Origin of the sequence: Streptococcus canis (assembly GCF_900636575.1) — a bacterium.
Classification (GTDB): Bacteria; Bacillota; Bacilli; order Lactobacillales; family Streptococcaceae; genus Streptococcus; species Streptococcus canis.
Genome location: NZ_LR134293.1, coordinates 612,672 through 728,014, shown reverse-complemented (window position 1 = coordinate 728,014; position 115,343 = coordinate 612,672). Strand labels below are relative to the sequence as shown.

Sequence of the window (115,343 nt, the reverse complement as noted above, 5' to 3'; positions counted from 1 at the left end):
CCTCCACAAAGATTTGCGAAAACTTGCACAATACTTACTAGTGCTTGATTAAAACCCATAGCCTCAGCAACATCATCACCCAGTAATTTGATAAAGATAGGGGTTAGCATGGAGCCCGAAAATCGACCCAGTATATCTGATACAAGATTGATAAGACAAATCAAGGCAACACTGACAATGGTCAATCCACTTCCTGATAAGACTGCTACAAAACTGTAGAGCAAAAACTTGGCAAAACCCATAATCAGCATTTTGTTGATTCTATTTTTTTGAAAATCCGCAAAGCTCCCTGTAAATAACTGCAATAACTGTGGTAATTGCTCTGAAGCAGTAATCAAAAAAACCGCCAGTGGCGCAAAAGCATAAGCCGATACAGCCTGCATAATGGCCAGATAAAACATGGTATCGCCCAATAGCGAAATAGCCTGATTCAGCGATAGCTGTCTAAAGTCCCTATTTTTTAAAAAGACATTCATCTTCGTTACTCCGTATCTAAATGAAATAAGAATTTCTCTTTTAACATTGTCCAGTAAATGCCAAGCGTTCCTGTACCAAAGTCAACAACTGATTGACTAGGTTCCTCACTTTGAAAGACTAAGCAATCATTTGAATCTCGATAAGATCGTGTGATTAAAATCGCCACAATTTTTTCATATAGCTCATCGTTTTCTGTGGATATAACCGTTTGTAACAAACTGGCTAATCCATGGCAATAACTAGTCCCCATGTGGAGATGTTGCTTGAATAATTCATTTTGAGATTGAACTATTAATAACTGATACTTTTTCTGATTAACTAAACACAAATACAAAAGTAAGCCCGAAAAACCTTCACACCATGAATAGTCTAACAATTTAAGGCTATCAAAACCCACCTCTAGTTGATTTCTTATTTTATCTGAAATAAAATCTGAAAAACTTTCTATCGATTCGTCATAAATAACATCCTCATAAAGTTGTGAATAAGAGTTTAGCACATATGCCAGCCTTTGCGACATCTTTTAATCGTAATCCCCTTGATTCTCTAAAGGTTTTAAAAATCTCTCCAAAATTTTTCATTATGTCCCTCCAACACCCATATATGGGAATAACTTTTCATTGACTCCATGATAGCACATTACAAAGAAAAACAACATGCTTTCCAATACATTAAAAGCCTGTAAGCAAAAAACTCTCATTTAAAAAGTTTGGCATTTTATGTCACAACTAAAAAGAACAAAGAGTGGAAATCATGAGTCGAAATCCAAGCTTTGTTCCTTTTTAGAGTAAGAAGTCAAAAACCTCTTTTTAATAAGCATCAATGCTATAGAGAAACTAGAAACCACCCATCATGCCTGGATCCATTCCTGCTGGCATTGCTGGCGCAGCTGGTTCTGGTTTGTTAGCAACAACTGCTTCAGTTGTTAAGATAAGGCTAGCCACAGAAGCAGCATTTTGAAGGGCTGAACGCGTTACTTTAACAGGGTCAATGATACCAGTAGCAATCATGTCTACCCACTCACCTGTTGCGGCATTGAAACCTGTTCCAGCAGGGCTATGTTTCAATTTATCGATAACCACAGACCCTTCATAACCAGCGTTGAAAGCAATTTGACGTACCGGTTCTTCTAAGGCACGAAGTACGATATTACGACCAGTAGCATCATCGCCATCAAGATCAAGGGCTGCTACTTTTTCAATAACTGTAATAAGCGCTGTCCCACCACCAGCAACGATACCTTCTTCAACAGCCGCACGTGTAGCATTCAAGGCATCTTCGATACGAAGTTTCATTTCTTTAAGGGCTGTTTCTGTTGCGGCACCTACCTTGATGACAGCCACACCACCAGCTAATTTAGCCAAGCGTTCTTGTAATTTTTCACGATCAAAGTCAGATGTTGTGGTTTCCAGTTGTGACTTAATCAACCCAACACGGTTGGCAATCGCCTCAGAACTGCCTGCTCCCTCCACAATGACAGTGCTGTCTTTGTCAATGGTCACTTTAGCGGCTTGACCAAGAGCTGACATCGTAGCATCTTTCAATTCAAGACCAAGATCTTCTGTAATGACTGTACCACCTGTCAAAATAGCAATGTCCTCAAGCATGGCCTTACGACGGTCACCAAAGCCTGGAGCTTTGACAGCAACCACATTAAACGTACCACGAATTTTATTCAAAACAAGGGTTGGAAGGGCTTCGCCGTCAACGTCATCTGCAATAATCAACAATGGACGGCTGGTTTTGAGAACTTCCTCAAGCAATGGGAGAATGTCTTGAATGTTTGACACTTTTTTATCAGTAATCAGAATAAATGGGTTTTCAAGGTCTGCAACCATTTTTTCATTGTCTGTAACCATGTATTGAGACAGGTAACCACGGTCAAACTGCATGCCTTCTACCACTTCAAGCTCTGTTTCCATTCCACGTGATTCTTCGATAGTAATCACACCATCGTTACCCACACGTTCCATTGCTTCTGAGATGTATTCCCCAACTTTTTCAGAACGAGATGACACAGCAGCAACCTGAGCAATAGCTTCTTTACCAGAGACGGGCTGAGCAATAGCTTTCAAGGCTTCAACAGCTGTTGCTGTTGCTGTTTCAATCCCACGACGGATACCAATTGGGTTAGCACCAGCAGTCACATTTTTAAGCCCTTCACGGACGATAGCCTGTGTCAAGACTGTTGCAGTAGTAGTACCGTCACCTGCAATATCATTGGTTTTAGAAGCTACTTCAGAGACCAACTTAGCTCCCATATTCTCAAAGTGATCTTCTAACTCGATTTCTTTAGCAATGGTAACCCCATCATTGGTAATTAAAGGGGAACCAAAGGCTTTTTCAAGCACGACGTTACGACCTTTAGGACCAAGCGTTACCTTTACCGTATCCGCTAAAATATCAACCCCACGCACCATTGCAGCACGCGCATCTGCTGAAAATTTAATATCTTTTGACATATTCAATCCTTCTTTCTATACAGAGATTTATCGTCTTATTCTGCGACAATAGCGATGATGTCAGCTTCACGAATGATGGATACTTTTTCGCCATCAACAGTTACTTCCAAATCATGCCCGTTTTCAACCAAAACTTCCTGACCAACTGCTACTGATGGAAGAACAGCGTCACCTGTGATGGTGCGAATGCCATTTTCACTGACAGCTAGAACTGTCGCTTTTCGTGTTGACTCTTTATGAGTACCTGCAAGGACAAAACCACCGACAGTCTGTTCTTTGTCTTCGTCAAATCTTACGACCACACGGTCACCTAATGGTTTTAACATGTATATTTCCTCCAATAAAAGAATCTTTAATCATTTAGCACTCTTAATATATGAGTGCTAACTTCCTCCTCTATTTTATCACTTGGTCAAAAATAGTCAAGAAAAAAGAGTCCGTTTTCATAAGAACAGACTCTTTATTGTGAATCGTAAGCTGTCAACTAGGTGAAGCAGGGAAATTTACCCAACGTTAAAGCTGAGTTTGCCATGGGAAAGCCCAATTTTCAGGGTGTGACCACTTGCCAAGTCACCAGCAAGAATCAATTCGGATAGTTTGTCTTCTACCTGCGTTTGCAAAGTACGGCGCAATGGACGAGCACCCATTTCCACATCATAGCCTTCCTCTGAAAGGTACTTGAGAGCCATTGGCTGGAATTTGAGGGTAATGCCTTTTTCTGCTAAACTAGCAATCAATGGCTGCACCATAATCTTAACCACTTCCCTCATATTCTCTTGGGTAAGGCTATGGAAGACAACCTTTTCATCAATTCGGTTGATAAATTCTGGTCGATAAGCTTTTTTCAATTCTTCCAAAATCCGTTTTTCCATGGCTTGGTGGTCATGGCTGACCCCTTTTACCCCAAAGCCAACTGTTTTATCATCCCGCAGAGCTGTTGCCCCTAGATTACTAGTCATGATAATAATGGTGTTTGAGAAGTCCACCTTACGCCCACGGCTATCTGTCAACATACCGTCATCAAGCACTTGTAAGAGCACGTTGAAAATGTCAGGGTGGGCTTTTTCCACCTCGTCAAAGAGGAGGACAGAATAAGGCTTATTTCTGACCTTCTCTGTTAATTCACCGCCTTCATCGTAACCAACATAGCCTGGAGGCGCTCCATTAAGGCGAGATGCCGCAAATTTTTCCATATACTCTGACATGTCAAAGCGGATAAGGGCTGACGCGTCATCAAAGAGGACTTCTGCCAAAGCTTTAGCCAATTCAGTCTTCCCAACACCAGTAGGTCCAAGGAACATGAAAGAACCAATTGGACGTTTACCAGTGCGAATACCCGATTGATTACGACGGATTGCTCTAGAAATGGCTGAAACAGCGTCTTCTTGTCCAATCACGCGCTTGTGCAACTCTTTTTCAAGATTGAGGTATTTTTTGCTATCAGCCTGACTGAGTTTTTCCAATGGAATCCCTGATAATTTGCTCAGGGTTGCCATAATATCGTCTTCTGTTACTGGCCTTGGCCTTCTCGTCTGCCCCTTAGCTTCTTTGGCCAAAAGACGTGAAACCTTTTTTATATCACCGTCAAGAAGTGCCTGATCTATTGGTGTGATGATTTCCGAACTTGATTTTTTAACCATGCTTTGGACTGTAGCGCTAGCTTCGTCCAACAAATCGATGGCTGAATCTGGAAGATTTTTACTAGTTAGGTAGCGATGCGCCATTTTAACAGCTGTATGCACTGCCTGATCAGAAATTGACACATTATGGTAGGTTTCATAGGAAGTCTTCAAACCTAGTAAAATCTGATAGGCGTCTTCTAGGTTAGGCTCTTCAATTAAAATTTTGGCAAAGCGGCGAGAAAGAGCGGCGTCCTTTTCAATATGTTTTTGGTACTCTTCCTGCGTTGTTGCTCCGACCATGTGAAGGGTGCCACGAGATAGGGCTGGTTTCAAAATATTAGCAGCATCAAGTGTGCTATCAATACCGCTTCCTGACCCCATAATGGTATGCAATTCATCCACAAAGAGGATAATCTTGCCATCTGCTTCAATGTCATCAATAATCTGGTTCATGCGTTCTTCAAAATCACCACGAAAACGTGTCCCCGCAACGACGCTCATCATGTCCAATTCGAGGACGCGCATGTCTTGCAGTTCATAAGGAATGGCTCCATTCACAATACGTTGGGCAAGACCATAGGCAAGGGCAGTTTTACCAACCCCTGCATCTCCAACAAGAACAGGATTGTTTTTGGTTTTACGACTGAGCACTTGAATCATGCGAGATACTTCGGCATCACGACCAATGACAGGCTCTAGCAGACCTTGTTTTGCCATCTCGGTCAAATCTCTGGTGAAGTCAGCCAAATCACCCGTCGTGCTTGGTGGTTTCATCATATCTGAGAAGGTTCCTTGAACCTTCGTTTTCTTTGGTTTGCGTAACTCATGGATAGTCTTAATGGTTTCTTTGCTATAACCTGCGTGAATCTCAATGGCCTTTCGCAAATCAGCTAAGCGAGGTTCCCCATTTCCTTTATCTTTGATGCGATACCCAGCCATTTCCAAGAGACGACTTGCCATAATATCAGGATTGAGTAGCATGGCAAAGAGCACATGTTCAGAGCCGACTTCTGGGTCTTTAGTGATTTGACTAATAGCCTGCGCAAACTGTAACACATTCGTCAAGGTCTTGGATTGAGGCTTGAAATCCACGTGTGACACCTGACCTTTAGGATTTTTTCCTATAGCTAAAATAGCGGCAGCTTCGTATTCTTCCACTGCAACTTTAGCATCAAATTCACTTAGCACTAGACCTGCTAAGGACTGGTCAACTCTAGCCATGGCTAACAAGATATGCCAAGTTTCTAGGTAGTGGCTGTCAAAGCGGGCTGCTTGAAACTGTGCCTGCCTAAAGATTTCTTGCATCTTCAATGAATACATGATCATTAATTGCTTCCCTTTCTATCGATTCGCTGCAATAAACGGTAGAGCATCCGCGCACGAATAGTTGGTCCATCCGGCCCTAAGACTTCATCAGATGCCATGGCCAAAACAATGTTTCCTTCACGTTCTGTGACTAAATGTTCATCAAAGAGGAGTTGCATCGAATCAGTAAAGACCTGTTCGCTCAGGCGTTCATCAATAGAGGCCATTAAATTGCCAATCAGATGATGTTTGTCTGAAAAATGAACCTTGGCAATACGAATATAACCACCACCGCCACGCTTGCTTTCAACCTCGTAACCCCGACTTTCTGTAAAACGGGTTTTAATCACATAGTTAATCTGGCTTGGAACAACCTGAAAGGAATCTGCTAGCATAGAACGCTTAATCTCTGCAATTCCCGATTGGGCTAATAATTCTTTGATATATTCTTCAATACTATCTGAAGTATTTTTTGTCGGCATGCTATCACTCCTTTGCTTATGAACCGTTTACACTAGATAAAGGCACCAGATCGGTCTGTTTTGACTAAAACTGACTATTATTATAACAAATAGAAGACCTTAAAAGCAACTCTTTGTCATTGGAGACAATCATCAACTGAAAACAAAAAAAGCAGCCGTTGTTCCCAACACCTGCTTTTCTCTTATCATTTAACCTGATTAAGCTAATTTAGTGATATTGACTGCCTGAGGGCCACGTTGACCTTCTTCGACATCAAATTCCACTTTTTGTCCTTCTTCTAATGTTTTAAAACCATTAGTTTGGATTGCTGAAAAATGTGCGAAGACATCTTGACCGTTCTCAGTTGAAATAAAACCGAAACCTTTTTCAGCGTTAAACCACTTAACTGTACCTTGTGTCATATGCATCCACTTCCTTTCTATAAAGCATTTGTAAAAATAGAGAGAAATAAAGATGTTGAAACACAAATACTAACTCAAAAACTAATTTACTTGCCAAGTGTAACACGTTTTACCCCCCCTGTCAATCTAAACCCTTAAAAAAAATGATTATTTTTTTATTTTTCTAAATTTTTTAAAATTATCCTCCATAGACAGTACAACACCCTTTTCTGAGCCTAAATCTGAGAACTTTTTTATCTCAAGTTAGTGATTTTTTTGTTACAATAACAGATAAGGCATTGTTTCTGACAAGCAAAAAATTTCTTCTGGAATTGATGATAGAAAGAAGGTCAACTGATGACACAAACAGCTATTGACACACATGCTCACCTCTGGTCAGATGAGTACCTCGATTTACTAGAACGTTTGGGTGGCACTGGCATTGCAATCGCAAAGGGTCTAAATGCTAGTGGCGACCCTCAGGACCTGACTAAACGTCTTGACATGATGGACAAGGCTGGCGTCTCCTACCAAGTACTGTCGGCAACACCACAGGTTCCTCAGTTTGGTAAGCCACAAGAGGCTCTCAAGGCTGCTCAGACCATTAATCAATTTTACAAGACCATTATTGACCAATACCCAGACCGTTTTCGGGCCTATGGGGTTGTTCCTTTGCCAAATGTTGAAGAAGCTATCCAAGAAGGCAAGCGCGTTATTGAAGAATTAGGTTTTTTGGGAATCGCAGTCAATACTGTCCTTGAGACCAGTCAATCAATCGCCGATGACGCTTTTTTACCTTTCTTTGAAGCGATGGATGCTCTGGGAGCTGTTATCTACATTCATCCGACAGGCTGTGGTGCCATGAGCCCCATGGTCAATGATTACGACCAAGAATGGGTGGTCGGTGCTCCTATTGAGGATATGTTAGCTACCTTGCAGCTTTTGAAACGAGAGTTGCCACAAAAGTTCCCACATCTTCGTTTCCACATTGCGCATTTGGGTGGTGGTATTTCCTTTCAAATGCAGCGCATCATTGACAACTATGAGGATTGGCACAGCTTTTCACACCACCCCCTAGATACCTTGCAGAAGTACTTTTGGTTTGACACAGCCAATTTTCTTGAAGCTTCGTTGCTCCATAGTAATGAGGTACTAGGTCATCAACGTTTACTAGCTGGCAGCGATTTCCCCTACTTCCAAAACCAAAAATACACCAGAGCCTTTTCTTATATTCGAAAGGCAGCCTTGTCAGAGGAAGAACAAAAGGCAATTTTAGAAACCAATGCTAAAGCCCTGTACGGTGAGCGTTGGTAAAAACAAACACTAACACAAATCAGAATGAGGTAATAGCTCCAGCGGCAGTTATCTCATTCTTTTTTGAGCGCTTGACTTGAAAAGAATAGCAAGCTATGCTAGTTTATATAGCAAACTATATATAAGGGGGTCAGCATGCGCGAAAAGAATACCGTTTACTTAATCAAACGTGCTAATTTAAACTTTGATAAAATTGCCAACCATACCCTAGCAAGCTATGGTATCACCCATAGCCAATTTAAGTGTCTCAAATACCTTTACCTATTTGATAATGGTAGTCTCAACCAGCGGGATTTGGAACATTACTTTCACATGAGTAATCCAACCGTGACTCGGATTCTTCAAAATTTGGAAAAAGAAGGCTGGATTAAACGGCTAGCTAATGGTAAGGATAAGCGCCACAAACAATTGTACTTAACCGATAAGGCCTTGAGCATGCAAGAAAACTTTAAAGACATTGCTAACCAATTGGAGAGCCAGTTGACCGAGCGCCTGACAGACCAAGAACTGGACCATTTACAAACGCTATTGCGCAAAATGTTAGCTATTTCATTGACAGACTAGAAAGGAACACACCATGACAAAACTTAGACAACTGACAACTTTTAAAGGGAGCAATTTCCTCATTCCTATGTTTTTGACATCTGTCATTTACACCTTTTTCCCCCATCTCTTAAACCTGGGTGCTCCCTTTAGTGGCCTTTTTAGTCAAGACACCACCTTCTTTATCATTGCCGTATTGCTCATAGTATCAGGAATTCAGACCAATCTAGGCAAATACCCGAAAGTCATCAAGGCTATTGGACCTGTTTTACTCCTAAAGATAGGGATTGCCTTACTAATTACCTTGGCATGGAAGGCCTTTTTCCCTGCTAGTGGTTTTCTAGGTATCACTGCTGTGACCATAACTGCTATTTTAATGTCCCTTAATCCGGGCATGTACTTGGTTCTCCTTGGTAAAGATATTAGTGAGATGGAAGAAAGTGCCTTTTCAGTCATTAATTTAGTGATGCTTCCTGCCATTCCCTTGCTTATTCTGAGCGTTGGCGAATCCAACATTAACCTGATCACACCCTTGCTTGCCAATATTCTACCATTTGCTATTGGGGTTCTAATTGGTTATTTATACCCATCAAGTCGTGCCATGTCTAGGCCCTTATCAATGCTCCTGATTACTTTTTTGGCAGTTACTTTTGGAGCTCGTATTAATATCATCACAGCGCTTCAGTCAAGCCTCACTGGCCTTTTACTGGTTGTCTTTTATTATGCCTTAGCAGTCTTGCCCGTAGCCTTATTTGACAAGGAATGGAACGAAAAAGAAGGACGCATGACCTTATCCATGAGCTCCATTGCTGCCTTTTCCATGTCTATTCCTCCCTTTGTCAGCCAGTATCTTCCTCTGTCTGAAACTGTAATGGCTCAGAGCATTAGTCAAATCGCCTTTGCCGTCATTATTTCTAGTTTTACTACCCCTTACCTCTACAAAAAACTCATTAAAACGACCTCTAGAGAGGAAAACGTGGAAAAAGTTTACCAACTGTCACGAGACAGCCACAAGCCAGAATTTCTTTTGGAAGCCATGGCAGCTATTGAATGGAAGGCTGGCGCTTATTTAGCTAAACGTTTAGAAACCGGCAGATTAGACGCCATGGACCAAGTGATTATCATGACAGACAGCCATGACCAGTTGATGGGGTTTGCAGCACTAGTGCAAAAAGACATTGTCGAAAAGCCAGACTATGGTCCATTCTTATCCACTGTTTATGTCTCTCCTGATTTCCGAGGTCAAGGCTTGAGCTTGGAATTGGTTGACCGTATCACTGAGATTGCCAGACAAAAAGGGGTTAAAGACCTTTACGCCATCACTGCTCATCAGGGACTCTATGAAAAAAATGGCTTTACTTTCCAATCTCCCGTTCAAGATAAATTTGGCCGTGACATGCGCCTCTTAGTTAAACATTTAGGTTAGGCTCTAGGAAGTATCAGAAAGCCCTTTCTATTTGTCATCATTGACATCTTTTGCTACAATATAAGCATCATTATCAGGACAAAAAGGAGATTTTCTAATGATAACCATAACATTTGAAGCAGACAAGAACCGCTCCGTGGCTCACCAAGAGTCAGCAGAAATCGGGGAATGCACCTTCCTCCATAATGATGACCTTTGGGTCATCAATCACACCTTAGTTGACGAAGCCTATCAAGGCCAAGGCATCGCTAGACAGTTGGTTGACAAAGTTGCCAGTGAAGCTCGCAAAGCAGGTAAAAAACTGGCAGCGACTTGCCCTTATGCCATTGGGTTATTTGAACGCACCAATGACTATGATGACCTCCTTAGTGATTAACCCGACTATAGGGAAACTATTAATGATTTTACAATAGGTCACTAGCAAGCCAGCCCTTTCTTCTAGCAAAAATTTAAGACTAACAGGACTTTTAATTTTTGCCTGTACAAGGACTTTCTTTTCTACCTATGACGTAAAAGGAAGACGAGAAAACAGTTGCACTGCCCCCTGCCCTGTTGCTATGACAGTTGCTATTTTTATCATCCTAGTGATCCCTAATCACTAGGATGTTTTTAGTCTATTTCAACTAGACCAGTCTGACAATCAGGCAACCCTCAGCTTAAGCTGGTTAGTAAAGAAGAAAATTGTCATGCCAGCACCAAAAAACTGAATACGCTCAACTTAAAGCCTTGATTTTTCATCACTATTTTCAGACAGACTGATACCATGAAGAAGACCAGCTCTATCATCTCAAAGTAGCCAATGCCAACCTTCAGCACTTGCTGGACATGCTACAAAAGATTAAAATTGGAAGGCTGGTGCCCACTTAGCTAAGCGCCCCAAGGACAACCACCTGTCTAGGGATCCGCGATGACCCTCGCAAAGCCAACAAACTAAAGAAAAACTACTAGCACTACTTCTACTTTTCTCTCGGCGCAATTTCCCGTAGTCTCATAAAACCTATCAAAAAAAGACCTCTTGTAAGAAAACAAGAAGGCCTAAACCAGCCGAGCCATACAACCTATGTTAACGGCTTATCATATGGATAAATTTTTATGTCAAATATTAATAGTAATCACTCTCAGAGTCTTCTCCATAAAGAGCCTTATCTAACTCTCGACGCATATCATCAGCTGTCATATTTTTCTGCCTTACCTGCATCATCCAATAGCGATAGGTAGATTTATAAGTGCTAATATCCCAATTAAGTTGACGATCGTACTCGTCTAAGATATTTCTAACATTTAAGCTAGATAGTCGAGTGCTACTTGCACTAACTGTGCTTTCAGTGTTTAGAGCAATACCTGTAGTTAAAAGTGCTAATGCACTAACAAAGAATAATTTCTTTTTCATACTTCAATACAACTTTCTTTTTTTATATGTCGACATGAATATAATTATATATAATTTCTATAATTTTTGCAACTATATTTTAACATTTTTAAAATAAAAATAAGTATATTAGAATTATTTTATCATTTAAATTGAGGAATTAAACTTTTTATTCTAAGTCGCCATCAGAACCTCTACAAAAGAGTTTGTTGTTTCCGATAAGTTAATGAAATTTTTGATGCGTTCAAGGCACGCATCGTCTTTTTTATCCTGTCACGAAAAATAAAAACCTTGATTTAACAACGTTTTTACGAGGTCAATCAAGGCTTCATTTGTATATAAAAGGCGGTAGACGGATTTGAACCGACGATCAAGCTTTTGCAGAGCCGTGCCTTACCACTTGGCTATACCGCCACAACACAGATTATTTTACCCTAATTCCCTATATCCGTCAAGTATTATTTACGGCAGGGTATGTGTCTCAGTTTTTGTGAAAATTAAATTTATCCCTTATCACTCAAGAAAACAAGTCTACCTTTATAGAAAAAGACCTCTCAAAAGCTTTTTTTAGTGGCAATAAGTCACTAGTCTAATAGCCTTACCTAGCATGAGTTTACAACCTACCATTTTTATGACCTGATTTATAGGTTCTCATTGGGGAAAGAGTCGTAAGATGACGGCCAGCACGACAAACTTCTCTGTAAGACATCTTAGAGACTAGCTTAACTAATTGAAACAGCAACTCTGGAGAATAGCGCATATACTTTTTAAAACCTAACCACTCATCTACAGGATAAGGTGTCTTTTTCCCTTTACACCATCTGTTTCTTGAGAAAATCATTTCTCCAAAAGTGAAAAGGACCGTTCGTTCTGGGGCATCAATTCTACAATAACCATTGACACGCATCGTTGATGCGACTTGCTTGTCATAAACTGCCACTTACTTTAAATTCACATTGGCTATTACGTTCTACTATAAAGATGTTCTCATCAAATCGCATTTATTGTATCTGAAACTAACATGCTTGAAAATCTAAACTTAAAAAAAGGAGTTCCTTAAGCCAATCTATGGGATACGACTAGTGTTGAGAGGTCAACGTTCTTATTAGACATCAGCATTCAAAAACATCCATTAATTTTCCTCTCAACATCATCGCCACTCCTAACGTAGCGATTCAGATTGAAGAAAACGTCCAGTTAGGACAATGTTTCTTCAATCTTTTTTTGCTCCTCTAAAAAAGAAAAACTCCTGAAACACGACAACATAAGTGTTTCAAGAGTTGGTTGAAGTCATGATCATTAAATCATTTTCATCGACACCTTCTTAAAAATAGACTTTGTCTACGTTCTGATCGCCACTCCTAACGTGGCGATTTTTTATTATGACTTCCAGCCATAACAAAAGAGAAGACGCATTTTGTCTCCTCTCTTTTCTTGGTTATAAAGTCCTCCGAATTTAATACTAGGTCTTAAAAGACATAGGGAGAATTTTTTTGTTATTCGTAACTATTAAAAGGGAAGGTCCTTATTAATCTTCTTTTTGCTTTTTTCTAAATCCAAAGCAAGAAACTGTTAAGATAAGAAGGCTTCCTAAGATGGTAGAAAGGTTTCCTTTACGATCACTTGTTTGAGGTAAGGATTGTTGAGTTGACAAATGAGAGATAGGTTTTTTCGATGCCAACAGCTCAGCTGTTTTTGTAACTTCTCTTGTCATTGCTTGTCTTTGCTCAGGTTTGCTAGATTCTTCTTTTTCAGCTGTTTCTGGCATCTCTGGTAAGGCTAATTCATCTTGCTCTTTTAAGTCAGGTTGCTTGTCTGTTTGGCTTTGTTTAAGCAATTCTGAAAGCTTGATGCTATTAAAGTTACCGGCCTTATCTTCAATCACAAAGACTAACTTCTCAAAATCAATGGTAATATCTTTGCCATCTTCAGATTTTATTGTTTTTGGAATGTTGATATAGCCATTTTCATCAGCGTAGAAGTAAACACTGTATTTAAATGGCATATCTAAAAGGTCTTCTTCGGAAGCTTCTGTTACTTGAGGGTTTTCACCTTCTACTGTTTCACCGGATAGGGACTCTTCAGTAGCGTCTTCGTAATCAAAGGCCACAAATGTGCGATAAATTGGTAAACCATTTTGATGATTAGATTCTTCAACTCTTAGTTGCCCTGTCTCAGTATCGTAATGTGCACGTGTTGGCAAGTTTGGAACTTTTGTGCTAACAATGACTGAAAAGTCCATCATTTGTTGACGTGCACCCTCCACAACTGGGCTATAAAGCAGACGATAGATGTAGTTACCATCTGCAACAGTCATTTGATTATTGTCAGTACCATCCCAGACCAACTTTTCAAGTTTATAAGAACCATCACTATCTTTACCATTATTAGTATAGTTTTTGATATAAGCAGCCACTTCACTAGACCAAATAATATTGCCATTGGTATCTAAAACCTGTGCCTGAACATCTTTAACATTGCGTAGGAAAGTTGCTTGAGGAGTGATACTATCTCTGTTTTGATCTTTATTTGGTGAAATAGCTAAATAAACCTGACTGTTTTGATTTAAGTCCAAAGTATAGTGCTCTTCATTATTTACTTGTTTGGCAAAGGTTCCCAAAACAATTGGTTTAGGAACTTCACTAGCACCATATGGGCTTAATTCAAAGTTGCCATTTTTAATATCATTAGATAAGAACCAAGGCGTAGCTTCTGTTAGCAAGGCTGTATAACTATTGTTATTATTTAAGACTTCTTCAAAAGATAATCCCGCAGAAGCAAAGTCTAATTGATTTTCTAAACCATCTGTTACCGGAGTATAGTAGAAAGTACCTGTTTTAAGTTTGCTATAAATGGACTCTTCTAATGCTGGCAAGTTAGCAAAATCACCTCTAAATCCTAGGAATGGAATACTCATTAATTCTTCTGAACTGCTTTGACTATCTTTAAAACGTACAAAACCTTCTAGGAAGTAGCCATTTGGCATTTGTTGTAGAAGTTCTTGAGAGAACTGGCTAGCATCAATTGAGATGGTGACATCAGTGTAATCTCCTGATACCGTTACTTTTTGCCATGCACTATCTGATAAAGATCTTGCTTTCAAAGCAAACTTATCCTCAGTGATTTGATCAGTCGTTAAGTTTGTTTGGTAGTAAAGTTCTTTTGTTTCTTTTGTTAAGTTGTGAATGCGAACTGTAAAGTTAAAGGTATCCTTAACATTGCCAAGATTGATTTTGGCATGATGATCTGCATCTGTGAGGTAATGAGAAGCCTCTAATGCTTTTTTAGCATTGATTGCTCCAGCGCCTTGCTGTCTTGGTGAGTAAAAGGCTTTTTCTTCTGGATCGAATAAGGCAGAAGCTGAACTCATGGCTACTTTTTTAGTCAAGTCAAGTAATTGAGCTGGTGTCAGATTTAAATGAGCATATTTTTTAGCTAGAGCAGCTTGAAGCAAGCTCATAATACCTGAAACATGAGGTGTTGACATACTTGTTCCAGACAAGGTTTCATACTTATCATTAGAGAAAGTTGACAGAACTTCAAAACCTGGGGCAGAGATGTCTGGTTTGATATGGCCTTCAGCTGTCAATCCCCAACTAGATTCTGGAACCATACGATTGCCACCAGCATTTTCAATTACTTTGAAGATGTGTTTGAAATGAAGTTTGCCTGAAGCATTATTAAGTAAGGTTTGACCATCAGCTTGACTGATAACCCCAACTGGCAGCTCTCTGTATGGAATCAAGATATTACTTTGAATAGGATTATTATTAATGACTAAAAGACCAGCTGCCCCAGCTTTTTGAATCGTTTCAATTTTAGGCGTGAAATCAACTAATCTGACTGATCCAGAACGTTTGAGGACAGCAATTTTACCAGTCAAGTCAAGGTGATCGTTCTCTTCGTCAACTAAGGTAAAATCATAGGCTTTATTAGCATCAAGTGATTTTGAAAGCATGATTGGTAAGTCAATCTCTTTCTCACCAGTCTTAAGTGTCACTACTTCACTGACTGACATTTGAGCGTCGTGATTAGCTACTGTTAGAACATCTTCAGAAATGGCAGGGCTGCTGACTAAGCCAAAATCAGGATTAGTCGCTAGTGGCTTACCAAATTCTTTACCAAAAGCACCGTCATTACCAATTCCCGCTACTAATAAAACGCCATGATCTTTAGCCAGTTGAATAGCTTTTTTAACGTCTTCATGAACAGTTGCCCAAGAATCCGCAGGGATACCAAAGCTCATGCTAATGACTTTAGCCCCCAATAAAACAGAATCAGTAATAGCTTTTGCATAAGCTTTAGAGGTTTGATCTTTGGCTTTTCCTAAAGAAGAAATACGCATCAACAGTAATTGAGCATTAGGAGCCATTCCTGTCACTAATAAGTTATTATTGGCGACTTGAGTACTATTAGCAGCAACAATACCCACTACGTGGGTCCCGTGATTGATATGTTCTAGTTCTTCTTTAGAAATAGTGCTTTTATCGATAGGACCAACAATATTTTGATTATTAGAGTAGTCGTAAGCAAAAAGAATTTTATCATTGATGCGTTGACCATAGGTGATTTTATTTTTTTGCTTCAATGCCTCAAAACTGGCTTCATCAATAATCTGTTTTTTATCAATATCTTGATCTAATTTAAAAGCAGAATGGTTAATGTCAAAACCAAAGTCAATGACAGAAATTAATTGACCCGCTCCCAAAGCTGTTACTTTTTGCAGGTCTTGAACATTGGTTGCATCATATTGTGATAATAGGGTTTGAGCTTTTGCTTCTTGACCATCTTTATAAGCCTGAGGAAGCTCTGTGTAACTTGTCTGAGCTTCTTCTTTAGGAGAAGCAAGTTCTTCTTCCCCATCTAGTTGACTGTCTAACGCTGAGAGTTCTGTTTGATTAGCACTGTCTAATTCAGCAGTTGATTCAGAAGGAGCTACAACTTCTGCTGTGGTAACCAAGGTAAGGTCTTGCATATTTTCTTCTGCTCGAACATTAGCTGTATACATTAAAAGAACACTTGTGGTAACAAGTGAAATACCTAACATTTTATATCTTTTGTGATTCTTCACGAGATAGCCTCCAATTTATTAATCAATACTATTATATAATGTTTTAATTAAAATGCAATATATATCAATTTATAAATATATCATTTTTAATTTTATTAAGGCTAATAATGAATCCATGTGAGTTAAATTGTATCCATTCATAGTTTGCTAGTAACGAGGTGTTAGGGTATTTCTCTAAACTTTTATCCTTAATCATTTATTGAAGTCACTATAAGACAACAGCTCTAGAGAAAGCTATTGTCTTATCATCTTTAGTTGGAAAATCTCAAAATTAATCACGTTACTTAGTATAAAATAACCAATAAGTTTATTCAGAGGTTCTCCTTGAGAGAAGTTCAAAACGTAGACAAACTCTATTTTTAAGCAGGAGTCAATGAAAATGATTGAATGATCATGATGTCAACTAACTCTTAAAACGCTTATATTATCGTGCTTCAGGAGTTTTCTTTTGTAAAAGAGCAAAAAAAGATTGAAGAAACATTGTCCTAAATGGACTTTGTCTTCAATCTGAGATTCTCCTTTGAGAGAAGTTATCTTTTTGTTAGAAATTTTTGAAACTCCTTGATACTTTGCAGCCTTGGCAACAATAACATCGTGATGATAATATGAACAGGGATTTCGATTAGTTTAACCAATCGGGTTGTGTATAGTGTTAGAAATGGCATATTATAGTAAAAATGTAAGACAATAGGTGTTAATAAAAAAGTAGTAGAGCCTAAGATGATGAGTGTGGCAAAGGTAACATAAAGCCAGTCTTTTTTACTAGAAGTGCTTAATTTTCGCTTGTAAAAAAATAGTCCATAAAAGAAACCTTGAACAGCTTGTACCAAGGGAAACCAGATAATAAATTGTTTGCCACCCGATAAAAAGAAGGAAACAATATTCCAAAAACCTAAAGCAACACCAGAAAAGATTGGACCAGCAATAGTTCCTATTAACGTACGATCAATAAATGATAAGCTAAACATTGCTAAAAAACCATGCAGAGAAAATTTGACTAAAATCAAATCTAGGGCCAACAAAAAAGCAATCATAGAGATAAGGGAAACTGAGAGTTTATTTTGCTTCAATAACATATAAAATACTCCTCATTCAAATAAAATATAAATTATAGTAAATTAGTTAAAACTAATGTAATTATAACTTAATAATCGATAAGTGGCAAATTAAATACACCTATCTAATAACAAGGTATCTTACCTAATAGGTTGCCCACTGATATACGGTGTTGTCACAGAAGATACCTGCAAATGAGTCATCCATATTATTTGAGACATCATTAAAGTAATGCTAAATGGTTTTGTCGTTTTAGTCTTTGAAATAAACCTCATTGAAATTTTAATGGTTTTTGAACTAGTGATTACCTTGACGGTCGCTCTCTTTCCTATCCATTTTCCTCTGATTAGTCTCTTCTATTTCCTTAGATTGCCAAACAAGAAAAATCGTTTAACAGATCTGCATCATTCTCAACTGCCTTTGGAAGCACTTGAGAATTTAGAAGGGTATTACAAGGCCTCTTTGGTTGATTTTTCACAGAGAAGACGTATCCAAGTTATCGAATTCGGCAAATCCGAGTTTTTTGTTGAACAGGTCATCTCCCATTCTATTCCCGATAATAGCGGGGAATTATTGCAGCAGATGACGGTGTAAGCGAAAAAATGTCTTTGCTTTTTGTTGGTAAGCATATTTCTTGTAAATAATACTAATTAGTAATATCATGTGTTTAGGATCTTTACACTAGAAATGAGGTATTCTTATGACAAACACAGCATTAATCGGCATTCACCATGTCACTGCCATGACAAACGATATTGAACGTAATTACCAATTCTTTACAGAAGTTCTAGGCATGCGTCTGGTTAAAAAAACAGTTAATCAAGATGATATTCACACTTATCATACGTTCTTTGCAGATGACAAGGGTTCCGCTGGGACTGACATGACTTTCTTTGATTTTCCGAATAATCCTAAAGGACAACACGGTACCAATGCCATTACCCGTATTGGATTTCGAGTACCAAACGATGCGGCACTCGAGTATTACCAAGAACGATTTGACCAATTTGGTGTGAAACATGATGGAATCAGTGAGCTCTTTGGACACAAAGCGCTCCGCTTCGAAGAAGAAGATGGGCAACGCTACCAGCTCGTTTCGGACGAGCATAACAAAGGTGTAGCACCTGGAACCCCTTGGCAAGAAGGCCCTGTGCCAACTGACAAAGCCATCTACGGATTAGGCCCTATCGAAATAACCGTCAGTTATTATGAAGATTTTAAAGTTTATCTGATGCAAGTCTATGGTATGCAAGTGGTAGCCTCCGGCGAGGATTATACCCTCTTAGAAATTGGTGAAGGTGGCCATGGTGGGCAAGTTATCTTGAGAAAAGACGAGACTAGTCCTCAAGCACAACAGGGTTACGGTGAAGTTCACCATGTCTCCTTTAGAGTAGCTGACAGTGAAGCTATCCGCCACTGGGCTGAAAAATATGACTCTTTGGGGATTTCCAGCTCTGGTCTTGTCGATCGCTTCTATTTTGAAGCCCTCTACTCTCGGGTAGGACATATCCTGATTGAACTATCAACAGATGGCCCTGGTTTCACCACTGACGAACCTTATGAAACCTTAGGAGAAGACTTGTCTCTCCCTCCGTTTTTGGAACCTAAACGCCAGGAAATCGAGCAAGCTATCCGCCCCTTTGACACTAAACGCCATTAAACTAGAAAGGTAAGCACACCCTATGGAAACCATTGAACAGATTCATCATATCAGTGCCATTACGGGCGATCCTCAAGAAACCCTTGACTTCTACCAACAGGTCTTAAAACTTCGTTTGGTCAAACAAACTGTTAATTTTGACGACCCAACCACCTATCACCTCTATTTTGCCAATCAAAAAGTGGAGGAGGGTAGCCTCATGACTTTTTTCCCTTGGGGAAATGTCTCAGAAGGTGTCAAAGGTAGTGGTCAAGTCGGTCGCATTGCCTTTCGTGTTCCCAAACAAAGACTAGACTTTTGGAAACAACAGCTACAAGACCACAATGTGCCTTTTGAGGAAACACAGTGGTTTGATGCGCCAGCTCTTTTCTTCCAAGATAAACACAAATTAGACTTGGCTCTAGTTGAAGGAACAGATGAAAAAGAAACACCTGCTATTTTAGGCTTCCATGGGGTAGTGCTCTTATCCAGTGATGATCAGGCTAGTCGTGAGTTCTTGACAACACTTATGGGACTAAAAGAAATCGATCAGACCACTAGCTATAGGCGTTTTAAAACTCAAGGGAGCTTAGCTCACGAGATTTTAATCCCTAAACAAGCTAGTCCAAGAGGAAGTTGGGGGCCAGGTACAGGCCACCATATTGCTTGGAAAGTTACAGACAAAGACAGTTTGATAGCGTATCAGACAGAACTTAGCCAACAGGGGTTTCACACCACTGTGATTCGTGACCGAAAATATTTCCAATCCATTTATTTAAGAGAGAATGGCAAAGTAATTTTTGAATTTGCGACGCAAGGTCCTGGAATGACTGTTGATGAAACAATGGATCAACTTGGCCACACACTCCAACTTCCAAAACGCTATGAGACAAGACGTCAGGAGATTACGGATAACCTTCCCCCACTTAGTGGAACTTATCCCTTATAGACATAGAAAGGAGCTCGTATGCTATCCCTTAATCAAGCTGACCTAAGCGCCAAAGAGAACTATAACATTCTTATTGGTAGCGTTATCCCAAGACCCATTGCCTTTGTGACAACCCTGTCTGAAACTGGGGAACTTAATTTGGCTCCCTTTAGTTTTTTTAACATTGTTTCTTATCGCCCCGCCATTTTATCCATTAGCATTCAGCGAAAAAATGGCCAGATGAAAGACACGGCACGACATATTCTTCGCCAAGGTGAGGCCGTTATTCATACGGTTTCTAGAGATAATCTCTCTCAGGTCAATCAAGCAGCTATTGAGTTACCCGCTGATCAAAGCGAGTTGCCTTATACTCGTATGACTCCCACACCATCCAGTCACCTAAAGACTCCTGGTGTCTTGGAAGCCAAGATACGATTCGAAACCACACTTTACCAGCATATCCCTATCTCTGATGAGGGGGGAGAACTTGTCGCTGATCTTATCTTGCTTCAGATTGTTCATTACCACTTAGACGAGGACGTTTACCAAGAAAACCACATCTTAGCGGAAAAGTTGGAGCCGATGAGTCGTTTAGCAGGACAAGATTACGCTCAATTGGGAGCCATTACCAACCTAAAAAGGCCTTGATGGAGGTATGCTATGACCCATTTAGTCAAAACTGGTCACCCTGACCAACCAACTTTTATTTTATTACACGGAACGGGAGGCAACGAGGAAAGTTTACTGAGCTTAGCGAACTTTCTCAATCCCACCGCTAATTTCATTAGTCTGAGGGGAGAGGTCAACGAAAATGGTGCGCTGCGATTTTTCAAGCGTCACCGTGAAGGATTCTTTGACGAACAAGACTTGAACACACGAGGGCAACAGCTGAAAGACTTTTTAGAAGAACAAGCCAAGGCTCATCAATTTGATTTGTCAGATACCGTTTTGGTTGGCTTTTCCAATGGTGCTAACATGGCCATCAACCTTCTTTTAGCTGATGAAAGTCCTTTCCAAAAAGCTATCTTATTTGCGCCTATGTATCCTGTTGACACTAGTAAACTCACCGAAGATAAATCACACCTCAGACTTTTTATCTCCATGGGAACCGAAGACCCTCTTGTTTCACCGGCGGATAGTCAACATGTATTATCGCTTTTTGAAAGTCGAGGAGCTAAGGTTACCCCATTTTGGGTTACTGGTCATGAAATCAGATTGGATAATCTCCAAGCCGCCAAGGAATGGCTAGAACAACTAACACTTAGCACCAACAAGCTTTAAGCGCGTTTGTGAACGTCGTCTTTTAACTGGTGCAACTAATGAAAGACATTGTCAGATTGAAGAAAAATTGTCCTAAATGGACTTTTTTTCGATTTAAGAGAACAATTTCTCGTTCTCTTGAGCCATAAGGATATTTAATGGTTTTGTTTCGCAAAATTCCAGACACTTACTTATGGCAGGGAAAAGCTGTAGCAGGGCATGCTTTTGAAGAAGTGCTCACCATTTTTTCAGGTGGTCTATTAAACTTCTCGCTACAGCTATTTTTGAAAAAAAGTTTTTTGAAAGCGCTTTAATATGATTATATTTTCTGTTAATTATAATTACATTAACCTTTGATTTTATCAGCTTCTTGGCTTATTTAGAATCATTTTAATCAAATGTGACTTATTTCACAGCTAAATTGTCAGAAAACAATGGGCAATTCCCTTGTCAAATCAAGGCTTTCCGAGTGGACATAATCTTGCCGTTCTTTTATAATACAAGTATAAAAATTTAAAAAAGGAGGACAACTACATGTCTCTAATCGGAAAAGAAATTACTGAATTTTCAGCAGATGCTTATCATAACGGTAAATTTATCAAGGTGACTAGCGAAGATGTCAAGGGCAAATGGTCTATCTTCTGCTTCTACCCAGCAGATTTCTCATTCGTTTGTCCTACAGAATTGGGTGACTTACAAGAACAATATGAGGCACTCAAAGCATTAGACGTTGAAGTGTACTCCGTTTCAACTGACACTCATTTTGTTCACAAAGCTTGGCATGATGATTCAGATGTTGTAGGAACTATTACTTATCCAATGATTGGTGACCCATCACACGCTATTTCACAAGCCTTTGAAGTGCTCGGTGAAGATGGACTTGCTCAACGTGGAACATTCATCGTTGACCCAGACGGTATTATCCAAATGATGGAAATCAATGCTGATGGTATTGGACGTGACGCAAGTACTTTAATTGATAAAATCCACGCTGCCCAATACGTTCGTAAACATCCAGGCGAAGTTTGTCCAGCTAAATGGAAAGAAGGGGCTGAAACTTTGACACCTAGCCTTGACCTAGTAGGTAAAATTTAACAAAACTAAGGAGGAACCTTATGGCATTAAGTCCTGATATTAAAGAACAACTTGCCCAATACCTCACCCTGTTAGAAGCTGATCTTGTTTTGCAAGTTTCCCTTGGCGACGATGAGCAGTCTCAAAAAGTCAAAGACTTTGTGGAAGAAATCGCTGCTATGTCTGAGCGTATTTCTATTGAAAATATCCATTTAGACCGACAACCAAGCTTCAAGATTGCAAAAAAAGGTCACGACAGTGGGGTTGTCTTTGCTGGTCTTCCTTTAGGCCATGAATTTACGTCCTTTATCCTTGCCCTCTTGCAAGTTTCTGGACGTGCTCCAAAAGTGGATCAAGATGTTATTGATCGCATCAAGGCCATTGACCGTCCATTGCATTTTGATACTTATGTCAGCTTAACCTGCCATAACTGCCCAGATGTTGTTCAAGCTTTAAACATTATGTCCGTCTTGAACGACAAGATTTCACACACTATGGTAGAAGGTGGTATGTTCCAAGATGAAGTGAAGGCTAAAGGTATTATGTCTGTACCTACTGTCTTTTTAGACGGGGAAGAATTTACTTCTGGTCGTGCTACCATCGAACAATTGCTAGAGCAAATTGCTGGCCCACTTTCTGAGGAAGCTTTTGCTGATAAAGGCCTCTATGATGTCCTTGTTATTGGTGGTGGCCCTGCGGGCAATAGCGCTGCTATCTATGCTGCTCGTAAAGGCCTAAAAACAGGTTTACTTGCTGAAACCTTCGGTGGTCAGGTCATGGAAACTGTCGGTATTGAAAACATGATTGGTACCCTCTATACAGAAGGACCAAAATTAATGGCCGAAGTGGAAGCTCATACTAAGTCTTATGATGTCGATATTATCAAAGCACAACTAGCTACTTCTATTGAGAAAAAAGAAAACATTGAGGTCACTCTGGCCAACGGTGTCGTCTTACAAGCTAAAACAGCTATCTTAGCCCTTGGTGCTAAATGGCGTAACATCAATGTTCCTGGTGAAGATGAATTCCGTAATAAAGGAGTTACTTATTGTCCTCACTGTGATGGCCCACTCTTTGAAGGCAAAGATGTTGCCGTTATCGGTGGTGGTAACTCTGGTTTAGAAGCTGCCCTTGATTTGGCTGGTCTTGCTAAGCACGTTTACGTGTTAGAATTCTTGCCTGAACTCAAAGCTGACAAGGTCCTTCAAGACCGTGCAGCCAAAACTGACAACATGACCATCATCAAAAATGTTGCTACTAAGGACATTGTTGGAGAAGAGCATGTTACTGGCCTCAACTACACTGAACGTGATAGTGGTGAAGACAAACACCTTGACCTTGAAGGGGTCTTTGTTCAAATTGGTCTTGTTCCAAACACAGCTTGGCTCAAAGACAGCGGGGTGAACCTAACAGACCGCGGGGAAATCATTGTAGATAAACATGGTTCAACCAATATTCCTGGTATCTTTGCAGCCGGTGACTGTACTGATTCTGCCTACAAACAAATCATTATTTCAATGGGATCTGGCGCTACTGCTGCCATCGGTGCCTTTGATTACTTGATTCGTCAATAAAATAGCATATTAAAAAGAAGCTTGGGCGAGTTGTACTGACTCCAAAAGTTAGATTTTTGTCTAACTTTTGAAGTGCAGTTCAAGTGTTCAAAGCTTCTTTTTAATGTTTTTTATAGAATACGTCCTCGGTCAACCGTGAGGTGACCTTTTTTATAGACTTGATGGATCAAGTTAGTGGCAAAGAAATAAAATGGGTAATCAATATTTGGGGCATCAAAGATGGCAATATCTGCTTCCTTACCAACTGTCAGGCTACCTACACATTCCTGCCGGTTAACCGAATAGGCAGCGTTAATGGTCACAGCATTTAAGACTTCAATTGGAGTAAGGCGCAACATAAAGCAGCCCAGTTGCATCACAAATTGCATATTAGCTGTCGGACAACTGCCTGGATTACTATCAGTGGAAAGGGTGATGGCCATGCCAGCATCAATCATCTTGCGAGCAGGGGCATAAGTGTCTTCCATCAAACTAAAGGTAGTGGCCGGAAGCAAATTACCTATGATACCTGCCTGACTCATCTTAGCAATGCCATTATCAGTTACCATCATCAAATGTTCTGCACTTATAGCGCCCAATTCTGCTGCCACGTCAACCCCACCGATAGAGGCAATCTCATCGGCATGAATACGAAGTTTAAAGCCCATATCTTTGGCTTTGCTTAACAGATAGCGGGACTCATCAGCTGTAAAGACATTTTTTTCACAGAAAATATCACAAAATTCTGCCAGATTCTTCTCTTTAACCTCTGGTAACATCTGCTCGACAATCACATCTAAGTACGCCTTAGCATTCCCCTTGTATTCTTCAGGGATAGCATGAGCTGCCATAAACGTGGATACCAAATCAATGGGATGATCTTTTTCGAGGGCTGCGACAACATCTAATTGGCGTTTCTCTGTTTCCCAATTAAGGCCGTAGCCGCTTTTTGCTTCGACAGTAGTCACTCCATGAAGCAACATGTAGTCTAGCAGTCTCTTAGACTTTTGATAAAGGTTATCAAAGCTGGCTGCCCGAGTGGCCCTCACCGTGCTTAAAATCCCGCCACCTTGAGCTAAAATATCTAAGTAAGACACCCCTGCCAATTTCTGAGCAAATTCATGTTCACGACTGCCACCATAGACCAAATGAGTATGGCAATCAATAATACCAGGGGTTGCAATTTTACCTTCATAAGAACGCACAATAGTCTCTGAACCGACAAGCTCAGCATCTGGCTCTCCCGAACCAAGAGCTATAATGAGACCGTCTTTGAGGGCTAAGTAGCCATCTTCAATGATAGTGGCTTCTTTCATTTCTTGTCCAGTCAGGGGATGACCAGGATCATTTGGGCTAACCAGTTGATTAAAATGCGTTAATAGGACATCAGCAACCATAAAAACCTCCTTTTGCTGGCAATATCTGTTATCAGATTGCGCCTCATTCGTTATCAGGGAAAGACACTGCCCAGCCTTGCTCTTTTGGGTAGAAAACTTACTGGTCAATCTGCTCTTGGAAGACTAGCTTTGTCTCCTTCTCTAACTGATGACTTGAGTCTGTCATCGTTCATCATTTGGGGCAAAAAATCTGCCTTTCCCTAGTTTCATTTTGTCATACCATCATCTTACTGTCAAAGCGTCAAATTTTAGTCAAAAAATAAGAGTTTTAGTTTTTTTTAGACTTTTTTAGCATTTCCGACTGTGGTTGACCTTTTATAGACCAGACTAGGTTAGACTAATCTCGACAATAAAAATGATTTAAGGAGGAGTTTTCGATGTCATTTTACAGTGAAACTGACATAGCTGCTGCTATGACTGTTAAGTTAGATGATGTGTTGCCAGAAAAGACTGTCTTCGAAGAAGGTATCCGCAGAGCGCCAGACAGAGGTTTTCGATTGACTCAGGCTCAAACTGAGATTGCCTTGAAAAATGCCTTGCGCTATGTGCCTAAAAAATTCCACGAAGAAGTCATTCCAGAATTTTTGGAAGAGCTCAAAACCCGCGGGCGTATCTATGGCTATCGCTTTAGACCAAAAGATCGTATTTACGGAAAACCCATTGACGACTACAAGGGAAATTGTACAGCTGCCAAGGCCATGCAGGTCATGATTGACAATAACTTGAGTTTTGAAATTGCCTTGTACCCTTACGAATTAGTCACTTATGGAGAAACTGGTTCCGTTTGTGCTAACTGGATGCAATACCAATTAATCAAAAAATACCTAGAAGTCATGACTGACCAACAAACCTTGGTGGTTGAATCTGGTCACCCCCTTGGTCTCTTCAAATCCAAACCTGAAGCTCCTCGTGTGATCATTACCAATGGTCTTTTGGTCGGTGAATACGACAACATGAAAGACTGGGAAATCGCTGAAGAGATGGGGGTCACTAACTATGGTCAAATGACCGCAGGTGGTTGGATGTATATTGGCCCACAAGGAATTGTTCATGGGACATTTAATACCCTCTTAAATGCTGGTCGTCTCAAACTCGGTGTGGCTGATGATGGTGATTTGACCGGTAAACTCTTTATCTCATCTGGTTTAGGAGGCATGAGTGGGGCACAAGGTAAGGCTGCCGAAATTGCTAAAGCAGTTGCCATCATTGCCGAAGTTGACCAATCTCGAATTGAAACCCGTTATTCTCAAGGCTGGATTAGTCAAATTGCTGAAAGCCCTGAAGAAGCGCTGCAATTAGCCCAAAAAGCCATTGACGCTAAAGAATCTACCTCTATCGCTTATCATGGTAATATTGTTGATCTCTTAGAATACGTCAATGACAAGCAGATTCCTGTTGACCTTTTGTCTGACCAAACTTCTTGTCACAACGTTTACGATGGTGGCTACTGTCCAGCAGGCATTAGCTTTGACGAAAGAACTAGGCTCTTGGCAGAAGACAAGGATACCTTCTGTCAAATGGTTGATGACACCTTGGCACGGCACTTTGAAGCTATTAAGACCTTAACCGAAAATGGCACTTATTTCTTTGACTATGGCAATGCCTTTATGAAGTCTGTTTATGACTCTGGCATTACAGAAATTTCTAAGAATGGTCTTGATGACAAAGACGGCTTTATCTGGCCATCTTATGTGGAAGACATCATGGGCCCTATGCTCTTTGATTATGGCTATGGACCCTTCCGTTGGGTCTGCTTGAGTGGTAAGCACGAAGATCTAGTAGCAACTGACCACGCGGCTATGGAAGCTATCAATCCTGACCGCCGCTACCAAGACCGTGACAACTATAACTGGATTCGTGATGCTGAGAAAAATCAATTGGTCGTCGGCACACAAGCCCGTATCCTTTACCAAGACTGTATTGGTCGTGTGACTATCGCCCTTAAATTTAATGAATTGGTTCGAGAAGGTAAGATTGGACCTGTCATGATTGGCCGTGACCACCATGACGTGTCTGGTACCGACTCACCATTCCGTGAAACCTCAAACATTAAAGACGGCTCCAATGTCACCTGTGATATGGCGGTTCAATGTTACGCTGGTAATGCTGCGCGTGGCATGAGTTTAGTGGCTCTTCATAATGGAGGTGGCACTGGTATCGGTAAGGCCATCAACGGTGGTTTCGGACTTGTCCTAGATGGTAGCGAACGCATTGATGAAATTATTAAATCTGCTATTGCTTGGGACACTATGGGTGGTGTCGCTCGCCGTAACTGGGCCCGCAATGAACATGCTATTGAAACCGCTATTGAATACAACCATCTTCATGCAGGCACCGACCATATCACTATCCCATACTTGGCTGATGACGATCTGGTAGCCTCAGCAGTAGATCACTTATTTCACTAAAAGCTGCTAGATAAAAATGTAAACGCTATCCTTATTAGGTAACCAATTCTTAACGAGTAACTCAATGACATAAAAAGGAGATTAACATGTCGAAAATTGTTGAATGTATTCCAAACTTCTCAGAAGGCCAAAATCAGGCTGTTATCGATGGTTTGGTGGCGACAGCCAAAAGTATTCCCGGAGTGACCCTCCTCGACTACTCTTCTGATGCAAGCCACAACCGGAGCGTGTTTACCTTGGTTGGTGATGATCAGTCTATTCAAGAAGCAGCTTTCCAACTAGTTAAATACGCTTCTGAAAACATTGATATGACCAAACATCATGGCGAACACCCTCGCATGGGTGCCACCGATGTCTGCCCGTTTGTCCCAATCAAAGACATCACCACAGCAGAATGTGTTGAGATTTCAAAACAAGTCGCAGAACGGATTAACCGTGAACTTGGTATCCCAATCTTCCTTTACGAAGACTCTGCCACACGTCCAGAACGTCAAAACCTGGCTAAAATCCGTAAAGGTCAGTTTGAAGGCATGCCAGAAAAACTGTTGGAAAAGGACTGGGCACCTGATTACGGAGACCGTAAGATTCACCCTACTGCTGGAGTAACTGCCGTCGGTGCTCGCATGCCATTGGTTGCCTTCAATGTTAATTTGGATACTGACAATATCGACATTGCTAATAAAATTGCTAAAATCATTCGCGGTTCAGGTGGCGGCTACAAATATTGTAAAGCCATCGGTGTCATGTTAGAAGACCGTCATATTGCCCAAGTTTCCATGAACATGGTTAACTTTGAAAAATGTTCTCTTTATCGTACTTTTGAAACCATTCGCTTTGAAGCTAAACGCTATGGGGTTAATATTATCGGTTCTGAAGTCATCGGACTTGCACCAGCCAAGGCCTTAATTGATGTGGCTGAATACTACTTGCAAGTTGAAGATTTTGACTACAACAAGCAGGTGCTTGAAAACCATTTGCTGGGTTAGGAGGTTCTCTATGAATTTGGTTGATTTAAGCTTAGCAGATTTCGCTAAAGTTCTTGGTTCAGATGCCCCTGCTCCAGGTGGTGGCTCTGCTGCTGCCCTCTCTGGCGCTAATGGCATTTCCTTGACCAAGATGGTCTGTGAATTGACCCTTGGTAAGAAAAAATACGCTGACTACCAAGACATCATCGAAGACGTTCATGCTAACAGCACTGCTCTACAAACTAGCTTGCTTGCAGCCATTGACAAAGACACCGAAGCTTTTAACCTAGTTTCTGCTGTTTTCGACATGCCAAAAGAGACTGACGAAGATAAAGCTGCCAGACGAACTGCCATGCAAAAAGCTTTAAAAACAGCTGCGCAATCACCTTTTGAGATGATGACCCTCATGGTCGAAGCACTCGAAACCACTGCAACAGCTGTTGGCAAGTCCAATACGAATGCTGCTAGCGACCTCGGTGTAGCTGCTTTGAGCCTAAAAGCAGGCCTACAAGGCGCTTGGTTGAATGTCTTGATTAATCTTTCCGGCATCAAAGACGAAGACTTTGTTACCGACTATCGCCAAAAAGGGCAAGCCTTACTAGACAAGGGCTGTCTCTTAGCCGATGACATTTACAAGCAGATTCTTGAGATTGTTTTAAAATAAAGGAGTCACTATGGTCTTATCAGATATTGAAATAGCCAATTCTGTCACTATGGAGCCTATCAGTAAGGTTGCCGACCAATTAGGCATTGATGAGGAAGCCCTCTGTCTCTATGGCAAGTACAAGGCAAAAATCGATACCCGTCAACTGGTCGCCTTAAAAGACAAACCTGATGGCAAACTCATTCTTGTCACTGCTATCTCACCAACACCAGCTGGTGAAGGCAAAACCACCACTTCTGTTGGATTGGTAGATGCCCTTACTGCCATTGGAAAAAAAGCAGTCATCGCCCTTCGCGAACCTTCTCTAGGTCCTGTTTTTGGGGTTAAAGGAGGAGCTGCTGGTGGTGGTCACGCGCAAGTTGTCCCAATGGAAGACATCAACCTCCACTTTACAGGGGACTTTCATGCCATCGGTGTCGCCAACAACTTATTAGCTGCCTTGATTGATAACCACATTCACCATGGCAATAACCTAGGTATTGATTCCAGACGTATCACTTGGAAACGTGTGGTGGACATGAATGACCGCCAGCTTCGTCATATTGTTGACGGTTTGCAAGGCAAGGTCAACGGAGTACCTCGTGAAGATGGTTATGACATTACCGTCGCCTCTGAAATCATGGCAATCCTGTGCCTATCCGAAAACATTTCTGACCTCAAAGCCCGCCTTGAAAAAATCATCATTGGTTACAACTACCAAGGTGAACCTGTAACAGCTAAAGACTTGAAAGCTGGGGGTGCCTTAGCAGCACTGCTCAAAGATGCCATTCACCCTAACCTCGTCCAAACCCTAGAACACACACCAGCCCTCATTCACGGCGGACCATTTGCTAATATCGCCCATGGCTGTAACAGTGTCCTAGCCACCAAACTAGCCTTGAAATATGGTGATTATGCCGTTACCGAAGCTGGATTTGGCGCTGACCTTGGAGCTGAAAAATTCATTGACATCAAATGCCGTATGTCAGGACTTCGTCCAGCAGCTGTTGTCCTAGTAGCCACTATTCGTGCCCTTAAAATGCATGGTGGCGTTCAAAAAACTGACTTGGCTACTGAAAATGTTCAAGCCGTTGTGGATGGCTTGCCTAACCTTGACAAACATTTGGCTAATATCCAAGACGTCTATGGCCTTCCAGTTGTTGTTGCGATCAATAAATTCCCACTTGATACCGATGCCGAATTACAAGCTGTCTATGATGCCTGCGACAAACGTGGTGTTGACGTTGTGATTTCTGACGTTTGGGCAACTGGCGGAGCTGGTGGTAAAGAACTAGCTGAAAAAGTCGTGGCCTTGGCAGAACAAGACAATCAATTCCGCTTTGTTTATGATGCAGATGATAGCATCGAAACCAAGCTAACTAAAATTGTCACTAAAGTTTACGGTGGTAAAGGCATCAACTTGAGCCCGGCAGCCAAACGTGAACTAGCAGAATTAGAACGACTCGGCTTTGGCAACTACCCAATTTGCATGGCCAAAACCCAGTACTCCTTCTCAGACGATGCCAAAAAGCTCGGCGCACCAACAGACTTTATAGTGACCATTAGCAACCTTAAAGTGTCCGCAGGAGCAGGATTTATCGTTGCCCTAACAGGTGCTATCATGACCATGCCTGGTCTTCCAAAAGTACCTGCCAGCGAAAAAATTGATATTGACAAGGAGGGCAACATCACAGGACTATTCTAATTGGAAACAAGGAGAGAACAAATGACAAAGGTCACAATCAAAATGCCCTCTGATTACCTCCAAACCGACTGGTCTGGCGGCAAAACCAACCAATTGTTCCTTTATCCTGAAAAGGGAGATTATGGAGAGAGAACGTTCTCCTATCGTCTCTCAACTGCAACTGTGGCCCTACGACAGACAACTTTTACCTTACTTGACGGCTATCACAGGATCCTAATGACCCTAGACAAGCCAATCACATTAAGTGATTTGAGTCATGCCAAAGAGGTGTCCCTAACTCCTTTTGAACCCTATGCCTTTGAAGGCGATGCCAGAATCGTCAGTCGTGGAACCTGCCAAGACATGAATTTAATATATGATGATCATTACCAAGGACAGTTATTACCTATTTGGTCTGACACACCATTTGAGGCACCTAAAGCGGACTGTCAACTGCTTTATGCCCTAAGCAAGCTGACTTATTCTGTGACCAATCAGATGCATCAAGAACTTGAAGCCAATCACTTGTTGGTAATCGATCAGGAAGCCAGCCTTTCAGACCTAAAAATTTGCCCCAATCAAACAAGCCCCGTCCGAACGCCAGTAGCTGTTTGGGCAGGCTTATGGCACAAGACTTAGTGGGAACAAGATAGGTGTCAGATTACTAATGCCTATTTCCTCCAATTAGGTCACTACTCACCATCACAAAAAGCTACCTACTTTCTCATCGCTAATCAATGTCTCATCACTGTCGTTAGGTGTAGGGAGGAATCTTCCTCAACCGAGTGACTCCTCATTTCCTAGCGGCCTTATCCATTCTATTTGAACGCAACTTGCAAACAAAAAGGAGAGCATTATTATGGCGTCAAATCACATGAACGAACAAGAAAGAGAACAGGCTAAGTTTAGCTTAAGCGGTGCCACTCTTTACGGTATCAATGCCGTTATCGGCTCTGGTATCTTCCTCTTACCTAGAGCCATTTACAAGGGCCTTGGCCCTGCATCAATCGCTGTTATGTTTGGGACAGCTATTTTAACCATCATGCTGGCGGTTTGTTTTGCAGAAGTCTCTGGCTATTTTGGCAAAAATGGCGGAGCCTTCCAATATTCCAAACGAGCTTTTGGTGACTTTATCGGCTTTAACGTTGGCTTCCTTGGCTGGGCTGTTACCATCTTCGCTTGGGCAGCCATGGCAGCTGGATTTGCCAGAATGTTTATCATTACTTTCCCTGCTTTTGAAGGTTGGCACATTCCTATTAGTGTTGGACTGATTATCTTACTGTCCTTGATGAATATCGCTGGCTTGAAAACCTCTAAAATTTTCACCATCACAGCCACCATTGCTAAGTTAATTCCAATCGTTGCCTTCTCTGCCTGTACCCTTTTCTTCATCAAAAATGGGCTTCCTAACTTTACCCCCTTTGTTCAATTGGAACCAGGGACTGACCTCTTAGGGGCTATCTCCAATACTGCTGTTTATATCTTCTATGGCTTTATTGGTTTTGAAACCCTATCCATTGTCGCTGGGGAAATGCGTGACCCTGAAAAAAATGTGCCACGTGCTATTTTAGGATCAATCAGCATCGTCTCTGTCTTGTACATGCTGATTATCGGTGGAACTATTGCCATGCTTGGCTCTCAAATCATGATGACCAATGCACCTGTTCAAGATGCCTTTGTTAAAATGATAGGCCCTGCTGGCGCTTGGATGGTGTCAATCGGTGCTTTAATTTCCATTACAGGTCTTAACATGGGAGAATCCATCATGGTGCCTCGTTACGGTGCCGCCATTGCTGATGAAGGACTTTTACCAGCAGCTATTGCCAAGCAAAATAAAAATGGCGCACCACTCGTTGCTATCTTGGTTTCAGGAGCAATTGCTATTGTACTTCTACTCACTGGCTCATTTGAAAACTTAGCAAAACTCAGTGTTGTCTTCCGCTTCTTCCAATACATCCCAACAGCTCTAGCTGTTATGAAATTACGGAAGGACGATCCCGATGCTAAGGTGATTTTCCGAGTCCCATTTGGTCCTGTCATTCCAATTCTTGCCGTCATTATCAGTTTGATTATGATTTGGGGTGACAACCCAATGAACTTTGTCTATGGTGCAGTTGGTGTCATCATTGCAAGTAGTGTTTATTACCTTATGCACGGACGCAAGCACCAAATGGATCAAATGCCCCCTGAAGAACAAATCTAGGAGAAAAAAAGATGACAAGAGTGATTCATTTAGACGGCGAAAGCCTTACCCTCGAAGACGTGATTGCGATTGCTCGCCAAGGCGTAGCCTGTCGCATTGATGACAGTGCTGTTGAAGCTGTGAATGCCTCTCGTAAAATTGTTGATGACATTGTCAACGAAAAACGAGTCGTTTACGGGGTGACCACTGGTTTTGGATCCCTTTGTAACGTGAGCATTTCACCAGAAGATACGGTCCAACTCCAAGAAAATTTGATTCGGACTCATGCCAGTGGTTTTGGTGACCCATTGCCAGAAGATGCTGTGAGAGCCATCATGCTTATCCGTATCAACTCTCTCGTCAAAGGGTATTCTGGTATTCGCTTGTCCACCATTGAAAAATTAGTAGAACTGCTCAACAAAGGGGTTCACCCGTACATTCCTGAGAAAGGCTCTCTAGGGGCCTCAGGAGATTTGGCGCCACTTGCTCACATGGTGCTTCCTATGCTTGGCCTAGGGAAAGCTTACTATAAAGGCGAACTCCTTTCTGGTCAAGAAGCTCTTGATAAAGCTGGTATCGACAAGATTTCTTTAGCTGCTAAAGAAGGCTTAGCCCTTATCAACGGAACAACCGTTCTGACTGGCATTGGCGCCCTTGCGACCTATGATGCCATTCAACTATTGAAATTATCAGACCTGGCAGGTGCCCTTTCGCTTGAAGTGCATAAGGGCATCACTAGCCCATTTGAAGAAAACCTTCACACCATTCGCCCACAAAGCGGCCAGTTGGCAACAGCTCGCAATATCCGAAACCTCCTAGAAGGCAGCCAAAACACAACCGTAGCTACTCAATATCGTGTGCAAGACCCTTACACCTTACGCTGTATCCCTCAAATTCATGGGGCTAGCAAAGACAGTATTGCCTATGTCAAATCCAAAATTGACATTGAAATCAATTCTGTCACAGATAATCCAATTATCTGTAAAGATGGCCACGTTATTTCAGGAGGTAACTTCCACGGAGAACCAATGGCACAGCCATTTGACTTTTTAGGCATCGCCATTTCTGAAATCGGAAATGTTTCTGAACGCCGTGTGGAACGTTTGGTCAATAGCCAACTCAGCAAGTTGCCATCTTTCCTTGTCAAATACCCAGGTCTCAATTCAGGCTTTATGATTACCCAGTACGCCTGTGCCTCTCTTGCTTCTGAAAACAAGGTTTTGGCACATCCAGCCAGCGTGGATTCTATCCCATCTTGTGAAAACCAAGAAGACTTTGTCAGCATGGGTACCACCGCTGCTCGCAAGGCCTGCGAAATCCTTAAAAATTCTCGCCGCATCGTGGCTACTGAAATCATGGCAGCCTGCCAAGCCCTTGACCTCAAACCTGAAAATCATGAACTAGGTAAAGGGACTAAGGTTGCCTACGATCTCTTCCGCAAGAAAGTCAACTTTATCGAACACGATAAAGACATCGAAATCTACGATGAATTAAACAAGGCATCAGCAGTCATTGAAGACCCAAGCTTCCTCGAAGCGGTTGAACAGGCAGTTGAATTGAGTATCCAATTTTAGTGAATAAGGTACTTCTTTAACCAAAAGGGGCTGTGGCAAGAGTCATGGCCTCTTTGGGCTAACTGACTGAGACCAAAAGCAGACGAATCTATTGCTCTGCTATTCCTAAAAAACCAGTGACAAAAGCCAAGAAAGTGTTGACGCTAAGCTTTATTTTGCTATCATAATCCTAAAGGAGATGACGCGCATGCTAGAAGATTACTACCCATCTACCACCAGTTACTACCATGGTGCGATTGATGACGATTTATACGCTGCCAAATGGGGCATGGTCATGACCTTCCTTGACCTTAACGACAGCTCACTAACCCCTTTTGAAGGAACACATTTTGCCTTGATTGGCTTTAAAAGTGATAAGGGAGTTTATATCAATAATGGTCGTGTCGGAGCAGTCGAAAGTCCAGCCGCCATACGAACCCAGCTCGCCAAATTCCCTTGGCATTTAGGAGACCAAGTCATGGTTTACGATGTGGGAAACATTGACGGCCCCAACCGCTCTTTGGAACAATTGCAAAACAGTTTAAGCAAGGCCATCAAACGGATGCGTGACCTTAATCTCAGACCCATCGTCTTAGGAGGAGGCCACGAAACAGCCTACGGGCATTACTTAGGGCTTCGTCAAAGCCTAGCCCCAAGTGACGACCTAGCTGTCATCAACATGGACGCTCACTTTGATTTAAGGCCCTACGACCAAACAGGTCCCAATTCTGGCACCGGATTCCGCCAGATGTTTGATGATGCCGTTGCGGAAAATCGCCTCTTTAACTATCTCGTTTTAGGCATTCAAGAACATAACAATAACCTCTTCTTATTTGACTTTGTAGCAAAATCCAAGGGCATTCAATTTTTGACTGGACAAGACATTTATCGCATGGGCTACCAAAAGGTCTGCCAAACCATTGATCGTTTCTTAGAAGGGCAAGAAAGGGTCTACCTGACCATTGACATGGACTGCTTCTCAGTTGGTGCTGCGCCTGGGGTCAGTGCTATCCAGTCCCTCGGGGTGGACCCAAATCTTGCCGTCCTCGTCTTACAACACATTGCTGCCAGTGGAAAGTTAGTTGGCTTTGACATTGTTGAGGTCTCACCACCACACGATATTGACAACCACACTGCCAATTTAGCAGCCACCTTTATCTTTTACCTCGTACAGATTATGGCACAACATAGCTAAAAACCCTCTGATTTAATGTCAGAGAGCTTTCGCTTTAGTCTTAGTTTTTAGAGAATAATTGCTGGCGCAAATCTTCCAATTCAGTTACCAAATGACAGTCTCGGTAAGGGTTGAGGTTAGCATTGGCAATCTCATAATAATACTCAAAGGATTCTGACAGTAGGTTTGTCATACGTTCTTTCTGCTGAGCAGTCAAGGCAGGCCCCTGAACCACTAATTGGTATTTAACCACCGCCATCAAATAGAAAATCAAGCCCTTATCTCGCGGATTACCATACCGAGACATCAAGTTTTCCTTATGATTAAGCAAGGTCAAGACTGACTGGTAATCCCCTTGCTTCCAATGAATCATGGCAAGATAAATTTCAAGTTGGGTTTCTTTCCAAGGATAGATATGATTGACCAAGGCCTCTTTAGCAAGGGTCAAGACCTGCTCTGCCTGATCAAAACGACCCAAATAGAAATAAGAAATGCCTAAACCAATGTAAAAAATACTGACTGACAACTCGGCCGGCTTGTTTTCGGTTAAAGCAATAGCTTCTGTTTGATAATCGATAGCCTTTTCAAACTGACAGCGAATCTGCGCAATTTCTGCTAAATAATCCAAGGCAGCAGCAATCTGAATAGCATATTGAGACCGCACTGCTTGTGTCACCTTAAAGAAATCAATGGACTGTTGGAATAACTGCTCTGCCTCTTCCAATTCCCCAATAATCAGATGGTAAAGACCCTTTAAACGCAAACTAATCGCAATGGCCTCAAAATGATTGGCAGCAACTGCCGCATCTAAAGAAAGCCCTGTATAATAACGCATTTCAGGCTTATTTTCCACTTGAATACAATAATGAATCAACTGGCGATAGCCTTCTAACAAAAAAGATGTCTGATTAAGTTCGGTCGCCAAAGCAATCACCTTTTGAATGTTTTTGATGCCTTCCTGATACTTCCCTGTACGAATATCGTAACGGCCTTCAAGGTAAGAAAAACGAATGAGCAACTGCTGAAAATCACGGTTATTATCATAAGTCAATTCCAAATCAGCAATGCTTTGCCGAATCTTATCAAACTGCTGTTCCATTAAACGTTGGTTGTCACGGTCTGACATCTCCATCAAACCAATACTTTTAGAGTAAATAGGAAACAGTTCGTGCTGAAATGGCAAGGTAGCATCTAGATAGTTAAGATTGTATTCTAGAGCCTTAATCACCTGCCGTGATTCCTTGTAATGGTAAGCAATGTCATCTAGTAAGTGAGGGCTTGACGTTAAAATAGGCAGCAAATCTTCTAACCGTTTGGCAATTTGTCCGTGCAATAAACGCCTTTTTGACAAAGATAAACGGTCATAACTATAGAGTTGAATAATCCGCTGACGAAATGAAATCAACACCTCATCTCCCATGCTTTCTTCTACCAGAATATAATCATGACAGAGGCTATCCACTATCTCAATCACTTCCTCTAACGGAAGCGACAGTAACTGCGCCAAAGTATTTAAAGGCACAGGCCCCCGACAACAAGACAAGTAGTTTAACAAGTCGTCATCACGGCTACTCAAATTAGCTAATTTAAGCCCCAACTTAGCTTTAATGGCAGGCGTCAAAGGCATAAATTTTTCATGACGCAGCAGGGCTTGAGTGTATTCTGACAAGAAGAAAGGAATGCCTTGGCTGGCTTGGTAGAGGTGCTCCATTTCTTCTTCCGTAACTGACTGATCCCCTAACTGACTGTTAATATAAGCCAAACTGTCTTGCCGATTAAAAGGCTCCAAGCGAATGCTTTCTAAACGTCCCTGACTCATCAAGGCATTCAAACAAAGGCCCAACTGAGGAGTTGTTCCTAGATGCTTGGTCAAGACAAAAGCAATCGGATAACGGACCAATTGATGCATAACCCGTTGCAACAAGGTCAAGCTGTCTTCGTCCATCCAGTGACAATCCTCAATAAGGATGACCAGCGCCTTGATTTCTGCCAAATGTTGCAAAATATCAACAATAAAGGAAACCAACAAGCTGGTGTGATCCTTGATAAAAGGTTGACTACTATGTCCTTGAAAAACGGTTGCCATCGGAAAACAGTGTTTAAGAGCAGCCTTCCAAGCTTTGGTGGTCAATAAGCGGTGCTGAATCACCAAATCTCCCAAACCATCTAAAATATTGCGCCAAGGCAATAAGGAATCCATAGCTTCTTCACGAAAGCATTTAGCTGTGACAATTTGAAACGTTTGGGTTTGATTGGCTAAGACCTGTCTAGCCAAGGTTCGTTTCCCAATTCCTGTATCACCAATTAAAAGCAAAGCTCCCACCTCTCGACAGGTCAAACAGTTGGCAAAATAGGTTTCCAGTTGCTTAATCTCATCAATGCGTCCCAAAAAATGATTACTATTGCGCAAAAAATGCTTGATTTTGCGTTCATTACGATCTTTAGCGAATACTTCTTGATAAATCTGCTGACTTTGCAAACTCGGTTGAATCCCTAACTCCTTATCCAATACATTAGCCAATTGATAATAAGTTTCGATGACCTTACTAGGACGATTCCCCTGCTGATAAAGCCTCATCAAGAGCTGATAGTTCCTCTCTTCAAACTCATCTCGTTCAATCAGCTGTTTTAAATGCTCTTCGGTGTCTTCAATAGCATCTAAAGAAAGCCCTTCTTCGATCCTTTGATAACAGGCTTTAAGATAAAGCTGCTCACACTGGAGGCGAATCTTTGAGACCCACAAGTCAAATTCTTCTCCACTTTTAAGGTAAAAGCCCTGCAAAAATTCCCCTTGATAAAGGGGTAAATGAGCCAACGGAGCCTCCAAAAAAGGGAGAATATCTGTTCTAATATCCAAACTTGGATTTAAGAGGAGGATATTACGGTTAGGACAACTAATCACATCAGCCTGCAAAGCCTTGTTAGCCTGATAAATGGTATTTCGCAAGTTCTTTTTTGCCGTCTGCGTGTTCTTGTTTTCCCAGAGCAAGCTAGCTGCCATCTCACGGCTAACAGATCCATTAACAGCTAGATAATAAAGAAGAGCATCTACTTTAGCAAAAGTAAAAAATTGTTCCTCATCATTGAGGAAAATTCGGGGTGTCCCAAGCAGTTGAAATCTGATAACCTTGTCCATATAAACGCCTCCAAAAGTATTGCAACCTCACTATATCCTAATTCCAAACATTTCGCAAGTCTGACCCTAGCTAAGCCTGCGCTAGGAAGAATCATAACTATTCCCAGAAAAAGAACTTTCCAAGCAGAAAAAACAAGCTTTGAATCTGCTTTTCTGGGGTTTTGACTTGCTTTTAAGCCTTTTTTTTGATAGTATAGTAGGGTCGTGTAAACGACAAATACTCATTCTGGACCAATTGTGGGCTTGTTGCCGCTAGGTTAGCCTGCAAGTCGAAGTCTGGAAGAGGACAAAACATTTTATAAAGGAGAAACTACTCATGGCAGTAATTTCAATGAAACAACTTCTTGAGGCTGGTGTTCACTTTGGTCACCAAACGCGTCGCTGGAACCCTAAGATGGCTAAATACATCTTCACAGAGCGTAATGGTATCCACGTTATCGACTTGCAACAAACTGTAAAATTGGCTGACCAAGCTTACGAATTTGTTCGTGACGCAGCAGCAAACGATGCAGTTATCTTGTTCGTTGGGACTAAAAAACAAGCTGCTGAAGCAGTTGCTGACGAAGCAACTCGTGCAGGTCAATACTTCATCAACCACCGTTGGTTGGGTGGAACGCTTACTAACTGGGGAACAATCCAAAAACGTATCGCTCGTTTGAAAGAAATCAAACGCATGGAAGAAGAAGGAACTTTCGACCTTCTTCCTAAGAAAGAAGTTGCACTTCTTAACAAACAACGTGCTCGTCTTGAAAAATTCTTAGGCGGTATCGAAGATATGCCTCGTATCCCAGACGTCATGTACGTTGTTGACCCACATAAAGAACAAATCGCTGTTAAAGAAGCTAAAAAACTTGGTATCCCAGTTGTAGCGATGGTTGATACAAACGCTGATCCAGATGACATCGATGTTATTATCCCAGCTAACGATGACGCTATCCGCGCCGTTAAATTGATCACTGCTAAATTGGCTGACGCTATTATCGAAGGCCGTCAAGGTGAAGATGCAGACGTTGCTTTTGAAGCTGACACTCAAGCAGAGTCAATCGAAGAAATCGTTGAAGTTGTAGAAGGCGACAACGCTTAATTAGCACAGAGTTACTCACTCTCGTGACAAACGTCGTTTGTCTTTAACAATCGAAAACCAAACGGGGCAGAAAGCAAACCGCTCTGTCTCGTTTTTTTAAACGAAAACAAACATAATTTGGAGGATACTACACATGGCAGAAATTACAGCTAAGCTTGTAAAAGAATTACGTGAAAAATCTGGTGCCGGCGTTATGGACGCTAAAAAAGCACTTGTTGAAACTGACGGAGACATGGATAAAGCCATTGAACTTCTTCGTGAAAAAGGAATGGCTAAGGCAGCTAAAAAAGCTGACCGTGTTGCCGCTGAAGGTTTAACTGGCGTTTACGTTCACGGTAACGTTGCTGCTGTTGTTGAAGTTAACGCTGAAACTGACTTCGTTGCTAAAAACGCCCAATTCGTTGAATTGGTAAATGCAACCGCTAAAGTAATCGCAGAAGGCAAACCAGCTAACAACGAAGAAGCTCTTGCACTTGTAATGCCTTCTGGTGAAACTCTTGCTGACGCTTACGTTAACGCAACTGCTACCATCGGAGAAAAAATCTCATTCCGTCGTTTTGCTTTGATTGAAAAAACTGACGAGCAACACTTCGGTGCTTACCAACACAACGGTGGCCGTATCGGGGTTATCTCAGTTATCGAAGGCGGCGATGACACACTTGCTAAGCAAGTGTCAATGCACATCGCTGCAATGAAACCAACTGTTCTTTCATACACTGAACTTGACGCACAATTCATCAAAGACGAACTTGCACAATTAAACCACGCTATCGAACTTGACAACGAATCACGTGCTATGGTTGACAAACCAGCCCTTCCATTCTTGAAATACGGTTCAAAAGCTCAATTGTCAGACGACGTGATTGCTGCCGCTGAAGCAGACATCAAAGCTGAGCTTGCTGCTGAAGGCAAACCAGAAAAAATCTGGGACAAAATCATCCCAGGTAAAATGGACCGCTTTATGCTTGACAACACTAAAGTTGACCAAGCTTACACCCTTCTTGCACAAGTCTACATCATGGACGACAGCAAAACTGTTGAAGCTTACCTTGACTCAGTAAACGCTAAAGCGATTGCTTTTGCCCGTTTTGAAGTTGGTGAAGGCATCGAGAAAAAAGCGAACGACTTCGAATCAGAAGTTGCTGCTACAATGGCTGCTGCTCTTAACAACTAATCACCTATTTCTGAGAAATCGTTTATAAAAAAAAGACAATCTTCTGTGTAGAGTTTGTCTCAAAACGTAGACAGACTCTATTTTTAGAAGATGTCAATAAAAATAATCGAATGATCATGATGTCAACTAACTCCTGAAACGCTTATTTATCGTGTTTCAGGAGTTTTTCTTTTGTAGACGAACAAAAAAGAGTGAAGAAAAATTGTCCTAAATGGACTTTTTCTTCCATAGTAGGCTAAGCCAACTAACACAGCTACGAGGGGAAATGAGCGACTTGGTTTACCAGTTCAGAAATGTGAAATCTGATAAAATCATGAGCTTGAAGATATATATATATATAATGTTACTTGATAATTTGAGGAAAAATGGAGAAATAATCAATGAGAAAAAACATGTCCCTATGTCGTCGTGTCGTTGGTACTAGCTTGCTGGCAATTACCTTGCTTGGAATGTCTAGTGTTGGGGTAAATAAGGTAGCAGCTGATACTACGTCCCTTGTATCAGAAGTGAAGACTTTTATGGATAAGTTTGATAATAAAGATAAGAATAATGATGAATATAAGAGGACAGTTGCTTCTTTGAGTGATGAAGCTTTGAATTATTTGATGTTAAAAGTTGTGGCTGATTTTGATATTCAACCTGATAGTCATGTTATCGATACGTCTCTCGGTACTGGTCAGAAATTGAATTATTTGGGAACAAGTAATAAAGATAAAAATGCTCGTAAAATCGTTTTTGAAGAAATGAAAAAACGTATTACACAGAGAGACATATTTAGAGATGAAGCTAGATACCAACAAGGTCAAAATAGTAAGCTAAGTGCAAAAAATCAAACATTGACAAAAGAAAAGGCTAAGCTGTCACAAGATTTAAACCAAAAGAATACAGAACTAGAAAGTCTTACAGAACAGTTCCGTCTAACCTTATTAAAAGATGAAGCTGACAAGAAAAAGCTAGAGACTGAACGTGACGCTCTAAAAACAAAAAGTGACAAGCTTGCTACGCAACTAAATCAAGCTAATCAATCAAATGCGGAATTAGAAGCCAAAGCTAAAGAGTTGAAAGAACAAGCAGACACAGCTACTCAAAACTTGCAAACCAGTCAAGAAAAAGTGAAAGAGCTTGATCAGAAGATTGCTGATGCGACTACTCAAAATAAAACACTACAAGCCCAACTAGAAAAAGGTCAGAGTGAGTTACAGGAGTTGACCCAAAAGCTCCAAGCAACTGAAACGTTGAACGCTGAAGCTAAAGCTAAGTTACAACAAGAACTAGATGCCAAGCAAAAAGAAGTCGAAGGACTTCAAGGACAAGTAGCTGAGTCAGCTAACAAGCTAAAAGAGCTCGAAGCAGCACAAAAAGCATCCAATGCGAAAGTTGCTGAATTGAGTGCTGAAAAGGAAAATTTAGCGAAAGAAAAAGCAGAAGTAGAGTCCCAACTTCAAAATCAAACCAAATTAAGTGACGAAGAAAAAACAAAACTTGAGCAAAAATTAGCTGACGTTCAAGCCAAAATCACTGACAAAGAAAAAGCTATTAAAGCACTTGAAGAGAAATTAGCAGAAACAACAAAATCAATCAAGGCACTTGAAGAAGCTAAAGCACAAGTTGAAGAGAAGCTTAAAAACCAAAGCCAACTGAGCGAGCAAGAAAAGGCGCAGCTTCAAAAAGAACTTCAAGATTTGATGGCTAAACTAGAAGCCCTCAAGAAAAATCAAGATCACGCACCAAGTGTCCCAGAGACACCTGAGGTTAAACCAGAGGATACTCCAAAAGCTCCAGAAACGCCTGAGGTTGCTCCAGAAAAAGAGCAAAACAAACCAGAGGATAAGGCACCAGGCAAACACAGTATTCCATGGACAGCGTTGACCCCAGCCCAACCAATCCCATCACCTAAGGATAAGGCGACACCTAAGCCTAAAGTACCGCAAGCTAACACAGCAGGAACAGGCGCATTCGCTAAGTCTGCTCAGCTACCAGCTACAGGGGAAAAGACTAGTCCATTCTTCACTGCGGCAGCTTTAGCCGTAATAGTCTCATCGGGTGTTCTTGCACGTAAACGTAAAGAGAACTAGGTCATTGCTGATTAGCGCTACTAAGTCTAGTGACAGTAGTCCCTAATCTATTGATTATTCTCCTTATTACCTCCAGCATACTGTTTTTGGAAAGACAGGGCTGGAGGTGTTTTTGTTTCTCTATCCTTGAAAGAATCCAAAGTCTTGATGGAACTCTGAAAGGATAGTCTGCTCACGACACCAGTTAAAAAATGTTGTCATTAATGGCACTTACAAAAACAAAGGTCATTTAGGACAAGTTGTCTTCAATCTGAGACAATCTTCTGTGTGAAGGTTGTCTTTTTGTCTCGTCACTGCACTAAGTCACCTCAAAGATTAATAACCCAGCAAAAAACTGACCCTATGATACCACAGAGTCAGTCTTTTTCATCATTAGGTTCTTTTAACGTTTTTTCAACTACCTGCTTACCAGATAATCACACGGTCTTTCGGAGCTCTCCACATAGCATCGCCTTCTTTAATATCAAAGGACTCATGGAAGGCATCAAAATTGGTTAAGGTCACATTTGTCCGCAGTTCGCCTGGTGCGTGTACATCTATGCTAGCTAGCATTTGCATGTATTCCTCACGAGCTTTCATGCGCCAAATCGTTGCAAAGTTAATAAAGAACTCACGCGCTGAGAAATCTGCTTCCGATTGTGCCGCTTCTAAAGCACAGGCAACCCCACCTAAATCAGCAACATTTTCTGAAACTGTCAATTTGCCGTTGACCTTGGCACCATGTGACTCTAAGCCATCAAACTGCGCCACAATCTTATCTGTACGTTCTTTAAAGGCAGCGTAGTCCTCTTGGGTCCACCAGTCTTTTAGGCTACCATGTTCATCAAAAGAGGCCCCATTAGTGTCAAAGGCATGTGAAATCTCATGGGCAATGACTGCACCAATTCCTCCATAGTTCGCAGAAGAACTTTGCTCTAAGGAGTAAAATGGCGCCTGTAAGATTGCCGCAGGAAAGACAATCTGGTTTTGCTGAGGGTCATAATAAGCGTTGACCAAGTGGGCTGGCATGTGCCATTCACTACGATCAACTGGTGTATTCCATTTACTCCACGTGTGAGCAATGGTGATTTTAGCCAAGTTTTGAGCATTTTCAACCAAGGATAACGTCTCATCAATGACTTTTTTGGCATAGGTTTCTGGTAGTTTTTCTGGGTAACCAATATGTGGCGTGATAACATTTAATTTGGTAATGGCTTTTTGACGTGTGGCTGGTGCTAACCAATCAGCCATCTCCAGACGAGACTTGTAAACTTCAATCATGCGCGCCACTTTGCTTTCCACATCAGCCTTTGCTTCTGGAGAAAATTTTTGACCTGCATACCACAAGCCAAGCGCTTGGCTAAATGGCTCTTGCGCCAAATAAAAGGCAGCTTTTTGTTTGTCCATCGCTTGAGGTGTTCCAGACAAAGCACGCGCATAGGCACCTGACTGAACACGAATGTCATCTGTTAAGTAAGGATTGTAAGCATTAGCCGCATCCACAATCAAATTAGCCTTGAGTAATTCCCAGTTGGCCTCAGAGTAATAAGTGGCTGCAAATTCTGTCCAAAAGCGTTCCTCAGGGACAATAACCTTGTCAGGCACTTGACCTAAAATCTTTTCAAAAATACTATCCAATGGAAGTTCTGGTGCCAGTTTAGTAAAGTCAGCCCAAGCATAGGGATGGTATAATTTGACATATTCAGCACCTTCCTCACGAGACAAGACATAGTTGGCCAATTGCTTATCCAACTCAATCACCTTATCCAAGAGGTCCTTAATTTCATCTGCTGAAAAGCCAAATTGAGGTAAAAGCTTTTCTTGTGATTGACGCCAAATGCTACGCAATTCCTCAGCCTTTTCATGACCTTCTTCATAGTAAGTCGTATCTGGCAAAAGAATGCTTGGTGCTTCTGCCCAAAGCACATTAAGCTGAGCATTCATAAAGTCTGGTGCCACACCAAATGGAAATTCATTAGGCTGACCTGCCAACTCATATTCAGCTATCTTAGCAGCAAATTCCGCAAAAGAGCCCAAAGCTTTATAGTCTTCTATCATGGGAAGGACTGGAGCCACACCGACCTCATCACGTTTAGCGTAGTCTGCCACCAAACGGTGAAATTTAACAAAATTTGCTAAAATCGCATCATCAGGGACATTGTTCCCAGCTAGCCAAGCGTCTGTGGTGTCTAGCATCAAGGCCTCAATCTCATCAGCTAAATCTGAAAAACCACCTGTACGAGGTTTGTCATCTGGGATAACCGCTGTCTCTGCCCATTTCCCATTGACAGCTTGGTAAAAATCATCTTGATATGTTGTCATTCCTATCTCCTTTTGTCATTTTTAAATAGCAGAGCTATGATCCTATCACTCCACCTATAATCTTTTCCATTGTACCAAAATTTAGCTGAAATAACCTGTCTTAATTGTTTTTAATTGAAAAAATAAGAGTTTTAAAATAAATAGATGAGAAAGCAACCAGTCCTCTACTGTCACTACCGCCAGAAACAAAGTCCTGGGGTCCTAGCCCCAAGCTTTCCATTAGTTGTTGACTAAAATAGCAAGTGTCTGACAAGGTTTTAACGTTACCCAATCGCCAAGTATTCCTCCCTCGTAGTTGCTAATCACTACCTTACCAGTTTGATAAACTGAAGGCCATTCTAATGCAACCTCATCAGCGTAAAAATAATTGAGAACAAGCAGGCACTGGTCGCCTAAATGACGTTCAAAGGCATAGACCAAAATAAAGACAGAAAAAAGCCCTGCAAAACGCAAGGCTTAATATTCTTTTTCTTGACTCTGAGTTTCCCCATTATCAACTGTGTTATTGTAAGTGTGCACTTACTTGACCTGAGCTTCTGTTTTCTCAAACAGACTTGAGACTATATTATCATATTCGTGAGATGGGCGCAAGTCTTTTTTTAGAAAAAAAGTAATCTTATCAAATTGTAAAGAATTTGACAATGACATTTTTTCTCATCAAAGCCCCAAACCTCTGTCATTATTCCCAAACAACTCTTTCCTCTAGCCTTCTTGACCATTCACATTGAGATGCCTCTGCTATTTTCAGCTACTCTCAAAAAACAAGATGACACAATTTTACAAGAATCCTCCTCTTCTTTCATGACAGAAGACAAAGAAGGTGCCGTGTGACAGTCATCCTTAGAAAAATCTAGGTCTCTTGACAGAAAGCCACCAACTTTACTACAATAACACTATGTTAACCTTTTTAATACCAACCGCAAAAGAAATGACGATTCCTGCCGAATCTTATCCACACCTACTGCCTCAAGCAAGTCAGGCTATTTTAAAGGCAATGACAGCTATGTCCGCAGAGGAATTGGCCAAAGCTTATCATATCAAAGAAGAGGCAGCTCAAAAAGAATATCAGCGCTGGCAAGACATGGCCTCTCAACAAAGCTTGGCTTACCCTGCCTACCAACTGTTCAATGGCCTTATGTATCGTCATATCAAACGTAGTAAACTCAGTGCTCAAGAACAGCATTACCTAAACCAGCAAGTCTATATCACCTCATCTTTTTACGGTATCATTCCTGCTACTTATCCTATCGCAGAGCATCGCCATGATTTTCACACCAGAATAAAAATTGAAGGAAAAAGCCTCAAGTCTTACTGGAGGCCCACCTATAATCAGTTTGCAAAAGAGCATCCACAAGTGATTTCGCTTTTATCCAGTGAATTTGACGATGTCTTTTCCAAAGACTGTAAACAATTGTGGATAAGTCTCAAGTTTATGGAAGAGAAAGCGGGGCAACTCAAAACTCATTCTACTATTTCAAAAAAGGCACGAGGAGCATTTCTCACTGCTTGTATGGCAACCAATTGTCAAATCGTTGACAGCCTTAAAAGCCTTGTCTTTTCTGGTTTTCACTACCACCCAGAGCTGTCAACAGACCGTGAATTTGTCTATATTAAAAAAGAGGTCTAGGCCTCTTTTTTAGTCTTTATTCACAAAAATCAAACTTATACACAACCTGTGGATAACTGTGAGGATAATGTGGGGAAAACCAAGCAATAACAATCACTTTCTCCCCAGATGAGCCCCAAAAGACCCGTTTTCATTTCTTTTTTTCAAAAAGATCATGTGGATATGTCACATTCTTAAAGCAAATCCTCCCGACTCATTTGTTCAAAGGACTGGTTACCATCGTTTAACTTATCCCAGATAATTACTTCTTTAGCAGCCAAAGACTTTTGAACATCAATAATGCGTTGATTAGAAGAACCTCTAAATTGCAACATGAGATTCTTTTTAGTAATATCAAAACGGCCATCCACCAGAATATCAATCAAGGACAGCATCTCCAGTTTATCTGGTGTCTCAAGCATCATTTCTTCCCAAGTATAACCCGTCCAAGACCAAATATCCTTTTCTGGCAATTCCCGCCGAATACGCTTAATCAGAGGAATTAAGATACCCGTATTCAAAAAAGGTTCCCCACCTAAAAGTGTCAGCCCCTGAACATAAGGCTGTGCCAAATCAGTCATAATCTGTTCTTCAAGCTCCTGAGTATAAGGCATTCCTGCCTTAAAAGACCAAGTTGCAGCATTATAACACCCCTTGCAATGGAATAAACAACCAGACACATAGAGGGAATTGCGAACCCCCTCACCATCAACAAAGTTAAAAGCCTTATAATCAATAATCCGGCCTTGACTTAACTCCTCTGCCTGCCATTCCTTTGGTTTAGGATTATTCCAACACTTTTCTGCCATCACTTATCGCCTCTTTGTCCTTCAATCCAGTAACGCTCCGTTCCACCGCGACTATCTTCCAAGACGCCACCATTAGCCATAATAACTGCTCGACTTGCAGCATTAGCTTCATCACAAGTTACCAAAATCGCCTTGATGTTCTTGGAAATCGCAAAACTGACAGCTTGTTTGAGCATCTCCTTGGCATAGCCTTTCCCACGCTGACTGGGACGAACAGAGTAACCAATATGCCCACCTTTTTCAAGTAATGAGGCATTCAAACGTAACCTAAGGTTTAAAAATCCCAGCGCTTGATTTCTCTCATCAAACGCCACATATTGAATGGCCGGAACACCTTGACTGGCCAAACCCATTTCTTGCCTTAGAGAAGCTTCTAACCACTCCTCATAACTAAATTGATCCGCTCTAAAATGCCATAGGCCATCAGTAGCACTCTCTTGCTCCAAAAACTCTGCTATCATGTCTAAAACAGTTTCTTTATCTGCTGATGTTGGTCGTCTAATCTCCATAAGTTTACCTAATCCTTGAGTAATTCTAACTTTAAATCTCCATAAGGCAGTGGTGGGAAAGAAACTATCTGTTAGCAAATCCAATGACTTGGAAGGCTTGACTCAACATTGACAGGGCTGACACTCATCTTTACAGAATCAAAAAAAGCATCAATCATGGTTTCAAAGCATCGTTTATACAGGATAGTATCCCAAGAACCATAGCTCACGAGTATTTTATGAGGACCTTCATAGATGATAAGTCATCTAAATTTTCTAAATGGTAGGTATCTTTTGCTCCTTGTACTTCCATCACCTCACGACGACTACCTGATTGCAAATCCATGGAGGCTGTAACAGTAGCAGTTTTTGTCATAATAGTCACCATAACCTGACGTAATAAACCAGTTTCCAACTGATAATGAACTTGTCCTCTCACTAACTTACCGTCTGCTAAAAACAGAGCCGTATCTAAAGGGTGGATAAAGAAATCAAATAGCTTAACGATCAAATCTCCCAGTCTATTCAGGTCGCTCTCTTTAACGATAGCTTTACAATTCCTTGACAGCTTTGACAATTATTTGACACTTCTGTAAAGCATAGCGTGACCAAATCATTGACCGACCTGCTGACGTACTTCTGCATTCCCAGTTAATAGATGCCAAGTAATGCCACTCAGCTACCTCATATAAGGCAAATAGACTGCCTTGTTATGAAATGACATCTGGTCCCACAAGACCAATATGAAACAGAACTGACCTTCTTTCTTTACAGATACTTTAGTTAGCCTGTTTTTTTGACTTCTCTAAAAACTGAGCCTTGAGCTCTTGAACTCGGGATTTTTTATCCGTTTTTTTTGTAGAATGCTTCTCATGAAAACGTTCCACCTGCTGCATTCCTTTGTAATCTAATTGATATTTTCCCATTATAGTTTCCTTATCTTTATATTAGCGGCTAGCTCCCGCTAGTATAGACCCTTTCGTTACTGATTTTTTAGAACTCTTCTCTTGACTTTTAATATAGAATGCCTTTCTTCTACCCCTCAATAAAGCATGTTCACTCAAAAAATAAAAATAAGCAGAGCTTCTATCCTATCCAGTTGAACACCTAAATAAGAAAAGATTGCTTGCATGAAGCAACCTTTTAAGCATATCCTATTGTCATCAAAAGGTATCTTCCACAGCTTGGGTTTACAAGCCTGGGTATTTTATGGTTGACCCATTCATGTGCTTTACACGTGCAGAAATTTCTTTATGACGACCATTTACCATTGGACGGGCCTGAGGGTTCCCCAAGTAACCACAAGTTCGTTTGACCACATCAACTGTTTTAGGGTCATTATTACCACAGTTTGGGCAAGTGAAACCACGTTCCGTTGGGGTAAAATCGCCTTCAAATTGGCAATGATAACATTTATCAATGGGCGTATTGGTTCCCAAATACCCCACACGATCATAAGCATAGTCCCAAACAGCCTCCAAAGCCTTTGGATTTTGCTGCAACACAGGATACTCACAATAATGGATAAAGCCACCGGAAGCACCCGCTTCTGGATAGGTCTTTTCAAAATCCAGCTTTTCAAAAGGCGTTGGATTTTTACGCACATCGTAGTGGAAAGAGTTTGTGTAATACTCTTTGTCCGTAATATCTGTCACAATTCCAAATTTTTCAGTGTCTAAACGACAGAACCGGTCTGTCAAACTTTCGGACGGGGTAGAATAAACAGAGAAATGGTAGCCATATTCATCTGACCACTCCTCGCAAGCTTGCTTCATTGCTTTCACAATAGACAAGGTAAAATCTTTAGCTTCTGAATTGCCTTCCCACTCACCACCATAGAAAACAGAGGCAACTTCATAAAGACCAATATAACCAAGAGAAACCGTTGCACGGCGATTTTTAAAGAGGTCATCTACATTACCCGTCTTCTCCAAACGTTTTCCAAAAGCCCCATACTGATAAAGAATAGGAGCATTTGCAGGAGTTGCTTCTTTGACACGTTCAACACGATAGACCAGAGCATCTTTACTGATTTGCATTCTCTCATTGAAGAGTTCCCAGAACTTAACCATATCTCCATTTGATTCCATGGCAATACGTGGCAAGTTGAGCGTTACTACACCAAGATTCATACGACCAGAAGTCACATCTTGACCGTTTTCATCTTTCCAGCCTTGAAGGAAGGAGCGACAGCCCATCGGCGCCTTAAAAGAACCTGTCAAATCAATAATCTTATCATAAGACAACATGTCTGGATACATCCGCTTAGTCGCACATTCTAAAGCCAAGGTCTTAATATCGTAATTTGGTGAATCTGGTTCTAAGTTCAAGCCACGTTTAACCGTGAAAATTAATTTAGGGAAAATCGCCGTGCGATGTTCACTACCAAGGCCATTAATCCGAATGGTCAAAATAGCTTTTTGAATTTCCCGCTCAAACCAAGATGTCCCTAAGCCAAACCCTAACGACGTAAACGGCGTCTGACCATTAGATGTAAAGAGCGTATTAATCTCATACTCCAAAGACTGCATCGCATCGTAAATATCTTTTTGCGTCTTCTCAAAAGCATAGTTTTCACGCTTATCTTCTATAACCCATTTCTCCGCGTCTGCTAAATGCTTTTTAAAATTAAGCTCTGCGTAAGGTGCCAAAAACTCATCAATACGGTCTGCCGTACAACCGCCATACTGACTGGATGCTACATTCGCAATAATCTGTGAGATTTGAGCTGTCGCCGTCTGAATGGATTTAGGACTTTCAACCTCAGCATTTCCAATTTTAAAGCCATTGGCTAGCATGCCCTTAAAGTCAATTAAACAGCAGTTCGTCATCGGTGTATAAGGACTATAATCCAAGTCATGGTAGTGAATATCACCCTTTTGATGGGCATTGGCGACATGAGGAGGCAACATTTTTAACCCAATGGATTTGCCAACAATCCCAGCTGTCAAATCACGCTGCGTATTGAAGACATCACTGTCCTTGTTTGCATTTTCGTTAACGACCGTTTGGTCTTTATTAATCAACTTATCAATCGAAAAATTAATATCCGTTGCTTGAGAACGTGCAAAGTCACGCTGAGTACGGTAATTAATGTATTCCTTTGCAATAGCATACTCGTTGGCAGCTAATAGTTCATGCTCCACAATATTTTGAATTTCATAAATTTTAATATTGGTAGGGAAGCGCTCAATGATTTCAGCAATCACCCGCTCAGAAATAGCTTCTAATTTAGCCTCAACAAGTGGCGACATTCGAGTAACTTTCATGCTTGCTTTTAACAAAGCACTGTAAATTTTAGTGGCGTCAAAATTAACCAGACGACCATCTCGCTTAATCACTTTAATATCAGGTTGGACAACAACCTTGTCTTCTTCTAGTGTTATCATGTCGAACCTCCTTATTGGACTATTATATCATGACAAACAAAAAAATCAATATCTTGTGTCAAGTTTTTTGACCAGACACAAGATATTGATATTAATCTTATTTTTTCTGATAGAGGACAAAACCTTTCGCATCAATCTTTCGGTCCACTTTATAATTAGTAGCTAATACTTTCCGAATGGTTTTGGGTACTTTTTGGTTCTCATTAACGACAATATAGACAGCCTTATTTTCAAGCAACTCATCTTCTAAGGTTCTTTGATGACTTATCTTCTTAGTATTGACATTTGGTGAACTAAATTGAGAGACTGATTTGGCCTTAGTATCCAAGTAAATCTTAGAAGATTCGTCCCAAACATAAATAGGCTCATCACCTGCTAATTTTTGCCTCAAATAGCTAGCAATACGATTACGCTCGTGGTTGACAGGTATATTATTGATAAAACGATAAGTCGAACAGACTACAGCCGCAAGCACAATCAATACTGGTAAATAAAAATGTTTCTTGAGATACAAAGAGATGACACGCCTTGTCCCATTTTTACCACGATGCCGACGATGACTATGTTGTCTCAATCCCATTTCATACTGATAAGCCATTGGAATAGACGTCAATAGTAAACCAAACGGTAAGACCGCTAGGAGATGGTAGGAGTGATAATCTTGCGACAAGGCTGCAACTATTAAATATCCCAAAATAACCACAACAAACAACCATTTAATGATTAGGTCAGAAGCTGTTTTAAGGTGGTTGATAACGTTAAAGACTCCCGTTAAGAGACCTAGTCCCAAGGCCAGAAGAACTTGAATGCCTACACCAATCGGCAAAGAGAGATCACCAACCTTGAAAAAGGTAAATTGGTAAGCAACAGCCTGAGTTAAGTAAGGGTTTAATATTTGCAGATTCAAAATAAAGTAACCTGCCGTATAAAAGACCAACAGCATCCCAAAAATAGCAGCTAACAACTGGTAAAATCCTCTTGCAAGGTGCTTTTGACTAATGTTATAAGAAAAGACTGCTATACAAGCAAGACCCCAGAAAATGAGTGTCCGTGGTTCTATCAACATGGCAAGAGCACCCATGAAACCAAATAAAATGAAGGCTTCATCTTTAACTAAATCAGCAAAGTACTTAGTCAAAAACCAAGCTGAAACCAAGACGAAGGGCATGGCTAATTGAATAGCATACAGGCCGCCAAAACCTAGACTAGCGGATAACAAGTAATACCCAATTGAAAATGCCAAAGCAACTTTTTGAATTCTGGTAAAATAATTGACAAGCTTATAAAGATAAATACCAGATAAATAGAAACAAAAAGCCTGAACAAAAACCAGCCAAAACGTTGTCCCTAGATAATAGCTGAGTGCAATAAACGCAAAATAAAGTAGGCCTCCTGTTGTAAAAACATCACTATACGGAATTTGCCCCTTGGTTAACATCATTCCTATGTATAAATTTTGTGACTGAAGACTATTGCCAGCATCTGTTAAAACAGGCACCACAATTGTCAAGCCACTAATCATGATACTAAAGAATAGTAAGTAACATTTATGAAGTGTCGGAACCTTAGTTTCATATGTCGTTGTATGAACGGTCGGACCGGCATTGACCAATTCTATCGTCTCTTTTCGGATAAATTCTTCGTTTAACTGAGTCACTATTTTTTTCTCCTTGGAATGTCATATCCTCTAACGGCAATCCAGAAAGTGACCAAGACAAAACAAATCAATCCATTTTCCTGCCAATTTCCTTTTATTATCGTCAAAAAATATCATAAAACAAGTATAACAGAATCTCTTATTTAGTCAATTTCTGACCAAGCTTGGCATAATACAATAACTCTTTAAACCGATGCAAAGGCTTAGCTTTATAAGCTTGAAGAAAAGCATATTCCTGCCGATTCACTCGTTTAATCGCTACCACCTCCTCATCTATTTATTCGTAAACGCAACAAAAAAATAGCCCACTAGGCTACTTTTTCACTAATAAGAACTAAACGATTAGTCTTCATCTAAAAAACTATTGAAAACTTCTTCAATCATATCCCACTCAGCATCTGAATCTTCAGGAATTGGTTGCAAATCTCCTTCAGTCCCATCTTCGTTTTCAGTAAATGAATAAGCTTGAATCTCAACTTCTCCAGATTCATCTTCTTCAGAACCTGCTGGAACCAAAAGAACATAGTTTTTACCAAATTCTTCACGACCATCAATAGTCAATAAAATTTCAAATAACGTTTCATTTCCTTGCTCATCAACAAGTGTAATAACTTCATGTTCATGGTCATGTTCGTGATTATGTGCCATCGTTATCTCCTTAATAATTGCGATCTAAATAATTTTGTAGAATGAGCTGTGCTGCTAATTTATCAATAACTTTTTTACGTTTGCCTCGACTAATATCAGCTTGTTCTATCAGCATACGCTCTGCTTCAACAGTCGTCAATCGCTCATCTTGATAATGAACAGGAAGAGCAAATAACTGTTCTAATTTGTCTCCGTAAGCTTCACTGGCGTCAACACGTGGACCACTTGTATTGTTCATATTCTTAGGTAAGCCTACAACAAACTGTTCAACCTGATATTGCTTAACAAGCTCACCTAAGCGTTCAAAGCCAAACTCTTCTTTTTCTTCATCGATCTCGATGATTTCAAGACCTTGAGCCGTAAAACCAAGAGGATCACTAATGGCCACACCTACTGTTTTGGAGCCAACATCAAGTCCCATTATTCTCATTTAACGTCTATCCCATTTCCCTGCAAATAATAGCGGACAAGCTCTTCTACAATCTCATCACGTTCATATTTACGAATTTGATTTCGAGCATCATTGTAACGAGGAACATAAGCTGGGTCCCCACTCAAGACATAACCTACAATTTGATTAATTGGATTATAGCCTTTTTCATCCAATGAATGATAGACAGCGGTTAACGTTTCACTAATTTCCTTTTTGTCGCCATCATCCAATTTAAAGCGGACTGTTTCATCTGTAAATCCCATACTTACACCTTCTTTCTAAAATTAAATGCTACGCTTTATTATAGCTTATTTCTCAAGAATAAACAAGAATTTCAAGTCAAGAAGGTACGAAAAAAAGCTCCCGAAGAGCTTTTAAAGTGCGGCACGTAAACGTGCTTCAGTATTTTCAATATTACGAATAGAGCGAGGGAGGAAAGCCCGAATATCATCTTCTTTATACCCCACTTGAAGACGTTTATCATCAATCAAAATAGGACTTTTAAGAATACGAGGGTTGTCCTGAATCAAATCAATCACTTCACTGACACTTAACTCTTCAATATCACAGTTAAGAGCCTTGGCATATCGATTTTTAGACGAAACGATACTTTCCACGCCATTTTCAGTTTTTGATAAGATTGCTAAAATGTCTTCTTTTGCTAATGGTTCTTTTCCTAAATTCTGTTCTTTATAAGGGAGCTTGTGGGCATTTAACCAAGTTTTTGCCTTTTTACAGCTCGTACAACTTGAAATCGTATAAATTTTAATCATGTTGTTAACTCACTTTCTATTTCGTGATAGCTATATTGTAGCACAGTTTTTAGTCGATAAATATAGGTCTTCGGACCTATTTTTTTAATTTTGAGAGGAATTTTTGTAGAAAATAAGCTTTTTTGCTCTTACCCTCTTTAATTGTCAGTTAATTTAACCGCAAAAGAAGGTTGTTTGACTAACAATAAGTGTGAATAAGACTTTCCGAAGTCCTCAAAACCATCACTCATTTTATTCTTTAAGAAAAGGGTTAACAAGGTAAAAAGGAAAAACTCCTGAAACACCATAAAACAAGCGTTTCAAGAGTTAGTTGACGTCATGATTATTAAATCATTTTTATTGACACCTTCTAAAAATAGAGTTTGTCTACGTTCTGAAAGCCCAAAAGAGCTTTTCTTTAATCTTCAATTTCAATACCATTGTCTAAATCTAGAACAAGATCATCCATCTCTTCTGATGCTGCTGTCGTAACAGATTCTTCCTCAGCATCTTCTAACAAGCCAAATTTGACACGAACTTTACGGTCAATGTCATCAAATAATTCTGGATGATCCGCCAAATAACGCTTAGCATTTTCGGAACCTTGGCCAATTTTCTCACCATTGTAAGAGAACCAAGCGCCTGCTTTTTGAATAATATCTAAATCAGAAGCAATTTTCACAAGCTCTCCAGTACGAGAAATGCCTTCTCCATACATGATTTCAACTTCTGCTACCTTAAATGGGGGAGCAACCTTGTTTTTAACAACCTTGATTTTGGTCTCCTTACCAATACTGCTATCTTTTTGGTCACCCGTTCCCTTAATTTGAGTAGTTCCACGCACATCCAACCGAACAGAAGCATAGAATTTCAGGGCACGACCACCTGGTGTTGTTTCTGGATTACCAAACATCACCCCAACTTTTTCACGCAATTGGTTAATAAAGATAGCGATAGTTTTTGTTTTGTTAATAGAAGCTGATAGCTTACGCATCGCCTGACTCATCATACGTGCTTGCAATCCGACATGGCTATCGCCAATATCACCATCAATTTCAGCACGTGGCACTAAAGCTGCTACTGAATCGACAACAACCAAGTCAACCGCACCAGAATCAATTAATTTACCAGCAATTTCAAGGCCTTGCTCACCAGAATCTGGTTGAGATAAAAGTAACTCGTCAATATTAACCCCAAGCGCAGCAGCGTAAGCTGGATCAAGCGCATGCTCGGCATCAATAAAGGCTGCGATGCCCCCCTCTTTTTGTGCTTGGGCTACAGCGTGAAGAGCTACAGTCGTTTTACCTGAAGATTCTGGTCCGTAAATTTCAATAATACGCCCTTTAGGATAACCGCCTGCCCCAAGAGCAATATCGAGAGCCAGACTTCCTGAACTCATGACTTGTACCTTTTGCTCCGCACGTTCTCCAAGGCGCATTACCGCACCTTTGCCAAAGTCTTTTTCAATATTTTTCAAAGCATCATCAAGCGCTTTGCGACGTTCGTCACCGAATTTTTTCGTGATTTCTTCGTTTTTTTTCAATTTTTTTGCCAATATCTTCTCCTCTATTTAGGACTAACCATTAGGCAGCTAGTAACAACTCAACATACAATAACCTGTTTTTTGACTGCTTAATCCCCTAAAGTGCACTGCTATTATTATAGCAAATTTTTAGGTTTTAATAAAGTTTTACGGACCATATTAAAAGCATGTAAAGTCGCAATATGACGCACATCTGAACGGCTCCGTCCCCCAATTAAAACCTTCATTGATTCTACCTTATTTTGAGTGGCAAGGCCAATGAAAACTGTACCTACAGGCTGGTTCTCCAACATATCTGGCCCAGCAACACCTGTTAAACTCACCCCAATATCAGCACCAGTCAATAACCTTGCTTGTCCCGCCATCTTCTCGGCCGTATAAGCACTAACAACTCCATATGATTTCAAATCTTCTAAAGGAATATCTAGCATTTTGGCTTTTTCTTCCATGCTATAAGTCACAAAACCTCCATTGAATACTTGGGAAGCTCCTGAAAAATTCGCCAAAGTTGACTGAAATAATCCCGCGGTTAGACTTTCTGCTGCTGTAATTGTCTTATCATTTTTTATTAAGAGCTCAAATGTCTCACGCGCCAAGGAATTATCCTCTCCATAGCCATAAAGAAAATCTGATAAAGGCTGATTGTCAGGAGTTTTTTGGGATAATAGCTGAGCTTCTAACTGGGCTAGTTTCTTATCTGCTAAAGTCTGGTCCTTAGCTTTTGTTGATAAGCGAAGAGTGACCTCCCCAGTCTTAGCATAAGGCGCAATAGTGGGATCAGTCTGATTTTCAATAAAATCTGATAAAATCGTTACTAATTGACTCTCGCCAATCCCAAAAAAGCGTAAAACCTTCGAATAAAGTTTGCTAGACTGATGCGCCAGAAAAGGTACTAATTCCTGATTAACCATAGGCTTTAGTTCACTAGGAGGACCCGGTAAAACAACGTAAGTCACATCATCAACCGTAATCAAACCACCAACTGCCAACCCTGTCTTATTTTGTAAAGGTCTTGATCCAGCAATAAGTTGTGCCTGCCTCTCATTATTTGGTGTTCGAGATGACTGCTTACGACTGGCAAAAAAGTCATCTAGTTTTTGACTCGCTTGAGCATCAAAAACCAAATCTTTCTTCAAAAATTTTGCTAGGGTTTGCTTGGTTAAATCATCTTCGGTAGGTCCAAGACCACCGCATAAAATGACCAAATCACTCCGTTGACTAGCAATAGCAATCACAGAAAGTAGACGCTCTTCATTATCACCAACTGCTGTCTGGAAATAGACATCAATGCCTAGCTCTGCCATTTTCTCCGACAAAAATTGGGCATTGGTATTCACAATTTGACCAGTCAAAATTTCGGTACCTACTGCAATCAGTTCAGCTTTCATTTCCCCACCTACTTATCTATTCGTAATCTGATTTCATTTTATCAAAAAATCTCCCAATTCACGAAGAATTAGGAGATTATCTGGTTCCTTATTTTCCGTCAATTCAGCAACATTTTCTAGTCTTTCCTAAATTGATAAAAATCAATAGTAATACCTTCTGGCCCTTCCACCCAGACCGAATAGGTTCCCCATGCTGTCTTGACTGGACCATTACTGATGGGAAAACCTGAGGATTTTAAGCGTTCCGCTTCCTTGTCAACAGAGTCAACTTCAATATGAAGAACGACTCCTCACTGAAGGGACTGAATTGGTTTGAGGGGCTGATCTGTTACCATTAAACAATGACTTCCTAGAGTGAACTGTGCAAAATGCTCATCTGCCTAATCCACGGGTAAATTAAGCATTGACGCTAAAGTTTGGCTAGTCTTTGGAACCTCCGAAACAATAAGGTCTGTTTGATTAAGATTCATCATTATCTCCTTTTGGTTGTTATTAAGTTAAAAGCACAGCTTTCTTCATGGTCATTTACCAGACCTGATGCTTGCATAAAAGAATAAACCGTTGTAGGTCCTAAAAATCGAAATCCTCTTGTCTTTAGATCTTTCGCTAAACGAACCGATAAATCTGTTTGAGTAGGAACAGGGTGATCTTGATTGACAAGGTTGTCAAGTGGTTGTCCTCCTACAAAGTCCCATAGATAGGCTGAAAAACTGCCAAATTCTTCTTGAATTTTCTGTACGGCGATAGCGTTGTTGACAGTTGCTGCTAACTTTAATTTGTGTCGGATAATAGATGGATTCTGTAAAGCGTCAGCCATTTCCTCCGAGGTAAAGGCTGCCACCGACGCAATATCATAATGATGAAAAACTGCTCTGAAAGCTTGGCGTTTCTTTAAGACAGTCAGCCAAGACAGACCAGACTGATAGCTTTCTAGGCAAAGCAGCTCAAAGAAATCTCTATCGTTATGCAGGGGCTGACCCCATTCTAAATCATGGTAATCACAATATAATTGATTATCTTCTGGAACCCATGAACAACGTTTCATGTGAAACACCTAGCCTTTCATTAATAGTTTAAGGGCTGATTTGATGTATTGTTCGGCCGTTTCAGAAGTTCCTTCAAAGAAAGCACGAATTTTCTTCAATTCTGTTGCCTTATAACCGAGGGCAAGGAGAGCTTCGATCGCTTCGTCTAGTTGAGGATTACCTGCTGTATGGTTGTTCACTTTGGTCTTACCAGTCTCTTGTGGAGCCTCCACAAATTTGCCAGCTAAGTCAAGCACCATTTGCTGAGCTGTTTTTTTACCAATCTTAGGAAATTTCATCAAGTATTTAATGTCACTGTTATCAATGGCATTAACAAGTCCCTGATTATCATCAACCGCAACGATAGCTAAGGCTGTTGTTGGACCAATACCTGAGACAGAAATTAATTTCAGAAAAACATCTTTTTCGTCTTCTGTGTGAAAGCCAAACAACAAGTGAGCATCCTCACGAATAACTTGATGCAGATAAATAGTTACCAGTTGGTTGACACTATCTGTAAAGCTATAAGGATTGGCTACATTGATAATATAGCCTAGTCCATTGGTTTCAACGACAATGTATTTTGCCGTAATTTTGGTCAACTGACCTTTAATATAATCGTACATATGACACCTTTTTCATTTTTGCAGAAACAACAGTAAAATAAATACCTAGCGCAGCAATAATTACAAATAAGCATTGCACCCCTAAAGGGCCTGTAAAATGGCTCACAGAGACTAGTAGGCTAGCCAAAATAGCACCTAAGGGTTGCGCCATTGACACAAAGCCCGTGTAAGAACCTATTTTAGAATGATCCATCATATTAGCACGTAAGACTTGACTGGCAGGGACAGTTATCATTTCCCCAATGGTTAATAAAACAACTGATAGCCAGATGGCATAGAGCTGCGTCAAGGTAAATGCCAAGAGCATGCCCAGAGTAAATAGTAAAGAACCAATCACAAGTTGAGGTAGTAGTTTCCATTTTTCCGTTAAGTTATTTACTACTGTCATGAAAAGGACAATCAGCAATGTATTGGTAAAAACCATTAATGACAACATTTTAGAACTGGTCACTTGAAAACCTAACACAGTTATTGGCTGAAAATACAGTTTCAAATGGACTGGCACATAGTTATCCATCTGCATCCAGATACTGGCAGAAAAGATGGCGCCTAGGGTAAACAAGACAAAAGCCCGATCATGAAACACTTGACGGTAATTCTGAAAACTAGCCAGCAAGCCTTTACCATGTTCAAAAGAGTCTGTCTCTGGTCTGGTCTCATCAAAATAATAATAAGCAATGCCAAAACAGAACACATTTACCAGCAACAAGGCTACTAACAAGGCTAAAAAGTAGTGGTCATAAAAAAGCCCGGATAGCCCTGCGCCAAACATGACAGCAATATTGATAAACCAATAATTGATAGTGTAAACAAAACGGCGATTACTGTCATCAGTCAAATCAATCAACATAGCTTCGTAGGCAGGTCCATAAAAACTAGAAGCAATTTCTACCAATAAGATACCCGCAAAGGTTAACCAAGGAATAACTGCATTAGGTAAATTAGCTAAAATGGTCAGAAACCAGCCTACTGTTGTCCCTATTGACCCAATCATAATGACTTTCTTTCGACCAAGAGCATCTGATAAATGACCTCCATACAAAGTGCCAATAAATCCTGCCAAACTGGTTGCCGTCATCAAGATGCCTGTCCAAAAAGTACCAAAGTAAGTCGTATAATACATGGCCATAAAGGGAAAAATACTACTGCCTAGAGTAATGGTCACAAAACGGACCAACTGTCTCAGCTGAATTTGCTTAGGTAGGTGTAAAAATTCTTGCATCTCATTCTCTCTAATATTTTCCTAATTCTCGTAGACTAGTGTGATTTTCTTGGATACGACGGAACATTTTTTCCATATCTGCCTTGCTAAAGTTAATCAAAACGGGTCTGCCATGAGGACAGTTATAAGGATTTTGGCATTGCGCTAATTGCAGCAAAAGATTCCTTGCTGAATAATCATCTAAACTGTGATTAGCTTTAATAGACCGTTTACAGCTCATCATAATCGCTAACTCTGCTCGATAAGTTTTGACAGATACCTCATTTGTCAAAAGTAACATATCACACATTTCATAGACACCAGATTCAATCTCTTCTTCTTTCATCCAGATAGGGTGTTCCCTCAGAATGAAAGTATTGTGCCCATAAACTTCCAGAAAGATACCGACTTCATTTAGAAGTGTCATTTTTTCCTGTAAATTAATGAAATCCGAACCAGAAAACTCAAATAAGTAAGGCACTAACAACTGCTGTAAACTACTGTCAACATCGCCAATCTTATCACGATAATATTCATATTTAACCCGCTCTTGGGCAGCGTGTTGGTCAATGATAAATAAACCATCTTTGCCTTGAGCAAAAAGATAAGTCCCATGCATCTGACCAAAATAATCTAATTCAGGAAATGCTGATTTTTCTTCATTTTCCAAGCGATCCAACATTTGAGATAACTTTTGTTTATTTTTTAAGTCAAAGTCAGGATGATCAGGATTCACTAAACTATCTTGGGGACGGCTAGCATGCTTTACTGAAGAAGGTCCTGTGTCTTCTTCTGAGTGAGGTAGCGACTCTGTCTTTTCAACCTTTACACAGTTGTCAACATCGCCGTAATGAAAATCAGTTTCAGGCATTTTTTCCGCGACAGCCGATTCTTTGACAAAAAAGTCATTCTTTTGCGGATCATAGTAAAGTCCCCTAGACTGTAAAGGAAGTTGTGTTTGCTCTGGTTTGGAAAAATGTCGTGTGCTTGATTTGGCTAAATTTTCAAGTGCATCTGGAATTAAGTCTTGTTCCCTAAGGCTTTCAGAAATAGCTGCACTGATTAAAGCCATCAACTCACGCTCTTTTGAAATACGAACCTCTTGCTTTGTGGGGTGGACATTGACATCAGCTAAGTAAGGATCAAGCTGAATAGCAATCACAACAATCGGAAAACGTCCAACCATCAATTTAGAACCATAACCATCTAAGATAGCTCGATTGAGCAAGAAGTTTTTAATGTAGCGTCCATTGATTAAAATTGTCATATAGTTTCGATTAGCACGTGTCAACTCTGGTAAACTGACATATCCAGACACTTCAAAATCCAGATCAGCATTAGAGATAGCAATCATTTTCTTCGCAGTATTCAAGCCGTAAATACCAGCAATAGCTTGGCGCAAATCGCCAGTCCCTGAGGTCTGAGTTAATTGACGACCATCACTAATCAGTGTAAAAGCAACTTCTGGGTGAGCCAAACTCAACCGATTGACCACATCTACAATGTGAGCTAATTCTGCCTGTAAACTTTTCATGTATTTGAGGCGGGCAGGAGTGTTGTAAAAAAGGTTTTCAACCTTAATTTTGGTTCCAATAGGTGTTGAGATTGGTTCAAGCGTCTCAATTTTCCCACCCGTAGCAACGAGAATAGAGCCATGTATAGCTTCTTTTGTTGCAGTTTTTATCGTGATTTTACTAATGGAGGCAACCGACGGTAAAGCTTCTCCTCGAAATCCAAGCGTCCTAATTCGAAAAAGGTCACTCTGACTTTTAATTTTACTGGTGGCATGACGACGCAAACTCAAGGGTAGGTCTTCATGTGACATCCCTTCACCATTGTCTGTAATCTGTATCATTTTAAGACCAGACTCTTCAATTTCAATGGTAATCTGGCTACTTTTAGCATCAATAGCATTCTCAACCAACTCCTTGACAACACTTGCTGGTCTTTCTACAACCTCACCAGCTGCGATTTGGTTGGCGAGAACTTCCGGTAATTCAATAATGTTTGTCATAATTTTGTTTTTAACACTTTCTAAACGTTGATATAACAAGGTTTCATTAGGTTTACACCTCTCAAAATATTAATTTGTGGACTTTTTTGTGGACCTATAAATTATTCATAGCCTTTTCATAATATAAAACGGCTTCTTTTTCTTTGTCCTTAGAAAGATGGCCATAGATATCCAAAGTCATGCTGATATTCGCATGTCCTAAGCGATACTGAAGTTCCTTATAACTAATACCAGCGTTCAGCAATAAACTAGCGTGAGTGTGTCTAAAAGCGTGAAAAGTAAAGCGTTCAATCCCTGCTTCCTTACACCTAGTATCTAAAGCACTTTGTCTAACCGAAGCATTAAAATACTTTCTTGTTGGCGTGGCAAACACTACCTCTGACACACGCGCACCAACTTCATTAAATAATTGTCGCTGTCTCATTTGGTAGAGCTTTAGACTTCTAATGGTCTTTTGGTCAATACTAATCACTCTATTGCCTGACTGGGTTTTAGTTGTACTCAAAAACTTCAAATTTTTATTGTAAGTCTTATTGATAGCTATTGTACCATTTTCTAGGTCAATATCTCCCCATTCCAATGCGCAGGCTTCGCCTATCCTCAAACCAGTGGATAATAAAAGCTGGTAGAGGACTGAATCAAAGTATAGGTTATAGCGCTTGTGTTGGCCGCTTTCTAAACGCTCTAAAAAAGACTTCAAATCAGACGGATTAATAAACTTAACTTTTTTCTTAGCGTTTGGCTTCTTCCTTGGAAGGATAATATCTCTTGCTGGGTTATAATCTATTAGTCCTAGCAATACTCCTTGTTGGAGAACTTTTCGGATGACTGAACGTACCGCAGTATAATTGACGTAATATTTAGATAATCTATTAATCAGCATTTGAATATCACTAGCGGTTATCTTATCAACCTTCATATTGCCCAGAGTTGGCATAATATGTCGATTAAGTCTAGTAACAGTAGCATCATAAGTTTGAGGCTTTACTGTTAACTTATAGGTTTCAAGCCATAAATGACTAAGTTCTTTAAATGTTTTAATCGCAACTCTTCTTTTAATTGTAGATCCATTAGATAGGAAGTCAAGCTGCGCGTGCTTGGCTTTTTGATTAACTTCTTTTCTCGTCCTCCCTGTTATACTTGTCTTTACCCTCTTACCTGTCATTTGGTCAATGCCTAGATAAATACTAGCACGATAAACGATTGTACCATTTTTCTTCTTATGCTCTGTTATTTTCATGATCATAAACCTTTCCATCAGCAGGCAAGCTATTATCAAAAGGGTTTTAGATTAGTTCATATCATGGTATAATAATGGTATCGGGTAAATACCGAAATATTATAAAAGAAAATCATGGTATAATATTAGGCTTTTAAGACCTTGCGAGCGTGGAAAACTTGCGGGGGCTTTTTTGTTTTTTTGGAGGTAAGTTGATAAATTTATATGATTGAGAGTTGAAATAGCTATACGAGGATATTATTGCCTATTTTTTACATATCATCAAAAAGTGAAAGTTGATTATCGTCTGGTTGTTTATCTAGTTGTTTATGTTTCTTTTTCAAATCTTGGATACTCTCTCGAGGTGTAGGGAGATTTTCGGGCATAGTTGTGCCTAGTTTCTGCATTGTTTTTCTGATTGTTCTACCTACGTTAAAGTGTGTATCGTTAGCTAGATTTTCATCGTGTATCTGCCGATTTCTTAACACTTCATCGGTTTGAGTAGCACGGAATAAGTTAGCGGCCAATTCAGCACTACCCATATAATCAAGAATACTTTTCCCTTTTTCTAGTTCTTTTCTATCATGAATATCTTGCATAGACATCCCACCATAAAGGCCTTTATATCCAAAGTTTTGAAACTTGCCGTAGTTAGTGACACCCGACATTTTAGCAGCTTCAGCTAATGATTTATTATGTTCCTTCATCTCTTGGCGAATCGCTAAACGTTTGTGCTCTTCATCGAGTTTGTTGAAATTATCAGCTAGTTCTTGCTGACGGGTTTTAATAGCAAAATATGATTGACCCAGTGCAATGACTTCTTTTCTAGGGTCACCATTTTGGACAATCAAATAGCAGGCATAGCGAGATAGTTTATAATCTTTAATCTCCCTATCTCCTAGAGGGAGCTGTACAATTTTGCTGACCTCAGGAAAATTCATAGCGACGGGGTTTCCAGTGTTTTCACAAGCTATTTTAGCCCGCTCAATAACGTTTAAAAAATTGTCCCATTTAGCATACTCTAAAACAGTTTGTAATTCACGGGCATACCAAAACTCTACACCGTTTTCATCTATGTGTTTAATATTTTCGAAAGCTAATTCGTCATAATGTTGTAATTCGTTCATGCTTTTCCTTTCTATGGTCTAATGGTAAGGTATAAAGAGTTTCAGAGCAAGTTTTGCATATCTAAAAACTAGGTCAAGGTCTACATAGATTCGAGCTCTGGAAAATGATTGCCTTTGGTACTCTGATAGTAGCTATCATGAATAACAAGAACAAATAGAAAAACCGTCCACACTTTAGCCAATCGTGGACGGTTTATAGAAAATATAAACAAATACGGTAAGGCTGCCATCTTAAACGGTGTTACCACAGGAGATTGTTTACGCAATCTCCTTTTTCTATGTCCATTATAGCTTTGTTTGATAAAGAAGTCAAAGGGTATAGTTAGAAAGCATAGTCTTTAGCGCTCTTAGCATTCCTTAGCGTTACCAAAATGAATAAAAATAATTTTATGCATATTTTTATAACACTTTATGCAACTACTCAATAAATAGTCTAATAGATTTTACCTGTAACACTTTCGTTGATAAACAAATAACATGATAATCTGTATCAGAAACTTTAGAAATACAAATGATTCTAAATTCTCGTTAAAAGCATAGTTTAATGATTATTAGAATAGCAATCCCTAAAGCAGCTTTAAAAACACCGTGTTTAATAATGTCATTACGTTTTTTTAAGTTTCCGATAATAAGAGAGATTACTCCCGTTACGGTTAAAGCCAAGCTTAGGGTAAAAAAGATTAAAGTGATCAAACGATGTATTACTCCCTTCGTGATAGTTGCGGCTTAGTATGGGATAACAATTGGATGATAGTAAAAATAGATAGTTACTGCTAAGGAAACTAACGATATTCCAAGTGCAATCCACGATAAATCTTTCCTACTTTGCTGGTTATAAAAAAAGCTTAAGATTGCTAGAATAATGGCTATTATAGAGAGGTAAGTATGTCCATAAGAAATAAATATTAAGAAGTTATCTAACAAAGAGATAATACTTATAATAAGACTAATGACAGGCAATAATTTATTTTCTTTCATAATCTGTTCCTTTCTCGATAAACTCATTTTAAGAATACTCAATAAAGTTTTCCTATCTGCTCTCATCCTCTAAAACTTTAACCACTCTTTTATCTGGAATAAACCATATAAGAGCAACAGACAGATAACCTAACTCTGATACAACCACTGAATAGAAGGCAATAATTGCAGAAAAAATGTATATAGCTAAAGATATTTTTCCTTTTATATCTGAGCCCAATGCCTCTTTTAAAAGCGATGGTTTAGGGCTTAGTTTAATAACTTGTGATTGTAAAATGAAATAAGAAATAGCTGTACCTAGCAACGTTATACCATAAATAAATACAGGCAAAGAGCTAGTGTGAAAACGACTAACCCATTCTGTAGCCCAAGGAATCAGCGAAATAAAAAATAACCACAAATTGTTAAACCATAGGGTTTTACCATCGATTATTTTCACTAGTTTCATTAAGTGATGGTGGTTATTCCAATATATTGCAACATAAACAAAGCTTAAAACATAAGCTAGTAGGCTAGGTACAACTTTTAGCAAAGCTTTTAAAGAATCCGCTTCTGGAGCTTTTAAAGATAGGACCATAATAGTAATAATGATAGCTAAAACACCATCACTGAATGCTTCTAATCTTGAACTTGACATATTTGTGTCCTTTGCAAAAAATATATAAATATTTTGTGAAGTAAATTATTATAATTCATACAGACTATAACTCAATGATATTAACTTCATATCCGAGATGCTTTAAGAAAGAAAATAGGTCTTTGGTATTGATAAAGATAGTCCTATCGTTAGTATTAGGGTGAAAACTCATTCTTTCTTCTGTGACGATTTCTTGGTCAAAATAAACAAGAATATCTTTATCTTGATTATTGATTAACCCAAAGGGCGAAACCACGCCAGGAGGTAAAAGCATTTTCTGATATAGACTGTCCGCAGAAGCCATTCGAATACGATTAACACCAACCAATTCTTTAAAGTTTTCCATGTCTAGCATCTTTTGGTCATCCATTATCAGCAAGTAATATTGCGTCTTTTTCTTGTTAGTCAAGAACATTGTTTTTGTTCTTACTCCCTCAATACCTTCAATAAAACTGTCAGCTTGTTCTGTGGTCAAAGCTGGTTCATGCTCGACCAGCTCATAAGAGATATTCAATTTCTTTAATTCAGCAATAACATTTTTAAAAGTACTCATAATAAAACTCCTTACTTATAAATTTTTTAATTGCCGCCGACAAAAAGTTCAGAAAAGTTCAGATTATGCCCCAATTTTTGCTAAGTTTTGAGGGTCTTGTAATTAAAGAAAATTAAAGACATATCAAGGAGTTTGGCCGTAGGTAAAGATAAAAAACTTGGCATTTAGACATGAAATTTGAACAGGTCATAAAATGAGCGGTAACGGTAAGGTACACCACCCTACATTTTCATATATGTTACTTACGGATAAGAAGGTATAGTGAGTAACAGACCAAGATAACCACAAGGATAAGCGATACAATAGCTATCATCGTTATATCAATCATTTTAATTCCTTTCTAACATCAGTAAGCAAGTATGGGGATTTATGTTTTATTGCGACAGTAGCCAAAGAATTTCCAAATATTGGAAAATGTTGGCACGTACTGACATATTACGTCAACCTATTTCAATAGTTCTAAAACGCTCGGTAAATTCACTTAAAGAACTTGAAAAACTTGATATATCGGTCGTTTATTAATTTACTTTTCCGTTGTGACAGCTTCTAAAATCAGTTGGCATTTTTAGCGTATAGTATTCAGAAAATCGGACTTTTCGGCTGTCTTAAAGAGCAAAATGCGAGTCCTTAAAGGTAAAGTGAACAAAATTAGCGAAAAATCGCGGCATTTGGCGCGTGGGTATCAGATAGTCATGATTTAGATGTAAAACTCCCAATAACTTCTCCGATAATCCTGAAGTCGCGCCGACCAAAGTTGAGCGCGGGGCTTTTTTATTTGTTATCTAATTTTTTCAATTCTTGAAGAGCTTTTTGATTATTGTTAACAAGGGTTTGATATTGTTCTTTAGCTATTCGGTTTAGTTCTTTTAGTCGAGTTGGGCTATCAATCCCAGATTTTATCATTTCAGAATTGAGTAATTGGATGTTATTGATAACCAGTAGTTCTTCAATACTAGCGTTATCTCTTAGATTCCCTTCTTTATTTGGAAATTGTTTTTGAAATTGCTTGGCAGTCATCCCGAAGACAGCGACATTCACAAGGTCTGCTTCATTGGCATAAGCGTAACGTTGTTGGGCTGGTGTGATGGTTGGAACAATGTGTTCTTTAACAGCATCAGTTTGAAAACCGTAATTGAGTTTAGATAGGTAGCGATTGGCTCTCCACTCAATTTGATTCTTATAAGCTTCCTCTTGCTTTAGTCTTTGGTAGTCTTGTATGATGTAGAGTTTGAACTCTGGGGAAATCCAAGAAGCAAACTCAAAAGCAATATCGGAATGAGCATAAGTGCCCCCACCACGTCCTGAACGTGAGGTGATACCGACAGCATTCATTCGTTCAATCCATTGTTTTGGAGTAATAATTAGTCGACCAGGCTCACTTCTAAACGATTGGAATTCCAATCGTTTAAAATTGGGATTATTTAGTACCTCCCACGCTGCCAAAAAGTCAATCGTAGCGTAAGAACTAAGCCAGTTAGTGACTACCATTCTAGGGTCTTCACTATTTTTATATCTTGCTATATCAGTTAAGCTGACATAGTCAGTATTATTTGCTAATAGTGTAATTTCACTCCCGTTTGCCGTAATTTTTACCATATCTTACATTCCTTTCTAACAGTAGCTTTTTTGACTAAAGCTATGGTTGGGGCATGTTGCGCCTAATAATCAGTTTAAAAATCCATCTGGAGCATGATCAGTCTTTTAATCGACTAATCATAAGTGAGTAGTCTTTCTTAGCAAACTCAAAAACTTGTTTAGAAATTTTTTGCTTAAATTTGTCTAGAATTTCTTTTTTGAAAAAGCTGTTATATCTTGGTTGTTCAATTTTTTCTAATCCTTCAAAAACTATTTTTTCTAAATGATTATGAACAATCACAAAGTCTATTTCTAATAGTGTGCTGTATTTAATTTGTACTTTGTCTATATCTTCTTCAGTCTCAAAGTCATTAAAAACTATTTCTAAATTTGTGAAAGAAGATAAAGTGAGCCCTTCGTTTTTAGGATCTTCATTTTTTATAGAATAGGTTGGTATAGCATTGATTTTATAAAACGAATCTGAAGAGATTTCAAATACTTTTTTATTCATCAATAACCTATCCAGTGCAAAACTTATATAATTAGAAATATCAACATAAGGTAGTTTGAAATCAGAAAAGTATCCATACCTACTTATGATATCGTCATTAACTTGTTTGGATAATTCGTGAAGGTCTATATCATCGAAATTATACAGCCAAGCTGCATTTCTTAATTCATCGAAAATTCTATCTTCATAGTTACCATATAGAAGTTCAACCACTTCTTTGTTGCCTAAATCAGCAATCTTTTTTAAATTTTCTTTATTAGGCAAGTTACGCCCTTTTTCCCAATTATTAACTGTCCCCTTTGATGTGTTAAACCTTGATCCGAATTGTTCCATTGATTCGCCCAACGAAAGTCGTATCTTCTTAACTCTTTCGCCGACTTGAGCATTATGGGTTTTCATAAGGAAACCTCCTTTTTAGTATATAATAACGCATTTTTTTTTAAAAGTAAATAAAAGTATTGACAAAATGAAAACAAGCAGTTATACTCGAATGGTATTCAAAAGTAAAGGAGGTGTGGATTTGAAAAAAAATAAAGTTAGAGGTTATAGAAATATGCTTGGGTTTACTCAGGAAGAATTAGGTAACAAGCTAGGAATTACCAAACAAAGCTATCACAATAAAGAAGTTGGAAAAAATTCTTTTAAAGATAGTGAGAAGTTGGTGTTTAAAGAACTATTACTACCTTTATTTCCTGATATAACTTTAGAAGATATATTTTTTTGATAAAAAGTATTCAAAAGTAAAGTTTTGAATTTGAGAAAGGCAGGCAAATAAAAAATGGCTAGAACACCATTTACACAAGAATTATTACATCAGATATTTGACGATACAGGAACAATGAGCCTAGAGCTGATTGCTGAACGGCTTCCCGATTGGTCTGAAAAAGACATCAAGCTTAGGCTGGCAGCTTGGCGGTATCGAAATAACATTGATTACACCATGGCAAACGGTGAAATTGATACCTTTGAAATTATCAATAACAGAAAAGCCATATCCGAAGAAGTTTCCGCAGGAAGGCAACTTAAGCTTGAAGAGTATTTCAAGCAAGTACAGGCAACGGCTGAAATTATTAATAAACCGACTGCTAGCGACACCAATCGTTTAAAGGCCATTCAATTACAACAAGTGGCTATGGATGAAATTCCTGATCAGTATTTTAAAGAACTAACGGAACTCTATGGATAAAGGAGAAAATACTATGAAAGCAACAACTTACAAAGAGTTAAAGAAATGGATTGATGAAGGTGTTGATTTTGCTGAACTAGCACAGGGTTACGCTGATAAAGTACCTAGTGTGGATCGTGAACAATTTGAAGCAGTCACACAGGAAATTTTCAACGTATTGGAAGGCGTATCGCTTATGCTTGATGACAAAGTGCTAATCTATGATCGCAAAGCAGAGCAAAAGCGTTTGAATGACATTGAACAAGGTAATTATTAATCAATAACCCAGAACAACAAAAAAGGCTTTGACAGCGACCAAACTTCCAAGCCTTTAACTAGTATAACTAAACTCAATTAATAAAGCAGGCAAGCTATTATTAAAGGGGTTTTATGTCTTAAATTATAGCACATTGAAGCTATTTTGACCATACGTAGGGCGCTACCCCTTAAAACTAGCATGAATCTAGTATAAGAAACAAGCAATCAATAAGAATACTACACAAAAAATAAGAATTAGTAAGGAGAATAAAATGACATCAGTTAGAACCGCACAATTACTTAACAATGGTTTAAGATTGGTTGGTCAAGACCTAAAAGACGTCTTATCAGCTCTAGCCAATAGCATCAATCCAAGTATTGAAAAACAGATTTTATACATCATGATAGATAGAGCTAATACTGGCGAATGGTTGGCAAATGTAGGCAAAAAATGAGGTAAGACATAATGGAATATAGAGTAGAAACACATCCTTTTTCAAAAGATAGATACACTCCCGAACAGCGAGAAATGTTCAAAAAACGCCAACTCAGCAAAGATAAAGCTGAAGCCTATTTCGCTCGACTATATAACCAACATATCGCATGGGTGATTATTGCTAACGTTATGGCAGAATACATCAATAAATTCAGAAAAAGTGCCACCAGCTTTGAAGAAGCATGGGAAGCTTTAGACTATCAACAAACCACAGAGATTGTCTTTAGAGCCGTTAACGGTTTACCTTGTTCAGAGAAAGACACTGGGGAACTTGAAAATTATTTAAGTGAGGTATCGGCATGATGCAAGAACTTAATCTCACCCCAATACAGACACTTATTTTATTCATTGTTTTAGGCCTCTTAGGGCTTCTTCTTAGCCGTTCTAAGCCATTAATAGAGATTGACTTACCAGAAGATACCCAATTACCTAAACCACGTCAGAACGCAAATTATGGGGCTTATATTCAATCACAGAACCATTATTACAATTAGGGAGGAACTGAATGACACTACCAGAAAATTATAGACGTGTCCTTAATCTGATTAAGGTGGGGGCAGACAACCCCATTACAGGAGCAGAGATTGGCTTAATACTGAAACTTGAAGAACGCTCCGTCCAAAGTATCATCAGTAGCTTAATCACGCGCTATAACGTCCCTATTATCGGCATTAGGCACGGATTCAATCGTGGTTACTTTATTCCAGCTAACAAAGAAGAATTGCTAGACGGTGCTAAAGCCTTTTATAACCAAGTACAAAAGGAACAGGAACGCCTAAGTGTGTTATTGAATGCCGATTTAACCAGTTATAAGGAATTACTCAAAGGAGGTTAGGCATGAGCTTATTTAGTCAAGATTATGAAGCAAAACTCTTAGAACAAAACCTGACCGCGTTTAATCGCTTTTTGGAAGCCTACCAGAAACCTAAACCAAGAGTTTTAGGGTTGATCACGGCTGAACAAGTCAAAGAGGAATTAAGTATCAAAGGCAAAACTCTAAAACGGTGGGAAAAAGCTGGTTTAAGACGATACCAACCACCACTAGAAGACACCAGGAAACATTATTACAAGGTCAGTGATATTCTTATCTTTTTGGGGGTGGAAAATGGCAGGTAGTTTCAGACAACACCATCCAGCTTTTGACAACATGTTACTAGCTGATGACCGCATTTATAAAAACAGACGCCCAACCATTGAGCAAAACAAGGAACAGCAACATTTGAAAAAGCTGAAGAAAAAACGTAGAAAGGGGCAATGATATGGCTATTTATGAAGCGAGAGGCTTTAGCTCTTATTTGTACCCCTACAAAGGACCTTTAGAACCATTTGACTATATTGCTCAGTTTAAACCTTTGAAACCGCCTGAGGATATTGATATTGAAGAATACAAGCGAACACAAGCTCCCTACTGCCTAAGCGGCAAGGTCACAGCAGAGAAAAACGGGAGCTATAAGCGCAATAATGCTAGTTTAGTCTATCGTGATTTGATTTTTCTTGACTATGACGAGATAGAAACAGGCGTCAACCTACCTAAAATCGTTTCTCAGACACTTTGGGAGTATAGTTATATTATTTATCCAACGATTAAACACACCCCCGAGAAGCCCCGCTATCGCCTTGTCGTGAAGCCTAGTGACGTGATGACTGAAGCTGCTTATAAACAAGTGGTCAAGGAGATAGCCGATAAGATTGGACTACCGTTTGATTTAGGCAGTCTTACCTGGTCGCAATTACAAGGCTTACCCGTTACAACAGGCGCCCCAGAAGACTATCAGCGCTCTGTAAACCGTGGTCTTGATTATCCTGTCCCTAAAAACGGTAGCACACCAAACAGACAGGTTGTTACTACTTACACGCCACGCCCTAGAAGTCAGCGTTCTATTACCATGAGGGTCATAGATACCCTGTTTAATGGCTTTGGAGATGAAGGTGGGCGTAACGTGGCCTTAACTAGATTTGTTGGCTTGCTATTTAATAAATGGGTTGATTGTGATTTAGAGACGGCTTATGAGCTGGTACAAATAGCCAACAGCGTGACAACCAAGCCACTACCTATTGATGAGATAGATAGGACGTTTACCAGCATTGCCAAAGCAGAATACAGAAAGAGAGGGTAGAACCATAGAGCAAGAAGATTTGAAAAACTTAGAAAATGAAATCACTGAAGCGCGTGAGAATGGAGATAAATATTTCAGCACTTTCAAAGGTGTTAGGGGTCAGCTTATCAAGGAATGTCAAGAGATGAAAGATGAAGCTTTCAAGATTGCCTATGATGGCGTTATGGCTGATAGCAAGCACCTTGAGAACGTAAAAGCGGGTAGATTGACCGAGGTACAACATGAAGAATTAGCTAAAGAAAAAGGACAAGAAGCCAGTGAAAAGGCTTTACCTAAAACACCTTTGGGCGTGGCTATTATGCTTAAACACTATCTCCGCTTTATTCGAGTTAAACCTGAAGCTCAAGGACAAAAAGCCCCACTTTACTTTTTTCATCCTGATCACGGGGTTTGGCTAGAAGATAATGAGTTTTTACAAGATCTTATTTCAGTTATTTTCCCAAACGCAACTGAAAAACAAGCTTTTGATACACTTTACAAAATTGCTAGGCAAAGTCAACTGAAGGAGATTCAAAGAGAATATACAGTTATCGGAAATCGGCTCTACAATTATAAAACTGGTCGATTTGAAGAATTAACTCCAGATATAACCGTCACGCGCAAAATTAAGACAAGTTACAACAAGAAAGCCAAAGAACCGACAATAAAGGGATGGAAACCCACTACTTGGCTCTTAGAGTTGTTTGACGGTGACACCGAACTTTATAACCTTGCTATTCAGATTATTAAAGCTAGTATCACAGGGCAATCATTGCAGAAAATCTTCTGGTTATTTGGTGAAGGTGGAACAGGAAAAGGGACTTTTCAGCAATTACTCATTAATTTAGTGGGTATGGATAACGTAGCAAGCCTTAAAATAACAGAGCTAGCAAAAAGCCGCTTTACTACATCTATACTTTTAGGAAAATCCATTGTAATTGGTGATGATATTCAAAAAGACGCGGTTATCAAAGATACGTCTGATATATTTAGTTTAGCCACGGGTGACATTATGACGATTGAGGACAAGGGGAAACGCCCGTATAGTATCCGTTTAAACATGACTGTGGTACAATCTTCCAACGGTTTACCACGAATGAACGGTGATAAGTCCGCCATTGATAGACGCTTTAGAATCTTACCTTTTACCAAAGTATTTAAAGGAAAGCCCAACAAAGCTATCAGAAATGATTATATTAATCGCAAAGAAGTTCTTGAGTACTTACTTAAGCTAGCGATTGAAACCCCAATCACTGACATTAATCCAAAAACATCTATTGAGATACTAGAAGAACACCATAAAGAGATGAACCCAGTTATTGACTTCGTTTCTAAGTTCTTCACGGATGAGCTCACCAGCGAATTTATTCCTAATAGCTTTGTCTATCATGTTTGGAAAGGCTTTTTAGAATACTATGACATCAAACAAATAAAATCAGAAAGAGGGTTACATAAAGAAATCAAAAGCAATCTACCTGAAGGGTTTGAAGCAGGCCAGAAGGTCATACCAGTAGGTCGACAGCTCCATACAGGTTTTTATCCTAAAGAAGATCTACCCCCGTTTGCTAGCGCATCTTACGCTAACGGTAGAGCATCACCCGAAAAACAGAAAAAGCCAAAGAATGAACGTGGGTACTATAATCATTGGCCAGCACACAAAAATCAAAAGAAAACTTAGCCATTTTATACGTTTTAGCATTTAAAAAATTAAACGTATAAAGAAATAGCCCAGTCATATCAAGGGGTTTATACGTTTATCACGTTTAACACGTTATTTTAAAATTTTCCGGTATAGAGTATTAATAAAATAGCCCCTTATAAATCCTTATATATACTTTTTTAATTTAACGTATAAAATGTATAAAACGTATAAAAAGAGACCTAAACCCTTGATACGACTGACTTTAAATTTTATACGTTTGAAAAACCAAACGTATAAAACGTATAAAATTCGGAGGTTATATAATGAAAATCAAACTATTTTATCAAAAACACAATGAATCACTAGATGATTTTGAATATCGGGTCAATCAATTTACCTTATCGGTATCTGTGATAGACATCAAATTTTCAGAAGCAACTTATGGCAATTATGAAGATATGAGTACCACAACTTCTTTATTGGTCTTGTACAGGTAACTGGTATGAAACTAAAATTACACACACGAGGTGGTAACACCATCACCATTCAAGGTGACCGCACCCTTTATAATGAGTTGGTCAAATATCTTTTATCTGGCAAACAACCAAACTGGGTAGCATCTCCTTCTGCCATCATCAATTTATCAGACATTATAGCAATCACAAAGGAGAAATAATATGAGAACATTTTCAGACACACCAAAAACATTCACCTTCCACTACACGTTTAAAGACTTTGACACCGCACAAGTGGCTTGTCATGCTATTTTAGGCTATATGACTGGAACCTATGAGCAACCAGTGATTGACGCAACTTATCACAATGATGACCAAGGTGGTTATGCTAATCAGTTAGTCTTAGAATATGCCGAAGACAGAAAGTTAAGCAAGGTCTTCAAGCGTATCTGTGACAGCTTCAAGGACTATTACAACCAACCTGAGGATATGACGGATGGAGAACTTGATGACATGGCTCAAGAAAACGAATTAATCAAGGAAGTTGAAGAACTTGATGATCAGCGCGTGGTTTCTTTATCTAAAAGTACCCAAGAGAAAGTTAACGATCGAGACACATTTATGACTTTCATTTCAGACCACAACCAACTGGCTGAACACCTCTCTATGAATTATAAAGAGATGACGCCAGAAGACTTAGGGGCCATCCTTGAGTCTATCAGTCAAGCCTTTAACCAGTTGTATGATATGGTTGTTGAAGGTCAGTTACTCGTTAAATAAACAATCAGAGGGTTTTCCCTCTTTTTGTCGTTTTATCAATAGTTTTGGGTTGTGTGAGTGTTAAGGAGAAAGAATGTTAGAACTAGCTATTGAGAGTATCATTAAACCAATGAAGACACAGGAGAAGACTAGAGTTACAGGAACAATAAATGGCCAAGCTATCCGTATAGACCTAGATGGGCTAATCGTTCATTATGAGGGGCAAGAGCTCTTACTTGAAACGATACCAGGAACTTATGGTGGTAAACGTTACTTCTTCTTGTGTCCTGACTGTGAGAGACGTTGCCGGAAGTTATTTAAGGCTTCTCATGATTTTGCTTGTGGTTCTTGTCAGAAGGTTCATCAAGCCACACTCAATCGAAGCAAGACAGATTGTCAATACTATTGGCGATTAGCCTTTAAAGAGTGTTTGAAAGTAGATCCAAAAGCCAAACACAAACATGGTTATTATAGTCATGATGACTTTCCTAAGCGTCCAAAATACATGAGAATAGCTAAATACTTGTATCATTGGAAGAGATTCCATTACTATATGGATAAGGGAGACAGGCACTGGCTATAATATTCGGAAACTCCCCCCTTCATTTTTGAACGGGGCTACATCGTTCGGAAAACAAAGAACGCGCCCTTTTCCGTGCAAAAAATTCCCTTTTTGACATTTTTGACGAAGATTAAAAAGCTTGATAGGAAAGGATTTGACCTTTCAATTTAGCTAGGAAACCTACCACAAAGAAGACCCCCCTCAGACTAAAAAAAGCATGGTTTTAACGCTTCTGTCTGCTAAGTTGACGAATTTATATTACCAACTCTAAAAAGCGCTTAGAAACGATTTTAGAGCGCAAAAAAAGACTGAGCTATTAGCTCAATCTTGAGGGCTAGAGAGTAAAATTAATAAAAGTAAGAAGTCACCAAATACCATACATTTCTTAATGTTGACCAGATATAGTGATTATCATCCCACCCATTACGGTATCCTAATACATAGGCATCGTTGTATCCATTTTTATACCAGCTTTCATCATAAAAAGATGGTATATCTTGTGGCTCAGGAATATCTGAAGATGGGGTTTCTGGTGCGCCGGGCTTCTGACCGTCTTGATAGCCAGCATCATAGCCATCGTCTCGCCCTTTAAAATACGGATCTTGAGTGCTACCTAAAATACGCTCTTCACCATTTTCCGCAACCTCAATTACTTCGACTACACCATTATTACCAGTCTGAGTGACTAAACGCATAGCCTGATCCCCTGACTCACTCATTTCTTCCGCACTAACAGGCTTAGCCATTAACAAACTTGCGCCTAACATAGCAACAGATAGGTAACCAATACCTAAAAGTGATTTCTTTTTTGTTGTCATAATTATATATACCTCTTATTTTATTTTTCTGTCTCGATAGTTTACACCACTTCTACGAAGTTTTTAATTATAACCATCTATATCTATAATTTAAAGTTCATAAAAACACCATTATTTAAATTTATGACTCCACAAAAAGACGTCCATGCGAACGCCTCCTTGGTTAAATTTAAGCTTAACTAAATTATATCAAAAAGGAGCTAACCATGGGCGCTAAAGAACAACTTAAAGAATTGAAACCACTTTTCGCTTTAATAACCTTATTTGAGGAGCAACGAGATAAAGACATCAGGCTGATGAATAATTTCCACAACCCTGAAGCAATAAGACATATCGAAGATGGTACGGCTAGACAGCTCTTATATTTAGCTAAAGAACGCGACAAGAGACTGGCTATGATTGCCATATTGCAAGATGAGAGACAGATTGCTGTTATCAAAGCTAGATATGTGGATGGCTTATCATGGGATGAGATACCCGATAAACTAGGTTACTCAAGAAACACTGTGTTCAAACTACATAGAGAAGCTTTAGAGGTATTAGATGAACAAGAAAAATGCGGTTCGTAAGCTGAGAGAGTTCCATAGATGGCAACGTATTGCTAATAGCCTTGATTTAAGCTATAACGAGCGTTACCAGTTTGATATAGAATATCATCCCACGCGCAGAGAACACCTTGAAATAAGCCGAGAATGCGCCCTAGAGGAACTGGGCGCTATCAAGCACGCCATTAACCGACTGTCTAAAGTAGAATACAGAAAAATACTGATTGAGTGTTACTTGGTTAGTAAGAACGTATCCAATCAGGAACTTATGAAGAAACTGAATCACTCTGAAAGCTGGTACTATGAGACCAAGAAAAGAGCTTTACTTGAATTTGTGGAACTTTACAGAGAGAGTGTACTGACAAATGCAGTCTAAACTAGAAAAATGCACACCTAAATACAGCTCACAAATTTAAATTTATTTTTATTTTTGGTTTTGGTTTATTTTTTTTAGCGTTAAAAATAAAAATCTCGTAAAGATTCATTTTTTAATAAAAAATAAGAATACCCGTATAAATGCATTTTAGCCTGTTTTCTTCATTTTCTGGAACATAGAATAATATTCTGTTTCAACAGATACCATGTAGAAGTTCAGGAAAAGAATTTTTTTAAAATAAATAGCCTCGCTTAAGATTAGTTTTTCATAGTAAAATAATTAAGCTTAAAAAATAATAAACTAAGGAAAAAACATGAAAATATCTAATTGTAAGTATAAACTACGGAAATTATCTGTCGGTCTTGTTTCCGTTGGAACAATGTTCACCACCACAACTGTTATGGCAAATGAGACTCCTCAACCAACTACTACTGAATTTACTGCTTTGCCTGTAGCGGTAGAGTCATCTAGTACAGAAGAAGTACCAACTACAACAGATGACCAAATTACTTCCATTGATACCATTGCTAAGGTTGAAAGTGAAGGAGCTGAGGAAAAGCAAACCTCCGAAACAACAACTGAAAGCCATGAAGAAAGTTCAGCTCCACAGCCGAAATCACGGAGTAAGCGTTCGACAGCTTCGGCATCTGCAGAACCACAGCTTATGGAAGTGGAAACTATTATCGTTAACAATTTAAAAACTGAAATCGACATCAAAGATGAGAAGGATGACTCTAAAAAGCTTATTAAGAACCGCGATGGGGAACAACGTGAAATTGTAGACATTTCTAGGGAAGTTAAAGTTGATGAAAGCAAAAACGAATTAGAAGTCACTCTAACTGTCACACCGAAAGAAATTGATAAAGGCGCAGAAGTTATTGTGCTTCTAGATACTTCTAAAAAGATGACTGATGAAGACTTCAATACTGCCAAAGAAAATATCAAAAAATTAGTGACTACATTGACTTCTAGGAGCACCGATAATACTCCAAACTATAATAGTCGTAACTCTGTTCGCTTGATTAGTTTTTACCGTAAAGTAAATGATCCGATTTCATTAACTACTGAGAATGTGGATACAGAACTAGATAAAATCTTACAAGACGCAAAAAATGATTGGGATTGGGGAGTAGATTTACAAGGAGCGATTCATAAAGCTAGAGAAATTTTCAACAATGAAAAGAAATCTGGTAAACGTCAACATATTGTTCTCTTCTCACAAGGAGAAGCCACTTTTAGCTATGACGTTTTAGATAAGACAAAAGTATCTAAGAAGGAAGTAACGGAGCCTGTGGCTAATAGCAATCCGCTCCTACCTTGGCCCTTTTATCTTGATACAACAACCCAAAAACATAATGTTGTGGAAGATGCGCAACAGCTTATAAACCTTTTAGATAAGATAGGTATAACTCAATTTAATGATGCACTAAAAGGTTTCGCTTCAAATGGTAATACTTTATTAAATTTGGGTAGCAGTCTAATTGGAATCAAGAACCCTTTAGATTATATTACCATGGCAGATTTAGATACTAGTAACTTAAAGCAAACTGACTTTGACTATTCTAATAAAGTTGGTGAGGGATATAATTTCCGAAGTTATTCTGACAGAACGGTTGATTCTGTCGGAATGAAGACTATTATAGCTGCTAAAATAAAGGAAAATCTTGAGAAGTTACAACCGAAAAATGCAAATAAATGGTTGGACTATTTGGGATTGAACACTGCAAGGAAAACAATACAAGATTGGATGATTGATAAAGCATTAGATAACTTATTTTATCGTCGTCAATATCAATTTTATAACCACAATCTTTCAGCACAAGCTGAAGCCAAAATGGCAAGAGATGAAGGTATTGTTTTCTATTCATTTGATGTTACTGATCCTACCAAATTTCCAAAAGCAGCTGATTTTAACTCCAATTATCCAACATATTCCAAATATTTAACGGAAAAAGAAGAAAGGGCAAAAAAACAAGTTAAGGAACGCAATGAAAAATTTGACAAATATTTAAAAGATATGTCAGATGGAAAAGATTTCCTAAAAAATATTGATGACAAAGATAAATTTAAAGATGTCCTGGAGGAAGTGACCATCACCGAAAAATTTGAAGACAAAGTCACCGTTGTAGACCAGTGGAAAAACTCTTCACCTTATAAAGATAGCAACGGAGATAAGCAATCAGTTAAGCATACTTCTTCTTCTTGGTTATTCGGTACTACTAAAGAAAGCCTCGAATGGAAAATCTCTAAAAAGCAATTGAAAGATGCGTTTGAAAAAGGGCAAACCTTAACGTTAACATACCGACTTAAGGTTAAAAATGACCAGTTTAAAACCGCTCTTGAGAAGAAAAATAAAAACAAGAAACTTACAGTACCAGCAGAACAGCCTAAATTTGAATTGGTAACAGAAAAAATCATTTCAAATACTATTTCTTACAAAATTAATAGTAAATCAGCAAATGGTCAGAAACTTGATGATGTCAAGTTAACATACACCAAAGAAATGGTTCCTGTACCAGAGATTGAGGGAGAAGTGATTGAGCCCCTAGCACCTCAGCTACCAGAATTACCTCCTATTACTGATCACGGTCCTAACTTGAACTTTGAGGAAGAAACCATACATCAGTTACCGATTGAACATGGACAATATGACGATAACACTCAAACCACACTTACCGAAGATACCAAACCAGAATCTGATACAATTTCAATCGGTGGGCAAAGTGAGCCGATTGAAATAACAGAAGATACGCTTTCTAATCAGTCTGGTCACTCTAATGATGATACTATTATTGAGGATACGAAACAACCTGAAGTTATTATGGGTGGACAAGCCAATATTGTTGATATGGTAGAAGAAACTCAATCTGGTATGTCTGGCTTTAATGAAGCTACTGTTATTGAAGAAGACACACGTCCTAAACTTCAATTCCACTTTGATAATGAAGAACCTAGCCCTGCAATTAATAAAGCTATCTCTCAAACTCCTATTGCTAGAGTAGATAATAACTTACCTCAAACTGGAGATAAAGATAAGTCAGAAGCATTCTTTAGCATAGCAGCGTTAACTGTTATTGGAGCGGCAGGACTTCTCAGTAAAAAAAATCGTAAGAATCAGATTGATTAATCACTAAATGTCATAAAACAGCATAAACAAGGTCATGTATAAAGTGATTCTTGTTTTATGTTGTGTAGGAAACTAAAAATATTATGAATTACTTAAAGGAGAATATAGTGAAAAAAAAATTAGTTTTAGCTACTGCATTGCTCACTGTAGGTGTAGCCACGAATGTGAAGGCGGAAGAAATGAATAGTTCATCAGAATCGGAAACAAGCCAAGTGAGTCAAGTAGAGACAGAAGAGACTCTAAAATGGGAGCGAGATCCACGTCAACAAAAAGTTATCGATGATAATGGAAATGAAGTGCTTGTCAGTATGGATAGTCAAGAAAACAAAATAACAATCGCATTACCGACAGGTTGGGCTTTCTGGCTAGAAAAAGATAATATAAATTACAACCCACTATCCATAAACGATAAAAAACAAGAAGAATATTTGAAAGCTAACGAAATTGATTCCAACAATAAAACAAATGGCGAGTATCGTATTCCTAAAGCTAAAAATACAAGCCCTAAAATAATAACATATAAAAATGAAGAAAAAGATACGCAGCAATTAAGTGCTGTGTATAATGATAATCAAGGTACATCGCCACTACTAGTAAAAATTACTGTAGCCCCCCCCACTTTCCCTAGTACATTAGCAGTAAGGTTCAAATCAGACGATGGTTTTTTAGCTGGTAGTACTTTTTTTAGAGACTCACAGACTATTGAAGAAAAAAAGAAAAAAGCTGAAATTCAAAAACAAATTGAAGAAGAAAGAGAACCGGAAGCTCAGGATGCACTAATTGAAACTACCGTTTCAGAATCAAGGGGTCTATTAAGTAAGGGTAGCGCTGATTCTCGAAATCAAAAGGGAACGGAGCAACAATCTACTGCTGATAATCAGAATGAAAGAAACAACTCTAAACAAGCAGAGATTCCAAATTCTAATCAGGAGACAGGAACTTCGTCTACAGACTGGAAAACACGTTTCAGTAGAGCTTGGTCTACCTTCACAAAATATATTAACCCTGTTAATTGGTTTAACTGGTGGAAATAGTCCCCTTTAACTCAATCTCTCCAAACCTAATAAAAAAGCACCTAATATGGTGCTAGTTCTTGCCTGCTGAACTCATTGTGTAAAGGACCTGTAAAGGTCTTTTTTTGTTCACCTTTTTATGGACTTTTGAGGGAAGTCTAAGGAAAATTAAAACCTATATTTTTTCAAAAAAACAGTCATATCAATACTTAAGGACTGTCAACACCTTGTAAAAACTGCCAAACTAAGTCCAACAAGGTTTGTCACAATGTCCTCGCATTCTTATGGACTGTTATAACAGACTTAATAAATGACCGAAATCCTCGGACCGTTTTTGACAAAACAAAAAGATACCTTCAATATCGAAAGCATCTTTGTCATTTTCAACTGAAAAACTATAATAACTTTTTCAATTCATAAAGGGCAGTCATGGCCTCTAAAGGAGTGACATTCAGAACATCAATGGCTTCTAAGGCTTGAATAACTTTCTGAGCTTTATCATCAGCAGCAAAAAGTGATAATTGCTCGTCTTTAACAGGACTTGCTTGCTCAGCTTTTGAAGGGACTGATATTATTTCAGCAGACTGTGACTGTGCTTCTAAGCGGGTAAGAACGTCATCGGCTCTACTTAATAGAGCTTCAGGAAGTCCTGCTATTTTAGCCACATGAATACCGTATGATTTGTCTGCCGGCCCTTCCGCAATCTTGTGAAGGAAGGTTACATCTCCATCTTTTTCAAGCGTTGCTACATGAACGTTGACCAACTGTGTCAATTTGCTTGACAACTCTGTCAACTCATGATAGTGCGTTGCAAACATGGTTTTAGCACCAACCCTATCGTGGATATATTCGATAATGGCCTGAGCTAGAGCCATACCATCATAGGTTGCCGTTCCTCGTCCTAATTCATCAAATAAAATGAGCGAATTGGCACTGGCACGTTTGATCGCTTGGTTTGCTTCCATCATCTCCACCATAAAGGTTGATTGTCCAGAAATCAAGTCATCAGCAGCTCCAATACGTGTGAAAATAGCATCAAATAAAGGTAAATCGACATGGTCAGCAGCCACAAACGAGCCCATCTGTGCCATGATAACCGTTAAGGCAAGCTGCCGCATATAAGTAGACTTACCACTCATATTTGGTCCCGTAATCAATTGGATACTTGTTTTTTGATCAAAGGAAATACTATTTGGAATGTATTCTTGCACTCCCATAACTTTTTCAACAACAGCATGACGCCCATCTTGAATCTTAATCACATGGTCATCATTGAAACTAGGCCGACTGTAATGGTTCGTCTCAGCAACAACTGCTAAACTTTGCAAGACATCAACCGTTGCCAAGGTTTTGGCAAGCTTCTGCAAGCGATTAATATAGGTTTCCACTTGAGTTCGAATACGCATAAAAATATCGTATTCTAAACTAGCTGATTCTTCCCTAGCCTCTAGCATCTGACCTTCAATTTTAGCTAATTCTGCCGTTCCATAACGTTCTGAATTTTTTAAGGTGGCCTTTCTGAAAAAGTGATCAGGCACTAAGCCAAGATTTGAATTCGTAACGTGGAAATAATAACCATCTTTTTTATTGTAATCAATTTTTAGGTTATTAATGCCACTTGCTTGACGTTCCTTAGCCTCAATATCTGCAATCCAGCCTGTTCCTTCTCGCATCACTTTACGGTAATGATCCAAGCGTTCATCAAAACCAGTTCGGATAATACTTCCTTCACTAATAGTCGCTGGTGCGTCAGGATCAATAGCTGTTCGTATCAGGTATTCCAACTCAGGCAGTGTGTCAAGCTGCTTGACAAGCTTATCAATATGAGCACTATTGAAAGCTTCTAAAATAGCTTTAATGGCTGGCACTTGAGCCAATGTGTGTCCCAATTGAAGCAAATCCTTAGGATTTGCTTTGCCAAATGAAACGCGACTAGACAAACGTTCAATATCGTAAACACCTTTTAGACTGTTGCTTAAATCTGTGCGCTCAATAAAAGCGTCTAAGAAAACTTGAATAATCTCTTGGCGTTCTAAGATAGCTTCTTTAGAAACCAAAGGTCTGTCAATCCATGACCGTAAAAGACGCATTCCCATAGCTGTCTTGGTCTCATCTAAAAGCCAGTAGAGACTGCCATGTTTCTTATTTGTTCTGGCATTTTCAACCAAATCCAAACTTGACTTGGTAGCATAAGACATTTGTAAGTAATCTTTGATTTCATAATGAACCAATGCTTGCAAATGGCTAAGTTCTCGCATTTGAGTTTTATGAACGTATTGCAAGAGTTTCCCTGCCGCTGACAGCTCCACTGCTGTCAACTGATTGTCAATCAGAGTACTATCTTCATAAATCGTATCCTCATAGGAAAGTAGCAGATTCATCTGCTTCACCAGAATAGCTTGCTCTACCTCTGACAAATCAAATCCTAACAATACTTCCTTTGCTTTGAGATTCTGAATTTCACTACGAACACTTGTGAAATCTGCCAAATCTGTCACGCAAAATTCACCCGTCGACACATCCATGTAAGCCAATCCATAACGGTAACCATCAAAGTCAACAGCTACCAAAAAGTTGTTGGCACTATCTGGCTTGGTTGAATCGACAACCGTCCCTGGTGTAATTACCTGAACAACTTCACGTTTAACAACCCCAACAGCTTGTTTGGGATCTTCCATTTGTTCTGCAATAGCCACCTTGTAGCCCAATTCAATTAACACATCAATGTATTGCTGGGCAGAGTGATGGGGCACTCCTGCCATAGGAATTGGATTTTCCGCATTCTTATTGCGACTGGTCAAACCAATCTCTAAAAGTTGCGCTGCCTTGACAGCATCATCGTAAAATAACTCATAAAAGTCACCCATCCTAAAAAGCAAAAAAGCATCTGGATAATCTTTTTTGATGTCCAGATACTGTTGCATTCCAGGAGAAATGTTAGCTTTTGCCATGCGTTAACTCCTTGTTTAACTGATCTTCTATACGTTTGGTGATATATTGAATCAAATCACTCGCGTCCTGCATTTTCTCACGGTAATCTTCAATCACTGGCTGATGATTGAGGTTATCTTCAAGTTCTTTGGCCTTACTTGAAGACACAGCGGCAGCTTGCTCTTTAGCTATCTTTTGGAATAGCTCTGCATCTTGCTGATAACGTTTCATCTGATAGGCCTGCTTCTCAAACTGACCAAACTGAGAGAATTGTTGCTGCGCTTCTTTATAAGCGATAATACTAGGATGGTCATGAATGGCAAGAATCAGCTTCCTCAAAGAATCATGATAGCTTATCATAGGCCTGCAGACAAATCTTTCTCAAAGCGCTTAGCAATCTCTTCATCTCGACAAATCACCAGCAAAGTATCTGCTCCAGCAATAGTGCCTAAAATAGCTTCAATAGCATCATTATCAATCAGATTAGCCAAGACATCAGCCTCTCCGAGATTCGTGTGAAGGACAAGCATGAATCCTGCACGATCAACTTTTAGCACGTAAAAACGCACATCAGGACTAAATGGTGTCACGACAGGCTCAGACAAACTATAATAGAGCTTACCTTGCTTATCCCTTAGCTTTAAAAGACCAATCTCTCTTAAATCCCGCGACAGGGTCGCTTGGGTGACCACAATCCCTTTTTTTTGAAGGGCATTTTTGATTTCTTCTTGTGTGCCAATATGTTCTGCTTGAATGATTTGCTTAATCTGCTGTTGACGCTCCATTTTATTCATGATATATCACCCCAGTTGTATAATTATCCTCTCAAATTATAACAAAAAAAGTGTATTATTTCATCTTCGCCCTGCTATTTTTTTAGCAAATCTAGCTAGAATGTCACTTGAAAACAGTTGAAAAGAAAACTCATTTCTCTTTTGATAATATTTTCAGAAAAATAATGACCTCAGGTAACTGTTCCCCTAAACATTTCAGTATAATTTATCAATCCTCTCCTCGTTTATTTTAAAGAAATATGTTAGAATAAGGTGACAAACAATTTTTAGGAGATGCCGTATGGATACTAAAACTCTAATCGCAAGTGAAATAGCTAAAGTTATTCCTGAGTTAGAACAAGATGCTATTGTTAACTTGCTTGAAACCCCAAAAAATGCCAACATGGGAGACCTTGCCTTTCCAGCTTTTAGCTTAGCAAAAATGCTTCGTAAAGCACCTCAAATGATTGCAGGTGAACTCGCTGAACAGATTGATGCTAGCCAATTTGAAAAAGTAGTAGCTGTCGGACCTTATGTCAACTTTTTCCTTGATAAAGCAAAGATTTCCTCACAAGTCCTTGAACAAGTCATTACATCTGGTTCTGATTATGGCCAACAAGACGAGGGGCGTGGTCGCAACGTTGCCATTGATATGTCTAGCCCTAACATTGCTAAGCCATTTTCGATTGGTCACCTCCGCTCGACAGTTATCGGAGATAGCCTTGCGAATATTTTTTCCAAAATGGGTTATAAACCTGTAAAAATCAATCACCTTGGTGACTGGGGGAAACAATTTGGTATGCTCATTGTTGCCTACAAAAAATGGGGAGATGAAGCAGCTGTCCAAGCACATCCCATTGATGAACTTTTAAAACTTTACGTTCGCATCAATGCAGAAGCTGAAACAGATCCAACCGTTGATGAAGAGGCTCGCGAATGGTTCCGTAAATTGGAAGATGGCGACCAAGAAGCTACTGAATTGTGGCAGTGGTTCCGTGACGAAAGTTTACTTGAGTTTAACCGTCTCTATGATCAGTTAAATGTAACCTTTGATAGCTATAACGGTGAGGCCTTCTACAATGATAAAATGGAGGAAGTTCTTGACTTATTAGAAGCTAAAAACCTGCTTGTAGAGTCCAAAGGCGCTCAAGTCGTTAACCTTGAAAAATACGGCATTGAGCACCCTGCTTTGATTAAAAAATCAGATGGTGCTACTCTTTACATTACCCGTGACCTAGCGGCTGCACTCTATCGTAAACGTACTTATGACTTTGCTAAATCAGTTTATGTTGTTGGTAATGAACAAGCTGCCCACTTCAAACAATTAAAAGCCGTTTTAAAAGAAATGGGCTACGATTGGTCTGATGACATGACACACGTTGCTTTTGGGCTTGTGACAAAAGGCGGCGCTAAATTATCAACACGTAAAGGGAATGTTATCCTTCTTGAGCCTACCGTTGCCGAAGCTATTAATCGTGCTGCTTCTCAAATCGAAGCCAAAAATCCTGACCTTGCCAATAAAGAAGCTGTTTCCCATGCTGTTGGTGTCGGTGCTATCAAGTTCTATGATCTCAAAACAGATCGTATGAATGGTTATGACTTCGACCTCGAAGCAATGGTCTCTTTTGAAGGTGAAACTGGACCTTACGTTCAATACGCTCACGCTCGTATCCAATCCATCTTGCGTAAGGCCAACTTCATTCCATCTGCAACTACCACTTACAGTTTAAATGACGCTGAAAGCTGGGAAATTATCAAACTTATCCAAGACTTCCCACGGATTATCAAACGAACATCAGACAACTTTGAGCCTTCTATTATGGCCAAATTTGCTATTCATCTAGCACAAAGCTTTAATAAATACTATGCCCACGTGCGCATTCTTGACGATAACTCAGAACGTGATAGTCGCTTAGCCCTTTGCTATGCTACTGCTACTATTCTTAAAGAGGCACTTCGCTTGCTCGGTGTTGAAGCCCCAAATAAAATGTAAGCTATTAAACAGCACACCCCTCCACAATAACATGGAGGGGATTTTTGTTAGTTAAAAACGATTAAAAGTTAAATCCTCGGAAACAAAATCTAGTCGTCCCTCTCTAATCTCATAACATTGATGAGTGACAGATGCAACAAAGTGCTCATCATGCGAAACCAGAATAAAAGGATATGGGTACTGTTTTAAACCCACTTCCAAAGCCTCCATAGCAGCGAGATCCAAATAATTAGTTGGTTCATCTAAGATTAATAAGTGGTGATTACTAAGCATGGCAGCAACCAAAGCCAATCGAACCCTTTCACCACCAGAAAGGCTCTCTATTTTACGATGTGCTTTTTGATAAGGAAGTCCCATCATGGCGAGGTAATTAAGAATAAGGGCTCGATCGTGATGTGACTGACCTCGTACAAATTCAAAAGCAGTTTGGTTCGTTTCCAATTGAGTTTGATCCTGTTTATAATAAGTTATCTTCAATTGGTCAGCGTAAAAACCTGATAAGGAATGATTAGCTAAGGCTTGCAAAAAGGTTGACTTTCCCGCCTTATTTCTACCTATTATAGCTACCTTACTATTTGCTCTTAGAGTAAGGGCTGGGTAAGCAAACAAGAGACGACTATCTCGGTATAGACTGCCTTCTTTTAAATGAATAAGCGTATGAGGAATTTTCTTTTCCTGTGGACTATGTTTGAGTTTGGCCCAAGGTCTTTTAGCAACTTGCTTGACAGGTTCAAGCTTAGCCAAACGTTTTTCCATAGCCTTTGCTGACTTAGCAATATATTTAGCTTGAGAATCATAACTGCCGGCAAAGGCATTCACTTTCCAATCTGAGCGAGACACCGTTTTTTTGGGTCTCATCATCTGATTAGCACGCTCTTTTTTCTCCTGAATCTGCTTTTCTAACTTGGCCACCTGACGCTGATGATTAGCCATGGCAGCAACTTGTTTTTGATTTTCTAGCTCCTTAGCCTGCTTATAGTCATCGTAATTTCCTTGGTAAACTTTTATCTTCTGTTTTTCGATAGACCATATTTTCTGAGCTACTTGGTTCATCAAATAACGGTCATGGCTAGCCACTAAGAGGGTTCCTCGATAACGTTTAAGCTGATGAATCAACCACTGCTGATTGACTTTATCCAAATGTGAACTAGGTTCATCTAGCACTAGTAAGGGAGCTTTCTTTTGAAAAACGTCTTTTAAATAAGCCATGACCCTTTCGCCACCAGATTGTTGCTGATCTAACTTCAGTTGGGGGAGGTAGGCTAGATCAGTTTGACAAATGACTTGTCCCCGATAAGCTTGACTCTCTCCCACAAGTGTTCGAAAAAAGCTGGTTTTGCCAGAACCATTTTCTCCGATTAGAAAAACTTTTTCACCTTGCTGAAGCCGTAACTGATCTATGTCTAGTAATTGTTGACCTTCTATTTCTAATTGATAATGATTAAGTTTTAATATCTCCATACTGATAATCCTTTCTATGACAAGAAAGGTTTGAAAAAGTGCACGCAAAAAGCCCTGATTTTCAAACCTCAAAGCAGACACCACCCCCTTGCTATCTTGCTCAAGGATTAGTGTGTGACAATGAGTTAGTTGTTAATCATGGCTCTTTTCAACCTCTTATTTCATTTGTTGTCTTTATTTTAACAACTTAGGCTTTTTCTGTAAAGCCTTTTCAATAGGCTTGTCAAAATTTTTCCGACGAATCTTAAAATCAGAACTAATAACTTCGTCCACGTCTATAATGGAGATAAAGGCATCGGGGTCCAAACCTGCTAAAATACGTTTGACTTCCCGAACTTCAGTTGGGTTTAGGGTCACATACATGATATTATAATCATTACCAGAGTAAGCTCCTTGACCTCTCAAGTAAGTCACTCCACGATTGATTTCTGTTAGGATAGCTTGAGCGGCAGCCTCTGAATGCTTGGTAATAATAATCATTCCACGGATAGTATAACCACCATTTTGAACTACACTAATCATTTGGCTGAAAACAAAGCTCGCTACCAAGGTATAAAGCATGTGTTTTAAATCCACATAAGTCAAAGATGCCGTTAACACAAGGGCATCCACCAAAAGCAAAGTTTGACCTAGCTTAGCTCCAAATTTTTCTTCTGCAATACGACCAATAATATCCGTTCCACCTGTGGTTGCACCATAGCGAAAAACAATGCCACTCCCAATCCCTGAAAAAAGCCCTGCCACCACAGCTACTAACATCATGTCATTTTCTAAACCAAGTTCCATAGGGACTTTTTGCCACATCCAGATAAAAACTGACATCAGAACTGTTCCATAGATGGTTAAGGCTAAGGACCGCTTCCCAAAAATCTTTGCCCCTAAAATGAAAAGCGGAAGATTAAAGAGAAGCGAAGAGTAAGCGGGGTTGATCCCAAAATGCGCATGTAAAATCAAGGTTATCCCTGCCACACCACCTTCAGCCAAGGCATTAGCCATATTAAAATTAACAAAACCAAAGGTATAAATGGCAACACCTAGGGCAATTAAAAATAATTTCAGTAGTTTAGTCAATTTATCGTGATGTGTCATTCATTATCCTCGCTATTCTTCAAAAATGAGTCACCCTAAGGTAACTAACACTCAATTATTTTTTCTTTTTATGGTATTTGCTTTTAGTAGCTATAAATTCTGGGCTATTTACTTCATCAACATCAAAATAAGAAACAAAAGCATTGGGGTCAACTTGGGGTAAAAAAGCTTTTAATTCCCGAATATCTGTCCGTCCTAGGGCAACATAGATAACTTTCTTATCACGTCCAGAGTAGGCTCCCTCCCCATGTAAATAAGTGACTCCTCTACCTAATTCCTCCATGATAAAATGCGCCACAGCCTCAGCCTGATCAGAAATAATAAAGGTTCCCCGCGCTGCATAACCACCTTGTTGTACTAAACGAACGATTTGACCATACATAAAACTGGCAATCAACGCATACATCATTTGGGATAAGGAGATATAGGTCAAGGAGACAATCATGACAAAAATATCAATACCTAAAAGAGCTTGATTCAGCTGTAACCCTAACTTGTCTTCCAATAACTTGGCAATAATATCAGCCCCACCTATGGTACCACCATTGCGAAAAACAAGACCCCCACCAAGTCCTCCAATAATTCCAGCCATCAAAGAAACGACTAAATTGTCATGGTCTAAATCAACCACTAAAGGAATGCGTTGAAATAACCACACAAAAAAGTAAAGTGAGAAAATACCTGTTACCGTATAAACCATGGCTCTTTTCCCGAAAAATTTAGCTCCTAACAAGACCAAGGGCAAATTAATCAAATAACCGGTCAAAGAAGGGTCAATTTCAAAAAGCGCTTTGCCAACTAAGGTCAGACCAGCCAGACCGTTGGCTGCAATTTGATTAGCCATGTAAAAATAAACAAAAGCAAAGGCATAGATCGCTGCGCCCAAAATAATAAAACAAAATTTCTTTAGCTGTAAACGTTGGTCAACTGACATGGCACCTCCTGTATTTTCTTAATCATCTTCAGCAAAGCGACCGATAATTCTGATATTCTCTGCCACCGATACAAAGGCTTGCGGGTCTGTTTTTAACATCAGCCATTTAAATTCTGGGTATTCCTCACGCGTCAAAATAGTGATTAAAACTGCTTTTTGCTCATGCTTGTAAGTCCCTTCTGCGTCGTTGATACTGGTCACGCCACGATGCAACCGTTTATGAATCATGTGAATCACACGCTCTGGGTGACTGGTAATAATGGTCGCTTGCATCTTCTTTTGTTTAGTAAAAATAGCATCAGTGACACGGCTTGATACAAAGATAGAGACCATAGAATAAAGGGCATGCTGCCAGCCAAATAAAATCCCCGCAAAGGCTAAAATGGCACCATTAACCATCAATGATAGACTTCCTACATCTTTACCTGTTCGCTTTCTAAGGGTCAAACTAATAATATCTGTCCCCCCACTAGAGATACGTGATTTGAGACCTGTACCAATCCCCATTCCCATGACCAAACCACCAAAAATAGCATTGATGAGTGGATCAGAGGTCAAGGTCACTTGGGGCATGATTTGAATAAAGAAAGAACTCATGCTAACCGTGATAAAGGTAAAAATGGTAAACTGGTGCCCAATTTTATACCAAGCTAAGACAAGCAAAGGAATATTAATCAAATAAAAAGCAAGGGCGATTGGAAAATCATAACCTAAAAGACGATGGCTAAGAGCTGAAAAAACTTGTGCCAATCCAGTAGCCCCACTAGAATAGACATGCCCAGGCTGGAAGAAAAAGTTGACAGCAATACTAGACAAAATGCCATAAAGCAGAGAAGCGGAAACCTTCTCTGCATATTTTTCTCTTGAAATGCTCCTAAGAGCATGGAGCAGACCAATCTTCTTGGCTCCTCGACTAATGACATATTTAACTTTTTTCTTATAAGTTGTTTTCTTAATCATGACTTTCTATGTGAAGACTGAGTTCTTCTAACTGTTTTTCAGAAACAAGACTAGGTGCTTGCGTCATAGGATCAGAGGCTTTGTTATTTTTTGGAAAGGCAATCACTTCACGAATATTGTCTTTTCCAGCAAGTAACATGACAAAGCGGTCAAGACCGATGGCAAGACCACCATGTGGAGGGAAGCCATAATCCATCGCTTCTAGCAAGAAACCAAATTGGTCGTTAGCTTCATCGGCGGTAAAGCCAAGCGCCTTGAACATACGCTCTTGCATCTCTTTTTGATTGATCCGCAAGCTACCACCACCAAGCTCATAACCATTTAAGACAATATCGTAAGCAATAGCACGTACCTTAGCCAAATCCCCCTCTAATTCATGAGCTGATTCTTGAGTTGGAAGAGTGAACGGGTGATGAGCTGACATGTAACGTCCTTCTTCTTCCGACCACTCAAACATTGGCCAATCAACCACCCAAAGGAAATTAAATTGGGAGTGATCAATCAGATCAAGATCTTTGGCAATACGGTTGCGAAGAGCACCCAAGGTGTTATTAGCCACCTCAAGTGTGTCTGCCACAAATAAAACCAAATCATTCTCAGCAAGACCTAACTGACTTGACAAGTCTTCTTCAACAGTTGTTAAGAATTTAGCAACTGGACCTGCTAATTGCCCATCTGTCATTTTAACCCAAGCAAGTCCCTTGGCACCAAATTGTTTGGCAAATTCAGTCAACTTGTCAATATCTTTACGCGAATAGTGGTCTGCATTCCCCTTAACCACAATAGCCTTGACAACTGGTGCTTCTGAGAAAACCTTGAAGTCAATTCCCTTGACAGTCACTGTCAAGTCTTGTAAAAGCATTTCAAAACGTGTATCTGGTTTATCAGAGCCATAGTTATTCATGGCCACATCGTAGCTCATACGTGGAAAAGGTAGGGTAACATCTATCCCTTTTGTCTCTTTCATCACTTTGGCAATCATGCCTTCAACAATGTCTTGAATCTCTTGTTCAGAAAGGAATGACGTTTCCAAGTCAACTTGTGTAAACTCGGGTTGACGGTCTCCCCGTAAATCTTCATCACGGAAACACTTAACAATTTGATAATAGCGATCAAAGCCAGCATTCATCAATAACTGCTTGGTAATTTGAGGGCTTTGTGGTAAAGCATAAAAATGTCCCTGACTCACTCGACTTGGTACTAAATAGTCACGCGCACCTTCTGGAGTTGATTTTGTCAACATAGGTGTCTCCACATCAATAAACTCAAGATCATCAAGGTAATTACGGATAGAATGAGTCACTTTTGCACGTAGCTTGAAATTCTCTAACATTTCCGGACGACGTAAGTCTAAGTAACGGTAACGTAAACGTGTGTCATCACTTACCTCAACATCGTCTTTAATTTCAAAGGGTGTTGTTTTTGCTGTGTTTAAAATGGTTAAGGCTGACACTTTCAGTTCCACTGCACCTGTTGCCAATTTATCATTAGCCTGCTGACGAGCTTCAACAAGACCTTCCACTTCAATGACATATTCACTACGTAGGCGCTCAGCAGTTGCCATCACATCACTGGAAACTTCCTCAGGATTAATCACCAATTGCATCACACCCTCACGGTCACGCAGATCAATAAAGATAAGACCACCCAAGTCACGACGACGACCGACCCATCCTTTCAATGTGATTGCCGTTCCAATGTGTTCCTCGCGAACACGCCCTGCATACATGCTACGTTTCATAAATAAGATCCCTAGAACAAACAGAACCTTTTAAAGCTTGCTTGTTTCCAATTCCTTTCACTATATAAAATCAATTAATTCATTCCCTACTATTATAGCAAAAAGCCATTAAAAACCCCACCCATTTAAAAAGAGTTTTTCCGATAGTAAAGAAGGCTAAGCTGTTAAGGATTATCATCTGACTCATTTTGCTAGTGTTACGCACACTTATCACATAATCAAAAAATAGACCAATCAAAACAAGACAACCAAAAAGGTGTGATTCCCTTATTAATGAAGGAAAATCACACCTACTTACTCATTACAGCTTAGCTTTAGTAAAACCTAAACACTAGCTTGTCACGCACATTTCCTAGGATAACAATTGATCTGATAAGCTTTCAAAGTTGGTCATAATGTCTTCAAAGCTTGCTTTCAATTCTTGGCGGCTACGGTTATTCTTAATCACCGCTTTTTCTGCTTCAACTTCACTTTCTCCTAAAGTGATAATCAGTTTTGCTTTAAAGGTGTCGGCTGCTTTAAACTGAGCTTTAATCTTACGGCCAAGGTAATCCCGTTCAGCTGTAAACCCTTGACGGCGAATTGCTTGAACCAATTCTAAAGCTTTGCTATTAGCACCGTCACCCAGCACAGCAAGGTAAACATCCATCTCTGTCTCAATTGGTAAGGTAATGCCCTGCTTTTCAATAATCATCAAGAGACGTTCTAAGCCTAGACCAAAGCCAAAGCCAGGAGTTTCTGGCCCACCAAAGTAACCTACCAAACTATCATAACGTCCGCCCGCACAAATGGTTAAGTCAGAGCCTTCCACAGACGTGATAAATTCAAAAATGGTGTGGTTATAGTAATCAAGGCCGCGCACCATGTTGGTGTCAATCACATATGGAATGTTAAGGGCTTCAAGCATATCTTTGACAGCCTCAAAATGGGCCTGACTTTCCTCATCTAAATAATCTAAAATAGAAGGGGCCTTTTCAACGGCTAGTTTGTCCTCTTTTTCTTTGGAATCAAGTACGCGCAGTGGATTTTCATCCAAACGACGTTGACTATCTTTAGACAATTGGTCACGCATTGGTGTTAAGTAGTCAATCAAGGCCTGACGATAGGCAGCACGACTCGCAGGGCTTCCCAAACTGTTTAAGTGAAGGGTGACATCCTTAATACCTAATGTTTCAAAGAGATGATAGGCCATTGCAATGGTTTCAACATCTGTTGCTGGATTGGCAGCCCCGAAACATTCTACCCCAACTTGGTGAAATTCACGCAAACGACCAGCCTGAGGACGTTCATAGCGGAACATTGAACCAATATAGTAAAGTTTGACTGGTTTTTGAACTTCTGGGGCAAACAGTTTGTTTTCAACATAAGAACGAACCACAGGAGCTGTACCCTCAGGACGCAAGGTGATATGACGATCGCCTTTATCATAGAAATCATACATTTCCTTAGTCACAATATCAGTCGTATCACCCACAGACCGCGAGATTACCTCGTAGTGTTCAAACATAGGGGTACGAATTTCCCCATAGTTGTATTGGCGAAACGTATCGCGCGCAACAGATTCCACATACTGCCATTTCGCAGCATCAACAGGAAGAATATCCTGAGTTCCTTTTGGTTTTTGAAATGCCATGGTCAACATACTAAGAGAGTTTACTTCAACAGATAAGCGCAATCATTAACGAATCACCTAGCCAATTAATCCTTGTTAAAGTTTTATTGGCTCGTGTTGATAACAGGCACAAGCCTACAACCCTCTCCCTTTCTATTACTCTATAATTGCTTCTATTCTAACATTTTTCCGCCTCTTTTTGTAGAATAGCAGAGCTTTTTCTAAAATTTTTGTCAAGTAACTTTACTTTACAAAAAAGATGTGTTACTATATTAAAGTTGGCGAAAGCCATAACACAATAAAACAAATAAGTTGGGGCAAAAACGTAAGAGCAAGGAAAAGATTCTTTTAATCCTTGACTTCGTTACTACAAGACCCTCAAAAGTTTACATCGGAGGATAGAAAAAATGGCAGTTCCTGCACGTCACACGTCAAAAGCTAAAAAGAACAAACGTCGTACGCATTACAAATTGACAGCTCCATCTGTACAATTCGACGAGACTACTGGAGATTACTCACGTTCTCACCGTGTATCCCTTAAAGGATACTACAAAGGACGTAAGATCGCTAAAGCTAACGAATCTAAATAATAGAAGGGAGATACCATGCGCGTAAATATTACACTTGAACACAAAGAATCTGGTGAACGCTTGTACCTTACTTCAAAAAACAAACGTAACACTCCAGACCGTCTTCAATTAAAAAAATACTCACCAAAATTGCGTAAACACGTAATCTTTACTGAGGTTAAGTAAGGGTTTCAGTACACGTCAATAGACGTCAAAATATTGATTTTAAGCGATTTTTGATTTTTTGAAACTCATTATATCGCACTACAAATCAATAAAAACTCTACCTTTTACTCTACCTTTTTTAGATAAATATATCATCTGGATATTGAAGTTAAGCCCTGCTATCATTTCGATGGCAGGGCTTTTTAATATTTGTACACTAACTTCTTATCTATATTTTGGTGGATTTTAAGTTGACATCTACAAAGTTTAATGTTAGAATACATTCAAAAATATATTTGAATGAGGTATTTTATGATTCAAAATGTTGTTACTTCAATAATCCTGTATTCTGGGACAGCCGTAGACTTACTTATTATCCTAATGTTATTTTTTGCCAAAAGAAAAAGCAGAAAAGACATCATTAACATCTATTTAGGACAATTTCTAGGCTCTGTTAGTCTAATATTCCTAAGTTTGCTTTTTGCATTTGTCTTAAATTATATTCCTAGTAAAGAGATTTTAGGTTTACTCGGTTTGATTCCAATTTTCCTAGGCCTAAAAGTTTTGCTTTTAGGAGATTCTGATGGAGAAGCTATTGCAAAAGATGGTTTGCGAAAAGACAATAAAAACCTGATTTTTCTAGTCGCTATGATTACTTTTGCAAGTTGTGGCGCTGACAATATTGGTGTCTTTGTCCCATATTTTACCACCTTAAATTTAGCGAATTTGATAGTGACTTTACTTACTTTTCTAGTCATGATTTATCTCTTGGTTTTTTCTGCACAAAAATTAGCACAAGTCCCTTCTGTTGGAGAAACTTTGGAAAAATATAGCAGATGGTTTATTGCCGTTGTCTATTTAGGATTGGGGATGTATATCCTGATTGAAAACAACAGCTTTGACATGCTATGGGCTGTGTTAGGCTAGGAGAAAAAATTATGAAAAAAGATAGTATCTGTCAAGTGGATGTTATAAATCAACAAAATGTTACAACCGCAACGAACTACCTTGAAAAGGAAAAAGTCCAAAAATCACTTCGCATTTTATCAAAATTTACCGATAATAAACAGATAAATATCATCTTTTATCTCCTTGCCGTCGAAGAACTCTGTGTCTGCGATATAGCCTGTTTATTAAATCTCAGTATGGCATCTGCCTCCCACCATCTTCGTAAACTAGCCAATCAAAACATCTTGGACACTAGAAGAGAGGGGAAAATTATATATTATTTTATAAAAGATGAGGAAATCAGAGATTTTTTTAATCAACTAGGATAACAACTATTTCTACTACTTTCTACTTTTCCATGATTATAGGGGGATTATATATGAAATTTTTTGAAGAAAATTATTCACAAGAAATACCTACTCGTATCAAAAATTTAAGAAAAAAATACAATATTACACAAAGCGAACTAGGCAATGCAGGTCAAGTTAGTCAAGTTGAAAGTGGTAAGCGACCAATTACGAGTTCGATGTTAGTTTATTTAAATGCTCTAACCGCTTCGAGCTATACGTATATCGTTTTTGGAGAGTTAGATGAGTTTATTGAGAATCTGTTTCATTATTTTTTCAGTTCTATTTTATATAGAGATTTAGAGGCTGTAGATGAAAAACTATATTCTTTCATGAGTGATGATTTAATTTCAATCCAATCAAGTTGTCTAAGTATTGCCAAGACATTTGCAAATTTCAATATTCAAAGAAAAAGATTTATGATTTCTACTGAAACTGAAATGGATACTTTTCACAAGAAAGATGACATTGACGTATGGGTTGGTGGAAAAAGTTATAACCCCGCTAGAAGTTTTAGAACCCGTACCATCAATGAATTGACTGTCATTGATTTTGAAGAAATGTTTGATATTCTTTGGTTGATGTTAGGGGATAATTTAATTAAATCATTTGAAGTTAATGTCTGTGGTATCCTATTTGAATTAGGCGGAAATGACATACCCTCAACATTTAGGCAAGAAAACATTGATCCTCTCATCAATAAATGGTGGTATGATAATGTTTCGACAGAAATTATCCCTAATCTAATAAAAAAACTCAAAGAAAATCCCTTGTTTAATATCGGATTTATGGTAAATGATATATTAGAAAGAATGTATAAAGAGAATATTCCAAAATCTTACCTTACATCCGTCCCATTAGTTATTTCTCAAAAAGGAAGAACAACCTATTCGTTTAGTATGACTGGTGATCAACAAATAGATGGAGTGAAATTCACACAGATATATGAGGACTATATGAAATTACTCAGTCAAGGTAAGGATATCGCAGAGTTATATCAAAAATATTCTAAAGAAGAGTTGGCAAATCTAGGCATTAATATTTATCAATCCAATGATATAGAAAGGACTGAGGAAAGAACTTTTGATGAAATTATCAGTTGGGTTTCCAACCCTTATGCAACAAGACCAATTCAAGAAAGGCACACTATTCAATTAGAGCCAACAAGATTTTCACTAGAGGATAAGAAAAGAATTGAAGAAGCTGCAGCTCAAGGACTAAGCGAAATCGACCCTATTGATTTAGTTGACCTATATGATATTAATTTAGACAATACAAGCGTCAATCGCCATATTGTGGGGTTATTGACTAATAACACCCAAGTAACATACTATTTCCAAGAACAATTAAATAAGGAGTTGCTGTCAATGGCTCACGCTTTAGATAACGTACAACAGGCCTTTATTAAATTATTAAGTGAAGAGGAGATACGAAAATTTGCTCTTTAAAGACTAGGTGAATCGCCTAGTCTTTTTTTGCGCCTCGTTTTACAAATTAGTCTATTGAAGTAAAAAAAGAAGTAAAAAATAAAAGAACATTACGCCTTATACTGAATATATCAAGAAAAACTCTTGATATAAATTTTAATAGTCCAAATTGATGGCCATCAAAGGACAGATTGAAACAAATATGATGACATGACGATAAAGGTCATGTCTTGCATAGAATTGTTTCGCTGTTTCTTTGTTGTGCCTTTTGGTATACTCAGCGTTCAATATTTGCTCATTTTGTTTCCTTCTGTCCAAAGGACAGAAAGGAGCTCATCATTATGAGTAATAAAGTACAAGAACGTCGTGAGCGTAAAATCAAAGAAGCTATTAAAGCTAAAAATTGGGATGAAGTAACTCGTTTGCTTCAACAAGAACAAAGTAACGCAGAACGTCGTGACCGATACCACAATAGACGAATCAAAGACGAAACAATAGCTAGCAAAAATGCCAAAAAGTCTGTACGTTATGATGTCATTGCAAGTTCTGATTTGAATCCCGAAGAAGCTTTAATCCTAGAGGAGTTAAGACAAGCTATTCGTGAAGCTAAAGCATCCCTATCAGAAATTGACAGTAAGATTGTTGAAATGATAGCGGAACAAGGTTCAAGCTATAAAGAAACGGCTCGCTATATCACTGAACATTATAAGAAAATGAGTGATGTAACTGTTAAATCCCATTATTGTAAAGCGCTAAAAAAATTAGCTCCTTTATTAAAAGCTTACCGCTAATCCCTCAAATCCAGTGTCTCTGTCACTGGATTTTTTGTAAAAAAAAATTAAAAATTCAACAAATAACTTTGCGTTTAGCTGTCTCATTCTCCTTAGTAATGAGGAGGTGGTCAGATAACCTAAAAAACAAAGTCCAGCTCATGACCCAAACCGAGCCTGTCGCATTCACACTATCTCTTATTCATAAGGAGGATTTGCCCTATGGCGTTTAAAATGAAAACCACAAAAGGTGGTTATACAACTACATTGGCTGATAAAATTATCAGTCAAAAACAACCGATTTACTCACTTAGTACCGAACTTGAACCACAACAACGGTTTGAAGAAGGAAAACCAACCGGAGAAATCGTAGCTTATAAAGCATGGTTTGTACAGGAAGGGCAAGACCCTTTCCAAGTAAAATTTGAAGAAACGATTGAGCTTCCAGCTTTTCAATCCATGATTCAATTTGACACACTACAAGCCTGCGAAGTAAAATATAACATCTACTTCAAAGCAAATGGTATCAAGGAGGTTCGGTAATGACTTCACAATCTCGTGATGTGCTGAACCAATCTTACCTGCAATCTTACCTGCTCCAGAGCCTAAACATGGCTCTGGGGGCTTTAATGCAGGGAGAAACCAGCTACACCAATTCTTTTAATATTGTTATTCAAGCAGACGGCTTTATCTTTGTCCCTCGTCTACCATGTGCTTATATCCTTGATGATGACTTGTACAAGAAAATCTTTCTGATTGCCAATGCTTCACTTTATCCACAATATACGCTTCTAAAACAAAACGCTACCTATTTTGTCCCTCTAGAAACAGATGACTTACACACTCAGCGTGGATTATTTTTCCCTTGGAAAAAGGGAATTTCAGAACGTTTAGTCATTCCAGATTTGGATAAGTTTTCAGCTAGCTTGCCACAGGGGAAAATCCCTATCATGAAGTACTTTGAACTCAATTTAGATAAGGTTAATCACTGGGCTATTGCTGGAAATTCAGGTTCTGGGAAATCGTACGCTCTCACTTATTTCTTGAGTGTACTAAAGCATATGTCTGACTTGATTATCATTGACCCTAAATTTGATACCCCAAGTCGATGGGCAAGAGAAAATCACGTTGCTGTTATACACCCTGTTGAAAACCGTTCAAAATCAGATTTTGTCTCACAGGTCAATGAACAATTAAGTCAGTGTGCAACTCTCATTCAGAAACGACAAGCTATCTTGTATGATAATCCCAATCATCAATTTACCCATCTAACTATTGTTATTGATGAAGTCCTCGCTCTATCAGAGGGAGTCAATAAGAATATCAAAGAAGCCTTTTTCTCCCTACTCTCACAGATTTCCTTATTAGGACGTGCTACCAAAATCCATCTGTTTTTGGTAAGCCAGCGTTTTGACCACAATACTATTCCAATTTCAGTGAGGGAACAGCTAAACGTATTGTTGCAAATTGGAAATATCAATCAGAAAACTACTCAATTTTTATTTCCAGACCTAGACCCAGAGGGTATTGTTATTCCAATAGGACATGGGACAGGTATCATTCAAGTTATCGATAATGAACATCCCTACCAAGTTCTGCCCTTACTCTGTCCAACCTACTACACTAAACGAGGTATTCTATGACCAATAAAACCTACTTTATGAGAAGTTTTAATCTCATACTATATTTATTTCTATTTGCACCTATCTGTTCTGCATTTGGATGGTTATTCAATTATCTTTCCGTTCAATTAACAAATATCACGTTTGTCAATTTAGATACGGTCAAAAGTATTACGGATATCATTAGTTCCGTTTGTCATGGATTTGCACTTATTTCTCTTCTACTTGCCTTATTTTTGGTTGGATTAGAAATAATACAACGGTTGAAAACAGATAGTCTTTGGAACTATATCCAATCTGTCTATCACACTTTTCTGTTGCGACACTTCCTGTTTCAGCGTGAACGAGTACAGAAGATAAGCAATCTTGAACATCAGACGGTTACTACTATCAACCCAATCCATAACGGATTTAACCGAGCTGTTCGTAAGTGTATCGTAGATATACGAAAAGATACCATCACTATTTTTCTAAAAGTGCCTAGAGACCAACAAGGGCAAAAAATCCTAAAAGAGATGGAAGCACAATTAAAAGAAGAAATCGTCAGCCAACACGCAGACTATTATTTCTCCTCTCCTATTCGAGTTCGTAACCAATTGTGGTTCACTGGACAAAAACGTTAATCCCTTGGGGCTGTGGCTTGCGTTAAGCAAAAGCCAGACAGCCCCTTTTTATATTCTTTTCTATCATGACATATTGGGGTGACTACGACCCCCAATATGTCAATAATCAATAATCACAAAAAATTCAATTTTTTCAAAAAAACTTTGCATACGACCTGTCATTTCTCCTTAGTAATAGAACCCAAAAGAAATGAGGTAACTGCCTATGGCAAAAGAACAGCGCTCAACCAAATGGACTTTTCTCTTCTACGAGGAAAGCGCCCCAGAGAACTACTTGAATATATTAGAGGAACTCCATATTCCGTTTATTCTTAGTCCTTGGCACGATAAGGACGTTAATAGACAGACGGGAGAGTTCAAGAAATCGCACAAACACGGTGCTTTCTTCTTTGATTCACTGAAAAGCTATTCACAAGTATCAAATATCATCAGTGACAAACTAAACGGTCCAGCACATGTGGAGGTAGTTATGTCTCCCACTGGTTTATTTGACTACTTTACCCATGCGGAAAATCCAGATAAGACCCCCTACAACATTGAGGATATTGAAGTCGGTTGCGGCTTTAATTTAGAAAAATTCTTGATGGAGATGAACTCCTCGGATTTTATACATGAAGTAGTTGATATTATCGAAGAGAACGACTTTACCGAATTTGAAGAATTGGTCTGGTATGCCCGAGCAAACAATACCAATTTATTAGGGCTTATCATTGAACGTACATATTTCTTCGCTAAATACCTAGATTCACGAAGATACAATCCTAATCGACTCCATAATTCAAACACAGAGGAGAAAGAGAATAATGAATAACGAAAAATTAGAACAAATTGAACAATTATTGCAAACACTTATCAAACTCATTCAAATCAAAGAACAGAACATACCACTAAAGATAATACAACAGCGAGAATTGCTAAAACAGCTAAATATCTCCCCAAACACACTAAAAACTTGGGAACAAAAAGGATTAAAAAGATTAGAACCTCCTATAGAGGGAACTCGAACCGTCTTCTATCTACTAGATGATATTATCAACTTTTTACAATCCTAATTCTGAAAATTTGTGCTAAAATAGTTTTATCTAAAAGAAAGAGTGGTAACTATTTTAGCCTACTTCAATATCCATGAAGAAAGGCAAATATGGAAACTGAAACAATTATTCATAATGGCAAAAAAGTCATTAAAAAAATCAAAAAAGATAAGTCCATCTCATACACTTTGAAGGGGACATTTCTGGGAAAAGATATCAAAACTGGTAAGCAAGTCACTACTACCATTACAGCCAAGACACTAAAACAGTTAGATAGAGCAATCATTCAAGCACGACTAGAATTTGAAAAAAATGGCTCAACACGAGAAAAAGTTATCGTCATTGATACACTGGAAGATTTAGCTGAAGAATGGTTTAAATCATATAAAACCTGGGTTAACTCGCATAATACTCTGAACAGAGTAAGAGGTTATCTTGATAATTATATTATCCCTAAATTTGGAGATTACAAACCAGATAAAATTGAATCTGCGGATATCCAGCTTTGGTTAAACGATTTGGCAAAGAAATCAAAAGAGTCCATTGAATCTGGTATAAAGCGTGCTGATAAAGGTAGTGCTAAAGATTTTGGTGCTGTTATCCATAAGTTGAAAGATATTTTTGACTATGGAATTACAAACTATGGACTAATCACTAATCCTGTTAGCACTGTTAAGATACCACCTAAGCCAAAATCAAATAAGCAACGCATCATGGTATTACATGATGATGGTCTTGTAATATGGCTTAATTATCTTGAAAGTTTAGATAACAATAGAGCCAATCGTAGATTTAAGTTAATTTGTAATACTCTATTAGCCTCCGCTTTGCGAATAAATGAATTACTTGCATTGACGATTGATGACCTAGATTTTGAAAATTCTTCTATTAACGTCAGTAAAACATTGATGTGGAAAACCGCAAATAAAAAAGATGGGACAAAAGGGGAAGTTATCTGTAAAGCTACACCAAAAACTGATGCAGGAAATCGCTCTGTCCCTGTCCCTCCCCCCATAATAGAAAAACTCAGAGATTTCCACCACGAAATGAACAAGTATCTTGAATTGCACAACAGACATAGAACAAAACTGATTTTCCCTACAATCTATGGGAACTATATGTGTGACAGAAACGAGAGAACAACTCTTAAGAAAAGGTTAGTAGGTCTTGGATTACCAAACTATGGTTTCCATTTATTCCGACATACTCATGCTTCAATGCTACTTAATGCTGGAACAAATTGGAAAGAACTCCAAGTCAGAATGGGACATAAATCCATTTCAACTACAATGGATACTTACGCTGAATTAGCACCACAACGAAAGTTAGAAGCTGTGGGGATTTATCTTGAAAAGATTGCTGAGCTAACGCAATAACTACTCTACCATTCACTCTACCTTTTATTATGTAGCATTCTAGAAACATTGATGTACCAACGTTTCTAACAGCTAAAATAGAAATTATTTAACTCTTACTGAAGTAAAATAAGACAATGTATAGAAAGCCTATGAAATCAACGTTTCAAAGGCTTTTTTTGTTTTAGTTTGAGCAAGACTAGTCTAGCTTCCTCTTCGCCAGTTCAACACCCTACAGTTTTCGCTCCGCTGCTCTCTTAAAAATATGGTACAATAAGATAACTATTTTTTGGAGGCAGTTATGGTTTCGTTTATTTCTCGCGTCTTTAAGGGAATGATTATTGCGCTTGGTTTCATTTTACCTGGAGTATCAGGTGGGGTTTTAGCAGCCATTCTTGGCATCTATGAACGTATGATTTCGTTCTTGGCCCATATTCGTGATCATTTTGTAGAAAATGTGCTCTTTTTCCTACCGGTTGGTATTGGGGGGATTTTAGGAATTGCTCTTTTTTCCTACCCTGTTGAATTTCTGTTAAAACATTATCAAGTTGTTGTTCTTTGGGGCTTTGCTGGAGCGATTGTGGGAACTATCCCTAGCCTTGTTGCTGAATCGACCAAACACTCCAAACGTGATCAAACAGATATGATTTGGTTAGTGGCTACTTTTGTTGTGTCTGGTCTTGGCCTCTATTTTCTGAATGACCTTGTGGGCACTCTTCCTGCTAATTTTCTAACCTTTATTCTAGCAGGTGTCTTGATTGCCTTGGGAGTTTTAGTTCCCGGGCTCAGCCCATCCAATTTGCTATTAATACTAGGGCTCTATTCCCCTATGCTGATTGGTTTCAAATCACTTGATTTGATGGGAACATTCTTACCGATTGCTATTGGGGGAATCTTGGCTATCCTCGCTTTTTCAAAAATCATGGATTTTGCCTTGACCCATCACCATTCCCGCGTTTATCATTTTATTATCGGTATCGTCTTATCAAGTACGATTCTGATTTTAATTCCAAACAGCAGTAGTAGTGAATCTATTTCGTACGTTGGCGCTAGTCTAGGGACTTGGGTAACGGCCTTTCTTCTCTTCGCTTTAGGAATATGGCTAGGTCTTTGGATGAGTAAACTTGAAGAAAAATACAAATAAGGCTGGCCTCTATCTTGACAACTTTATTGACAGTCAAAAAAGGGAGTGGGAAAGAACTCATAGCAATCAACAAAGAGTTCGTTTTCCCACCCCCGCACAGTTGATTAGGCTATCTTTGAAGATTGAAAAGCGAACAAAGATGCCAATCAACCACTACGTCTTGCAATTCTAGCTTAAATAAAATTAGGAGTTGGACTTTTTGCCCAGCTCCTTTTTGCAGTCTTTTAGTAACTTAAACATTCACTAAAATGATTTCTTTCAATGCTTTTACTGATAGCACTTGGTCTGAAGCAACTAATTCATTATCTAATAAAAGAGCTAGAAAAGCTAGACTACCATATAAAGTAATCGTTTCTACCGTCATTTCTTTTCTCAATCTATCATCGCTTTCCCTAGTTTACGCCATCATGCCAAATCGATCAAGGGCCGCCGATATCCTTCGTCCTCTGCTTATTCTTCTTGCGTTGTTTTTTTCAGAATATCAATAAAACATTGGGTAAACTGAGCAGTCATTCCCCAGATAGTCTCTTCTAGATTTTCATAAAATGGAATACTACGATATTGCTGGCTAAATTGGTAGTCTTTGCCATTACGAATACGGTCAAAAGGAAAGTCCGTTGTTTCAATAGGAGCTGCTTCTAAACGATAGTAGACAGGATCTGTGACAAGTAGTTGACGTAAAGGTACTGTAAAGATCCTGTCAACTTCTTCGTTAGGCTGTATGCTTTTCCAATCATCAATAATTAATTGACCAACAAAACAATGAATAGTCCTAGATGACTGTACTAAATAATCAATTTCACCCCATATCTGGATCTGGGACGCATCAACAATTAATTCCTCAACTGTTTCTCGGACAGCAGCCTCTTGGAGTGTCTCCTGATTTTCTACTCGCCCCCCTGGGAAAGAAACTTCCCCTGGTTGTGAAACATATTGGCTTCTCACTTCATATAAGATATGCCAGTCATCATTGATAAGAATAAGAGGTAAAAACACAGCGTACCGCTTCTTCTCTCCTAGTGGTTTTGCCTGATACTGCTTTAATAAGTCCTTCATAACCTTTCTCTAATTTCTCTTTCCGTTAGTCTTATCTTCATCATAACCAATCCTAGCTTTTTGGTCAACCTATTACGCCTAGTTAGTGATTTTTGGTATATATTATTTTTTTATATATAAAATATTGACATATCAAAAAACTAAGTTTATACTAAATGTATAAAATAATTATATATAAAATTTTTATATATGAAAGGAGCCTAAAATGTATTTTCCAGTATCGGCTACCTTGATTGAATTTCTGATTTTAGCCATTGTCGAAAAAAATGATTCTTACGGTTACGATATTAGTCAAACCATTAAACTAGTGGCTAATATCAAAGAATCCACCCTCTATCCTATTCTTAAAAAATTGGAAAAGGCAGGTTTTTTGACAACTTATAGTCAAGAACATCAGGGACGAAAGCGTAAATATTATGCTGTCACTTCTTCGGGAAGAGCGCAGCTGATTTTTCTAAAAAAAGAATGGCAGAGCTATAAATTTGCCTTAGACGGGATTATTGAAGGGAGCTTAAGACATGACAAGGACTGAGTATCTAGCAGAACTAGATAAATACTTGCGCAAATTACCTAGAGAAGACTACCATGAAGCGATGGAATATTATATTGAATATTTTGATGAAGCTGGTCCTGACAAAGAAAGTCAGGTGATCGACGATTTAGGAAGTCCTAAAGAAGCTGCCAGTGAAATCATTTCAACTGTTCTAGGAAAACACTTGGCAACTCCCGGAAAAACTCCAAAAAATCAGGCAACAATCATTGGATTAACCCTTTTGTCCCTCTTTGCTGCTCCGATTGCTTTACCAGTATTGCTGGCGTTGATTCTCTTTATTATTGCCTGCCTAATGCTCGGGCTCACAGCTATTTTTGCCGCCTACGTTTTTGGGCTTGCAGGCATTCTTATCGCAGGAGTGACCCTGTTTGAAAGCTTAACCTTGCTTGGCTCATCTATTCCTGCACAAGCTATGGGAATCGGCAGCGCCTTGTTGAGCTTTGGTGGTGGTATTCTTATTTGGATTATTGCTACAGCAATCCTTCGTTTTTCAGGACGGGCTTTTGTTGCCTTTATTAAGTGGATTAGTAATAAGAAAGGAGCCCAAGTATGAAAAATATCTCACGTAAATGCTTTATGACCAGTGTGGTATGTATTATTCTAGGAGCCATTCTTCTAGGGGCTGGCTATGCAACTGGAGGACTTCAGAACATTAAACACCAAACAGCTCCCAAAAAGGTCATCAAAACATTTGACCAAATAACTGCTCTTGACATTGACAGCAATTTTTCAACTATTACAGTAGAGACAGGACCTGTTCAAAAGCCAACAGTGACCTATTACACACATCCTAAATTTATTGACCCTATCGTTGCAACAGTAACAGGTAAGACTCTATCTCTTTCGCAAAAACCTAAAGACCTTGTCATCACTGGTGGAATTGAAATTTTAGGTTTTACTCTCAATAATAATCGTCGAGAGAAGAACTACCGTTCTATTATCATTACTGTTCCTGAAAAGACCAGCCTCGACGAAATTAAGGGGAGTAATGTCCCACATACCACTCTGTCAAATCTAACCGTCCAAAAGATGCAATTCAATGGAAATCTTACCCTTTTACATACCAAAGTCAAGAAAGCTACTATCACTGGTATGTTGGATGCCACTAAAAGCCAGTTAACAAATCTCGAGTTAAAAGCTGACTATTCTTTTTCAAACCTGACTGATTCTAGTGTGGAAAATGGGACCATCAGCTTAGGAAATGGACAACTAACTACTAAAGATACCACTCTAAAAGCTGTCAATATTCAATCGCTACACCCTGGTGGTATAAAAGCCGAGAGAGCAACCCTTGAAGATGTGACCTTCACTGTTTCTAAAAGCAAAGAAGAAGAGGAGGAGAACGACTCCTATGACAACAGTGCTATCTTCACCGCTCATGCCCTTACCCTTAAAGGTATTAATACTATTACTGGGGGTGATATTGATGTTGACATAACCTTGACAGAAGCAAAGGCAATCGCCTACAAAGCAAGGACAGAAAATGGTAAAGTCTCCCTTGGCTCACAGCTGACACCAGCTAAGATTGATAAGGAATCATCTTCAGATGTTATTGCTTATGTTGCTGAGAATAAAGCGGCTACAGGAAACTTAGTGGTTGACCTCAATAAAGGAGATATTACTATTAAATAACCTTAGCAAGGCAATTAAAAAACTTGACAGAAATTGTCAAGCTACAGATTGAAGAAAAAGTCCAGTTAGGACAATGTTTCTTCAATCTTTTTTTGCTCCTCTAAAAAAGAAAAACTCCTGAAACATGACAACCTAAGTGTTTCAAGAGTTGGTTGAAGTCATGATCATTAAATCATTTTTATCGACATCTTCTTAAAAATAGAGTTTGTCTACGTTCTGAAGCTTGACAGAAATTGTCAAGCTATTATCAAAATAAGACAAAAAAACAGCAGCTAGCGTAACTGCCTTAGATGCTGTTTTTTGAGGTTATTTTATTTAGACTGTTTTCTTGGGACGATAAATGAGCAGTGCTAACACCATAAATGCCAGTAAGAAACCAGTTAAGACTTTCACTTCTACTCCAATATTACCTGCTAATGAAATGGTTTCTCGTAAACCAGATACCACGTAAGTCATTGGTAAGAATGGATGTAACCTTTGGAAAAATGCTCCGCTTAACTCAATTGGATAAGAGCCACCCGAAGAGCCAACCTGAAGCAATAACATGACCAAAGAAGCAAAGGAGCCATATCGATCATCCCAGCCGACCAAAGCTGTGACAAGAGCCATAAGCGTCCAACCACTTAACATAATAAATCCTAAGGTTTCCATACCATAACGAGCCTCAAACCCTAATAATTGAATGGCTAAATAAAGAATAATAGAACCCAGAGTTGAAATAAAGCCATTAATAACAAATTTTTGTTTAGCCCAATCCCATTTACCTTTAACCGGACGACCAGATAAAGAGTTAGCAAAAATAACATTGGTTGAAAGCGCCACAACCATTAAAGAAACAGCAATCATATAAGGTGCCATCCCTATCCCATTCGTCTTAACATCATCTTTATCTTTCTCATTTAATACGACAGGTTTTGCAACGGCTTGAGCATTTTTACCAGTCACAGAAACAAGTGATAACTGCTGTGATGCTTTGGCTAAGGAAGCATTTAAGGTTGACAAGCCTGTTGACAATTCTGTCAATCCACTCGTTAATTGATGACCACCTTGGCTCAATTGGGAACTGCCATCAGCTAGTTTAGTAGCACCCTCTAATAATTGATAACTACCATCTAGTAATTCTCCAGACTTGGCTGATAAGGCACTGGCACCTTCTGAGAGTTTTGTCACTCCTGAACTAATGCCAATGTTATGACCATCTAATTGGGTTAATCCTGCTGTTAATTGGCCACTACCAGGTAATACCTGTTGTTTTAAGCTATCATTTACCTTTGCTAAACCTGTTGATAATTCAGTTAAGGCAGAACTTGCTCCCGGCAAAGCTTGATTGGATTGATTAGCAATCTGTGCAATAGCTTCCTTAAACTGGTCTAGCTGCCCCCCTTGAGAGAGAGACTGTAAACTTGTTGACAAGGTTTGAACAGACCTTAAAATCGTTTGAGCAGCAGACACCGTTTCACCCTTATCAGTTTGGCTAAGAGCAGCAGTTAATTCCCCTTGTTGTTCAGCAGTTAATGACTGATAAGCACTAGTAGCTTGTAGGGCTGCTAGTTGTTCTTTGTGAGTGGCAGCTTCTTTAGCAAGTAACTGTTGCGCAGCTTGAGCAATGGCATCCAAGTTGCTCCCTAACTCATCGATATTAAGTTTTGGTGCCTGCATCGTTGAGAGGCCTGCATTTAATTGCTGGATACCTTGATTTAAAACCGGTAATCCTACCACCAAAGATTGGATTCCTTTAGCTTTATCATCAGAAATCGTTGTCGCTTGTGTCAACTGTACCAGACCGTGGTTAAGTTGAGAAGCTCCTTGTGATAACCGAGAAACCCCATTCAGGTAAACTGGCATATCGGTTGACAGTTGCCCTAGACCATCCTTTACTTGACTGACACCAGCTGTATAGGCCGTTAAACCTGACGTTAAACGATTAGTTCCTTGCTGAAATCGCTGACTAGCACCAGATAAACCTGCTAAGTTATCTGAGAGCCTTTGACTACCCATTTGGGCTGTCTTAGCTCCTGAAACCAGTGCTTGACTGCCTATTGAGGCTTCTTTTAATCCTGATTGAAGTTCTGTCATTCTTCCAAAAACAGCTGCTGTATAGGTTTTGGTGATGTTTTGGGAAACAGACTCTTTCAGCTTAGCCATGGCTGTCTCGCTCATCTTTGATGCCACCATCCCATGCCCCTTACTAGTTTGGTAACGAATCGTTAATTTTTCAGGGTTGGGGTTTAATAGAGTTGCCGCCCTCTGAGAAAGATTTTCAGGCAAGGTAATTACCATATAATAATCACCTTCTTTAAGCCCCTTTTGAGCTCGGTTAGCTGAAACAAAATGATACTCTAGATCCTTATTTTTAGACATCTTGTCCACCATATCGTCTCCAATTGTCAATGACCTATCAGCCATCTTGGCAGGCTTATCATGATTGACAACCGCAATAGGAAGATCTTCTACATGACCATAGGGATCCCACATTGAGCCTAGAAAGGACAAATTATATAAGGCGGGCACTAGGGCCACACCAATCATTGTAATGATTAATTTTGGATTTTTAATAAGTGTTTTAAGTTCTTCTAACATTTTTTCTCCCGAAATGGACATACTGTTCAAAAATTATGATAAAATATATTATACAAGTAAAATCAAAATTTACAAGATAAAAGGTTTCATTTTTGGACATTATGTCTAAAAGTGTTCAAAAGGAGAGTCAGCTAATGGTCAATCGAAAAGAAAACACAAGGCAAGCTATCTTAAAAGCAATGGTTATCTTACTAAAAACAGAGAGCTTTGATGACATCACTACAATTAAACTCGCCAAAATGGCTGGTATTAGCCGGTCGAGTTTTTATACCCACTACAAAGACAAATATGAAATGATTGACTATTACCAGCAGACCTTTTTTCATAAACTAGAGTACATTTTTGAAAAAGAATACCAGAATAAAGAGCAAGCCTTTCTTGAAGTTTTTGAATTTCTCCAAAGAGAACAACTTCTCTCTTCTCTCTTATCTGCTAATGGTACCAAAGAGATTCAAACCTTCATCATCAATAAAGTTCGCCTACTCATCAATACTGATTTACAGGACAAGTTCCGCACCGAAGAGTTGTCTCAAACAGAAAAAGAGTACCGAAGCATCTACCTAGCCCATGCTTTTTTTGGCGTCTGCCAAAGTTGGATTGCTAAGGGTAAGAAAGAATCGCCACAAGAAATGGCACGCTTTGTCCTCAAAATGCTCACAAATTCCTAAAAAATAGGATAATTACATATTACTTCCCCTGAGACCTTTGCACTATCAACTTGGCTGACGGTTTTCGTTTTCCAATCTATCACCCTGACTTGAATCCATATCTAACCGAATTCCATGACACCCAACCCATTTAGAGGACATTAAAAATTGTTTCATTCTTTGAAACAGCCATAAAATCAATCTAACTAAAATTCAAGGTTAGCAAAAAGGTAAGCAAACCCAGAAATCAATGTTTTAAGACAAAGCAAAAAGCCCACAATAGTAGGCTTTCAGCAAGTCTAATCTTAACATTAAAGCATTTTGTTGTAGAATTCAACGACAAGTGCTTCATTGATTTCTGGGTTAATTTCATCGCGCTCTGGAAGGCGAGTTAATGAACCTTCAAGTTTTTCAGCATCGAAAGATACAAATGCTGGACGTCCAAGAGTGGCTTCAACAGCTTCAAGGATTGCTGGTACTTTAAGTGATTTTTCACGAACTGAAATCACTTGACCAACTTCAACACGATATGAAGGAATATCAACGCGTTTACCATCAACAAGAATGTGACCATGGTTAACGAATTGACGTGCTTGACGACGAGTCGTTGCAAGACCTAAACGGTAAACAACGTTGTCAAGGCGACGTTCTAAAAGAACCATAAAGTTGAAACCAAGAGTTCCTTCTTTGATTTTTGTAGCCTGTACGAACAAGTTACGGAATTGTTTTTCACCAAGTCCGTATGAAAAACGTAATTTTTGTTTCTCAGCAAGTTGCAAACCGTATTCTGAAAGTTTGCTACGGTTGTTAGGACCGTGTTGACCTGGAACGTAGTTACGACGTGCCAACTCTTTACCTGTGCCTGTAAGCGATAAGCCAAGGCGACGTGATTGTTTCCATGATGGACCAGTATAACGTGACATATTGTATGTCCTCCTCTAAATAAATAATGAGGAAATAACCGTTTGAAAAATCCTGATTCGTGCAGGGGGTCTTCGCCTAAACAGCAAAGGTTACTAAATTTAGAACCACCTGTTGACGAGCTTCATATTTTTCTGCTATTATTTCACACAAATGACATTATAGCATTAAAAGGTAAAACTTACAATAGTTTTTCCTCCCTATTTATTTGATCTTCAATATCTGATATGGAAAGATTGACAACATTGTCAACTTTAATGTAAAGAAAGAACCTCTTATGAGGTTAAAATGTAATATCTATCTACTCTTGTTCTAGGTAACGAATCAAGGTTTTCTCCGTTAAGATGTCTGAATAAGTATAAGATTCAACGTAAGAATTATTGATTGCTCCTGGAACGTCTGAACTATCATTGTATTCAATGATAAACAAAGAGCTGTAAACTTCAATCAATCTACCGACTTTATTTTTTTCACGTTTTCGACCATTTTCAAGTGTCAACTCGACTAATTGCCCTTCGTGGGCTTTAATATCTTCTTTAATTTTCTTCATTTTTGCAACATCTGCAAATGCATCACTCATTTTTTATCTCTCTTTCTTATCTTTCCTCAAACTGGGCTATGGTTGAAAATTTATTGTACTCTTTTTGGAACATCAGCTTGACTGTTCCACGCGCACCAGCCCTATTTTTCTCAAGAATTACTTCAATCGTGTTATCTTCAACAGCTGCTTCAGCATCATCACCTTCTTTACGATAATAATCATCTCGATATAAGAAGGCTACAATATCAGCATCCTGCTCAATAGATCCTGATTCACGAATATCCGATAGCACTGGTCGTTTGTCTTGCCTTTGCTCAACGCCACGAGAAAGCTGACTTAGGGCAATAACTGGTACTTTCAATTCTTTAGCCAGAATTTTGAGTTGTCTTGAAATATCAGAAACTTCTTGCTGGCGGTTTTCTGGTTTGGTTCCTGTAATCAACTGTAAATAGTCAATTACAATCAGTCCTAAACCTCCAGCCACTTCTTGAGACAATTTCCGTGATCTCGCTCGAATTTCGGTGATTTTAATTCCTGGAGTATCATCTATATATATCGGTGCTTCTGCTAGAGCTCCTTGGGCAATAGTCACATTATTCCAATCTTGATCTGTCAATTGACCCGTTCTCAGACTATGTGAATCAACCATTCCTTCAGCTGCCAACATACGGTCAACTAAACTCTCTGCC

The 115,343-nt window shown here is 39.2% G+C and carries 115 protein-coding genes, 1 tRNA gene and 4 pseudogenes (2 of these 120 cut by a window edge); 61 read left to right on the top strand and 59 right to left on the bottom strand.

The window, feature by feature from the left end; all coding sequences use genetic code 11:
* The 8 genes and pseudogenes from EL097_RS03820 to EL097_RS03785 all read right to left on the bottom strand — a co-directional run.
* Nucleotides 1-476, bottom strand: partial view of an MFS transporter gene (locus EL097_RS03820; protein WP_003045622.1) — the 5' end (the start) only. The gene continues 742 nt to the left of window position 1, outside the view; 476 of the gene's 1,218 nt are visible here — the first part of the coding sequence; it begins with the start codon at nucleotides 474-476; its stop codon lies off the left edge, out of view.
* Nucleotides 477-481: 5 nt separating this feature from the next.
* Nucleotides 482-997 (bottom strand): lanthionine synthetase LanC family protein, encoded by a 516-nt coding sequence (locus EL097_RS03815; RefSeq protein WP_003045624.1) that lies wholly within the window; start codon nucleotides 995-997, stop codon nucleotides 482-484.
* Nucleotides 963-1,058, bottom strand: a pseudogene (locus EL097_RS10850) (Rgg/GadR/MutR family transcriptional regulator); the annotation flags it as partial. The gene EL097_RS03815 and the pseudogene EL097_RS10850, both read right to left, overlap by 35 nt.
* A gap of 255 nt (nucleotides 1,059-1,313) precedes the next feature.
* Nucleotides 1,314-2,939 (bottom strand): chaperonin GroEL, encoded by a 1,626-nt coding sequence (gene groL, locus EL097_RS03805; RefSeq protein WP_003045626.1) that lies wholly within the window; start codon nucleotides 2,937-2,939, stop codon nucleotides 1,314-1,316.
* A 35-nt stretch (nucleotides 2,940-2,974) separates the two neighbouring features.
* Nucleotides 2,975-3,265, bottom strand: coding sequence for a co-chaperone GroES (gene groES, locus EL097_RS03800; RefSeq protein ID WP_003045628.1), 291 nt, complete (start codon nucleotides 3,263-3,265; stop codon nucleotides 2,975-2,977).
* A 177-nt stretch (nucleotides 3,266-3,442) separates the two neighbouring features.
* Nucleotides 3,443-5,887, bottom strand: coding sequence for an ATP-dependent Clp protease ATP-binding subunit (locus tag EL097_RS03795; RefSeq protein WP_003045629.1), 2,445 nt, complete (start codon nucleotides 5,885-5,887; stop codon nucleotides 3,443-3,445).
* Entirely contained in the window at nucleotides 5,887-6,348 is a 462-nt protein-coding gene (locus EL097_RS03790; protein WP_003045631.1) for a CtsR family transcriptional regulator, read from the bottom strand. Before EL097_RS03790 ends, EL097_RS03795 begins: the two co-directional genes overlap by 1 nt.
* A gap of 198 nt (nucleotides 6,349-6,546) precedes the next feature.
* Nucleotides 6,547-6,750, bottom strand: a complete 204-nt coding sequence (locus tag EL097_RS03785) for a cold-shock protein (RefSeq protein ID WP_003045634.1) — start codon at nucleotides 6,748-6,750, stop codon at nucleotides 6,547-6,549.
* Nucleotides 6,751-7,086: 336 nt separating this feature from the next.
* Here EL097_RS03785 and EL097_RS03780 point away from each other — a divergent pair, with 336 nt between their 5' ends.
* The 4 genes from EL097_RS03780 (at nucleotide 7,087) to EL097_RS03765 (ending at nucleotide 10,388) form a co-directional block, all read left to right on the top strand.
* A complete protein-coding gene (locus tag EL097_RS03780; RefSeq protein WP_003045636.1) occupies nucleotides 7,087-8,043 on the top strand; it encodes an amidohydrolase family protein in 957 nt (318 codons plus the stop codon).
* Nucleotides 8,044-8,178: 135 nt separating this feature from the next.
* Entirely contained in the window at nucleotides 8,179-8,607 is a 429-nt protein-coding gene (locus tag EL097_RS03775) for a MarR family winged helix-turn-helix transcriptional regulator (RefSeq protein WP_003045638.1), read from the top strand.
* A 13-nt stretch (nucleotides 8,608-8,620) separates the two neighbouring features.
* Nucleotides 8,621-10,012 carry a GNAT family N-acetyltransferase gene (locus EL097_RS03770; protein WP_099982963.1) on the top strand — a complete coding sequence of 464 codons (1,392 nt, stop codon included), beginning with the start codon at nucleotides 8,621-8,623 and terminating at the stop codon, nucleotides 10,010-10,012.
* 97 nt (nucleotides 10,013-10,109) lie between these two features.
* Nucleotides 10,110-10,388, top strand: coding sequence for a GNAT family N-acetyltransferase (locus EL097_RS03765; protein ID WP_003045642.1), 279 nt, complete (start codon nucleotides 10,110-10,112; stop codon nucleotides 10,386-10,388).
* 726 nt (nucleotides 10,389-11,114) lie between these two features.
* On the opposite strand, the gene EL097_RS03760 is transcribed toward EL097_RS03765, so the two are convergent.
* From EL097_RS03760 to EL097_RS03740, 5 genes and pseudogenes are all read right to left on the bottom strand, one after another.
* Nucleotides 11,115-11,402 carry a hypothetical protein gene (locus EL097_RS03760; RefSeq protein ID WP_003045644.1) on the bottom strand — a complete coding sequence of 96 codons (288 nt, stop codon included), beginning with the start codon at nucleotides 11,400-11,402 and terminating at the stop codon, nucleotides 11,115-11,117.
* Nucleotides 11,403-11,724: 322 nt separating this feature from the next.
* Nucleotides 11,725-11,795, bottom strand: a tRNA-Cys gene (locus EL097_RS03755).
* Between the two features lie 271 nt (nucleotides 11,796-12,066).
* A pseudogene (locus EL097_RS11110) lies at nucleotides 12,067-12,382 on the bottom strand (ISLre2 family transposase); the annotation flags it as partial.
* A 527-nt stretch (nucleotides 12,383-12,909) separates the two neighbouring features.
* Nucleotides 12,910-16,428: a S8 family serine peptidase gene (locus EL097_RS03745; RefSeq protein WP_129544935.1), complete on the bottom strand. Its 3,519-nt coding sequence runs from the start codon at nucleotides 16,426-16,428 to the stop codon at nucleotides 12,910-12,912.
* A gap of 554 nt (nucleotides 16,429-16,982) precedes the next feature.
* Nucleotides 16,983-17,528: a folate family ECF transporter S component gene (locus EL097_RS03740; protein ID WP_003045650.1), complete on the bottom strand. Its 546-nt coding sequence runs from the start codon at nucleotides 17,526-17,528 to the stop codon at nucleotides 16,983-16,985.
* A 265-nt stretch (nucleotides 17,529-17,793) separates the two neighbouring features.
* Here EL097_RS03740 and EL097_RS10685 point away from each other — a divergent pair, with 265 nt between their 5' ends.
* The 8 genes from EL097_RS10685 to ahpF all read left to right on the top strand — a co-directional run bounded on the left by EL097_RS10685 (nucleotide 17,794) and on the right by ahpF (nucleotide 23,983).
* Entirely contained in the window at nucleotides 17,794-18,102 is a 309-nt protein-coding gene (locus EL097_RS10685) for a hypothetical protein (RefSeq protein WP_176693513.1), read from the top strand.
* A 106-nt stretch (nucleotides 18,103-18,208) separates the two neighbouring features.
* Nucleotides 18,209-19,168: a ring-cleaving dioxygenase gene (locus EL097_RS03730; protein WP_003045654.1), complete on the top strand. Its 960-nt coding sequence runs from the start codon at nucleotides 18,209-18,211 to the stop codon at nucleotides 19,166-19,168.
* 22 nt (nucleotides 19,169-19,190) lie between these two features.
* Complete coding sequence (locus EL097_RS03725; RefSeq protein ID WP_003045656.1) at nucleotides 19,191-20,096, top strand: VOC family protein; 906 nt, start codon at nucleotides 19,191-19,193, stop codon at nucleotides 20,094-20,096.
* 18 nt (nucleotides 20,097-20,114) lie between these two features.
* Nucleotides 20,115-20,723 (top strand): flavin reductase family protein, encoded by a 609-nt coding sequence (locus EL097_RS03720; protein ID WP_003045658.1) that lies wholly within the window; start codon nucleotides 20,115-20,117, stop codon nucleotides 20,721-20,723.
* 12 nt (nucleotides 20,724-20,735) lie between these two features.
* Nucleotides 20,736-21,356: an alpha/beta hydrolase gene (locus EL097_RS03715; protein ID WP_003045660.1), complete on the top strand. Its 621-nt coding sequence runs from the start codon at nucleotides 20,736-20,738 to the stop codon at nucleotides 21,354-21,356.
* 137 nt (nucleotides 21,357-21,493) lie between these two features.
* Complete coding sequence (locus EL097_RS10575) at nucleotides 21,494-21,649, top strand: hypothetical protein (protein ID WP_003045662.1); 156 nt, start codon at nucleotides 21,494-21,496, stop codon at nucleotides 21,647-21,649.
* A gap of 220 nt (nucleotides 21,650-21,869) precedes the next feature.
* Nucleotides 21,870-22,430 (top strand): alkyl hydroperoxide reductase subunit C, encoded by a 561-nt coding sequence (ahpC, locus tag EL097_RS03710; RefSeq protein WP_003045663.1) that lies wholly within the window; start codon nucleotides 21,870-21,872, stop codon nucleotides 22,428-22,430.
* 20 nt (nucleotides 22,431-22,450) lie between these two features.
* Entirely contained in the window at nucleotides 22,451-23,983 is a 1,533-nt protein-coding gene (gene ahpF, locus EL097_RS03705; RefSeq protein WP_003045665.1) for an alkyl hydroperoxide reductase subunit F, read from the top strand.
* A 110-nt stretch (nucleotides 23,984-24,093) separates the two neighbouring features.
* On the opposite strand, the gene hutI is transcribed toward ahpF, so the two are convergent.
* Nucleotides 24,094-25,359, bottom strand: coding sequence for an imidazolonepropionase (gene hutI, locus EL097_RS03700; protein WP_003045667.1), 1,266 nt, complete (start codon nucleotides 25,357-25,359; stop codon nucleotides 24,094-24,096).
* Between the two features lie 377 nt (nucleotides 25,360-25,736).
* On the opposite strand from hutI, the gene EL097_RS03695 reads away from it, so the two are divergent.
* The 8 genes from EL097_RS03695 (at nucleotide 25,737) to hutG (ending at nucleotide 35,989) form a co-directional block, all read left to right on the top strand.
* Entirely contained in the window at nucleotides 25,737-27,767 is a 2,031-nt protein-coding gene (locus EL097_RS03695) for a urocanate hydratase (protein WP_003045669.1), read from the top strand.
* Nucleotides 27,768-27,853: 86 nt separating this feature from the next.
* Nucleotides 27,854-28,753, top strand: a complete 900-nt coding sequence (gene ftcD / locus EL097_RS03690; RefSeq protein WP_003045671.1) for a glutamate formimidoyltransferase — start codon at nucleotides 27,854-27,856, stop codon at nucleotides 28,751-28,753.
* Nucleotides 28,754-28,763: 10 nt separating this feature from the next.
* Nucleotides 28,764-29,396, top strand: coding sequence for a cyclodeaminase/cyclohydrolase family protein (locus EL097_RS03685; RefSeq protein WP_003045673.1), 633 nt, complete (start codon nucleotides 28,764-28,766; stop codon nucleotides 29,394-29,396).
* A 10-nt stretch (nucleotides 29,397-29,406) separates the two neighbouring features.
* Complete coding sequence (locus EL097_RS03680; protein ID WP_003045675.1) at nucleotides 29,407-31,080, top strand: formate--tetrahydrofolate ligase; 1,674 nt, start codon at nucleotides 29,407-29,409, stop codon at nucleotides 31,078-31,080.
* Between the two features lie 21 nt (nucleotides 31,081-31,101).
* Nucleotides 31,102-31,698 (top strand): HutD/Ves family protein, encoded by a 597-nt coding sequence (locus tag EL097_RS03675; RefSeq protein WP_003045678.1) that lies wholly within the window; start codon nucleotides 31,102-31,104, stop codon nucleotides 31,696-31,698.
* Between the two features lie 220 nt (nucleotides 31,699-31,918).
* A complete protein-coding gene (locus tag EL097_RS03670) occupies nucleotides 31,919-33,262 on the top strand; it encodes an APC family permease (protein WP_003045680.1) in 1,344 nt (447 codons plus the stop codon).
* An 11-nt stretch (nucleotides 33,263-33,273) separates the two neighbouring features.
* Nucleotides 33,274-34,815 carry a histidine ammonia-lyase gene (hutH, locus tag EL097_RS03665; protein WP_003045682.1) on the top strand — a complete coding sequence of 514 codons (1,542 nt, stop codon included), beginning with the start codon at nucleotides 33,274-33,276 and terminating at the stop codon, nucleotides 34,813-34,815.
* Nucleotides 34,816-35,002: 187 nt separating this feature from the next.
* On the top strand, nucleotides 35,003-35,989 hold the full coding sequence (gene hutG / locus EL097_RS03660) for a formimidoylglutamase (RefSeq protein WP_003045684.1): 987 nt from the start codon (nucleotides 35,003-35,005) through the stop codon (nucleotides 35,987-35,989).
* A gap of 40 nt (nucleotides 35,990-36,029) precedes the next feature.
* On the opposite strand, the gene EL097_RS03655 is transcribed toward hutG, so the two are convergent.
* The gene (locus tag EL097_RS03655) at nucleotides 36,030-39,104 is read right to left on the bottom strand and encodes an AAA family ATPase (RefSeq protein WP_003045686.1); all 3,075 of its coding nucleotides are present in this window, start codon (nucleotides 39,102-39,104) and stop codon (nucleotides 36,030-36,032) included.
* Between the two features lie 316 nt (nucleotides 39,105-39,420).
* Here EL097_RS03655 and rpsB point away from each other — a divergent pair, with 316 nt between their 5' ends.
* The 3 genes from rpsB (at nucleotide 39,421) to EL097_RS10680 (ending at nucleotide 43,437) form a co-directional block, all read left to right on the top strand.
* Nucleotides 39,421-40,188: a 30S ribosomal protein S2 gene (rpsB, locus tag EL097_RS03650; protein WP_003045688.1), complete on the top strand. Its 768-nt coding sequence runs from the start codon at nucleotides 39,421-39,423 to the stop codon at nucleotides 40,186-40,188.
* A gap of 133 nt (nucleotides 40,189-40,321) precedes the next feature.
* Complete coding sequence (tsf, locus tag EL097_RS03645; protein ID WP_003045691.1) at nucleotides 40,322-41,362, top strand: translation elongation factor Ts; 1,041 nt, start codon at nucleotides 40,322-40,324, stop codon at nucleotides 41,360-41,362.
* Nucleotides 41,363-41,742: 380 nt separating this feature from the next.
* On the top strand, nucleotides 41,743-43,437 hold the full coding sequence (locus tag EL097_RS10680; protein WP_003045694.1) for an LPXTG cell wall anchor domain-containing protein: 1,695 nt from the start codon (nucleotides 41,743-41,745) through the stop codon (nucleotides 43,435-43,437).
* 405 nt (nucleotides 43,438-43,842) lie between these two features.
* Here the strand turns inward: EL097_RS10680 and EL097_RS03635 are convergent, their stop codons facing one another.
* Both EL097_RS03635 and EL097_RS03630 read right to left on the bottom strand, forming a co-directional pair.
* Nucleotides 43,843-45,738, bottom strand: coding sequence for a M13 family metallopeptidase (locus EL097_RS03635; protein WP_003045695.1), 1,896 nt, complete (start codon nucleotides 45,736-45,738; stop codon nucleotides 43,843-43,845).
* Nucleotides 45,739-45,957: 219 nt separating this feature from the next.
* A pseudogene (locus tag EL097_RS03630) lies at nucleotides 45,958-46,155 on the bottom strand (glutamate racemase); the annotation flags it as partial.
* A gap of 478 nt (nucleotides 46,156-46,633) precedes the next feature.
* On the opposite strand from EL097_RS03630, the gene yaaA reads away from it, so the two are divergent.
* A complete protein-coding gene (yaaA, locus tag EL097_RS03615) occupies nucleotides 46,634-47,365 on the top strand; it encodes a peroxide stress protein YaaA (RefSeq protein ID WP_003045699.1) in 732 nt (243 codons plus the stop codon).
* A 173-nt stretch (nucleotides 47,366-47,538) separates the two neighbouring features.
* Here yaaA and nrdG read toward each other — a convergent pair whose 3' ends face one another.
* The 25 genes from nrdG to EL097_RS03495 form a co-directional block, all read right to left on the bottom strand.
* Nucleotides 47,539-48,153 carry an anaerobic ribonucleoside-triphosphate reductase activating protein gene (gene nrdG / locus EL097_RS03610; protein WP_003045701.1) on the bottom strand — a complete coding sequence of 205 codons (615 nt, stop codon included), beginning with the start codon at nucleotides 48,151-48,153 and terminating at the stop codon, nucleotides 47,539-47,541.
* Nucleotides 48,153-48,662: a GNAT family N-acetyltransferase gene (locus tag EL097_RS03605; RefSeq protein WP_003045703.1), complete on the bottom strand. Its 510-nt coding sequence runs from the start codon at nucleotides 48,660-48,662 to the stop codon at nucleotides 48,153-48,155. The genes nrdG and EL097_RS03605 overlap by 1 nt, the downstream gene beginning before the upstream one ends.
* 205 nt (nucleotides 48,663-48,867) lie before the next feature.
* Entirely contained in the window at nucleotides 48,868-49,152 is a 285-nt protein-coding gene (locus tag EL097_RS11190; protein WP_371860309.1) for a Gfo/Idh/MocA family oxidoreductase, read from the bottom strand.
* Nucleotides 49,153-49,420: 268 nt separating this feature from the next.
* Nucleotides 49,421-49,567: a hypothetical protein gene (locus EL097_RS10565; protein WP_003045707.1), complete on the bottom strand. Its 147-nt coding sequence runs from the start codon at nucleotides 49,565-49,567 to the stop codon at nucleotides 49,421-49,423.
* A 264-nt stretch (nucleotides 49,568-49,831) separates the two neighbouring features.
* Nucleotides 49,832-52,030: an anaerobic ribonucleoside-triphosphate reductase gene (gene nrdD, locus EL097_RS03595; RefSeq protein WP_003045709.1), complete on the bottom strand. Its 2,199-nt coding sequence runs from the start codon at nucleotides 52,028-52,030 to the stop codon at nucleotides 49,832-49,834.
* Between the two features lie 97 nt (nucleotides 52,031-52,127).
* Nucleotides 52,128-53,687: a glycosyltransferase family protein gene (locus EL097_RS03590; protein ID WP_003045711.1), complete on the bottom strand. Its 1,560-nt coding sequence runs from the start codon at nucleotides 53,685-53,687 to the stop codon at nucleotides 52,128-52,130.
* Nucleotides 53,688-53,826: 139 nt separating this feature from the next.
* Nucleotides 53,827-53,952, bottom strand: coding sequence for a hypothetical protein (locus tag EL097_RS11035; protein WP_257865518.1), 126 nt, complete (start codon nucleotides 53,950-53,952; stop codon nucleotides 53,827-53,829).
* A 77-nt stretch (nucleotides 53,953-54,029) separates the two neighbouring features.
* Nucleotides 54,030-54,335: a DUF1292 domain-containing protein gene (locus tag EL097_RS03585; protein WP_003045716.1), complete on the bottom strand. Its 306-nt coding sequence runs from the start codon at nucleotides 54,333-54,335 to the stop codon at nucleotides 54,030-54,032.
* Nucleotides 54,336-54,345: 10 nt separating this feature from the next.
* Nucleotides 54,346-54,765 carry a Holliday junction resolvase RuvX gene (gene ruvX, locus EL097_RS03580; RefSeq protein ID WP_039994721.1) on the bottom strand — a complete coding sequence of 140 codons (420 nt, stop codon included), beginning with the start codon at nucleotides 54,763-54,765 and terminating at the stop codon, nucleotides 54,346-54,348.
* Nucleotides 54,762-55,031: an IreB family regulatory phosphoprotein gene (locus tag EL097_RS03575; RefSeq protein WP_003045720.1), complete on the bottom strand. Its 270-nt coding sequence runs from the start codon at nucleotides 55,029-55,031 to the stop codon at nucleotides 54,762-54,764. The genes ruvX and EL097_RS03575 overlap by 4 nt, the downstream gene beginning before the upstream one ends.
* Nucleotides 55,032-55,142: 111 nt before the next feature.
* The gene (gene spx, locus EL097_RS03570) at nucleotides 55,143-55,541 is read right to left on the bottom strand and encodes a transcriptional regulator Spx (RefSeq protein WP_003045722.1); all 399 of its coding nucleotides are present in this window, start codon (nucleotides 55,539-55,541) and stop codon (nucleotides 55,143-55,145) included.
* Nucleotides 55,542-55,938: 397 nt separating this feature from the next.
* Nucleotides 55,939-57,075: a recombinase RecA gene (recA, locus tag EL097_RS03565; RefSeq protein ID WP_003045726.1), complete on the bottom strand. Its 1,137-nt coding sequence runs from the start codon at nucleotides 57,073-57,075 to the stop codon at nucleotides 55,939-55,941.
* 104 nt (nucleotides 57,076-57,179) lie between these two features.
* A complete protein-coding gene (locus EL097_RS03560) occupies nucleotides 57,180-58,451 on the bottom strand; it encodes a competence/damage-inducible protein A (protein ID WP_003045727.1) in 1,272 nt (423 codons plus the stop codon).
* 116 nt (nucleotides 58,452-58,567) lie between these two features.
* Nucleotides 58,568-58,726 (bottom strand): VOC family protein, encoded by a 159-nt coding sequence (locus tag EL097_RS11030; protein WP_223824822.1) that lies wholly within the window; start codon nucleotides 58,724-58,726, stop codon nucleotides 58,568-58,570.
* Between the two features lie 197 nt (nucleotides 58,727-58,923).
* Entirely contained in the window at nucleotides 58,924-59,496 is a 573-nt protein-coding gene (locus EL097_RS03550; RefSeq protein ID WP_003045731.1) for a DNA-3-methyladenine glycosylase I, read from the bottom strand.
* A 9-nt stretch (nucleotides 59,497-59,505) separates the two neighbouring features.
* Nucleotides 59,506-60,102, bottom strand: coding sequence for a Holliday junction branch migration protein RuvA (gene ruvA / locus EL097_RS03545; protein WP_003045733.1), 597 nt, complete (start codon nucleotides 60,100-60,102; stop codon nucleotides 59,506-59,508).
* Nucleotides 60,086-61,324: an MDR family MFS transporter gene (locus EL097_RS03540; protein ID WP_003045734.1), complete on the bottom strand. Its 1,239-nt coding sequence runs from the start codon at nucleotides 61,322-61,324 to the stop codon at nucleotides 60,086-60,088. The genes ruvA and EL097_RS03540 overlap by 17 nt, the downstream gene beginning before the upstream one ends.
* Nucleotides 61,325-61,334: 10 nt before the next feature.
* On the bottom strand, nucleotides 61,335-63,317 hold the full coding sequence (mutL, locus tag EL097_RS03535; RefSeq protein ID WP_039994902.1) for a DNA mismatch repair endonuclease MutL: 1,983 nt from the start codon (nucleotides 63,315-63,317) through the stop codon (nucleotides 61,335-61,337).
* Between the two features lie 94 nt (nucleotides 63,318-63,411).
* Nucleotides 63,412-64,557, bottom strand: a complete 1,146-nt coding sequence (locus tag EL097_RS03530) for a tyrosine-type recombinase/integrase (RefSeq protein WP_039994903.1) — start codon at nucleotides 64,555-64,557, stop codon at nucleotides 63,412-63,414.
* Between the two features lie 251 nt (nucleotides 64,558-64,808).
* Nucleotides 64,809-65,663, bottom strand: a complete 855-nt coding sequence (dinD, locus tag EL097_RS03525) for a DNA damage-inducible protein D (RefSeq protein ID WP_003045741.1) — start codon at nucleotides 65,661-65,663, stop codon at nucleotides 64,809-64,811.
* A 726-nt stretch (nucleotides 65,664-66,389) separates the two neighbouring features.
* A complete protein-coding gene (locus tag EL097_RS03515) occupies nucleotides 66,390-66,641 on the bottom strand; it encodes a hypothetical protein (RefSeq protein WP_003049152.1) in 252 nt (83 codons plus the stop codon).
* A gap of 52 nt (nucleotides 66,642-66,693) precedes the next feature.
* Nucleotides 66,694-67,278 carry a TMEM175 family protein gene (locus tag EL097_RS03510; RefSeq protein ID WP_003045746.1) on the bottom strand — a complete coding sequence of 195 codons (585 nt, stop codon included), beginning with the start codon at nucleotides 67,276-67,278 and terminating at the stop codon, nucleotides 66,694-66,696.
* A 64-nt stretch (nucleotides 67,279-67,342) separates the two neighbouring features.
* Entirely contained in the window at nucleotides 67,343-67,831 is a 489-nt protein-coding gene (locus EL097_RS03505) for a prolyl-tRNA synthetase associated domain-containing protein (RefSeq protein ID WP_003045748.1), read from the bottom strand.
* A 771-nt stretch (nucleotides 67,832-68,602) separates the two neighbouring features.
* Nucleotides 68,603-69,427 (bottom strand): KilA-N domain-containing protein, encoded by an 825-nt coding sequence (locus tag EL097_RS03500; protein ID WP_003045749.1) that lies wholly within the window; start codon nucleotides 69,425-69,427, stop codon nucleotides 68,603-68,605.
* A gap of 97 nt (nucleotides 69,428-69,524) precedes the next feature.
* Entirely contained in the window at nucleotides 69,525-70,316 is a 792-nt protein-coding gene (locus tag EL097_RS03495; RefSeq protein ID WP_003045752.1) for a helix-turn-helix domain-containing protein, read from the bottom strand.
* Between the two features lie 154 nt (nucleotides 70,317-70,470).
* Here EL097_RS03495 and EL097_RS03490 point away from each other — a divergent pair, with 154 nt between their 5' ends.
* The 15 genes from EL097_RS03490 (at nucleotide 70,471) to EL097_RS03430 (ending at nucleotide 77,371) form a co-directional block, all read left to right on the top strand.
* Nucleotides 70,471-70,641: a helix-turn-helix transcriptional regulator gene (locus tag EL097_RS03490; RefSeq protein WP_032467166.1), complete on the top strand. Its 171-nt coding sequence runs from the start codon at nucleotides 70,471-70,473 to the stop codon at nucleotides 70,639-70,641.
* 54 nt (nucleotides 70,642-70,695) lie between these two features.
* Nucleotides 70,696-71,103, top strand: a complete 408-nt coding sequence (locus EL097_RS03485; protein WP_002992501.1) for a hypothetical protein — start codon at nucleotides 70,696-70,698, stop codon at nucleotides 71,101-71,103.
* Nucleotides 71,104-71,116: 13 nt separating this feature from the next.
* Entirely contained in the window at nucleotides 71,117-71,359 is a 243-nt protein-coding gene (locus EL097_RS03480; RefSeq protein WP_003045756.1) for a hypothetical protein, read from the top strand.
* A gap of 253 nt (nucleotides 71,360-71,612) precedes the next feature.
* Entirely contained in the window at nucleotides 71,613-71,795 is a 183-nt protein-coding gene (locus tag EL097_RS03475; protein ID WP_003045758.1) for a hypothetical protein, read from the top strand.
* An 11-nt stretch (nucleotides 71,796-71,806) separates the two neighbouring features.
* Nucleotides 71,807-72,139: a hypothetical protein gene (locus EL097_RS03470; RefSeq protein ID WP_003045760.1), complete on the top strand. Its 333-nt coding sequence runs from the start codon at nucleotides 71,807-71,809 to the stop codon at nucleotides 72,137-72,139.
* Nucleotides 72,139-72,330 (top strand): hypothetical protein, encoded by a 192-nt coding sequence (locus tag EL097_RS03465; RefSeq protein ID WP_081587273.1) that lies wholly within the window; start codon nucleotides 72,139-72,141, stop codon nucleotides 72,328-72,330. The genes EL097_RS03470 and EL097_RS03465 overlap by 1 nt, the downstream gene beginning before the upstream one ends.
* An 11-nt stretch (nucleotides 72,331-72,341) precedes the next feature.
* Entirely contained in the window at nucleotides 72,342-72,671 is a 330-nt protein-coding gene (locus tag EL097_RS03460) for a hypothetical protein (protein ID WP_003045763.1), read from the top strand.
* Nucleotides 72,672-72,673: 2 nt separating this feature from the next.
* Nucleotides 72,674-72,952, top strand: coding sequence for a hypothetical protein (locus EL097_RS03455; RefSeq protein ID WP_003045765.1), 279 nt, complete (start codon nucleotides 72,674-72,676; stop codon nucleotides 72,950-72,952).
* Nucleotides 72,942-73,094 (top strand): hypothetical protein, encoded by a 153-nt coding sequence (locus EL097_RS10560; protein ID WP_003045767.1) that lies wholly within the window; start codon nucleotides 72,942-72,944, stop codon nucleotides 73,092-73,094. Before EL097_RS03455 ends, EL097_RS10560 begins: the two co-directional genes overlap by 11 nt.
* A gap of 1 nt (nucleotide 73,095) precedes the next feature.
* Complete coding sequence (locus EL097_RS03450) at nucleotides 73,096-73,953, top strand: primase alpha helix C-terminal domain-containing protein (protein WP_003045769.1); 858 nt, start codon at nucleotides 73,096-73,098, stop codon at nucleotides 73,951-73,953.
* Nucleotides 73,922-75,610: a DNA primase family protein gene (locus EL097_RS03445; protein ID WP_003045771.1), complete on the top strand. Its 1,689-nt coding sequence runs from the start codon at nucleotides 73,922-73,924 to the stop codon at nucleotides 75,608-75,610. Before EL097_RS03450 ends, EL097_RS03445 begins: the two co-directional genes overlap by 32 nt.
* A 287-nt stretch (nucleotides 75,611-75,897) precedes the next feature.
* Nucleotides 75,898-76,071, top strand: a complete 174-nt coding sequence (locus EL097_RS03440; protein WP_003045773.1) for a hypothetical protein — start codon at nucleotides 75,898-75,900, stop codon at nucleotides 76,069-76,071.
* 5 nt (nucleotides 76,072-76,076) lie between these two features.
* The gene (locus tag EL097_RS10555) at nucleotides 76,077-76,250 is read left to right on the top strand and encodes a hypothetical protein (RefSeq protein WP_003045775.1); all 174 of its coding nucleotides are present in this window, start codon (nucleotides 76,077-76,079) and stop codon (nucleotides 76,248-76,250) included.
* A gap of 1 nt (nucleotide 76,251) precedes the next feature.
* Complete coding sequence (locus EL097_RS03435) at nucleotides 76,252-76,809, top strand: hypothetical protein (protein ID WP_003045777.1); 558 nt, start codon at nucleotides 76,252-76,254, stop codon at nucleotides 76,807-76,809.
* Between the two features lie 73 nt (nucleotides 76,810-76,882).
* A complete protein-coding gene (locus EL097_RS03430) occupies nucleotides 76,883-77,371 on the top strand; it encodes a hypothetical protein (protein ID WP_003045779.1) in 489 nt (162 codons plus the stop codon).
* Nucleotides 77,372-77,697: 326 nt separating this feature from the next.
* On the opposite strand, the gene EL097_RS03425 is transcribed toward EL097_RS03430, so the two are convergent.
* The gene (locus EL097_RS03425) at nucleotides 77,698-78,168 is read right to left on the bottom strand and encodes a hypothetical protein (RefSeq protein ID WP_003045781.1); all 471 of its coding nucleotides are present in this window, start codon (nucleotides 78,166-78,168) and stop codon (nucleotides 77,698-77,700) included.
* A 206-nt stretch (nucleotides 78,169-78,374) separates the two neighbouring features.
* On the opposite strand from EL097_RS03425, the gene EL097_RS03420 reads away from it, so the two are divergent.
* The 4 genes from EL097_RS03420 (at nucleotide 78,375) to EL097_RS03405 (ending at nucleotide 83,250) form a co-directional block, all read left to right on the top strand.
* Nucleotides 78,375-78,737 carry a sigma factor-like helix-turn-helix DNA-binding protein gene (locus tag EL097_RS03420; protein ID WP_003045783.1) on the top strand — a complete coding sequence of 121 codons (363 nt, stop codon included), beginning with the start codon at nucleotides 78,375-78,377 and terminating at the stop codon, nucleotides 78,735-78,737.
* Nucleotides 78,712-79,089 (top strand): ArpU family phage packaging/lysis transcriptional regulator, encoded by a 378-nt coding sequence (locus EL097_RS03415; RefSeq protein ID WP_003045784.1) that lies wholly within the window; start codon nucleotides 78,712-78,714, stop codon nucleotides 79,087-79,089. Before EL097_RS03420 ends, EL097_RS03415 begins: the two co-directional genes overlap by 26 nt.
* Before the next feature lie 313 nt (nucleotides 79,090-79,402).
* Nucleotides 79,403-82,216 carry a serum opacification factor gene (locus EL097_RS03410; RefSeq protein WP_003045786.1) on the top strand — a complete coding sequence of 938 codons (2,814 nt, stop codon included), beginning with the start codon at nucleotides 79,403-79,405 and terminating at the stop codon, nucleotides 82,214-82,216.
* A gap of 107 nt (nucleotides 82,217-82,323) precedes the next feature.
* The gene (locus tag EL097_RS03405; protein ID WP_051026417.1) at nucleotides 82,324-83,250 is read left to right on the top strand and encodes a hypothetical protein; all 927 of its coding nucleotides are present in this window, start codon (nucleotides 82,324-82,326) and stop codon (nucleotides 83,248-83,250) included.
* A 374-nt stretch (nucleotides 83,251-83,624) separates the two neighbouring features.
* On the opposite strand, the gene mutS is transcribed toward EL097_RS03405, so the two are convergent.
* The 3 genes from mutS to argR are packed head-to-tail and all read right to left on the bottom strand — an operon-like array spanning nucleotide 83,625 to nucleotide 86,954.
* The gene (gene mutS / locus EL097_RS03400; RefSeq protein ID WP_003045791.1) at nucleotides 83,625-86,180 is read right to left on the bottom strand and encodes a DNA mismatch repair protein MutS; all 2,556 of its coding nucleotides are present in this window, start codon (nucleotides 86,178-86,180) and stop codon (nucleotides 83,625-83,627) included.
* Nucleotides 86,167-86,520 carry a YlbF family regulator gene (locus EL097_RS03395; protein ID WP_003045793.1) on the bottom strand — a complete coding sequence of 118 codons (354 nt, stop codon included), beginning with the start codon at nucleotides 86,518-86,520 and terminating at the stop codon, nucleotides 86,167-86,169. The genes mutS and EL097_RS03395 overlap by 14 nt, the downstream gene beginning before the upstream one ends.
* Nucleotides 86,517-86,954 carry an arginine repressor gene (gene argR / locus EL097_RS03390; RefSeq protein WP_003045794.1) on the bottom strand — a complete coding sequence of 146 codons (438 nt, stop codon included), beginning with the start codon at nucleotides 86,952-86,954 and terminating at the stop codon, nucleotides 86,517-86,519. The genes EL097_RS03395 and argR overlap by 4 nt, the downstream gene beginning before the upstream one ends.
* Before the next feature lie 280 nt (nucleotides 86,955-87,234).
* Between argR and argS the strand changes: the two genes are divergently transcribed.
* A complete protein-coding gene (argS, locus tag EL097_RS03385; RefSeq protein WP_003045796.1) occupies nucleotides 87,235-88,926 on the top strand; it encodes an arginine--tRNA ligase in 1,692 nt (563 codons plus the stop codon).
* Nucleotides 88,927-88,977: 51 nt separating this feature from the next.
* Here argS and abc-f read toward each other — a convergent pair whose 3' ends face one another.
* The 6 genes from abc-f to hisS all read right to left on the bottom strand — a co-directional run bounded on the left by abc-f (nucleotide 88,978) and on the right by hisS (nucleotide 96,744).
* Entirely contained in the window at nucleotides 88,978-90,387 is a 1,410-nt protein-coding gene (gene abc-f / locus EL097_RS03380) for a ribosomal protection-like ABC-F family protein (RefSeq protein ID WP_039994912.1), read from the bottom strand.
* Between the two features lie 174 nt (nucleotides 90,388-90,561).
* Nucleotides 90,562-91,476 (bottom strand): YitT family protein, encoded by a 915-nt coding sequence (locus EL097_RS03375; protein WP_003045800.1) that lies wholly within the window; start codon nucleotides 91,474-91,476, stop codon nucleotides 90,562-90,564.
* Between the two features lie 55 nt (nucleotides 91,477-91,531).
* Complete coding sequence (locus EL097_RS03370) at nucleotides 91,532-92,410, bottom strand: YitT family protein (protein WP_003045802.1); 879 nt, start codon at nucleotides 92,408-92,410, stop codon at nucleotides 91,532-91,534.
* Between the two features lie 18 nt (nucleotides 92,411-92,428).
* On the bottom strand, nucleotides 92,429-93,370 hold the full coding sequence (locus EL097_RS03365; RefSeq protein WP_003045804.1) for a YitT family protein: 942 nt from the start codon (nucleotides 93,368-93,370) through the stop codon (nucleotides 92,429-92,431).
* On the bottom strand, nucleotides 93,363-95,111 hold the full coding sequence (gene aspS, locus EL097_RS03360; RefSeq protein ID WP_003045805.1) for an aspartate--tRNA ligase: 1,749 nt from the start codon (nucleotides 95,109-95,111) through the stop codon (nucleotides 93,363-93,365). Before aspS ends, EL097_RS03365 begins: the two co-directional genes overlap by 8 nt.
* A gap of 352 nt (nucleotides 95,112-95,463) precedes the next feature.
* A complete protein-coding gene (gene hisS, locus EL097_RS03355) occupies nucleotides 95,464-96,744 on the bottom strand; it encodes a histidine--tRNA ligase (RefSeq protein WP_003045807.1) in 1,281 nt (426 codons plus the stop codon).
* Between the two features lie 386 nt (nucleotides 96,745-97,130).
* Here hisS and rpmF point away from each other — a divergent pair, with 386 nt between their 5' ends.
* Both rpmF and rpmG read left to right on the top strand, forming a co-directional pair.
* Complete coding sequence (gene rpmF / locus EL097_RS03350; protein WP_003045809.1) at nucleotides 97,131-97,313, top strand: 50S ribosomal protein L32; 183 nt, start codon at nucleotides 97,131-97,133, stop codon at nucleotides 97,311-97,313.
* 15 nt (nucleotides 97,314-97,328) lie between these two features.
* Complete coding sequence (rpmG, locus tag EL097_RS03345) at nucleotides 97,329-97,478, top strand: 50S ribosomal protein L33 (RefSeq protein WP_002262412.1); 150 nt, start codon at nucleotides 97,329-97,331, stop codon at nucleotides 97,476-97,478.
* Between the two features lie 78 nt (nucleotides 97,479-97,556).
* On the opposite strand, the pseudogene EL097_RS10840 reads toward rpmG, so the two are convergent.
* Nucleotides 97,557-97,741: pseudogene (locus EL097_RS10840) on the bottom strand (FanG protein).
* Nucleotides 97,742-97,769: 28 nt separating this feature from the next.
* Here EL097_RS10840 and EL097_RS03335 point away from each other — a divergent pair.
* From EL097_RS03335 to EL097_RS03285, 11 genes are all read left to right on the top strand, one after another.
* Nucleotides 97,770-98,384 (top strand): CadD family cadmium resistance transporter, encoded by a 615-nt coding sequence (locus tag EL097_RS03335; protein ID WP_000615736.1) that lies wholly within the window; start codon nucleotides 97,770-97,772, stop codon nucleotides 98,382-98,384.
* Between the two features lie 11 nt (nucleotides 98,385-98,395).
* Nucleotides 98,396-98,734: a Cd(II)/Zn(II)-sensing metalloregulatory transcriptional regulator CadX gene (gene cadX / locus EL097_RS03330; protein ID WP_000711078.1), complete on the top strand. Its 339-nt coding sequence runs from the start codon at nucleotides 98,396-98,398 to the stop codon at nucleotides 98,732-98,734.
* A 50-nt stretch (nucleotides 98,735-98,784) separates the two neighbouring features.
* The gene (locus tag EL097_RS03325; RefSeq protein ID WP_164993786.1) at nucleotides 98,785-100,200 is read left to right on the top strand and encodes a helix-turn-helix domain-containing protein; all 1,416 of its coding nucleotides are present in this window, start codon (nucleotides 98,785-98,787) and stop codon (nucleotides 100,198-100,200) included.
* Nucleotides 100,201-100,520: 320 nt separating this feature from the next.
* Nucleotides 100,521-100,970, top strand: a complete 450-nt coding sequence (locus tag EL097_RS03320) for an RNA polymerase sigma factor (protein WP_000066889.1) — start codon at nucleotides 100,521-100,523, stop codon at nucleotides 100,968-100,970.
* A gap of 201 nt (nucleotides 100,971-101,171) precedes the next feature.
* Nucleotides 101,172-101,492: a hypothetical protein gene (locus EL097_RS03315; RefSeq protein ID WP_000874694.1), complete on the top strand. Its 321-nt coding sequence runs from the start codon at nucleotides 101,172-101,174 to the stop codon at nucleotides 101,490-101,492.
* Nucleotides 101,492-102,592 carry a type IV secretion system DNA-binding domain-containing protein gene (locus EL097_RS03310; RefSeq protein ID WP_000203865.1) on the top strand — a complete coding sequence of 367 codons (1,101 nt, stop codon included), beginning with the start codon at nucleotides 101,492-101,494 and terminating at the stop codon, nucleotides 102,590-102,592. The genes EL097_RS03315 and EL097_RS03310 overlap by 1 nt, the downstream gene beginning before the upstream one ends.
* Nucleotides 102,589-103,194 (top strand): hypothetical protein, encoded by a 606-nt coding sequence (locus EL097_RS03305; RefSeq protein WP_000182709.1) that lies wholly within the window; start codon nucleotides 102,589-102,591, stop codon nucleotides 103,192-103,194. The genes EL097_RS03310 and EL097_RS03305 overlap by 4 nt, the downstream gene beginning before the upstream one ends.
* A 205-nt stretch (nucleotides 103,195-103,399) precedes the next feature.
* A complete protein-coding gene (locus tag EL097_RS03300; RefSeq protein WP_001040935.1) occupies nucleotides 103,400-104,005 on the top strand; it encodes a replication protein in 606 nt (201 codons plus the stop codon).
* Complete coding sequence (locus tag EL097_RS03295) at nucleotides 103,998-104,246, top strand: MerR family transcriptional regulator (protein WP_001058391.1); 249 nt, start codon at nucleotides 103,998-104,000, stop codon at nucleotides 104,244-104,246. Before EL097_RS03300 ends, EL097_RS03295 begins: the two co-directional genes overlap by 8 nt.
* An 89-nt stretch (nucleotides 104,247-104,335) precedes the next feature.
* Nucleotides 104,336-105,601 carry a tyrosine-type recombinase/integrase gene (locus tag EL097_RS03290; protein WP_000447185.1) on the top strand — a complete coding sequence of 422 codons (1,266 nt, stop codon included), beginning with the start codon at nucleotides 104,336-104,338 and terminating at the stop codon, nucleotides 105,599-105,601.
* Between the two features lie 280 nt (nucleotides 105,602-105,881).
* Nucleotides 105,882-106,724: a DUF368 domain-containing protein gene (locus EL097_RS03285; protein ID WP_003045811.1), complete on the top strand. Its 843-nt coding sequence runs from the start codon at nucleotides 105,882-105,884 to the stop codon at nucleotides 106,722-106,724.
* A gap of 232 nt (nucleotides 106,725-106,956) precedes the next feature.
* On the opposite strand, the gene EL097_RS11025 is transcribed toward EL097_RS03285, so the two are convergent.
* Both EL097_RS11025 and EL097_RS03275 read right to left on the bottom strand, forming a co-directional pair.
* A complete protein-coding gene (locus tag EL097_RS11025; protein ID WP_003045813.1) occupies nucleotides 106,957-107,088 on the bottom strand; it encodes a hypothetical protein in 132 nt (43 codons plus the stop codon).
* A gap of 86 nt (nucleotides 107,089-107,174) precedes the next feature.
* A complete protein-coding gene (locus tag EL097_RS03275; RefSeq protein WP_003045816.1) occupies nucleotides 107,175-107,780 on the bottom strand; it encodes an NUDIX hydrolase in 606 nt (201 codons plus the stop codon).
* Between the two features lie 205 nt (nucleotides 107,781-107,985).
* Between EL097_RS03275 and EL097_RS03270 the strand changes: the two genes are divergently transcribed.
* Genes EL097_RS03270 through EL097_RS03260 form a run of 3 tightly spaced genes read left to right on the top strand, consistent with a single transcriptional unit; the run spans nucleotide 107,986 to nucleotide 109,965 of the window.
* On the top strand, nucleotides 107,986-108,312 hold the full coding sequence (locus tag EL097_RS03270) for a PadR family transcriptional regulator (RefSeq protein WP_002982104.1): 327 nt from the start codon (nucleotides 107,986-107,988) through the stop codon (nucleotides 108,310-108,312).
* Nucleotides 108,299-108,886, top strand: coding sequence for a DUF1700 domain-containing protein (locus EL097_RS03265; RefSeq protein ID WP_003045818.1), 588 nt, complete (start codon nucleotides 108,299-108,301; stop codon nucleotides 108,884-108,886). The genes EL097_RS03270 and EL097_RS03265 overlap by 14 nt, the downstream gene beginning before the upstream one ends.
* The gene (locus tag EL097_RS03260; RefSeq protein ID WP_003045820.1) at nucleotides 108,883-109,965 is read left to right on the top strand and encodes a DUF4097 family beta strand repeat-containing protein; all 1,083 of its coding nucleotides are present in this window, start codon (nucleotides 108,883-108,885) and stop codon (nucleotides 109,963-109,965) included. The genes EL097_RS03265 and EL097_RS03260 overlap by 4 nt, the downstream gene beginning before the upstream one ends.
* A gap of 315 nt (nucleotides 109,966-110,280) precedes the next feature.
* On the opposite strand, the gene EL097_RS03255 is transcribed toward EL097_RS03260, so the two are convergent.
* Nucleotides 110,281-112,545, bottom strand: a complete 2,265-nt coding sequence (locus EL097_RS03255) for a YhgE/Pip family protein (RefSeq protein ID WP_003045822.1) — start codon at nucleotides 112,543-112,545, stop codon at nucleotides 110,281-110,283.
* 134 nt (nucleotides 112,546-112,679) lie between these two features.
* Between EL097_RS03255 and EL097_RS03250 the strand changes: the two genes are divergently transcribed.
* Complete coding sequence (locus EL097_RS03250) at nucleotides 112,680-113,213, top strand: TetR/AcrR family transcriptional regulator (RefSeq protein WP_003045824.1); 534 nt, start codon at nucleotides 112,680-112,682, stop codon at nucleotides 113,211-113,213.
* Nucleotides 113,214-113,503: 290 nt separating this feature from the next.
* On the opposite strand, the gene rpsD is transcribed toward EL097_RS03250, so the two are convergent.
* The 3 genes from rpsD to dnaB all read right to left on the bottom strand — a co-directional run.
* On the bottom strand, nucleotides 113,504-114,115 hold the full coding sequence (gene rpsD / locus EL097_RS03245) for a 30S ribosomal protein S4 (RefSeq protein ID WP_003045825.1): 612 nt from the start codon (nucleotides 114,113-114,115) through the stop codon (nucleotides 113,504-113,506).
* 299 nt (nucleotides 114,116-114,414) lie between these two features.
* Nucleotides 114,415-114,693: a Veg family protein gene (locus EL097_RS03240; protein WP_003045826.1), complete on the bottom strand. Its 279-nt coding sequence runs from the start codon at nucleotides 114,691-114,693 to the stop codon at nucleotides 114,415-114,417.
* A gap of 16 nt (nucleotides 114,694-114,709) precedes the next feature.
* On the bottom strand, nucleotides 114,710-115,343 hold the final stretch of the coding sequence (gene dnaB / locus EL097_RS03235) for a replicative DNA helicase (protein ID WP_003045827.1). The gene runs 728 nt beyond the window's last position; only the last 634 of its 1,362 coding nucleotides appear in the window; the start codon falls outside the window, past its right edge; the stop codon is at nucleotides 114,710-114,712.

Excerpts from the sequence above, each read along its gene's own strand:
- tsf (WP_003045691.1), top strand. The coding sequence starts at position 40,322 with ATGGCAGAAATTACAGCTAAGCTTGTAAAAGAATTACGTGAAAAATCT.
- EL097_RS03320 (WP_000066889.1), top strand. The coding sequence starts at position 100,521 with ATGAGTAATAAAGTACAAGAACGTCGTGAGCGTAAAATCAAAGAAGCT.
- EL097_RS03515 (WP_003049152.1), bottom strand. The coding sequence starts at position 66,641 with ATGAAAGAAAATAAATTATTGCCTGTCATTAGTCTTATTATAAGTATT.
- groL (WP_003045626.1), bottom strand. The coding sequence starts at position 2,939 with ATGTCAAAAGATATTAAATTTTCAGCAGATGCGCGTGCTGCAATGGTG.
- EL097_RS10685 (WP_176693513.1), top strand. The coding sequence starts at position 17,794 with ATGGTTTTTGAACTAGTGATTACCTTGACGGTCGCTCTCTTTCCTATC.
- EL097_RS03315 (WP_000874694.1), top strand. The coding sequence starts at position 101,172 with ATGGCGTTTAAAATGAAAACCACAAAAGGTGGTTATACAACTACATTG.
- ftcD (WP_003045671.1), top strand. The coding sequence starts at position 27,854 with ATGTCGAAAATTGTTGAATGTATTCCAAACTTCTCAGAAGGCCAAAAT.
- EL097_RS03240 (WP_003045826.1), bottom strand. The coding sequence starts at position 114,693 with ATGAGTGATGCATTTGCAGATGTTGCAAAAATGAAGAAAATTAAAGAA.
- EL097_RS03410 (WP_003045786.1), top strand. The coding sequence starts at position 79,403 with ATGAAAATATCTAATTGTAAGTATAAACTACGGAAATTATCTGTCGGT.
- EL097_RS03585 (WP_003045716.1), bottom strand. The coding sequence starts at position 54,335 with ATGGCACATAATCACGAACATGACCATGAACATGAAGTTATTACACTT.
- EL097_RS10560 (WP_003045767.1), top strand. The coding sequence starts at position 72,942 with ATGGCAGGTAGTTTCAGACAACACCATCCAGCTTTTGACAACATGTTA.
- EL097_RS03275 (WP_003045816.1), bottom strand. The coding sequence starts at position 107,780 with ATGAAGGACTTATTAAAGCAGTATCAGGCAAAACCACTAGGAGAGAAG.
- EL097_RS03430 (WP_003045779.1), top strand. The coding sequence starts at position 76,883 with ATGTTAGAACTAGCTATTGAGAGTATCATTAAACCAATGAAGACACAG.
- EL097_RS03270 (WP_002982104.1), top strand. The coding sequence starts at position 107,986 with ATGTATTTTCCAGTATCGGCTACCTTGATTGAATTTCTGATTTTAGCC.
- EL097_RS03290 (WP_000447185.1), top strand. The coding sequence starts at position 104,336 with ATGGAAACTGAAACAATTATTCATAATGGCAAAAAAGTCATTAAAAAA.
- groES (WP_003045628.1), bottom strand. The coding sequence starts at position 3,265 with ATGTTAAAACCATTAGGTGACCGTGTGGTCGTAAGATTTGACGAAGAC.
- EL097_RS03425 (WP_003045781.1), bottom strand. The coding sequence starts at position 78,168 with ATGACAACAAAAAAGAAATCACTTTTAGGTATTGGTTACCTATCTGTT.
- EL097_RS03720 (WP_003045658.1), top strand. The coding sequence starts at position 20,115 with ATGCTATCCCTTAATCAAGCTGACCTAAGCGCCAAAGAGAACTATAAC.
- rpmF (WP_003045809.1), top strand. The coding sequence starts at position 97,131 with ATGGCAGTTCCTGCACGTCACACGTCAAAAGCTAAAAAGAACAAACGT.
- EL097_RS03485 (WP_002992501.1), top strand. The coding sequence starts at position 70,696 with ATGGCTAGAACACCATTTACACAAGAATTATTACATCAGATATTTGAC.
- EL097_RS03370 (WP_003045802.1), bottom strand. The coding sequence starts at position 92,410 with ATGTCAGTTGACCAACGTTTACAGCTAAAGAAATTTTGTTTTATTATT.
- EL097_RS03795 (WP_003045629.1), bottom strand. The coding sequence starts at position 5,887 with ATGATCATGTATTCATTGAAGATGCAAGAAATCTTTAGGCAGGCACAG.
- mutS (WP_003045791.1), bottom strand. The coding sequence starts at position 86,180 with ATGGCAAAAGCTAACATTTCTCCTGGAATGCAACAGTATCTGGACATC.
- EL097_RS03575 (WP_003045720.1), bottom strand. The coding sequence starts at position 55,031 with ATGGGATTTACAGATGAAACAGTCCGCTTTAAATTGGATGATGGCGAC.
- hutH (WP_003045682.1), top strand. The coding sequence starts at position 33,274 with ATGACAAGAGTGATTCATTTAGACGGCGAAAGCCTTACCCTCGAAGAC.
- EL097_RS03505 (WP_003045748.1), bottom strand. The coding sequence starts at position 67,831 with ATGAGTACTTTTAAAAATGTTATTGCTGAATTAAAGAAATTGAATATC.
- EL097_RS03760 (WP_003045644.1), bottom strand. The coding sequence starts at position 11,402 with ATGAAAAAGAAATTATTCTTTGTTAGTGCATTAGCACTTTTAACTACA.
- EL097_RS03655 (WP_003045686.1), bottom strand. The coding sequence starts at position 39,104 with ATGGACAAGGTTATCAGATTTCAACTGCTTGGGACACCCCGAATTTTC.
- EL097_RS10680 (WP_003045694.1), top strand. The coding sequence starts at position 41,743 with ATGAGAAAAAACATGTCCCTATGTCGTCGTGTCGTTGGTACTAGCTTG.
- hutI (WP_003045667.1), bottom strand. The coding sequence starts at position 25,359 with ATGGTTGCTGATGTCCTATTAACGCATTTTAATCAACTGGTTAGCCCA.
- abc-f (WP_039994912.1), bottom strand. The coding sequence starts at position 90,387 with ATGGAGATATTAAAACTTAATCATTATCAATTAGAAATAGAAGGTCAA.
- spx (WP_003045722.1), bottom strand. The coding sequence starts at position 55,541 with ATGATTAAAATTTATACGATTTCAAGTTGTACGAGCTGTAAAAAGGCA.
- EL097_RS03365 (WP_003045804.1), bottom strand. The coding sequence starts at position 93,370 with ATGATTAAGAAAACAACTTATAAGAAAAAAGTTAAATATGTCATTAGT.
- EL097_RS03790 (WP_003045631.1), bottom strand. The coding sequence starts at position 6,348 with ATGCCGACAAAAAATACTTCAGATAGTATTGAAGAATATATCAAAGAA.
- EL097_RS03435 (WP_003045777.1), top strand. The coding sequence starts at position 76,252 with ATGAGAACATTTTCAGACACACCAAAAACATTCACCTTCCACTACACG.
- EL097_RS03635 (WP_003045695.1), bottom strand. The coding sequence starts at position 45,738 with ATGACAACATATCAAGATGATTTTTACCAAGCTGTCAATGGGAAATGG.
- EL097_RS03440 (WP_003045773.1), top strand. The coding sequence starts at position 75,898 with ATGAAAATCAAACTATTTTATCAAAAACACAATGAATCACTAGATGAT.
- EL097_RS03670 (WP_003045680.1), top strand. The coding sequence starts at position 31,919 with ATGGCGTCAAATCACATGAACGAACAAGAAAGAGAACAGGCTAAGTTT.
- EL097_RS03265 (WP_003045818.1), top strand. The coding sequence starts at position 108,299 with ATGACAAGGACTGAGTATCTAGCAGAACTAGATAAATACTTGCGCAAA.
- EL097_RS03310 (WP_000203865.1), top strand. The coding sequence starts at position 101,492 with ATGACTTCACAATCTCGTGATGTGCTGAACCAATCTTACCTGCAATCT.
- EL097_RS03675 (WP_003045678.1), top strand. The coding sequence starts at position 31,102 with ATGACAAAGGTCACAATCAAAATGCCCTCTGATTACCTCCAAACCGAC.
- EL097_RS03470 (WP_003045760.1), top strand. The coding sequence starts at position 71,807 with ATGGAATATAGAGTAGAAACACATCCTTTTTCAAAAGATAGATACACT.
- EL097_RS03455 (WP_003045765.1), top strand. The coding sequence starts at position 72,674 with ATGAGCTTATTTAGTCAAGATTATGAAGCAAAACTCTTAGAACAAAAC.
- mutL (WP_039994902.1), bottom strand. The coding sequence starts at position 63,317 with ATGACAAACATTATTGAATTACCGGAAGTTCTCGCCAACCAAATCGCA.
- ruvA (WP_003045733.1), bottom strand. The coding sequence starts at position 60,102 with ATGTACGATTATATTAAAGGTCAGTTGACCAAAATTACGGCAAAATAC.
- EL097_RS03250 (WP_003045824.1), top strand. The coding sequence starts at position 112,680 with ATGGTCAATCGAAAAGAAAACACAAGGCAAGCTATCTTAAAAGCAATG.
- nrdG (WP_003045701.1), bottom strand. The coding sequence starts at position 48,153 with ATGGCAGAAAAGTGTTGGAATAATCCTAAACCAAAGGAATGGCAGGCA.
- EL097_RS03715 (WP_003045660.1), top strand. The coding sequence starts at position 20,736 with ATGACCCATTTAGTCAAAACTGGTCACCCTGACCAACCAACTTTTATT.
- EL097_RS03775 (WP_003045638.1), top strand. The coding sequence starts at position 8,179 with ATGCGCGAAAAGAATACCGTTTACTTAATCAAACGTGCTAATTTAAAC.
- EL097_RS03770 (WP_099982963.1), top strand. The coding sequence starts at position 8,621 with ATGACAAAACTTAGACAACTGACAACTTTTAAAGGGAGCAATTTCCTC.
- EL097_RS03295 (WP_001058391.1), top strand. The coding sequence starts at position 103,998 with ATGAATAACGAAAAATTAGAACAAATTGAACAATTATTGCAAACACTT.
- argS (WP_003045796.1), top strand. The coding sequence starts at position 87,235 with ATGGATACTAAAACTCTAATCGCAAGTGAAATAGCTAAAGTTATTCCT.
- EL097_RS03730 (WP_003045654.1), top strand. The coding sequence starts at position 18,209 with ATGACAAACACAGCATTAATCGGCATTCACCATGTCACTGCCATGACA.
- EL097_RS03450 (WP_003045769.1), top strand. The coding sequence starts at position 73,096 with ATGGCTATTTATGAAGCGAGAGGCTTTAGCTCTTATTTGTACCCCTAC.
- EL097_RS03540 (WP_003045734.1), bottom strand. The coding sequence starts at position 61,324 with ATGCAAGAATTTTTACACCTACCTAAGCAAATTCAGCTGAGACAGTTG.
- EL097_RS03305 (WP_000182709.1), top strand. The coding sequence starts at position 102,589 with ATGACCAATAAAACCTACTTTATGAGAAGTTTTAATCTCATACTATAT.
- ahpF (WP_003045665.1), top strand. The coding sequence starts at position 22,451 with ATGGCATTAAGTCCTGATATTAAAGAACAACTTGCCCAATACCTCACC.
- EL097_RS03260 (WP_003045820.1), top strand. The coding sequence starts at position 108,883 with ATGAAAAATATCTCACGTAAATGCTTTATGACCAGTGTGGTATGTATT.
- EL097_RS03285 (WP_003045811.1), top strand. The coding sequence starts at position 105,882 with ATGGTTTCGTTTATTTCTCGCGTCTTTAAGGGAATGATTATTGCGCTT.
- EL097_RS03495 (WP_003045752.1), bottom strand. The coding sequence starts at position 70,316 with ATGAAAACCCATAATGCTCAAGTCGGCGAAAGAGTTAAGAAGATACGA.
- EL097_RS03375 (WP_003045800.1), bottom strand. The coding sequence starts at position 91,476 with ATGACACATCACGATAAATTGACTAAACTACTGAAATTATTTTTAATT.
- EL097_RS03685 (WP_003045673.1), top strand. The coding sequence starts at position 28,764 with ATGAATTTGGTTGATTTAAGCTTAGCAGATTTCGCTAAAGTTCTTGGT.
- EL097_RS03815 (WP_003045624.1), bottom strand. The coding sequence starts at position 997 with ATGTCGCAAAGGCTGGCATATGTGCTAAACTCTTATTCACAACTTTAT.
- EL097_RS03510 (WP_003045746.1), bottom strand. The coding sequence starts at position 67,278 with ATGTCAAGTTCAAGATTAGAAGCATTCAGTGATGGTGTTTTAGCTATC.
- EL097_RS03335 (WP_000615736.1), top strand. The coding sequence starts at position 97,770 with ATGATTCAAAATGTTGTTACTTCAATAATCCTGTATTCTGGGACAGCC.
- EL097_RS03325 (WP_164993786.1), top strand. The coding sequence starts at position 98,785 with ATGAAATTTTTTGAAGAAAATTATTCACAAGAAATACCTACTCGTATC.
- EL097_RS10575 (WP_003045662.1), top strand. The coding sequence starts at position 21,494 with ATGGTTTTGTTTCGCAAAATTCCAGACACTTACTTATGGCAGGGAAAA.
- EL097_RS03785 (WP_003045634.1), bottom strand. The coding sequence starts at position 6,750 with ATGACACAAGGTACAGTTAAGTGGTTTAACGCTGAAAAAGGTTTCGGT.
- EL097_RS10565 (WP_003045707.1), bottom strand. The coding sequence starts at position 49,567 with ATGGGAAAATATCAATTAGATTACAAAGGAATGCAGCAGGTGGAACGT.
- EL097_RS03780 (WP_003045636.1), top strand. The coding sequence starts at position 7,087 with ATGACACAAACAGCTATTGACACACATGCTCACCTCTGGTCAGATGAG.
- dinD (WP_003045741.1), bottom strand. The coding sequence starts at position 65,663 with ATGAACGAATTACAACATTATGACGAATTAGCTTTCGAAAATATTAAA.
- EL097_RS03420 (WP_003045783.1), top strand. The coding sequence starts at position 78,375 with ATGGGCGCTAAAGAACAACTTAAAGAATTGAAACCACTTTTCGCTTTA.
- EL097_RS03765 (WP_003045642.1), top strand. The coding sequence starts at position 10,110 with ATGATAACCATAACATTTGAAGCAGACAAGAACCGCTCCGTGGCTCAC.
- hutG (WP_003045684.1), top strand. The coding sequence starts at position 35,003 with ATGCTAGAAGATTACTACCCATCTACCACCAGTTACTACCATGGTGCG.
- EL097_RS03255 (WP_003045822.1), bottom strand. The coding sequence starts at position 112,545 with ATGTTAGAAGAACTTAAAACACTTATTAAAAATCCAAAATTAATCATT.
- EL097_RS10555 (WP_003045775.1), top strand. The coding sequence starts at position 76,077 with ATGAAACTAAAATTACACACACGAGGTGGTAACACCATCACCATTCAA.
- EL097_RS03465 (WP_081587273.1), top strand. The coding sequence starts at position 72,139 with ATGCAAGAACTTAATCTCACCCCAATACAGACACTTATTTTATTCATT.
- ruvX (WP_039994721.1), bottom strand. The coding sequence starts at position 54,765 with ATGAGAATAATGGGACTTGATGTTGGCTCCAAAACAGTAGGTGTGGCC.
- EL097_RS03475 (WP_003045758.1), top strand. The coding sequence starts at position 71,613 with ATGACATCAGTTAGAACCGCACAATTACTTAACAATGGTTTAAGATTG.
- ahpC (WP_003045663.1), top strand. The coding sequence starts at position 21,870 with ATGTCTCTAATCGGAAAAGAAATTACTGAATTTTCAGCAGATGCTTAT.
- EL097_RS03395 (WP_003045793.1), bottom strand. The coding sequence starts at position 86,520 with ATGATAAGCTATCATGATTCTTTGAGGAAGCTGATTCTTGCCATTCAT.
- aspS (WP_003045805.1), bottom strand. The coding sequence starts at position 95,111 with ATGAAACGTAGCATGTATGCAGGGCGTGTTCGCGAGGAACACATTGGA.
- EL097_RS03300 (WP_001040935.1), top strand. The coding sequence starts at position 103,400 with ATGGCAAAAGAACAGCGCTCAACCAAATGGACTTTTCTCTTCTACGAG.
- EL097_RS03680 (WP_003045675.1), top strand. The coding sequence starts at position 29,407 with ATGGTCTTATCAGATATTGAAATAGCCAATTCTGTCACTATGGAGCCT.
- nrdD (WP_003045709.1), bottom strand. The coding sequence starts at position 52,030 with ATGATAACACTAGAAGAAGACAAGGTTGTTGTCCAACCTGATATTAAA.
- EL097_RS03550 (WP_003045731.1), bottom strand. The coding sequence starts at position 59,496 with ATGAAACGTTGTTCATGGGTTCCAGAAGATAATCAATTATATTGTGAT.
- rpsD (WP_003045825.1), bottom strand. The coding sequence starts at position 114,115 with ATGTCACGTTATACTGGTCCATCATGGAAACAATCACGTCGCCTTGGC.
- EL097_RS03560 (WP_003045727.1), bottom strand. The coding sequence starts at position 58,451 with ATGAAAGCTGAACTGATTGCAGTAGGTACCGAAATTTTGACTGGTCAA.
- cadX (WP_000711078.1), top strand. The coding sequence starts at position 98,396 with ATGAAAAAAGATAGTATCTGTCAAGTGGATGTTATAAATCAACAAAAT.
- hisS (WP_003045807.1), bottom strand. The coding sequence starts at position 96,744 with ATGGCATTTCAAAAACCAAAAGGAACTCAGGATATTCTTCCTGTTGAT.
- EL097_RS03740 (WP_003045650.1), bottom strand. The coding sequence starts at position 17,528 with ATGTTATTGAAGCAAAATAAACTCTCAGTTTCCCTTATCTCTATGATT.
- EL097_RS03460 (WP_003045763.1), top strand. The coding sequence starts at position 72,342 with ATGACACTACCAGAAAATTATAGACGTGTCCTTAATCTGATTAAGGTG.
- EL097_RS03530 (WP_039994903.1), bottom strand. The coding sequence starts at position 64,557 with ATGAAAATAACAGAGCATAAGAAGAAAAATGGTACAATCGTTTATCGT.
- yaaA (WP_003045699.1), top strand. The coding sequence starts at position 46,634 with ATGTTAACCTTTTTAATACCAACCGCAAAAGAAATGACGATTCCTGCC.
- rpsB (WP_003045688.1), top strand. The coding sequence starts at position 39,421 with ATGGCAGTAATTTCAATGAAACAACTTCTTGAGGCTGGTGTTCACTTT.
- EL097_RS03725 (WP_003045656.1), top strand. The coding sequence starts at position 19,191 with ATGGAAACCATTGAACAGATTCATCATATCAGTGCCATTACGGGCGAT.
- EL097_RS03490 (WP_032467166.1), top strand. The coding sequence starts at position 70,471 with ATGCTTGGGTTTACTCAGGAAGAATTAGGTAACAAGCTAGGAATTACC.
- rpmG (WP_002262412.1), top strand. The coding sequence starts at position 97,329 with ATGCGCGTAAATATTACACTTGAACACAAAGAATCTGGTGAACGCTTG.
- EL097_RS03745 (WP_129544935.1), bottom strand. The coding sequence starts at position 16,428 with ATGTTAGGTATTTCACTTGTTACCACAAGTGTTCTTTTAATGTATACA.
- EL097_RS11025 (WP_003045813.1), bottom strand. The coding sequence starts at position 107,088 with ATGACGGTAGAAACGATTACTTTATATGGTAGTCTAGCTTTTCTAGCT.
- EL097_RS03695 (WP_003045669.1), top strand. The coding sequence starts at position 25,737 with ATGTCATTTTACAGTGAAACTGACATAGCTGCTGCTATGACTGTTAAG.
- EL097_RS03415 (WP_003045784.1), top strand. The coding sequence starts at position 78,712 with ATGAACAAGAAAAATGCGGTTCGTAAGCTGAGAGAGTTCCATAGATGG.
- EL097_RS03480 (WP_003045756.1), top strand. The coding sequence starts at position 71,117 with ATGAAAGCAACAACTTACAAAGAGTTAAAGAAATGGATTGATGAAGGT.
- EL097_RS03605 (WP_003045703.1), bottom strand. The coding sequence starts at position 48,662 with ATGGAGATTAGACGACCAACATCAGCAGATAAAGAAACTGTTTTAGAC.
- argR (WP_003045794.1), bottom strand. The coding sequence starts at position 86,954 with ATGAATAAAATGGAGCGTCAACAGCAGATTAAGCAAATCATTCAAGCA.
- EL097_RS03500 (WP_003045749.1), bottom strand. The coding sequence starts at position 69,427 with ATGGTAAAAATTACGGCAAACGGGAGTGAAATTACACTATTAGCAAAT.